This window comes from Clostridium sp. YIM B02569 (assembly GCF_022320765.1).
GTDB lineage: Bacteria > Bacillota > Clostridia > Clostridiales > Clostridiaceae > Clostridium > Clostridium beijerinckii.
The window spans coordinates 1-115,343 of the sequence record NZ_JAKJJX010000003.1 but is presented as its reverse complement, the minus strand read 5'-3'; the positions used below and the strand labels follow the sequence as shown (position 1 = coordinate 115,343).

Here is a 115,343-nt window from a genome sequence, read left to right as displayed (position 1 = left end):
TTAATATTTCTAAAATAAAAGGTATTTTAGAAGAAGAAGATTTATATACAGATTTGCTAAATTTTAGGCTGGCGATTAAGAATGATAGTAAGTCAATATATGAAGATATTGAAATTATAAAGCATATAGAAGAAGCAGATTTTAATGAATTATATTATTTTTATGGAGATATTTTATATTATTATATGTGCTATTCTTTTGAAACATTTATAAATTGTATAAAACACGTAAAAGAAAATAAAATAATTGAGTTCTTTAAATACTTAGATGAAAAATATTATGATTTTAATGAATTGCTTTTAAATATATTATATTTTGCCTTGGAAGAAGATTTAAACGTTATAAATATAAAAAGGGTCATTGCAAAATATTTAGTTGCAGTTACTGAACCTGAAGATAGAAAATACAAAGAAATATTTAATATATATATTAAATATGGAATTAGTTATATAGAAATCATCTATAAAGTTGAATTGCTAGAAAATGAAAAAATATATTTCTTAAAAGATGAAGAATTGACATTTTTTGCATACATGAGGAAAGCTAATTTGATAAAAACCTCCGATGAAGAACAATATCTAAAATATTTAAAAAAGGCATTAAATATATATCCATATATGCATAGTGGAATTAAGGCTTTATTAGAGGAGCTTAAACAAGATGGAGTCAATAATGAAATGGAAGCATATAAAAAACAAGTTATTGAAACTATAAAAATTCTTGTACTAGAAAATAAACTTGATCAAGCTAAAGGAATTATAAATGAATATGAACAAATAATACCTGGTGATCGAGAAATTGAGAATATAAAAAAATCTATGTTTACTTAAAAGTGAGGATTATAATATGGAAATATCAATATGTATGATGGTAAAAGATGAAGAGAAAAACATTAGAAGATGCTTAAACAGTCTTAAGCCTATATTGAAGAATATAGATTCCGAATTGGTAATTGTAGATACTGGATCAAAGGATAAAACTGTTGAGATATCAAGGGAATATACGGATAAGATTTATTTTCATGAATGGGAAAATGACTTTTCGGGAATGAGAAATAAAACAATAAATTATGCTAATGGGAATTGGATTTTTATAATAGATGCAGATGAGGAGATAACAAATTGTAATAATATTATTCGATTTTTAAAGTCTTCTACGAATAGTAAGTTTCAAACAGGGCTTTTGAATGTGAAAAATATGCAAAATTTATCTGATGATTCTCAGTATGCGATGCTTAAATCCCCTAGATTATTTAGAAATGATGGAGAGTTTCATTACGAAGGAATTGTACATAATAATCCAATATTTAAGCAACCATCAATAGATTTAGAAACGACAATAGTTCATTATGGTTACATAGAAGAAAATGAAGATGTATTAAATAAAAAATTTATAAGAACAAGTAATTTGTTAAAAAGCGCATTGGATAAAGATCCTAAAAATATCTATTATTTATTTCAGCTTTCAGTAACATATACAAGTCATAATGACTACTTTAAAGGATATGAAATTATTAAGAATGCCTATGAATTATTGAAGGAATGTAAAAATAAAAGTAAATATAAATATGTTTATTATCAAATGGCATTATGTTCTTTGAAGTTAGAAGAAGATGAAATTGCAAAGAGTGTTTGTGAGGAAGGCTTAGATATAGATGGTGAATATATAGATCTAATATTTTATTTAGGAAAAGCTAAAGGATTATTAGGAGAATATGAAGGCTGTATACAAGCCTATCAGAAATATATAGATTTATGTGATAATTATAATAATATGAATATAAATTTTGATCTAAGTTTGGGAATGTATACCTTAGGTCAAAAAGATGAAGCCTTACAAGATATAGTTAAAATATACTTTAAGATTGGAAAATATAATGAAGTTTTAAATTATGCTTCTCTAATTGAAAAAGATAAATATATAGAAAATATTATAGAACTCGTAATTAAAGGGGCGATAAGTTCAAAAAATATAAATTATCTTAAGAATTTTTATGAAGAAAAGATTATGAGAGGTGATCTAAGAGTAAATAAATTCTTTCTAATTCTGGAAGAATATTGTGATAATGATATTCATAGACTTTTTTCTTCATATAATAATGACAATTCAAAATTATATTTGTTAAGGTATAAATATAATATAGAAGACAGTAGCTTAGAAGAATTTATTGATAATATATCATTCGAGGATGATTTTAATATTTTGGAAAACTATTTTGGAGATGTTCTTTATTATAAGTTTAAGCATTGTAGTAGTTTATGTAATCTATTAGAAAATGTATGGGATAAAAATATAGATAGACATTTAGAGTATATTTCAAAAAAATATGAGGATTTTAGTGACGTAGTTGTAAAATATATTAATAACATTAAAGATGATATGAATTACGGAAATTTTAGAATTAATAAAATTTTATGTAGATATGTATTGTTAATTAACAAGATTGAAGATTTTGAATATGAATGGATATTTAAATATTATTTGGATATAGGGACTAAATTAATTACTTACATTTACAATGAAGAGTTTATAAAAGAAGAGTATATAAATGCTTTAAAAAATGAAGAAGAAAAATTTTTTGTTTATATAAATATTGCTATGAAAAATTCAGAAGATGATAGAACTTACATAAATTATTTAAGAAAATCATTAGAAGTATATCCTTATATGAAGAAAGGAATTGAGATTTTATTAAGAGAGTTTAAAGAAGGAATAGAAAAAGTAAGCGGTAATAATGAATTTGAAAATTATAAATTAAAAGTTAAAGAAAATATAAACAAATTAATTAGTGGAGGAAATCTAGAAGAGGCAGAAGAAGCCATTAATGAATATAAAAAAATTGTAAAAAAAGACACTGAAATATGCTCTATGAAAGCAATTATATACATTATGAATGGTAGATTAGATAATGCCGAAAGAGTACTTAAGGAAGGATTATTAATCGATTCTCAAAGTAAGGATCTACTTTATAATTTAAGCTATATAATGAGCAAGAAAAACAATAATACTAAAGCTGTAGAATTATATAGTAGAGCAAAGTTATTTAACGGAAATAGTAGTATAAAAGTAGATGATATAATTTCTGATTTTAATCCTATTAATCAAAGTAAGTTGAAAGTTATACATGGGACTATGGAAATTGCTAATCAGGCTTATACTATGACAGAAGGGTTGAAAAAATTAGGAATTGAATCTAAAACATTGAATTATTACCCAAATTATCTAGGGTATAAATCTGATTATATTCTAGATGTTAATTCGTTTAAAGATATTAATGAAGCGAATATTGAAACTAAAATAATAGCCTCAAAGATGATAGCAGAAAATGATGTTTTCCATTTTTACTTTGGTACAAGTTTGACATTAGATTATAGTGATCTTCCACTTCTTAAGGAATTAGGGAAGAAAGTAATAATGCAGTATGTAGGTTCTGATGTGAGGATGTACTCTAAAGCAATAAAATTAAATAAATATGTTAATGTAAAGAAGAATGAAGATCAAATAAAAAGAAAATTAGAATTGATATCTAGATATGTTCCAGATTGTTTAGTAGATTATGAACTTGCTGAGTATGTTAAGGATTATCATACTAATATTCATTATATAAGGGCTACTATAAATTTAAATGAGTATAAACTTATTCAAGAAACACATAACCCCAAATTAAAAATTGTTCATGCACCAACCTCGCCAGAGTTTAAAGGTACAAAGTATATTTTAAAAGCAATTGAAGAACTAAAAGAAAAATATGATTTTGATTTTGAACTTGTTCAAGGAACTTCACATGAACAAGCTACTAAAATATATGAAAAAGCAGATTTAATTATAGATCAAATATTAGCAGGCTCATATGGATTATTTGCAGTTGAATCTATGGCGATGGGCAAACCGGTAATATGCTGGATAAGCGACTTTATGAGAGAAGAGTACCCAAAAGAATTGCCTATAATATCTGCCAATCCAGATACAATAAAAGAAAAAATAGAGTATGCTATTAATAATAAAGATATGCTAAAAGAAATTGGTATTAAAGGTAGAATGTATGCAGAAAAATATCATGATATAAACAAAATAAGTAGAAATATGATTAAAATATATGAGAGAATATAATTTTGGAGGCACAGTATGATACAAGATAAAAGAATTTTATTAACAGGTGGAGCAGGTTTTATAGGTACAAAATTATGCTCACTATTAAGTTATAATAATGAAATATTAATATATGATAGCTTAAATAGAAATTCAATTAAAAACACTGATTTATTAGATAAAAGCAATGTGAAATTGGTTCAAGGAGATATTTTGGATTTTAACCATGTGAAATCAGTAGTAGATGAATTTAAGCCTAATATTGTAATTCATTTAGCAGCAGTGGCGGGCATAGACACAGTTATAAAAAGTCCAGTAAATACTATGAAAGTTAATATGATTGGTACATATAATATTCTAGAAGCGGTAAAGGAAAATAATATTGAAAGATTTATAGATTTTTCAACATCAGAAGTATTTGGTTCTTACGCATATAAAGTTGATGAACAGCATACAACCAATCTAGCACCAGTAGGTGAAGCAAGATGGACTTATTCAGTATCAAAACTCGCAGGGGAGCATTTAGCACATAGTTATTACAATGAATACAAAATTCCAATTGTAACAGTAAGACCTTTTAATGTATATGGTCCTGGGCAAGTTGGAGAAGGTGCTATACATCAATTTGTTGTTAGGGCAATAAGAGATGAAGAAATGCAAATCCATGGTGATGGTGATCAGATACGTTCTTGGTGTTATATAGATGATTTTGTAGATGGGATAATGCTATGTATTGAAAAAAAAGAGGCTATAGGTCAATCATTTAATATTGGAAATCCAAGAGGTACAGTTACTATTTCAATGTTAGCTCAATTAATTAAACGAATAGCTAATTCAAAATCGAAAATAGTATATGTACCAAAGAATTATGTAGATGTTGAGCTTCGAATTCCAAACATAGATAAAGCTAAAGAAATTTTAAACTATGAACCTAAATACGATTTAGCAGAAGGGCTTGAAAAAACAATTGAGTGGTATAGAGGTGTTACAAATGATTAAGCTTGCAGTACCAGATATAGGACAGGAAGAATTAGAAGAAGTAAAAAAAGTATTTGATTCAAAATATTTGGTACAAGGGGATAAGGTAGAAGAATTTGAAAACTTGGTTAAAGAATATTTGAATGTAAAACATGCTATTGCTGTTAGTAGTGGTACAGCAGCATTACATTTAGCATTGCTTGCTTTAGATGTAAAATCAGGAGATGAAGTTATAGTACCTGATTTTACATTTCCGGCTACATCTAATGTAGTAGAAGTAGTAGGAGCTACTACTAAATTTGTAGATATTAACTTAGATAGTTTATGTATTAATACAGACAAAGTAGAGAATTTGATTACCGAAAAAACAAAAGTTATAATGCCAGTTCAAGAATTTGGGCAGTCATGTGATATGAATAAAATATTGGAATTAGCTAAAAAATATAATCTTAAAGTTATAGAAGATGCAGCATGTGCTCTAGGTGCCGAATACCAAGGTAGAAAAGTTGGAACAATTGGAGATATAGGATGCTTCAGTTTGCATCCAAGAAAAGCAATAACCACTGGTGAAGGTGGAATTATAGTAACAAATAATGATGAAATGGCAGAAAAAATAAAGATACTTAGAAATCATGGGTTGAGTTATATAAATGGGGAACCTCAATTTGTAATGGTTGGTTTAAATTATAGAATGACAAATATTCAAGGTGCTATTGGTGTTGCACAAATGAAAAAATTGAAAAATATAATTCAAAAAAGAATAGAAATAGCTTGCAAATATAATGAGTTATTAAGAAATATTAATGGCATAACATTGCCAGTTGGAAAAAGTTATGGAAAGCATGTATGGCAAACATACCATATATTGTTGGATGAAAAAATTGATAGAAATGAACTAATTCGGGAACTAAAGCAAAAGGGAATAGAAACTAATTTTGGTGCTTATGCGGTCCATTTACAACCATATTATAAAGAGAAGTATAAATGCACTAATGATGATTATACAAATTCAATATTTGCTTACAAACAAGGCTTGGCATTACCGTTATATAATAAATTAATAAATAAGGAACTTGATTTTATAGTGGAAGTTTTAAAATCAAAATTAAATATATGAAACAAATTTTTTAGTTAATTATAAAGCAAGGTTGTTAAGATTTAGCTTTATTTATTATATAAATTATTCAATAGGAGATGAAATTAATGAGTGATAAAAAATCAATGTATCCATGGCAAGTTGATGAGTTACCTTTCTTTTATAAAAATTTACCTAAGCCGACCAATGGGGATGGATTTCCTGATTTTTTACCTTTTTTAATAGATATAGAAGAAAAAACAGGAGTCGTTAAGCAAGTATATAATGAAAGGATTAGTGAAATTCTTCAAAAAGCATATATAAAAGGGTCTTCGATTAGTGGGTTGATGGATGATTATGGAATTGGAGAGAAATATGCTAAAGATTTTTTGGAATTTATTATTAAGAATATCGGAACAGATAATTTAAATGGAGTAAGAATATTAGAAATTGGGTGTGGAACGGGCTATTTACTAAGTTTATTAAAAGGGTTAGGAGCAGATGTTGTTGGAATTGAGCCTGGTACAGAAGGAACTGAGATTTCAAATAAATATGGTATATCAATTCTAAAAGATTTCTATCCTTCAAAAAAACTTACTGAAAAATTCGATTTAATTATTAGTTATGGTGTTTTAGAACATATTAATAGTACTTCAGATTTTTTACAATCGGTAAATAATCAATTAAATGAGGGTGGAAAAATCTTTTTGGCAGTTCCAGATTGTGAGCCATATATTGAGCGTGGAGATATTTCTATGCTTTTGCATGAACATTATAATTATTTTATAAAGGATACATTGTATAATGTAATATATAATTCAATTCAATTTAAAGCTTATATTGAAAAATCCCAATTTGGAGGTTTTCTTTATGGAGTTGCTACTAATAATGAAAATACGCAAGATGATATGTATCCGAATTTTGGAAAAATACAATCATTGAATTATGGTTATAAGGATAAAGTGGAAAAAAATATAGTAAGTTTTTTAAATTTATTTGAAGATGATTATTTAAAAAATAAATCGATAGGAATATATGTTCCGGGACGAATAATAAATTTATTTTCTATTATCCAAAATAAAATTAATTTGAAGAATATAAGATTTTTTGATGATAACATATCTTTATATAATAAATACTTTCCTGGCATTAATATAAAAATTGAATCCTTTGATGACTTGAAAGTAAAGTCTCCAGATGTGATTTTTATAATGTCAAATTCATTTAATAATAAGATAAAAGAAAAATTAAAAAAATATTTAGGTAAGGATTTAACTATTTTAGATTATAATGATATTTTTAGAATATAAGTGAGGCTGTGTTATGGAAATTTTAATTACTGGTAGTAATGGATTTATCGGGAAAAACTTATATGATTATTATAAATATGATAAAACTAATAACTATATTTTCGGAACAACATCCCAATTAAATGGATTTGTTAAGTTTAATAATTATTATAACAACATGGAAGAAATATTAGTTAACGCAAAAATTGATTGTATAATACATTTAGCAGCAGTAATCCCAAGCTCATTTGAAAGTGCAGATTTTAATGATGTTTTTTTATCTAATGCCAATATTATGAATAATATGTATGAGTTTTCTATCAAAAACGGGATTAAGAAATTTATATATATTTCAGGTTTTGGATCTATGGAGGATTATAGAAATTACAAGATTAAGGATTATTATACGTTATCCAAAATACATGGTGAACATGTTTGTGCTATGATGGAAAACAAGGGGATAGAAACTGCATCATTAAGAATATCAGCACCATATGGTAAAGGTTCTAATAAAAAAAGCGTTATAAATACATTTATTAATAATTCATTAAATGGCTTAGATATTAACATATACGGAACTGGGAAAAGGGAACAAAATTTTATTTATGTAGATGATATAATACATGCAATTGAACTCTTTGTAACCACTAATAATAAAATAAATGGAGTATATAGTATTATTGCTGATAAGAATACATCGATGCTAAATTTAGCTGAAATTATAAAAAGTATATGTAATTCAAAATCTAAAATAAAGATAGGAAAGTATGATGATATACAGGAAAGTTTTAAACCTAGCTATGATTATGATAGAGCGTATAGAGAGGTCGGGTTTAAACCTAAATATAATATTTATGATGGATTAAAGAAATATATAGAATTGTATGTGGATGGCATATGAAAATAGCAGTTATTTCAGATATTCATTCTAATTTTGATGCGCTGGAAAAGGTTATTTGCGAGGTAAATAAGTACAATTGCAATATCAAGATATGTTTGGGTGATATGGTAGGTTACTACAATAAACCCAATGAAGTAATTGAAATTCTAAGATATAATGATTTTAAATGTGTAAAAGGTAATCATGATAAATTTATATTAGGTGAAATAAACTATAAAAAAGAGAATGAAGAAATTTATGGTATAAAAAGACATAGAGAAACTTTAAGCTATGAAAATCTATTATTTTTAAAGAATTGTCCTGAGTTTATTGAATTGAAATATGAAAATTATTATTATTGCTTTTGTCACTCATTAAAAAATGACTGCCAAGTTTATTTGAAAGATGAAAATGATATTATAAATAATTTTGATAATATAAAAAAGTATAAGTACTATTTCTATGGTCATACACATAGGAAGAAAAGTATGATAATTGAAAATAGTGTGATAATAAATCCTGGCTCAGTTGGACAGCAGAGAGATGAAGAGTGGAAACCATCATTTTGTATTTTAGATTTGAAGGAGAATAAGCATAAAATAGTGAGCATTGAATATGATATAAATAATTATATTGGTAATTTAGATAAAGATGGATATGACAAAAGATTAATAAATATTTTAAAAAAATACTAATAAATTTAAGGTGGTGAATTTTATTGGATAGGGTAAATGTATTAATAACAGGTATTGGTAGCGCAGGAGTTGGAGAACAGATACTAAAAGCTTTGAAAATATCTGATTTGAATTTATTTATTGTTGGTACTGATATAAGTAACATATGTTTTAATAAAAATAAAGTTGATAAATTTTTAATTGTTCCACCTGTTAGTAGTAACAATTATGGTGAAAGTATAAGAAACTTAATTGATAATTACAATATAAAAGCAATTTTTCCAGGTTCTGAGCCTGAACTAAAATATTTTAGTAATAACAGTTCTAAATTTCAAGATGTCTACATTTCAGCAAATGATAAAGAACTTATAGATTTGTGTTTGAATAAATTTAATACATACGAAAAACTTGCTGAATTAGGTATTCCTTTAGCTAAATATAATAAAATAGATACTATTTATGATTGTAGTGATATTGATTATTTTCCAGTTGCATTAAAACCGAATACTAATTCAGGAGGATCGTCGCATATTTATGTTGCTTTTGATAGGGAAGAATTAGAGATGTTTGCAGGATATATGTTAAAGCATGGAATTGATGTCATAGCACAAGAATATATTGAATATGACAATAATGAATATACTATAGGGGTTTCTTCAGATAGAGATGGAAATATATTAGGTTCTATCATATTAAAAAGATTAATAAATAATGCTCTCTCAACAAATAAAAAATTTAAATTTAATAATAAAAATGTAATAATATCATCGGGAATTTCTCAAGGAGAATTTATTAATGATGAAAATATAAAAAAGCAAGCGGAAAACATTGCAAAAAAAATAGGTTCGAAAGGTCCAATAAATATACAAGGAAGATTTTGTAATAATAAATTATTGTTATTAGAAATAAATCCCAGGTTATCTGGTACCACTTATTTAAGGACAATGGTTGGATACAATGAACCGGCTAATATGATAAAGCAAAATATTTTGCAGCAAGATTTTAGTTATAGTTATTCTACAAAAATGGTACTCAGAAGTATTGTTGAAAATATTAATGATAATTAAAATGATTTTGTAGATAAGGAGATTAATTATGGAGTTTTTTTCGTATGATAATTATAGGCAGATATTAGATTTGCTAAAACAGAGTGGAAATATTTATAAATTCAATGAATTTATGGGTAAAACAGGAATATTATTGAGGCATGATGTGGATTTTGATATCTATAGGGCATATGAATTATCTAAAATGGAAAAAGAAAAGGATGTAAAGTCTACATATTTCATTTTAACAAATTGTGATTATTATAATATAGCTTCAATGAAAAATAGAGTGATTCTAAAAGAAATGAGTAATAATGGGTTTGAAATTGGTATACATTTTGATCCTACAATTTACGGTGATATTAACTTGTGTGAAATGAGCAGGAAAGTAGATTTTGAATGTAGTATGATAGAAGATATTACAGGAGAAAAAGTAAAATCAATTAGTTTACATAACCCTTCTATACATAATCAATATCCGATATTTAATGGATATATAAATACTTATTCGAAGGAGTATTTTAATACAGAATATTATTTTTCTGATTCGTGCATGAATTTTAGGGGGAAGAATATAATGGAATTGGCTTCAAAAGCAGACCAGCATATGATTCAGGTATTATTTCACCCTATTCATTTTTCTGAAAGTGGACAAAAATATACGGATATATTTAAGAATATAATAGTAAGCAAAATAAATGAATTTGACACCTTTATGAGGGGTAATAGAACATATAAAAATGATATCGGGAGTAATAATTTATATGATTTTATTAGGAGTGGGGACTTAAATGAGTGATAAATTAAAAATATATGTATTAAATACTATTTCTGCTGGTGCTGAATCTTTAAATATAATAAAAAAAGAAATAAAAATAGATGGTATAATAGGGCTCAACAAAAATCATGAAGATATAAATGTAATATCTGGTTTTTATGATATGAAAAAATATTGTGAGAAAAACAATATGAATTTTATTGGAATAGATACATATAAAATAAATAAAGATTGTGACATAAAAAAAATAAAAGAATTACAAATTGATATTCTTTTGGTTTTAGGATGGCAGAGATTAATACCAGATTGGCTTATTAATCATGTTAGAATTGCGTGTATCGGAGGGCATGGGAGTCCATGGGGAATAGAAAAAGGAAGAGGAAGGTCTCCAATAAATTGGTCATTGATTTTAGATAAGAAGAATTTTATTATAGATATATTTAAAGTTAATGCTGGGATTGATTCTGGAGAGGTAATTGATGAAAGTTCATTTATGATAAATGAATTTGATGATGTTAATTCTATTTATTATAAGGTAAGTTGGAGTGTCGCGCAAATGATTATTAAAAATATTAAGAATAGAAATATTCTTGATAAAATTTATAAAAAGCAAAATAATTATGGGGTTAGATATTTACCCCAAAGAACTCCAGAAGATGGTGAAATTGATTGGAATAGAACCAATATTGAAGTTTATAATTTTATAAGAGCTTTAACTAAACCTTATCCAGGAGCATTTTCTTATTTGCATAATACAAAAGTATTTATTTGGAGAGCTATACCTTTCGAAGATATGATTGGCTTTGAAAAATATCAACCAGGAGAAGTGGTAAAATATTATAGTACTAATAATGAATTTCTTATTAAATGTAAGATAGGCGCTTTGTTAGTTAAAGAATATTCAGGAGAAATGATAATTAATAATGAATTAGAAAATCATAAATTTAGCAATGCAAATTTTAATGAGCAAATGCAAAAAATAATTAGTAGACACTATATTGATTATAAGAATAATAAATGTAATGATGAATTATTGCATTTCTAAATTATTCAAATCATGAGAATTATATTTTAGTGTAGATACTAAAAGGTGAAATGTTTATGCGAAATTTATTTAAAATGAGGCAAGTATTATATTATAATAAAGTTAAGGGCTAAAACCTTATATAAATCTGTGGTATTTTGGATATTCGGTAATTTAATAGTAGCTGTTTAAGTTCTGATGATATATATATAACTTTACTTGCGCACTAAATTGAGCAATTTTACCAAAAGGCTTAAGATCGAGGTTTATTAGATATTAAGGAATAAACTTTAGATATGTTATACTCAATCTTTTTGATACATATGTCAAAATTACTGCATAAGTTTATTATATAATTTAATTATTGAAAAATATTATATTGTTTATAAAGTATTAATGTATTCTATATCAAAAATATTTGGAATAATAAATCAAGTTAATACTTTACTATTTCATTCATGAATAGCAAAAAAGAATGGCGAGAATATAAAATTAAAGTAGTAATAAGAATAGTAATATAATTATTAGATGATTATATTCAAGTTATGCTTTAGTACAATATAATTGTAATTTTAAATGAAGATGATTCGTATAGTTTAACATATATTGTAATAATAAGATTAAATATATTGTGAATAACAGCCTTAGATGTAAATATAGTAAGAGAAACATTACAAGTAGTATCTGGAATTATAATGGATATAATATCTTTACCTAGATTTATTAGGTTAGGTATTGCCTGGGATAAGTAGTGAGAAATAGTCATTTGAGAACAGGAAGAGGCGTAAAGTAATAGAGTAAACGTAAATCATGTTGAGCATATTCATCCTCAAAGTGAAATAATGAAATTAAAATGTAATTATAATAAGGCTAAAATACTTATTAGTTGGGAACCGGAATATAGTTTAGAAGAAGGCATAAAAGAGACTGAAAAGTGGATAAAAAGTAGTTCAAGTTTTAACTAAGAAAGAATTAGTACGGGAAGATTCAATGTACTTTTTATTAAGAAGAGGATTAAAATAATATGGATGAACGAGGAGAACTAATACAGCAATTAAAAGCCGAACTTCAATGGGTAAAATATAGGATAAGAATGTTAGAGATCATCGAGGAAAAATTATTTCGGATGAGAAGGATGGTGGAAACGCCTAAAGAATTAAACCTTAGTGCAGAAGAAATTAATTCTTTAAATATTGAGATTCGTAATTTGGAAGAAAAGGTCAAAGCACTCGATAGTGAAAGCAGAAAAACAAAAGATGATGAAATATTATAATAAGTATCAGTGGTTATGTAAAAATAACTATTGATGCTTATTTTAGTTTATATGTTAGATTTGATTAGATAAAATAGCACTAAAGTAAATTCATGCTTAAGGTATTTCGTATTTGCACGATAATAAATTAGAATATTAAAGTATAAATTAAGAAAGGATTGGATTTTATGGATATAGGTGCAATGTCAATGGCTATGAATCAAGCATCTCTTCAAAGTGAAGTTTCTGTATCAGTAATGAAAATGGCTATGAATAGTGAGAATGTAGCAGCTGTTCAAGTAACAGACATGATGAGCAATATGGCTGTAGACACAAGTAAAGGAACTAATATAGATGTAAGAGCATAACTCGTACTAAAAGAGAGGAGGTTTTATATAGTGAGATTAAATCACAATATGTTTTCGCTAAACATATATAAATCTTATAAAAATTCGCTTGTAGATAATTCTAAAGCATTGAATAACATTAGTACTGGTCAAGTTTTAAATTCTGCAAAGGATAATCCTAATAAAATAGGTAAGAACGAGACTTTGAAGATACAATTATTAACTAATGATGCGGCAAGTAAGAATATTCAAGATACTAACTCTATGATACAAACCTTTGATGGTTCGCTTCAAGAAATGAATAATAGTTTAGCTAGAATGAAAGAATTAGCGGTTAGCGCTGGATCTGGGAGTTTAACTGATGAAGATAGACAAATTATTCAAAATGAAATTGATAGTGTCAAGTCTGATATAAAAGATTTAGCAAATAATACACAGTTTAATGGAATTAAATTATCTGATTCCACTTTAACAGGTGAAAATACTTCTATGTTAAAAGCTGTTATTGGAAATATGGATGATGAAAATATGGATATACCAATTTATAATGTTAGCCCAGAAAATTTGGGGGTTAGTGGAGTTGACGTAGTAAATAAATTGGATGAATCTAACGAAGCTATTGATAAAGCAACGCAAATGGTTAGTAGGATAAGAAGCAGATATGGTGCTTTGCAAAACAGATTAGATGGAACTGGTGATTATTTATCAAGTAAAGCATGCACTATTGAAAAGGTTCAAAGTAATATTGGCGATGCTGACATTGCTGGAGAAATGATGAATTATTCAAAAAGTCAAATATTAATTCAATCGTCAATTGGATTAATGGCACAAAGCAACAATTTTCCTAAAGATGCATTGAATATTTTAGCTAATGTTAAATAATCTATTGATAATAGAATACTTACAAAATGAACTGTAGTAGATTTTGAATGTTGAAATTTACTACAGTTCATTTTTAAAAATTAAAATAAATGATTTGAGTAATTTTAATGGATAATTTTGTGAAATTCTAGATTTATATTTATACAAAATTCCATTATCCAAAATTATCTAATAAATTATAATGAAATTTATAATTTATTAGATGATTTTATCGAAAATTAAAAAATAATTGTGGTGAAATAAACAAAAATACATTATAATTTAAAAGGATAAATTATATTGATACTAGCACACTTATTGAAAAATAAGGCCGCAAAGCCGTGAGTCTAAGGAAAATTTTTATTCTATGATTGTCAGGTTGCCAAAATATAAAGTGAAACTTAGTTCTTAGCTTCATAAAAAGAATTTTATGTTGAAGACTATTTGAACTTATCTAATGTCGTGTTACTTTTATCTCGAATATTAATAAAAAAGTAATGTAAAATAAGATCTTTCATTTTTGCTTGATTTGTTTTACTATTTGTTATTATGCGAGTATTACAAGACTAGACATAAGATAATTATAATAAATTTTATATTTATTTTGCTTTAAATATTTTTGGTGCCTATAATTTATAGACACCTTTTATTTTGTGGATATTATGGTAGGCCACAGTACAGATAAATGCAGTAGAAAGTCTAAAAATGGCATTTAATTTATTTTAAAAGATTTAATATGTGGGACAATATTACAATAAAACCAAAAAAAATCGGAATTAGTAAATAAATTGGAAAACATTTTTCAAAAAATTATAGATAAAATTGCATAGTTATTCTATAATTAAATTATTAATTAGCTAAAATAAAATGTAATATTTTACTTAGATGAAAATTGTGAGGAAAAAAGCATTTTATTTTACATATTCCTAATAATGTGTAAAATAAAATGTTTGGACTGAAAGTTTTAGATATTTATGCAAGTAGAAGACGAAATGTAAGGATGTGAATTTATGGCAATACAATCTATTAGTTCAGATGCTACTTATGAATTGATTAAACAAGGAATTAAGGCATCAAATGTTAGAGCTAAAACAATTGCTAATAATATGGCAAATGTCAATACGAAGGATTATAAGAGATTTAATGTAGTATTCGAGGAAAATTTAAAGAACCAAGGAGATTTCTCAAAATTAGACTTAAAACGTACTAATCCACGCCATTTTTCTAGTAGCAATTCAAGTAATGATGATAATATATCAATTGAACAGGATAAGAGTACTAGTATGAGAAGTGATGGTAATAATGTTGATTTAGATATTGAGAAGGTAAATCAAGCAGCAAATACTCTTAAATATAATGCGTTAATAACTGACATAAATAATAAATTTAATAATTTAAAAACTGTTATTAAATAGTGATAAATGATACATAATTAGGAATCATATTTAGACAAGCTAGGAAATTTGGAATTATTGATTAGATAAAGGAGGATTATAAATGAATGCATTTACTTCTATGCAAATAAGTGCAACAGGTCTTTCAGCAGAAAGATTAAGAATGGATACTATAACTTCTAATATGGCTAATGCAAGTACAACAAGAAGTGCGAATGGCAAAGGTCCATATGTAAGAAAAGTAGCTGTATTTCAAGAGGCTCTTGATGCGAATAAGGATATGGCAGGAGTTAAAGCAGTTAAAATTGAAAATGATCCATCACCTTTAAGAAAGGTATATGATCCAACGCATCCAGATGCAGATAGCAATGGATACGTTACAATGCCAAATGTGAATGTATTAAATGAAATGGCAGACATGATGGTAGCAACGAGATCCTATGAGGCAAATGTTGATACTTTTAATGCTTTAAAGAGCATGTTTTCAAAAGCTTTAGAAATTGGTAAGTAGGGGGATGAAAAATGAGAATAGAAGATAAGTTTGCACAAAATGAAATTATATTTAATAATAAATTTAAAGATATCAATAGTGATAAGAGCAATAATGAAAGCAATAACTCAGTTAGTTTTGGAGATGTCTTAAAAAAGGCAGTAGATGATACTAACGGTAAGATGACACAAGCTGATGAAACTGCAACAAAGTTTATTAAAGGTGATGATGTTGATATTGATGAAGTTATGGTTAAGAATCAGGAGGCTAGTTTGAGTCTTCAGTTTTTAGCACAAACTAGAGACAAGTTATTGGAAGGATATAACCAATTATCGAGGTTGCAATTGTAGTAAGGTGAGGAGAGCTTAATAATGAAAAAACTTTTAGAAAAAGTTAAGGGGCTTTTGGAAAAGTTTAAATCCAAGAATAAGAAGATAAAAGCTGCTATAATAGTAGCAATCGTGGCAGTTATTATTGCAATTATAAGTGGGATTTTTTACTCATCTTCTAACAAGTATCAAGTACTATTTTCTGATCTTGATGCAGCTGATGCTCAAACTGTCGTTAATAGTTTAAATGAAAAAAAAGTTGATACTAAAATAGATAGTAACACAAATACGATTTGGGTTCCTAAGGATCAAGTGGATAAATTAAGGTTGGAGCTAGCACCAACTTTGACATCTGGAAGTAAAGGCTATGAATTAATGGATAGCGGCAGTTCCTTTGGAATGACAGATGAAGAATTTAAAATAAAAAAAGTTAGAATGCAGCAAGGTGAGTTGGAAAAGACAATAAAAAGTTTTCCACAAGTAGAAGAAGCGAGAGTACATATAACTGAGGCTAAGGATTCTGTCTTTGTAAAGGACAAAGAACCCGGAAAAGCAGCGGTTTATCTAAAATTAAAGAAAGGGACGACTATTAGTGAAGATCAGGTTAAGTCAATAGTAGCGCTAGTATCTGGTGCAACTGAAAACATACCTAGAGAAAACATAGATGTTATAGACGATAACATGAATTTACTTACTAAGGATATAAATTCTGATCAAGGTAATTCAGTAAGCTCTGAAACAATATCAAAGCAACAAGATGCAGAAAAAGCTTATGAAGATAGAATGCAAAAGGCAATTGTTAGCTTATTGGAGCCAATCGTTGGTAAGGGCAAAGTTAAGGCTACTGTTAATGTAAATTTAGATTTCGATTCAAAACAAAAGACACAAACAGTAGTAGATCCGAATAAAGTAATTGTAAGCCAAGAAAATTCTAAGGAATCAAATAACTCGGGATCAACAACTACAAGTCAAAGTCCTGTTGATAATAATATGAGTAATACAACTACAGCTACAAATAATAACCCTTCGGCTTCAAGTAAGGAAGATCAGAAGACAAATTATGAAGTAGGTAAAAGTGAATCTAAAGTTATTAGCGCACCAGGAGAAGTTAAAAGACTTACAGCATCAGTTGTGATTGATGGAAATTTAGATGCTGCGACGCAACAGACACTTGAAAATACAGTTGGAAATGCAATTGGATTAGATACACTTAGAGGAGATAAAGTTTCAGTGCTTGGAATGGCATTTGACACAACAGCTCAGGATCAAGCTAAGGCAGAAATTGATGCTATGAATGCAGAGACAGCTACAGCTAGCAAGAATAAGATGATGATTGTTGCAGGAATTTTGGGAGCATTGCTTTTAGGTATTATTATTTACTTCGTCGCAAAGAGAAGAAAGAAGAAGAAAGAAGAAAATGAACAATTATTAAATACTTTAATTGATGATACTATATTACCTAAAGAACCAGATGATGTCTTTGAACCAATAGAATTTGAGGCTAAGACTCAAAAATCTCACTTAGAGGAAGAAATAAAGAAATATGCTACAGAAAAACCAGAACAAGTAGTAGAAATAATCAAGTCATGGTTGACTGAAAATGAGAGGTGATGGATATGTCAAAAGAACCAAGTCAATTGACAGGGGTGCATAAAGCAGCAATATTATTTATAACTCTTGGACCTGAAGCCTCATCTGGGATATTGAAAAAGCTACCAGAGGCGGATATACAGAAAATAACTTATGAAATTGCTAATATTACGTCTGTTACTCCAGAACAAAGGGAAGAAATATTAAATGAATTTTATCAAATGAATAAAGCTAGAGATTATATAATTGAAGGCGGCATGGATTATGCTAAAACATTATTATCAAAAGCATTAGGAACTCAAAGAGCAAGTGAAATACTAGATAAGGTATCAGAAGCGACAGCTCAATATAGACCTTTTTCAATTGCAAGAAAGGCAGATTCTCATCAATTGTTAAATGTAATTATATCAGAGCAGCCTCAAACTATAGCTTTGATTTTATGCTACTTGCAGCCAGATAAAGCAGCACAGGTTATGGCAGAGCTTCCAGAAGAGACACAAAGTGAAGTTGCTTATAGAATCGCAACTATGAGTAATACTTCACCAATGGTAATTAAAGAAATTGAAACTGTACTTGAAAGTAAGTTATCTTCAGTAGTAAGAACTGAAATGACAACTTTAGGTGGTGTAGAAACTTTAGTTAGCATATTAAATGCAGTTGATAGAACAACTGAAAAGAATATTACAGAAGGCTTAGAAAGAGAAGATGCAGAACTTGCAGATAAAGTTAAGAGTTCAATGTTTGTATTTGAAGATATTATCTCTCTTGATGATGTATCTATTCAAAGAATTCTTAGAGAAGTGGAAGTTTCTGACCTTGCACTTGCGCTTAAGGGATGTTCTGATGAAGTTGCAAATTCTATATATAGGAATCAGTCTAAGAGAGCTGCTGCTTCATTAAAGGAAGATATGGAATTCTTAGGACCAGTAAGGCTTATGGATGTTGAAAAAGCACAACAAAAGATTGTTTCTGTTATTAGAAGGCTAGATGATGCTAATGAAATCATCATTGCAAGAGGTGGAGAAGATGCAATCATCGTATAGATTAATAAAAAAGGACTTCGCAAAGTCAGGAACAAGTAAAGTTATTTCAACAGAGTATGTTAGTAAAAAAGCAGTATCTGAAGAAATTGAAGAGGAAAAAGAGGAAGAGAAAATTGTGGTAAAAGCGCCGCAGATTGATCCGGAAGAACTTCTAAAAAGGTATGAAGATATTGGTCAAAGGATAATACAGGATGCTAAAAACGAAAAGCAGATTATTGTTTTAAGAGCACAAATGGATGCAGATGCTTCAGAGAAAAAAGCATATGAAAAAGGATATGCTCAAGGTTCACAAAATGGATATGATGATGGATATAAGAAAGCTTATGATGAAACAATTGAAAGTGCAAGGGCAGAGGCGGCAGAAATTGTTAATAAAGCAGAATCGCTGCTGAAATCGGCTCATGATAACTATGAAAGATATCTAGAAAATAAAAAAAATCAGATAGTAAAATTGGCACTAGAAATTGCAGAGAATATTACAAAAAAAGCCTTGAGTAATGATGATTCAATGAATGATATTATTGAACAAGCTTTTAAAATTTCTAAAGGAGAAGAAAATGTTATTTTAAAGGCGAATTCAGCACATGTTGAAGAATTAAAATTGCAGGTGGAAAGATGGAAGGTATCATATAACATAAAAAATGAAATCTTTGTACTTGCAGATGATTTTATGGAACCGGGAAATGCAGTCTTAGAAAAAAACAGTGGTATAGTAAAAGTAGGCGTGGATATTGGAATGGAGCAAATACGAAAAGCAATATTAGGATAATCATGTGATGATTCATAACTCTTAGCATAATTAAAAAAGTTATTATGAATTGTCTATCGTAAAGGGGTAGTTCTAAATGTTAGATTTAGACTTGGATTTTGATAAACTTATTAAAAAAGCAAGTGATGTTTCAACAATATACAGTGAAGGCGTTGTTAAGAAAGTAATAGGGCTTACTATTGAAGTACAAGGTATTAAGGCTTTTGTTGGTGAACTTTGCATAATATTTAATGAGAAAAATGTTCCTGTAAACTGTGAAGTTGTTGGTTTTAAAGATGAATTTGTGATTCTCATGCCGCTTGATGAGCTCATAGGAATTTCGCCTGGATGCAGAGTTGTACCACAACGTAAGCCTTTAAGTGTAAAATGCTCTGATAAGTTACTTGGCCATATAATAGATGGACTTGGGAATCCTTTAGATTGCGATAGTATATCTATGGATGGAGAAGAGTATCCACTAGAAAATGATGCACCAGATCCATTAAAGAGAAAAAGAATAAAAGAAATAATGCCCACTGGAGTAAGAGCAATAGATGGTTTCTTGACTTGTGGCGATGGACAGAGAATTGGTATCTTTGCAGGTAGTGGAGTTGGAAAAAGTACTACACTAGGAATGATAGCAAGAGAAGCAAAAGCTGATGTTAATGTTATTTCACTAATAGGTGAAAGAGGTAGAGAGGTTCTGGAATTTATAGAAAAGGATCTAGGGCCAGAAGGTATGAAAAAATCTGTTGTGGTGTGTGCTACATCAGATAAACCGGCACTAATAAGACTAAAAGGAGCATTAACGGCTACTGCTATTGCTGAATATTTCAGAGATAAGGGTAAAAAAGTAATTCTTATGATGGATTCAGTTACAAGATTTGCAATGGCACAAAGAGAAGTTGGACTTGCTATAGGGGAGCCCCCAGCTACTAAAGGATATACTCCTTCAGTATTTGCTAAATTACCTAAACTAATGGAGAGATCTGGAACATCTATAGACGGTTCAATAACTGCCTTTTATACAGTGCTTGTTGATGGAGATGATTTTAATGAGCCTATAGCAGATGCTGTTAGAGGAATATTAGATGGTCATATAGTTTTATCAAGAGCTTTAGCTCATAAAAATCATTATCCAGCTATTGATATTTTAAATAGTGTCAGCAGACTTATGAACACAATAGCACCTAAAGAACATAAAGAAGCTGCATCTATGGCAAGAGATCTTTTAGCAACTTATAAGGGCTCTGAGGATTTGATAAATATAGGGGCTTATGTTAAAGGAAGTAATAAAAAGATTGATATGGCAATCAACTACAATGAATCATTAAATGATTTTCTATGTCAGGGAATTGATGAAAAAACATCTTTTGAAGGTACACAAAATTCTTTAATATCAATGTTTAAATAATGGGGGTGGTATTTTGGCTGAGAGATTTAAGTTTGGCTTAGAAAAGCTCCTTGAAATGAGAATGGAAAAAGAAGAAGAAAGTAAGAGACTATTTACTGAAAGTCAGAGAGAGAAAAAGAAGATTGAAGAAAAGTTAGAGGAACTTAAGGCAAATTATCAAAAATATAACGGTATATCTCCTAATGAAGATGTTGTATATCAGAAATTAAAAAGATATTACATTCAAGGTGTTCAAAGTGGAATAAAATCTACGGAGAAGGATTTAGTGGTCAAAAATCAAGAGATTGAAAATAGAAGAAAAGATTTAACGGCTAAACAGATGGAAAGAAAGACTGTTCAGACCTTAAAAGAAAAGAAGTATTCTGAATATGTAAAAGAGCAGGATAGAATAGAACAAATCAATATTGATGAGTTAGCTCTTTATGCGTATGTGAGAAATCAGAAAAATTAAAAAATATTAATCTATGATTTAGAGATAGATATGGAGTTAATCTTAATTAAATTTCAATTTATAGAATTGGACTACTTGAAAGGAGGTGAAAATAATGGTTACAGCTACAAAAAATTCAAATGATTCATCAAACAGTTTAGATAGCATGCTAAAGTCATTTACTGCTAATACAAGTGCAAGTAAATCTTCTTCTGAAACTAGCAAGGCGTCAGCTAATGCATATACTTCTAAGAAAGATGATTTTAAGAATGTATTAAAATCCAAAAGTGATTCCAAAGTTGAAGACAATACTCAAAGTACATCAACTGTAGATGAAAAACAAAATTCAACTGGAGTTAAAGATACTGATAAGGATACAAAAGAATTAAATGAAAAGCTTGAGGAATTAGAAAAGGAAAGTAAGACAGCATCTAAGGATAAACTGAAGGACATATTATCAGAATTATTAAGTCTACTAGCTAAATTAGGTATAAAACAAGATAACATAAATGCGAATGGAACAATTAATTCTAAAGTTGGGGTTGATGGAACTAACAGCACATTATCTAATAGTGGTTTAAATGGTATTATGGGAAAAATAATGGAATTACTAAAAAATGATTCTGTAAAAAGTAAGTTAGATTCTAATTCACTAAACTTAATGGAAAAGCTTTTAGGAAATTTAAATGGTACTATTAAAGAAAATGCTACAGAATCTACTAAAAGTAGTTTGAAAGGAATAATGTCTGAAATATCTGATTTGCTAGAAAATAAGCAGAATACGGGTAATAAAGTTTTAACACTTGAAGATATGTTAAGTAAAAGTTATTCTCAAGACAATAGCGAAAATGATAATTCTTCAGCATCAAAAAATAATACTCCGACAGCTTCAAAAGAAGAAAAGTTTTTAAATTCTTTAGTTGACGATAAGAAGGATGATTCTTTAAATAAAATTAACTTATTTGCATCTAGAACTTCAGTGATACAAAATCAAGGTGTAAATGATACTAGAGGACTTACGATTAATAAAGCTACTTTTGTTGATGATTTAATAAAAGATGTTAAGTTTATGGACACTAATTCACTTAAGGAATTAACTGTAAAAGTCAATCCTGGAAATTTAGGTGAGATAACTATAAAGCTGGTTCAAGAGGATGGAGTAATAAAAGCGAATTTAAAAGCTAATTCAAAAGAAACAAGTGCTTTAATTTCACAAAACTTATCAGATATTAAAAAGCAGCTTGGAGAGCAAAACTTAAAAATAGCGGATGTAAATATTGAACTTTATCAAGATGATACTACATTTTTTAGCGAACAAAGTTTTGGTGGACAGCTTTCAGAGGAGCAAAGAAGAAACAATACTAGAAATAGTAATGCAGCAAATAATTTGGCGGCCAGTGAAGAGGATTTAGTGGAGAATATTGAAGCTAATGATAGTAATATAGAATTTTTTGCATAGGAGGTAGAAGCATGAGTACTAAATTAAGTCCATTAAATGATTCAACAGTAAATGTTCCGAGCTCAGGGACAACTGATAATGGAACCAAGATTTTAAAGAAAACTGATAATACTATGGATAAGAATTCATTTTTGAAAATATTAGCTGCTCAATTAAGCAATTTAGATCCAACGCAAAATCAAGATTCAAGTGCATATGTCAGTCAAATGGCTCAATTCGCATCAATGGAAGAAATGCAAAATTTAAATACTACTATGTCAGACTCAGCATACCAACAAATGATTGGTAGAACAGTAATAACTAATGAAAAAGATGATAGTGGTAATTATGTGGAAGGTTATGTAGCTCAGGTGTTAAAAGAATCTGGTGGAACATATTTAGGGCTGTTAGTTAATGGAAAAGGAGAAAAAGTTGCAGTTGAAAATATAATTGGAACTGTACAAGCAAATGATTCAAATACTAACGCAAATAGTAGAACTGCTCTTAATTCTGATTTCCTAGCGGCTTCAGCTTTAGCAAGTAAACAAGAAAAAGTTGTGATTGCAACTTTAGATGATAATAAGAAGACTGTTTTAATAAAGGGGAAAATTACTGGCGCTTACATTGACACTGTTAGTGGTGCTACTGTAAAGATAAAAGTTGATGTTTTGGACGATGATGGGAAGTCAACAGGAGAAACTAAAACGTATGATTATGGAGATATAGTAAGAGCTGGTGATCTAGCTGACGATGATATGAAAGTAAGTTTAAATAATACAACCACTAGTGGAAGTACAAGCGAAACAGGTACAAACAGTTCAAGCAACAGTGATTCTAGTGGCAGTGGAACAACTTCTGATCCTAGTTCTACAGGTACTAATACAAATAGTGAAACAGCAAATAGCGCTACAAACACTAATACAGGAACAGCAGGTGATACTACGAGTGTATCTTCAAATGGAACAATAAATACAATTTCAAGTGCAACTAGTGATTCGACAGCTGCAGAAAATGCAATTCTAGCTAAAATAGCAGGTGTATAAATGAGTTATAGAATTATTAATGGACAAGCTTGTTCTGTAGGGAATATTGGACAACTTGCGGGTTCTCAAAAGGCTGTAGGTAATAATCCTAATAGCAAACAGAAGGAAGCAAGATTTCAGGATGTACTGGATGGTGTTAAAAGTAAAGATCAGAGTTTTACTGTATCAAAACATGCTGCTTCAAGATTAAATGAGATTAATTTTACTAAAGAAGATATGGAACAAATACAAAAGGGTTTTAAAATAGCTCAGGATAAAAATTCTAAAAATACAGTTATGTTATATAAAGATATTGCATTAATTGCTAGTGTTGAAAACAAGACTCTAATAACAGCTGTAGAAAAGGATAGAGCAAAAGATAATATATTTACTAACGTAGATAGCGTAGTAATTTTATAGGCTGGACCTTTAAGCAATGCACAATGCACAATTCACAATGCACAATCATTGTGACGTGTGAATTAAAAATTGTGAGTTGGTTACGGAAGCCTAGGTTTGTTGAACGATAGAGACAAACTATAATTATAAAAATAAGATTGGGAGGTATGTTTATGTTAAGATGTATGTATTCTGGGATAAGCGGAATGAAGGTTAACCAAACTAAATTGGATGTTATAGGTAATAATATAGCAAACGTAGGAACAACGGCATTTAAGTCTTCAAGTGCAAGATTTAAGGATATGCTTTATCAAAATTCGTCAGAGGCAACAGCACCGACTTCAGTACTTGGAGGTACAAATGCTAAGCAGATAGGTTTAGGTGCACAAGTTTCAAGTATCAACAAAGTTATGGGACAAGGCAATGCATTATCAACAGGTAGAAGCCTTGATGTATGTATTGATGGTGATGGATACCTAGTAGTATCTAAAGGCGATTTGAATTCTGGAATTGGTGCTGATCAAGCTACAGGTGCACCAAATGCAGCAGCATCTGATGCCACTGGACAGATTTCAGAAACTTTGTTTACAAGGGATGGAAATCTTACACTGGATTATCAAGGAAATTTATTAACATCTGACGGACATAGGGTAATGGGATATTATTTAACTAGTTCTAAAAATGATGGCGGAACTAGTGGTGCTAAAAGTTTAGCTTATGATTCAACAAATAATGTTATAGGTGCTAACTATGTAAATGCAGATTCTAAAGATTTAAAAGTGTCTGATAATACAATGAGACCTTTAGTAATACCAGATAGTGTCACTATTTCAGGAACACCAGGTGCAGCAGATGCGGTAACACAGCCTGTTAAGAAATTTGAAATAGGAAAAGATGGTATTATTACTGCTGTATTAGGAGATGGTAAGAGAGCTGCAATTGGTCAAATTGCTATGGCAAGTTTTAAAAATCCAGAAGGATTGACTGATCTTGGTGGTAATATGTGCATAAATTCTTCTAACTCAGGGCCTATAGTTTATAAAACTGGAAAGATAGATACTAGTACATCATCTTCAACAACTACTGCAACAGGGAATCAAGGTGGTTTCGGATCATTAATTCAAGGAGCTCTTGAAGGTTCAAATGTAGATTTAACAGAACAATTTACAGATATGATCACAGCAACTAGAAGTTTCCAAGCTGCATCAAAGATGGTAACTACAGGAGATGAAATTCTACAAACAATTACTGGTTTAATGAGATAACCTAGATAATAAAAGATAGTTAATATTATATTAAAGCAGGTTGGGTGAAAGCTCAACTTGCAATAAAATATTAATAGAATATTCTACTTAATTAGTAATATGGTTTATAGTGCACAATTCACAATGCACAATTGGTAAGTTATTGTATTATCAAAAACCTATATACTTTAAATAATATAGTGAATATAATAATAATTAAGTGTGTATTGTGAACTGTACAGTTTATTATTAAAGGGGGAGAATTTTATGATAGATGTAACTGGGATGAACCATGAGCACTTCATATTAAATGCAGATCATATAGAAAAAATAGAAGAAGTGCCTGAAACAATAATTACATTAACCAATGGAAGAAAATATATAGTACTTGAAAGCATAGAAGAAGTTAGACAGGCCGTTATAAAATATAAAAACAAAATATTTACTTATAAAATATAATTATAAAATTTTATTAAAATAAAGTGAAACTTAGCTTCAGATGGAGATTTCTAGGTGCCCCTTGAGGGTAAATTTCCCACTGAAGGTTAGTTAAACTTATCTAGGGTCGTGCCGCTGTTATATCCCACTTTAATAGAAGATGGGAGTGTTACAGTGGCTAGACATCAGATAAATCTAATAATAAAAAGGTTAATACTTTAATCGTTGCAAGTGGTAAGGAGTGGTAATAGTGGCTTTAGGAAAAGGTAAGGAAAAAGAAAAAGGTGAAAAGTCAGGTAAAAGTAGTAAAGGTCTTATGATAGTTTTATTTATTTTAGGATTATTAGTATTAGGATCAGCAGCTTTTGGTGGAGTATACTTATTTATGAAAACCCAAAAAACAGTAGATGCTCAGGAAGTTGTTGTAGAAAATGAGTATATGGATTTGGCTGAATTCACAGTAAATTTAGGTGATGAAGGTGGTAAAAGATTTTTTAAGGGAGAACTTGCTTTAGGCTATGATAAGACTAAGACTAAACTAAAGGATGAATTGACAGCTAATCAAGTAGTTGTAAGAGATGATATTATATTTTTCTTTAAGAGCCAAAAGGCTGATTATTTAAATAATGTAGCGAATAGGGATGCTATAAAAAGACAATTAATTGATTCTATTAATAAGGATTTAACAAAAGGCAAGATTACTGATGTTAGATTTAAAAGTATGATAATTCAGTAGGTAAGAGATATGAATTTTGGATTTTTAGGAATGATTGTACAGCTTATTTTGGCCTTGGGAGTTACTTTAGGATTAATATTTTTAAGTTTTAAGTTAGCAAATTCAAAATTTAATGTTATTAATAATAATAAATATATTAAGGTTATTGAAAGAGTACAAGTAACAAAAGATAATTCTATATTAATAGTTAAAATCGGAGAAAAAGGATATATAATGACTAGTACTGCAGGGCATATGGAAAAATTATCAGAGTTATCAAAGGAAGAAATTGATAATATTGAAGAAGATAAGAAGAAAGCATCGCAGGAAATGGCAGAGTATTATACTAATTTAGTATTAAAATCGAAAAAGAACTTTTCTAAGATTACAAAGAATATAAAATCAAAGGAAGAGAAGCATGAAAAATAATAAAAAGAGAATTGCATTTACCTTCATGATGGCTCTTGGGATTATGATATTTTGCACTATAAGTGCATCTGCAGCTCCAAGTAGTACAAGCGTGCCGCAATTAAATGTATCTTTTGGAGACGGAAATAGCACACCGCAGGATTATGTATCGAGTATTAAAATATTGATATTTTTTACGATATTATCATTATTGCCATCAATAGTGATAATGATGACATCTTTTACAAGAATAGTGGTGGTGTTTTCATTTCTTAAGAGTGCAATGGGAGTGCAACAAGCTGTTCCAAATCAAATATTGACAGGGCTTGCTATATTTTTGACTTTATTTATTATGCAACCTGTTTATAATGAGGTAAATACTAAAGCAATACAACCATATTTGGAGAATAAAATAACTCAGGATCAAGCGTTTGAAGAGGCATCTAAACCTCTAAAATCATTTATGCTCAAACAAACGAGGGAAAAGGATTTAGAGTTATTTGTTGAAATAGGTGGAGTAGATAAAGAAAATTTAACAAAAGAGAATGTTTCATTTACAACATTAATCCCAGCATTTGCGATAAGTGAATTAAAGACAGCCTTTCAAATAGGATTTTTAATATATTTACCGTTCTTAGTTATAGATATGGTAGTATCCAGTGTTTTAATGTCTATGGGTATGTTCATGCTACCTCCTACAATGGTATCATTACCTTTTAAATTGATATTATTTGTAATGGTAGATGGCTGGTATTTACTGGTGAAATCTTTGATACAGAGTTTTATGTGAGGTGAAATAAGATGACGCAGACAATGCTTAATGCTGTAGTTAAGGATACAATAATAACAGCGGCGAAAGTATCAGCCCCTATATTAATAGTAGTTCTAGTATTGGGGTTAGCAATAAGTATTATACAAGCTACAACTCAAATACAAGAGCAAACATTAACTTTTGTTCCTAAATTAATAGCAGCAGCAATTGTTGGAATATTTTTGGGGAGTTGGATGCTTGAAACAATTATGTCTTTCACAAATAGGATTTTTGATTTGATTTCAAAAGTTATTACATAGGGGGTAGGACTGTATGGTGGATGTATCCTACTTTCTTGCATTGTTTCTAATTTTTTTGAGAATAACCTCATATTTTATATCTGTTCAAATATTTTTCCCAGCTGGAACACCACAAATTATGCAAGGAGTATTTTCACTTATATTATCATTTGGAATTGTAGCAGGGATAGATCATTCTACATTGAGTGCTTTAAATAGTGGCTACATGCTGGTGTTTTATGCTATAAGTGAGATAATGTCTGGTTTAATATTAGGATATATAACTAATTTGATTTTCCAAGTGGTAAAGCTTGCTGGAGAATGGATGGATATTCATGCAGGTTTCTCAATGGTATCAGTACTAGATCCAACAACTCAGACTACATCGACTTTACTTGGAAATTTATCATATTTTGTTTCGTTAGCTTTCTTTTTTATAGTTGATGGACATCATGTTGTTATAAATATGCTGGTGGAAAGCACAAAGATAGTGCCTATTGGTAAAACTATAGTCTATCAAGAAACCTTAATGGGGGTTATGAAGACTATTTTTGACTATTTTGCTTTAGGTGTGAAAATAGCAATACCAATAGTTTTGATAATTGTTATAACTGACGTGTGTTTGGGATTGATTTCTAGAACAGTGCCAACAATTCCAATTATGATTTTTGGGATGCCTATAAAAAATTTATTAGGACTTATTACATATATTATATTGCTTCCATTAATGTTGAAGTTAATTGGAACAGCTATATACAATCTACCAAGTATTTTCCGGGAAATAGTTAATTTGATACCTGCGGTACCTTTAGTTCTAATTTTTGCTGGTGATGATAAGACTGAAGAAGCAACACCTAAGAAAAAGTCAGAATCTAGAAATAAAGGACAAATAGCAAGAAGTAAGGATGTATCTGTAGCAATTACAATGGTTATTTGTACGTTATTAATATCATCTTTATGGGGGATGTTAACAAGTGGATTTAAAGATGTTCTGATCTATTTTTTGAATTTTCCCATGATAAAAGATTTTGATAATGCAACTATTTCTAATTTAGCAATTACTACTGTTATAAAGATAGGAAGTTATTTATTACCCTTTGCATTACCTATAATGGTTGGAGGAATTATTGCAAGTTTGCTGCAAACAGGTTTTATAATAACTGCTGAGCCTTTAAAACCATCATTTGGAAAGTTAAATCCTTTAAATGGTTTGAAGAACATGATATCAAAAAGAAGCATGGTAGACTTATCTAAAAATTTAATTATAATAACTATAATATCAATTATTTGTTATAAATACATATCAGGAAATTATCAGAGTATACTGGGAATTTCAAATTTATATCTACCTTCCCTAAGCGAGGAAGTTAAAAATTTAGTTGTGGGAATATTTAAGCAGATATGCATTGTATTGGTAATTATTGCAGCTATTGATTACTTTTTACAAGTTAGAATGCATAATAAAGAGATGAGAATGACTAAGCAGGAAATTAAAGATGAATACAAACAATCTGAAGGAGATCCTAAGCTAAAAGGGAAAATTAAGCAAAGGCAAAGGGAATTAGGAATGAAAAGAATGATGCAATCTGTTGCAGATGCTACAGTTGTAATAACAAATCCTACTCACTTAGCTATTGCTATAAAATATGAAGAAGGAAAAGATATGGAGGCGCCTAAGATTGTAGCAAAGGGTGCTGATTATGTAGCATTTAAAATAAAAAGTATTGCGAAAGAAAATGAAGTCCCGGTTATTGAAAATAAGCCTCTTGCAAGGCTTATGTATGATAGGGTAGAAATAGATGATGATATACCGCAAGATTTATATCAAGCTGTTGCAGAAATTTTAGTAGTAGTAATGAAACTTAAGAAGAAATAAAATTTAAATGCACAATAAAAACTGTGAATTGTGCATTGACAAAAAAGGGAGGTTTGATCTTTGGAGTTTGGCAATAGAAAATTAAAGGTAAAAGATAATCTAGATGTATTAATTGCATTTGGTGTTATAGCGATAGTTCTTATGATAATAATACCTTTACCTAAACAGGTAATAGATTTACTTTTAGCTTTAAATATAACAATTTCAATAATCATAATTTTAATTACAATGTTCACAACTAATGTATTGCAGCTTTCAGTCTTCCCTACATTATTGCTGGTTACAACATTATTTAGATTGGCACTTAACATCTCATCAACAAGACTAATACTTACAGAAGCAGATGCAGGAACTATTATAACAGCATTTGGAAACTTTGTTATACGTGGTAATTATGTAGTTGGTATTATAATATTTTTGATTATAGTAGTAATTCAATTTATGGTTATTACTAACGGTGCAGGAAGAGTTGCAGAAGTATCTGCAAGATTTACACTTGATGCAATGCCAGGTAAGCAAATGAGTATTGATGCTGATTTAAACTCTGGAATAATAGATGAAGCTATGGCAAAAAAGAAAAGAAAAGACTTGCAATCAGAAGCCGATTTTTATGGGGCTATGGATGGTGCGTCTAAGTTCGTTAAAGGTGATGCAATAGCTGGTATTGTAATTACTATTATAAATATAATAGGTGGAATTATCATTGGAGTACTTCAAAAAAATATGACGGCTGCGACTGCCGCTCAAACATATACCATTTTATCTGTTGGAGACGGTCTTGTGAGCCAGGTTCCAGCACTATTAGTATCTACGGCGTCAGGTATTTTGGTAACACGTTCGGGAAGTGAAGAAAACTTAGGAAATACATTATCTACTCAATTGACAGCTTTTCCGGTGGCTACAGGGATTGCAAGTGCAATTATGTTATTTCTGGGTATCATACCTAGCATGCCTAAAGTTCCATTTTTTGCAGCATCTTTAGCAATGGGTGTATTAACTTACTTACTTTATAAAGATGTAGCTGCTAAAGAGATACAGGAATTTGTATCAGAGGAAGAAGAAATTATTCAAGCAGAGCGTAAAGAGCCGGAAAATGTTATGAATTTAATTTCAGTAGAGCCAATGGAGGTTGAAATTGGATATGGACTTATACCTCTTGCAGATGAGGCATCTGGTGGAGATTTACTTCAAAGAATTGCATCTGTTAGAAGACAATGTGCTATAGAAATGGGTATCGTTGTTCAACCTATAAGAATTAGAGATAATCTTCAATTAAAGACAAATGAGTACATAGTAAAAATCAGAGGAACTATGGTTGTTTCTTCAGAATTAATGCCAAGTATGCTTCTTTGTATGGATCCAACAGGAGAAAATTCAGACATGCCAGGTATAAAAACAATTGAGCCGACTTTTGGACTCCCAGCAGTATGGATAAATAAAGATCAAAGGGAAGAGGCTGAAATTAAGGGATTAACTGTAGTTGATCCAACAACGGTAATGGTAACTCACTTAACTGAAACTATAAAGAGCCATTCATATGAATTGCTTGGAAGACAAGAGGTTAAACTTATTGTTGATAATGCGAAAGAAAAATATAGCGCAGTTGTTGAAGAACTTATTCCAGATCTACTAAGTATCGGAGAACTTCAAAAAGTATTACAAAATTTACTTAGAGAAAAAGTTCCAATTAAGGATATTGTTACGATAATGGAATCTCTAGCAGATAACGCTAAAAATACTAGAGATTTAGAGGTTCTAACAGAATATGTTAGATTCTCATTAGCTAGAACGATTTGTAATCAAGTGGTTGATGAAAATAGAACAATTACTGTAGTAACTTTGGATCCAAGTATAGAAGAGATAATAGCGAATAATACTCAGAAATCAGTGCAAGGGTCATTCCCAACAGTAGATCCAGATACAACTACCAAAATACTTACAGGAATAAAGAATACTATAGAATCAGTTTATTTTTACAACAATCAACCTCTTATACTTGTTTCACCAAATATAAGACCTGTATTTAGAAAGTTAATCGAAATGGTATTTCCTCACATTATGGTAATTTCTTTAAACGAAGTACCTAATGATGTTCAAATTAATAGTGAAGGAGTCGTAAGAATATAGATGATTATAAAAAAATATCTCGTAGCAAATATGAACGAAGGTTTGACTCGGATCAGATATGAACTAGGAAAAGATGCTATTATAATAAGTCAGAGAAAGGTTAGAAAACCAGGACTAAAAGGCTTATTTTCTAAGAAAGTAATAGAGGTTACAGCTGCTATTGAAAATTCACAAAGTGATGACAATAGTAGTTCTAATAAGTACAGCAGTAAGTACAATAAAATGGATGAAGAGTTTCAAAATTCATTAGAAAGTATTAAAAAGTTAATGCAGGATGAAGTATCAGTTTCAAAAGATTTGAGAGAAATTCCTAAGGCTGATACCATAAGAGATAGGATATTAGAACATAATGCTAATCTTGAAAAGGAAGCGTCTAGTAATAATAGATACGAAGAAAATATTAATAAACAAGAAATTAAAAGTAGTTCTACAAAAATGGAAAATAGCAGTAAAGAACAAAAGGGCATGGATTATATAGATAAGGCTATAAATAATGAGGCGAATATAGAATCAATACATAAAGAAGTTAATGAATTAAAGAGTCTGTTAAGCAAGGTTATAAAAAATACTTCTAACGAAGATGTATCAGTAAACTTTATAAAAGAAAGATTAAAAAGTTTGGATATTGATGAAGAATTGCAGGATGGAGTTATAGAGTCAGTAGAGAATATAAATTCTGGCGAGACTTTAAATGAAGTAGAAGTTTTAAGAGAAGTTTTTGAGAGAGATATCTTAGTATCTACTAAGAGCTTGAATGGGCGCGTTGTATTAGTAGGGCCAACTGGTGTAGGTAAAACAACTACAATAGCAAAGCTTGCTGGAAGACTTGCACTTATCGAAAAAAAGAAGGTAGGATTAATTACAGTAGATACATATAGAATTGGAGCTATTGAGCAACTTAAAACATATGCAGAAATAATGAATATACCATTTAAAGTTGTAATTACAATGAAGGAAATGGAAGATGCGATTGAAGCAATGAGTAACTGTGACGTTGTTCTTATAGATACTACAGGAAGAAGCAGCAAAAATGCTATGCAAATTTCAGAGCTTAGAGCATTCGTGCAAAAAGCAAATCCTGACCATGTAAATATGGTAATAAGTGCAACTACTAAAAATAGTGATATAAAATCGATACTTACAGGTTATTCAGGACTTGAGTATGATAATATCATTATTACTAAACTTGATGAAACTACTGTGTATGGTTCTTTATATAATATTGCTAAAATTGCTAATAAACCAGTTAGTTTTGTAACTATAGGGCAAAATGTTCCAGATGATATAATGGTGCCTACAAAGGAAGAAATTGCTAATTTTATCCTAGGGGAGGAGATTCTATGCTAGATCAGGCTGAATCATTACGAAAATTGATTAACAATGAAGAACAAGAAATAAATAAAACAACTACAAAAATTATAACAGTAACGTCTGGAAAAGGTGGAGTTGGAAAAAGTAATTTTGTTGTGAACTTAGCAATATTACTTCAAAACAAAGGAAAGAAAGTTTTGATTTTTGATGCTGATTTAGGCATGGGAAATGATGATGTATTGATGGGATTATATCCCAAGTATAATATATTTGATATTATATTTACTGGTTTGGAAATAAAGGATATAATTATAACAGGAACCAATGGAGTTGATTTAATTCCAGCAGGATCAGCTTTAAGCAAAGCTCAAGAATTAGAAGAAGATCAAAAGAAATTATTTATAGAAAAACTTGAAATGTTAGATGAGTATGATTATATATTAATGGACACAGGAGCTGGAGTTAATAAAGATGTCTTATCTTTTATAGCAGCTTCGGAAGAGTTGATTATTGTAACTACTCCTGAGCCTACGTCGTTAACAGATGGATATAGTTTAATTAAAGCGACAGATCACTATAATCTTAAGACTAAGGCAAAAATAATTGTAAATAAAGCCTTTACTAAAGAGGAAGGTGAAGAAACTTATAATAAATTTAATAGGGCAGTCACTAAATTTTTAAAGATAGATGTTGAATATTTGGGATGCATATTAGAAGATAAAAAATTAGTACAAAGTGTTAGGCAGCAAAAACCTTTTGTTATATTATATCCTAATTGTGATGCATCTAAAGATATAGAAAAAATAGCTTCGAAACTTTTAGGACAAGAAGTGGATACATCAGATGGAGCAAGAGGAATGTTTAAGAGATTATTTAATATATTTTCATAGGAGGATTTTAAGGTGCTTAATTTTAACTTAAAAGTTAATGATAGAGTGGAAGTAATAATTGGAGAAAAAGCATATAAAGCTCTAATAATGGATGTAGAGGATGACTTTTTAAAAATGAATGTTCCCGTTTGTGACGGTGATTATTTAATGCTTCATTCAGGGGAAAAGATCGAATTGAATACTTACTTAAATGAAAATGGATGCTTTAATTTTTCATGCGAAGTGATTTCAAGAGGTAAAGAAGGAAGCATAATATATTATAAAATCTCAACACCATTTAATATTGTAAAAATACAAAGAAGGAATTTTTTCAGAGTTGGGTTATTAAATCCAGTTAAATATAAAAAGATTACTGGAATCGATGAAGAAGATATTCCTAAGATACCTTATAAAGATGGATTAATGGTTGATTTAAGTGCTGGCGGATTAAAATTTAAAATAAATGAAGAAATTGATAAAGAAGATTTGATCTTGGTTAGCTTAAAATTAAGCAAAATTGAAGTCGAAATTAAGTGTGATATTGTAAGAATTGAAAACACTCCAGATAAAGAAAAATTGTGTGGATTAAGATTTATTGATATTACTCCAGCTCAAAGTGAAAAAATGATTCAAGAGCTTTTCGAAATAATGAGAAGGCAAAGAGCTAATATGTAAATTTAGTGAATTAAATTTTTGATTTTTAAGGCCAGTTTTGTTCTAATGGCTTAAAAGTAAAAATTGAAAGAGTTTGCGAATATAAATTGAGAAATGAGTTTATGGGGAGGTAATAAGGATATGCACGCATTAAAAGACGTTGATGGAAAAGAGCAGATAATACAAGAATATATCCCGTTAGTAAAGTATATTGCCTCGAGGGTTATGTTTGGAAAGAACAAATACATGGAATATGAGGACTTAGTTAGTTACGGTATGGTTGGGCTTATGGATGCGTTAAATAAGTTTGACAATACGAAAGGAATGAAATTTTCATCATATGCGTCTATAAGAATAAAAGGTGCTATGATAGATGAGCTGAGGAAAAATAGACCTATATCTAAAGGGGCAATGGACAAACTGAATAGATACAATAAAGCCATAGATACATTGCAGCTAGAACTATTAAGGGAACCTACTAATGATGAGATTGCAAAATATCTTGGGATATCTATAAGTGAAGTAGGAGAAATTGAAAATTACATAAATTATATTTCGATGGTATCACTGGAAAATGTAATTTTTTCAGATGATGAGGATGTAAACCTTATTGGAATTATAGAAGATAAAAATAGTCCAAGTCCTGATGCTTACTTACAAGATAAGGAGCAATTAGAGATTTTAACAAAGGCAATTGATCTCCTTAAAGAAAAAGATAGAATAGTATTAAATCTTTATTATTATGAGGGATTAACTTTAAAAGAGATAGGAACAGTATTAAGCGTTTCCGAATCTAGAGTTTGCCAATTACATAGTAGAGCTATTAGTAGCTTGAGAGAGTGCATGAGAAAATTGCATTATATTGATTAATATATAATTCACAGTGCACAATTTACAATTCAAATTGCATAATTAAGATTGGACAAAGATATATGTGTTGATTAGGTTAAAAGAGATTGTGAGTTGTAGATAATCGTTAAAAATTTAAGCACTGGAATATAAAAAGTTGGAATTACCCTTCTGATTTAGAGTATTAATTTTTGTTATTTGATTAAAAAATGAAATGTATTTTCGAAGTGTGACCTAAAAATTATAAATTTCGAACTAATAATTGAGCATTGTGCATTGAGCATTGTGCATTGAACAGAGGTGTTTTATGCCATTAATATTACTGATAATAGGATTCAGTTTAATAGTTTATAATTATCGTGTTATCAAGAGAGAAAATAATATAAATAAAGAAAATGATGCATTAAATATATCATTTCAAAGTGTGTTACAAGATAGTAAAGAGGAATTAAATGATTACAAAATGGAAATAGGACTTTTAAGAAGAGATATTGCAGAAAGTCTAACTGAATTACAGGAAGAAATTATTAAAATAAAAAGTGATTTAAAAGAGCTTAAGAATGGTGAAGAAGGATACGAAAATAAAGAAGATCTAGAAATTGAAGATTTTCTAGATAAATATGATATAGATGACAGTATAAATTATGGCGAAGATAGAGAAGATCATAAAAAATCTAAAAGGCTGTACATTGTGGATGATAGTATAATGGATCTAGATGAAGAATATACTGAATCTTTAACAGATACTGATATAGACGAAGAAATTGGAGTGATATCTGAAATTAATTTTTCAGAAAGTGCGGATAGTAACAAGACTCAGAGCATAAAAAGACTTTTAAATGCAGGGTTAACAGAAGATGAAATATGTCGCGAATTATCTGTGAGTAAGGGGGAAGTATTATTAGTAAAAGGCTTATTCAAAAAATAAAAAATAAATTTATATTTCTCATGGATAGGAAGATCTTATTGGGTATAGGGATAGGATTGGTTTTAGGAGTTATATTTATGTTTGGATATAAATATACTGCTAGTCTTTCGGATAGCCAGATAGAGGAAAAGGCTAGAGCTTTAGGTATGATTTATGAAAGCGAACGTAAATCTATTTTGAAAGGGGACAATTAAAGTGATAAGAGGATTCTATACTTCTGTTTCAGGATTAATAGCGCTTCAAAATGATCAGGAAGTAGTAACTAATAATATAGCTAATGTTAATAATACAGGATATAAAAAACGTGAGCTTACAAAAAGTAGCTTTGAAGATGTGATGATATCTAACAGACAAAAGCTTGTAGGAGATAAATACGTTAAAAATGACATTGGAAATTTAAATATGGGTGTAAAAGTTAATGATGTTGAAACAGTTTTTACACAAGGAGCATTTAAATCAACAGATAGCATGACAGATTTTGCTATAGATGGTAGAGGCTTTTTTGTGGCTCAAAATGGAAATAAAGAAGTTTATACAAGAGACGGAAATTTCAAGATCAATAATCAAGGATATCTAATAACAAACGATGGATCACAAGTATTAGGAATAAATAACTCTACAGGTGCAAGAGAACCAATATATGTTGGCGATTCAAAGTTTTCAATAGACGCTGATAACAATATTAATATCGATGGAGTTGGAGCAGCAGATAAGTTATTAACAGCAGACTTTCAAAATTATAATAATTTAGAACCAATTGGTGATAACTATAGCACTATGGATAACCCTATTTATAATGCAAAGGTAAATGTAAGACAGAACTTTCTTGAAAGCTCAAATGTTGATCCATCAACAGAACTAGTAAAACTTATGGAAATAAAAAGACAATTTGAAACAAACCAAAAGTTTGTAAAAATGCAGGATGAAACAGTACAAAAGGCGGCAAGTGAATTAGGTCGAGTATAATAGGATAAGGCAAATTAGAGAAAATAAAATGTTCAAAGTGGTTAAGAGAAATTTATTGATTTTGCCTAATGTAAAGGAGGAAAATTATGTTTAATATTTTTGCTACAGCAAAGAGTGGAATGAATGCGTATCAAGAGAAGCTAGATTATCTTTCTAATGACCTAGTTAATATTTCAACAACAGGTTATAAGAGTACAGATGTTAACTTTAAAGATTTGTTAACTGAATCACTGGATAGAAGAGGAACACCACTTGTGGAAAAAAAGGCGATTACTGGAACTGGAGTTAAATTAGGAGTAAATTATGCTAATAACAAGCAAGGGAATCTCTTAACAACAGGTCAAAAAACAGATCTTGCTATAGATGGAAAAGGATATTTTGCACTTTCAAAGGAAGATGGAAGCATAGTATATACTAGAGATGGTAATTTTAAAATAGATTCGAATGGAGCTTTAGTAGACTCAAATGGAACTAAAGTTTATGTTCAATATGAGAATGGATTTTCAGAGGGAAATCCAGCGTTAGATAGGGAGAAGATGTCTATAGATAAAGAGGGCGGAATATCTATGGAAGTTGATGGACAAGCAACTAAAATAGGTACAATTCCTGTCTTTACAGCTATAGGTGATAAGAGCTTTATACCTATAGGAAATAGTTATTTTGTTCCAAGTTCAGATGCACAAGTTGCACTAAGTAGTAACTATAATATAGAACAAGGTATGTTAGAAGGTTCAAATGTAGATGCAGGCGAGACATTTTCTGATATAGTACTTACACAAAGAGCTTTTCAACTTAGTTCAAAGGCTGTAACTACAGCGGATGATCTTTGGAGTATGATAAATAATATGAGATAATTAAAATAAGAATAATATGAGTTTTAGATAAATTAGATATATGTTTGCTGAAGAGGAAGAGTATAATTTCCAATATATTCAACAATTATATCTAATTTTTTTAGTTTGCAGAAAGTTATTCGCAGAGTATTTTTTTGTAAATAATATTGTAAATACAATTAACGCTTTACAATAATTAACTTTATAAGTAAAATAAATATGTGTGAATTAAGTAATATACTTGTTCTAATATGTCAATTTATATAAGGCACAATCAAAAAAATAACAAATTCATTATTTTTATGTGCCTAATGTACTAAAGTAAAACAAAAAATTTAGGAGGAATTATTTTGGAAAATGTAGTTTACGTAACTGGACATAAAAATCCTGATTCAGACTCTATTTGTGCTGCATATGGTTACGCAGAGTTTAAAAATAAGACTGGTAATATTCCGGCTATACCTGTGAGATTAGGAAATGTAAATGCAGAAACACAATTTATATTAGATTATTTTGGCGTTAAGGCTCCAAGACTTTTAGAAACAGTTAGATTAAAAGTAGAAGATTTAGATATTGATACAATTGGGCCAATAACTTCTAATATTTCTTTAAAAGCAGCATGGAATATAATGAGAGACAATCATTTGAAATCACTACCTGTAGTTGGAAATGATAGTAGATTAGTGGGGATTCTTTCGATTTCAAACTTAACTTCATCATTTATGGATATATGGGATAATAATATATTAGGAAAAAGTAATACATCAATTGAGAATATATTAGATACGCTTTCTGCTACTAGTGTATATATAAATGAGAACTGTAAGACATTCCAAGGGAAAATTGCTGTTACAGCAATGCAGCCAGACAGTTTAAAAGAAATTGTAGATAAAGGTGATATTGCTATTGTAGGAGATAGACCAGATGTACAAGAAGCTTTAATTGATATAAATACATCATTAATAATAATTACAGGAGCACATAAGCTTGCTGAAAATTTACTTTCTAAAGCTAAAGAAAAAGGAGTTACTATAATAAGTACGCCTCATGATTCTTTCACAGCTTCAAGATTATTAATTCAAAGTATACCTGTAAGTCATGTTATGGCTACTAAAGATTTAATATCATTTTCTAAAGACGATTTAGTTGATGATATCAAAGATATTATGGCTGAAACTAGATATCATAGCTATCCTGTAACTGATGAAGATGGAAGAGTAATAGGAACAGTCTCAAGATATCACCTTATTTCAAAGCATAAGAAAAAAGTTATTCAAGTAGACCATAATGAAAGAGGCCAATCAGTTGATGGATTAGAAGATGCTGAAGTACTTGAAATTATAGACCACCATAGAGTTGCTGATATACAAACAAGTAACCCTATATTCTTTAGAAATGAACCACTAGGAAGCTCTTCAACTATAGTTGGAAAAAGCTTTTTTGAACGTAATATAACACCACCTAAAGAAGTTGCTGGATTATTGTGTGGTGCAATAATTTCAGATACTTTATTATTCAAGAGTCCAACTTGTACAGAACAAGATAAAGACATATGTCATAAGTTAGCTAAGATAGCTGGCATTTCAAGTTTAGAAGAATTTGCAAAAGAAATGTTTAAAGCTGGAACTTCTTTAAAAGGAAAGACTGTATCTCAAATATTTAATCAAGACTTTAAGCCTTTTAATATGGGAGAATCAAGAGTTGGAGTAGCTCAAGTAAACACAATGGACATCGATGGATTTATGCCACTAAAAGATGAAATGTTAAGTTACATGAAGAGCGAAGCAGATATCAAGGGCTATTCTGTAGTAATGTTACTTTTAACAGATATATTAAAAGAAGGTTCACAAGTTTTAGTTGCTGGTGAAAGACATGATTATGTTGAAAAGACATTTAATATTGAATTAGTAGATTCAATGGCATTTTTGCCAGGAGTTCTATCAAGAAAGAAACAGGTAATACCACCACTTACAAATGTAGTTAACTCAATGAAATAAATTTAAAGAAGAAAAAATCCTTTAGGGGATTTTTTCTTTTTTTAAAACAATAAAGGTATTGTGCACTAGATACCTAAAATAAGAATAAAGTTACATATGTAAATGCCGAAATGAAGGTCATGCATTTCTTCGGGTTACTGAGGAGTTAGTTGTGAATTTCTAACAGTAGAAAGTTGTACCCATCTCTGCATGCTCCTGTGACAAAGCACAGGACAAGCAAAAACGGAACAACTTCTACTGAAGAAATGTCTACAGCTAAATCCTCTATGTAACACCTCCACAAAAGCATGACCTTCATTTCTGATGTGTACCATAATTAAAAATATATTTTATACTTTAGGTTGGGAATCTAGGTATGAAATACCTGGGAATCAATATAGTGGATTGTGATTCTTTTATCTATTTTTATATTTAGCATGTTCCAAAAGATTCTTATTTAATATGGAAAAGAACTAATAAAAGTGCTAAAGTATTTTATTAAAATGTAGAAAGATTTTAATAAGTGCTTACGCACTTTTATTTTTTTTAGGTGATAGGAATTTATAAGTGCTGCGCACTTTTATTTTTTAATGTGGAAAGATTTTATAAGTGCTGACGCACTTTTTTTTTTAATGTGCATAACTTTTGTAATGGAAAATATATATATTATATAAAGTTCTATATTTAGGAGGAAAAGTTGTGGTACAGGAAAAAGAGTTGACATCTGGTCTTAGCACTAAGGAAGCGGAAAAGAGGATTAAGAACTTTGGACTTAATGAATTGAAGCACCATAATAAAGCATCAGCATTCAAAATATTTCTATCTCAATTTAATGACTTCATTGTTTGGGTGTTAATTGCATCTACTATAATTTCCGGGATAATTGGAGATAAGGCAGATGCCATTACAATACTCATAATAATAGTTATTAATGCAATACTAGGATTTGTCCAAGAATTTAAAACAGAGAAATCTTTAGAAGCGCTGAAAGAATTAGCGGCACCTACATGTAAAGTCTTGAGGGATTCAAGTATACAGATTATAAATTCTATCTACTTAACAATAGGGGATATTGTTATTTTGGAGGCTGGAGATAGGATACCTGCTGACGGATTCTTTATAGAAAGTTCATCAGTAGTCGTTGATGAATCACTATTAACAGGTGAGTCAGTTGGTGTAAACAAAGAAGCCAATCCATATAAAGCTGATGGTAAAAAGACAAAGAAGAATAACGAAGGATTTATGGGAACTACTGTAGTAAAAGGAAAAGGATTATTTAAAGTTGATTGCATAGGAATGAATACTGAAATGGGGAAGATTGCAGACCTAATTCAAAATATTGAAGAAGAAAAATCCCCTTTAAATAAAAGATTAGACTCTCTAGGGAAAGTCCTAGTTGTAATTTGCCTTGTAATATGTGCAATTGTTACTGCAATGGGAATAATTAGAGGAAATGATATAACAGAGATGTTCTTACTTGGCGTTAGCTTGGCAGTTGCTGCAATTCCAGAAGGTTTAGCTGCAATTGTTACTGTTTCACTAGCTCTAGGTGTGTCTAGAATGCTTAAGAAAAATGCGCTCGTAAGAAAACTTCCAGCTGTAGAGACACTAGGATGTACATCTGTAATATGTTCTGATAAGACAGGAACATTAACTCAAAATAAGATGACTGTAAAAGAGGTATATTTAAATGGCAGAATTCATGAACTTGAAAAAGAAAAGTTAAGTAATTATACAAAGTTCATGAAAGCTCTTGTATATTGTAATGACTGTAATTATGATTTTACAAAGAAAAAAATGAGTGAAGCACTTCATGGTGATCCAACTGAAACTGCACTAATAAATATGTTCTTTAATGACGTTAATGATCTAGAGGATTTTGTAAATGATGCAGATAGAGTATATGATATACCATTTGATTCAAACAGAAAGATGATGTCTGTTATAGTTAAGGAAGGAACTAAGGAAAATTGTTATGTTAAGGGAGCTCCTGAGAGAGTAATAGATAGATGTGAATTTATACTAGAAAATAACAAAATAAAACCATTCACATATCAAAAGAAAAAGCAAGTTAGTGATTTTATTACGGCAATGTCATCTAGAGCACTTAGATGTATAGCAGCAGCATATAAGGAAGATAATCTAACAAAAAGTGATAAGTTAGAACAGAATTTAATTTTTATAGGTATAGCAGGAAGTATTGATCCACCAAGAGAAGAAGCTAGAGATGCAGTTTTAAAATGTAAACTTGCAGGAATAAAACCTATAATGATAACAGGAGATCATCAAAATACTGCACTTGCAATAGCAAAATCTTTGAACATATGTAATACAGCAGATCAGGTAATGACAGGTGATGAAATCGAGGCTATAAGTGATTTAGAGTTAGAAGGAAGAATAAAAAAAGTAAGAGTTTTTGCGCGGGTTTCACCTAACCATAAGTTAAGAATTGTAAGGGCTTTTAAGAAAAAAGGAAATATCGTTGCAATGACAGGCGATGGTGTAAATGATGCACCTGCTATTAAGGAATCAGATATAGGAGTTGCAATGGGAATTTCGGGTACAGATGTAACGAAGGAAGCATCATCTATGATTCTTATGGATGATAATTTCTCAACTATAGTTGCAGCTGTAGAAGAAGGAAGAATAATATATGATAACATAAGAAAATTTATAAGATATTTACTATCTTGTAACCTTGGAGAAGTATTAACAATGTTTTTAGCTACTTTGTTCTATTTACCTAATCCATTAAGCCCAATACAAATATTACTTGTAAATCTAGCTACAGATGGTCTTCCAGCAATAGCGTTAGGTGTTGATCCACCAGAGCAAGATATAATGAGACAATCTCCAAGAGAAAAAAAGGAAAGCATATTTGCAAGAGGATTAGTTGAAAAAATAGTAATAAGAGGAACATTAATAGGATTATGTACTTTACTATCATTCATGGTAGGAAGATACTACAAAATGAATTTGGAAACATGCAGAACTTTAGCATTATGTACATTAGTTTTATCCCAATTAATACACGTATTTGAATGTAGATCAGAAAGATACTCCATATTCCAAATTAAATTATTTACAAATCCTTATTTAGTTGGAGCAGTTTTAATATCTATATCACTAATGTGCTCAGTTTTATATGTACCATTTTTACAAAATATATTTCATACAGTAGCATTATCTATTAATCAATGGCTTATAGTCCTATTCTTTTCAGGGATAATAGCATTTATTAACAGTGTATATTTATTAATAAAGACAAAATAAAAAAAGGGCTTAGCCCTTTTTTTTATCTTCTCATCATATTGTTTGCTTGTTGACGTGATTTTTTTATTTGGCTATGATCTATTGGCACTAAGTCTTTCTTAGTTGTAAGATTTAATAGGTTAAATATTTGAACTTCCTGAGAATTTTCCTTCTTACTATCCTTATCACCTGTAACACCCATAACAATAACTTTGTTACCTTGCTTAACAGCAATGAATTCAGGTTTTTTAAACCATCTATTCTTTTTATACCAACACTTAACAACTTTTTTTCCAACTTCAGGCTTTATAACCATTTCAACCATTAATCTATTGAAGATAACATAACTTTTTTCAATAAGCTTTACAGATAAAACAGTTCCAGATATGCTTGTAATTCTGTCACCATACTTTTCCATATAAGCATTTTGGAAATAGTTACTGAATTTACTACCTATTTTTTCTTTAAGACCCATAATAATTACTCCTTTACATAAAAATATCGCTAATAACGCTATTATACTTAAAATACTTTATTATTATACCATATGTCAAATAAAATTAGATAGTTTTTTAATATGTATAGTAATTAATATAAATGTAAGGTTTATATCATATTTTATTGTTTCATTAGTTAATGATTTGTATGTTAAAATACTTATAGAATATTATGTATAATAATGTACATATTTTTTTTATAAGTTATATAAAAAACGAGTGCAATTTGTTTATAGATAAACTAGATTTAATATCATGAAATATATCCAAACTGGAACAGAAGTATGTTATTCATTTCGGTGAGTTATATGCATAAGTTCAGGTCTTAGCTGGTTTATCTATAAGCATGATAAATTAAATATTAAAAATTAGTTAATCATAAAGAGGTGATTTTAGAAAAATGGATAATGTAATACTGCATGTAGATATGGATGCTTTTTTTGCATCTGTTGAGCAAAGAGACAATCCAGAACTTAAAGGTAAGCCTGTTATAGTAGGTGGAATAAGTGAAAGGGGAGTAGTATCAACTTGTTCTTATGAAGCAAGAAAATACGGCGTTCATTCGGCTATGCCCATGTTCATGGCTAGAGAAAAATGTCCGAATGGAATATTTGTATCTGGGAGATATGGAAAGTATGCTAAAGCATCTCAGGAGATATTTGAAATATTTAATGAAGTTACGCCACTAGTAGAACCTGTATCTATTGATGAAGGTTTCTTAGATTTGTCCCAAGGAAAAATAAAAGATGGAATCGAAGCAGCAAGGTATATTAAAAATAGAGTATTTAAGGAAGTTGGTTTAACTTTATCTATTGGTATATCTTATAATAAATTCTTAGCAAAGCTTGCTTCAGAATGGAATAAACCAAATGGAATTAAAGAAATAAGAAAGGAAATGATTCCTGATATATTATTTCCTCTTCCTATATCTAAGGTTCATGGTTTAGGTAAAGTATCAGTAGCAAAGCTAAATAATATGGGGATATATTATATTGAAGAATTATATAAGATGCCAAAAGAATTTTATATAGAGTATCTAGGCAAGAATGGTATTGAGATATACGATAGAATAAGAGGAATTGATGGTAGAAAAGTTGAGTTAATTCGTGAAAGGAAATCTATAGGAAAAGAAAGGACTTTAAAATTCGATACTAAAAATAAAGAAGAATTGAGAGAATACATTAAAGAATTTTCTTTTGAAATTGAAGAGATTTTAAATAGAAAAAATGTTAGTGGAAAAACTGTAACACTTAAATTTAAAACTAAGGATTTTGAAAATCATACAAGAAGTAAAACATTAAATTATTATATTGGCACTCAGCTTGAAATATATAAAGTTGCAGAAGAGCTATTAGATAGTGAGCAATTGAAAGAAGAAGTAAGGCTGATTGGAGTCAGCATATCTTCATTCAAAGAAACAGAAGTACAGCAAATGAGTTTGTTATAATGTATTGTGCAGAACTTAAAGTGAAGCGACAAACACCCGAAATAGAATACATATATGTTCCGCAGCACTAGAAAAACTTCGCTAGGTATGTCTAAATGTGACGTGGTGCCCATTTATGCGTGCTCCAAATTTATTTGGACAAGCAAAATGGAACAACGTCCCATTAAGACATACCAACAGCTCATTTTTCAATGCCTGACTTCACATATATGTATTCTATTTCTTTGTTTTGATATCACTTTAAGTACTTCACCCATACATTTGATTATTTATGACATAGATACCGAACATAAAGAAAAACATATATTTTTAATTATGGAATATACCAGAAAGGAAGGTCCTGCTTTTGTGGAGGTGTTACATAGAGAATTTAGCTGTAGACATTTCTTCAGTAGAAGCTGTTCCATTTTTGCTTGTTCTGTGTTTTACCACAGGAGCATGCAGAAATGGGTACGACTTCTACTATTAGAAATTCACAGCTAAATTCTCAGTAACCCGAACAAATGCATGATCTTCCTTTCGGTATTTATATATATAACTTTAGGTATCTAGTGATTCACAATACCTTATGATTGTGCTTAAAGAGCATATTCAAGAATTGCTCTTAAAACTCCATGTTCTACATTACTTGCAGCTATGTATTTACCATATTGCTTCATGTCTTCTGGAGAATTTTCCATTACAAAGCTATACTCAGCTTCAGCAAGCATTTCTATATCATTGTAATAATCTCCGAATACCATAGTTTCTTCTTTTGATATATTATCAGTATCCATAAGACTCTTTAAAGCAACACCTTTGTTAACGCCTTTATTTGAAATATCAGTCCAAATTGCAGCTGTTGAAACTATATTAAGATCATTGGTTAATTCACTGTCAGTTATATTATTAGTGCCTTCCAAATTACAAATACTAATTTTAATTATATCATCATCAATTTTACTTAAATCATCTACAATTTCTAATGTTGTATAATATTTCTTTATTTCAGTCAAATATTCTTCAGAATAATTTTCAATATATGCACAATTTGGAGAGCATACTACTAATGCATTTGCTTTAACTTTTTTAGCTTCACTGATTACATTTTGAACCATATCTTTAGCTAAAACACTTTTATAAATTATCTCATTATTATCAACAACTAAAGCTCCATTCTCACAAATAAAAGATAAATATCTTCCTACAGGGCCAAAGTTAGTTTGTAGCGTATAATAAGGTCTTCCGCTAGCAGCAACAAGTTTTATGTTTTTTGCTCTTAAACGGTCCAAGATATCAGTAAATCCATCTGGTAAGTGACCATTCTCGTCTAGTAAAGTTCCATCCATATCTGTTACAACTAATTTAATCATAAAATCTCCTTCCAATGCTTCGAATTTAAAATATATACATATAAAATGATAACATATATTTAAGAACTAATAAAGGCAATGATTCTACCATGGAAGATATGTACATATAGATTACATTTTGAAGAATAATTTATAACTTGTTTCACATCCTATAAGTAGAGGAAAATCAAATTATTATTTATGAAGGAGAAAGATGAAAAATATTTTGAATAGAATAAATAGTATTTTTAAAAATATCAATTATCCATTAGCAGCTTTTTTCCTAGTAATAATAATAGGCATATTTACTTTATTTATTAAACCTATTATTGGTATGGCTGATAATGGGGATTTCTATAGAGTGATAAGTTCAAATGGTGTATATGAATTAAATCCCAATGATAGTGATTTATATAATGGATATTTTTATAGGTATTATGGAATTTATAAATACAATAATGATATAGAAAAAAACTTTATATCAACTCAGGGAATTTTTATTAAGATAGCAATTTACATAAGCCAGATGTTTAATAAGAATTTCATTCTAGATATAAGATTCATGTCATGGATGTTTTTATTTGTAGAGGCAATTGGAATTTATTTAATTGTAAAGGTATTAATAAATCAAGTTACAGAAGAAAAATATAAATTAATAATAACTTTAGTAACCATTTTTATATTTTGTGACACAGCATATTTAGCTTATTATAATTCCTTTTATGGGGAAGCTGTTAATATCAGTTTCTTTTTGCTTAGCATAGGAATTTTATTAAATATGGCAGAATTCAATGAGTTCAGCAAGTTGAATATACTACTGTTTGGAATTTCTTCTTTTGTATTTTTAGGTTCAAAGCAGCAACTTTCACCAGTTGGTATTTTAATTGCAGCATTATGTCTTAGAATAGGATTTAAAAATAAGGAAAAATTATTTAAGGGAATAGCTATGGTTTTAGCTATTGGATTTGTCATAAGTTCAATATTGTTCTATAAGCAAATAAGTGGAGATTTTCAATATATTAATGGGTATCATGCAATGAATAGAGGAATCTTATTATATGAAGAAGATCCAGATGAAGTTATGAAATTTTTTAACTTAAATGAGCAGTATTCTTTATTAAAAGATACAACTTTCTATGATGATGTGACTTTAGTTAATTTATATGATAAACAGCTTATAGAGGATTATTATAAAAAATTTACTACAACAAAAATAATCTCATATTATATTGCACATCCAAGGGCATTTTTCAAAATGTTAAAAATAGCTTTTGATAATGGATATTCCATAAGACCTAATGCAATGGGAAACTACGAGAAATCTGAAAACAAAGGCTTTGGGGCTAAATCATATTTTTTTGCATTATATAGCACAGTAAAAGAAAAAGTATTTACAGGAAATATTGTATTATCAATTATTGTGATAATAGGGTATTGTTATTCTTCAGCTGTTAGATACATAAAGGCGAGAAAAATCAACTGTGATACTATGATTTTCAAAGAAGAGGCATATTTTTATATATTTTTAGTTGGAATATCTCAAATTATAATATCTGTTATAGGGGCAGGAGATGCAGATTTAGCTAAGCATGTTTTCATGTATAATATGAGCTTTGATTTAATCTTAATATATTTTATATCTATAAAATTACAAAAGCATCAAGTTAAGATAAAATCCAAAAATAATAAATAGATATATATGTTTCAATTTACAATGCACAATTGTAGCCGAAATTGCTGTAATATTTTTACAACATATATGTTTAAGTTATTAAGCTCATATCTTTACTAGAAATCATAAATATATTTGTAACCACAAGGGTCATAATATGGAGAAAACATTTGAAAATTAGCGCTTGTCACACTGAAAGTGGGAGTAAGCACGAGTGGCGACAACCTGCAATTTAGCACTTTCAGCGAAATTTTTATAGTCCTGTGAAGCAACAATGTTTTTACTTTCGGTTGGCTATATGTATAAGTCTAATTCATACTTGGTTATCTATATATGAAAGAAACAATAAGTAAAATTTGATTTTGTATTCACTTTCAAGTGTTTTGAACTGGAGGAATGATATGTGGAACCAGTTAATGTAAGAAAAAAGGTTGATATCCTAATAACTATACTTATAGCGTATTTCTTTGTTTTATGTTTAAGCTATAAAGTTTTTGAATTAGATAATTCTTTTGAAAATTATATTATGCTCGAAGTTGTAATGATAATAGCTCTTGTAAGTTATTATACTAATGTTACCTTAGCATTGGTTGTTACTCTTGCAGTCGATTTTATTTATATGAGTTACAAATTATATTTAAATTTCTGGGGAAATATAAATATTGATTTTTACTCATATTACTGGATTTTTCTAATTCCAATTACAGCTATTTTAATGTCTTTAGTTTCAAGAAATATTTTTGCTCTTCAAACAGAAAATGAAAGCTTAATAAATGAAAATTCAGAATTAGTCATGATAGATGAAGAAACAAATATTAAGAATCAAAGAGCTCTTTTAATAGAGCTGCCAATATATATGAAGCTTAGCACAAGACATAAAATTCCTGTTACCTTACTTATTGTAAAGATTAAGTTTGCAGAAAAACTTAGAAGTATATTAGGAAAAGAAGGGTATAAGCTTTTGCTGATTCAGGCAAGTCAAGTTCTTGAAAAAAGCTTAAGAGAGGAAGATATTAAATATATAATAGATGATAAGACTTTTGGGTTTTTGACAATTACTGATATGAGTGGAGCTAAAGTTGTAAAGGAGAGATTTAGAGAGAATATTAATAAATATGATTTTACTAAAGGATCTCATTATAAAAAAGTAAAGCTAGATATTCAAATTGGTAGTTATACCTTTGATAATTCTATAAAAGATCCGTTGGAGCTCATTAGACTGGCAGAGAAGGAATTGGAATATGATATACATGAATAAATGCTTTATTTATAAAGTCATAACAATTTTGATTTGCTTTATAGGCGCTGAGTATTTTATTACCCCCATGAAATGTTATGGAGAAAACAACAAAGTACTTATTTTGTATGATAAAAGTAAGGAGTATGGTAGTGAAGAAAATTTATTGAGTGCTTTAGTTAAAAGTCAGTTATCAGAGGAAAAGGAAATTAGCATATCTAAAATAAATATCGATAATCCAAAAGATTTTCAGCAGTATAATGAAATATTCATTTTAAATATAGGAGAAGAAAATCATAGTATAGAGGCATTAAAAGAGAAATTAAAATCATATAACGGAAAGATTAACTGGATAAAAAAAGCTTCGGAACTTTTAGATAAAACGGATTTGAAATTAAAAGCTGAGACTTATTTATATCTTGATAATGTAACTCCATTTAATGATTTAAACAATTTAATCGACGAAGTAGATTATTTAAAAGATAAGGGGATTAAATTTTTTATAGAAGCGGCACCGGTATTTGTAAATGAAAACTTGAAAGCCATGGGCAGATTTTCAGAAGCCTTAAGATATGCACAGGCTAATGGAGGAAAAGTAATACTTAAGTTTCCTATAATTAATTCTAAAGGAGTAAATGGCACAGATACAGGGGGGAAAATAATTGGAGATAAACTTAAAGAGGCCTTTAAGAATTATACTAATTATTGGATTTATCCAGTTGGAATAAATGCTGATGAAGAATTTATCTATAGAGAAGATTTGAAAAATATTTTAGAAAGCACTAATACTTTATTTCTAAATTACAATGAAGATATTAACATTGATATAGATAATTATGAAATCAAAGCTTATACCAATTTTATTCAAAAAGTTGATTTAAACGACTATATTAATAATGAAAAAATAAGCGGTAAAAATGCAATAAAAATAGAAAGTAACTGCAATTTAGAAGAATTTAAAAATAATGTTGATAAAGTTTTAAGTAAAGAAATTAATCTTATTCCAAGTAATAAAATGAGCACTTATATAAAGTTTGAAAGTGAAATTAAGAATGATAATGGAAGAGTTTTCTTTAACAATCAAGAGGTAACTCAGGATAGATTTATTAATGCAGAAGAATATGAAAATGCTGTTAACAAAACAATTAATAAAGAAAATCCAATTAAAGAGGATTTAACTCTTACTAATAGAAGACTGGAAATATTCAGTGGAGCAGCTTTAATAATATTTATAGGAATACTTATAATAAGCAGAAATATAGAAAGAAAAAGGTTTTTTAAATAATGGTATGAATATTTTAGATTATTTAGTTATATATTCACTCATAGTAATATGGATAACAATTTTTATGAATGTGATATTAGTAATAGCCGGATATATGTATTATTCAAAAGTAAACAAGGAATATATGTATGAAGAGCTTGAAAGCTATCCATTTGTATCAATATTAGTTCCAGCTCATAATGAAGCTGTAGTAATAAAAAAGACAGTAATTTCTCTATTAGAATTGGATTATCCAAATGATAAATATGAAATTATAGTAATAAATGATAATTCAAGCGATAATTCTAAAGATGTACTTGAAAATGTCCAAAAAACTTATTATGGCAGAAATCTTATAGTGATTAATACTGACAATATAATAGGGGGAAAAGGAAAATCAAATGCTTTAAACATAGGTCTTCAAAGAAGCAAGGGAGAAATTTTAGCGGTTTATGATGCAGATAATACTCCTGATAAAAATGCTCTTAAGTATTTGGTACAGACTTTGATAAAAGATAAGAAATTGGGAGCAGTTATTGGAAAGTTTAGATGCAGAAATAAGGATGTAAATTTACTTACAAACTTTGTTAATATAGAAACTCTTACATATCAATGGATGGCGCAGGCAGGAAGATGGTATATGCTTAAACTTTGCACTATTCCAGGAACTAATTTTGTAGTTAGAAGAGAAGTGATGGAAGAAATGGGAGGTTGGGATACGAAGGCTATAACAGAAGACACAGAAGTCAGCTTTAGAATTTATAGAATGGGATATAAAATAAAATTTATGCCTCTTGCAGTAACTTATGAACAAGAACCTCAAACTATTAAAGTATGGTTTAAGCAGAGAAACAGATGGGCAAAAGGAAATATATATGTGGTAATAAAAAATCTGAAATATTTATTTGGACTAGAAGCAGGAGTAACAAAATTTGATATTCTATATTATACTTTGGTTTATTTCTTTTTTTTATCTGCAAGCGTAATATCAGACTGCTTATTTTTGCTTGGAGGAGCAAATTTAATTGAACTTCATATTGGAGGCTATGAGGTGATTTTATGGTTTATGGCATTATTAGTATTTGTCTTATCAGTAATGGTAGCAATTTCAACGGAAAAAGGAGAATTGAATGTAAAAAATGTATTGATTATATTTTTAAGCTATTTTACTTATTGCAAAATGTGGGCTATAGTTTCGGTGGCTGGTTTTTACAATTATATAAGGGATGTTGTATTGAAAAAGGAAGCAAAGTGGTATAAGACAGAAAGATTTTCTTAAGGAGGAGCAGCATGAAAGGATATATTTCAAATAAAGTAATGAGGAACAATGAAAAGCACATCTTTGGAGTATTATTTTTTTTCGTGTGTTTTATTTTTTCTACAGCGATTTTGATATTTAATGCAGGTGCTGAAGTATTTGCTGCATCTGAAGGAAATAATATAGAAACAACTGAAAGTATAAAAACTTATAGTTTAAGTAATGACATATCCTTTAATGGAACTTTTTCAAGTCATAGTATATATTTTAATGTAGATAAATGGTGGGAAAATACTAAAGCTGAAGTTCAAGTGAATTTTTCTATAAATCAATTAATTGATAATAGTAAAAATTCCTATATAAAATTATCCGTTAATGGAACGCCTTTTTATTCTCAAAAAGTTTATTACAGAGCAGATTCAGAGGTTCAGAAGTTAACGGTATCTATACCAAAGGAGCTAATAAAAACTGGATCTAGTGAATTAAAAATAGAAGCTTACTTAAGATCATCTGAGGACCCATGTGTAGATGATGTTAATTCAGCTAATTGGTTTGTAATAAAAGATGGTACTAACATAAAAACAACCTTTAACAATATTATTTCCAATAATAAAATATCTGATTTTCCATATCCATTTTTAAAAAATCATGATAATGATAGTGATTTAGAGGATTTATTAATTATAATTCCAGATGATTACACTGATTCAGAGCTTAGTGCTGCATACATCTTAAATTCATATTTACAAAAACTAAATGATAAATATGAAAATAAAATAAGTATAACTAAGTATGGAGATTTTCAAAAAGGAGAAAATACCAATAATATATTTATTGGAAAATTTAATAGTTTTCCTAATGAGTATACAGAAGAAAATGATCAAAGTGATGAATGCCTTATAAAAATATCAAATTCATTGTATTCAAAAAATATAAATATTAAAAACATGATGATCTTGTGTAATGATAATGACAACTTAATAAGAGGAGTTAAAGCACTGGGAAACCAAGAGTTAATATCTCAGTTAAGTGGTGATACTTATAAAGTAAATAAAGATTTAAAGGTAGATACAGTTCCAGATACTAAAAGTGGAAAAATCACTTTTGATAGTATGGGAATTGGAGAAATACAGTTAAAAGGTGTTTTTAGAAGAGAAGCTGGAATAAGCTATAGTATTCCTAAAAATAAGGTTTTTTCTCAAAGAGATAAGCTTAAAATTTTTATGAGATATTCAGATAATCTTGATTTTGATAAATCTTTAGTTACAGTGTACGTTAATAATACACCTATAGGAAGTAAAAAACTTGATAAGGGTAAGGCTTTAAATGATGAATTGGAGCTTAGTTTACCAAATGATATAAGTTACACAAACTATTTAGATATAAAGCTTGGTTTTGATTTAATTTTAAAAGATACATATTGTGAAAAAAGAGAAGAGGATATGCCTTGGGCCCTTGTTACAAGAGATTCATATTTATATATTGGTGATAACGATACGGAAGGATATTATTTTTCAAGTTATAGTGCGCCATTTGTAAAAGATGAAATGTTTAATGATGTTGCGATGATTGTTCCAGATAGTCTAAGCTTTAAAGAGATAAATTCATTAGGAAAAGTCATTGGCTTTTTAGGAAAAGATGTTACCTACAACAATGGAGATTTTAAAGTTATCAGTAATTCAAATATGACAGCTGATGATAAAAAGAAAAATATAATAGTCTATGGAACACCAAAAACTAATAAATTGATTTCAGAAATAAATGATAAATTATGGTTTAAGTATGATGAAAGCTATTCAAAATTTTTATCAAATGAAAAGCTTCAATTAACAGAACCTTTTAGCTATAAGATTGCAAACTTCCAATTTGATATATCAAAATATAACAACCAAAAGGCAATGCTTGTATTAACCTCGCCAGATAATAAAGTATTAGAGGACTCACTAAATTATTTAAGTGTAACGGAGATGTTTCAGAAACTTAATGGAGACTGCGCAATAATAGATGAAGAGGGTAATATTAAAACATATAAAATGAAAAAAGAAACTACAAAGCCAGTTTATGAAAAGGTAGAGGAATTAGGCGGCAATGCCAAGATAATGCTTATAATAATAGGTTTGTTTATAATATTTGCAGTAATTGCTATAGTTCTATATTTATATAAAAACAAAAGCAAAGACAAGAGCGATAAAGGTAAAATAGGAAGTAGAAGAAGACGATACAATAAAAAATAATAAATTATATATTAAGTCAAGTTTTTATTATATAAGTAGAGTGGAGCAGTAGATCCTACTATATGAGACCAATATAATTATTTTTAAGTAAATGTTTTCGGGGACTTGATCGTATTTGAATAAAAATTTAAATATGATAACATAGTAATTGAGAAAAATAATAATTAAATACTTTATAAACTATATTTGTTGTAATGTACAATTCACATTTCACAATGCACAATTACAGCTAAAGTTCTTGCAATATTTTTAGGATTACGATGAAGAATTATTTTTGCAACATATATAGTTTTACCAAAAATAGATAAATGGGGTGATATAATGAAATATGCATTAGATGTGCATACTCATACTATAGCAAGCGGCCATGCTTACTCAACCTTAATGGAAAATGCAAAAGCTGCTTCGGAGAAAGGAATAAAGGTGCTTGGTACTACAGAGCACGGAATTACTATGCCACATTCTCCGCATATATGGTATTTCAATAATTATAAGGTGCTGCCAAGAGAACTTTTTGGAGTTACAATGCTTTATGGAACTGAGGCTAACATAATTGATTATGATGGAAGCTTAGACATGGATGATTTAACATTAGAGAAATTGGACATTGTAATTGGAAGTATACATGATGAAGTTTACAAAGTTGGAAATATTGCAGAAAATACACGAGCTTTTATAAACGTAATAAAGAGTGGAAAAGTTGATATAATTGGTCATCTTGGAAATCCAGGAGTTCCAGTTGACTTTGAAGAAGTAATAAAGTGTGCTAAGGAAAATGATGTTTTAATAGAAATTAACAATAGCTCATTTACAACATCTAGAATTGGAAGTTTAGGTAATTGTACAAAAATAGCATCGCTATGTAAGGAACATGAGACTAAGCTAATAATAAATAGTGATGCGCACTTTTGTACTCGTATTGGGGAATTTACAGAAGCTATTAATATGCTAGAATCAATAGAATTCCCAGAAGAACTTATAATAAATAATGATCCAAAGGAATTATTATTGAGATTAAAGAAAAAAGGTAGAATAAAAGATTTAGAAGTAGAATAATTGCAATAGAAATTAAACAATAGAATGTATGATAAGTTAAATTCTTAGCACTCATACATTCTATTTTCTTCATCAATATTTAATTGAAAACTTTTTTTCACCATCTAATACTGGAAGTATATTTAAATCTATATCGGAAACTTTAGCAAATCCATTTCCTTTTTTTATTTCGGACACGAAAGATAAGACATTAGTTTCTAGTCCTTGAAACTCAATTTCTACATTTCCGTTCATAAGATTCCTACACCAACCAGTTAAATTTAGTTTGCAAGCTGTAAGTTGAATAAAATATCTAAAACCAACACCTTGTACTCTTCCTTGTACTATTGCTGAATATCTAATCATGTGTTTATCCTCCAATTCCTTTATAAATCGATACTTTTGATAAAATATGTTTTTCTCATATCAGGCCTATTAGGTCAATTTGCTGATGAGCAGAGAAACCAAATCTATGATTTGGTGTGAATTAGTTAAGCAGACATTCAAATCTGTGATTTGATGATGGCCGCTTACTCTGTGAATACTCAGTGAGCGCATGCGAGTCGAGCTTCCAATGATGTAAAATAGGATGGCAAATATACTTGTTATTTATTTGATTGTTCCTAGCTATAGTGATTCATATAACCTAACATATATTTCATTCTTTGTTTTTTTATTATATCATAATATATATAAAAATTAGATGACAATCACAAAAGTATTTATAATTTTCAGAATCTTTAGTATAATGTATATGTATTAGGGAATAATATGAATTAATTACACTATATGGAGGTCTTCGTATGATTGAAAGAAGCGTAGTATTAGTTAAACCAGATGGAGTAGAAAGAAATATAATAGGAAATATTTTAAGTTGTTATGAAGATAATGGTTTAAAAATAGTAGCCCTAAAGCTTATGAGAGCTACAAGAGAAATTGCTGAAAAGCATTATAGTCAACATAAAGGAAAAGACTTTTATGAGGAACTTATAACGTTTATAACAAGGAGCCCGCTATGTGCATTAATATTGCAAGGTGAAGATGCTGTAGCAAGAATAAGAAAGATTAATGGAGCAACTAGTCCAACAGATGCAGAAGAAGGAACAATAAGACATAGATATGCTAGAAGTAAGACAGAAAATTGTGTTCATGCATCAGACACTGTAGAAAGTGCTAAAGAAGAAATTGCTTTATGGTTTCCAGAAATATAAAATACGGACTTTAAATCAATGAATAATTGAATATTAGATTTAAAAAGGCCTACTTAGAATAACAATTAGTATTTAAAGTAGGTCTTTTTGTGTGTGGAGAATATAGATAAAACAACTATAATCTATACTCTTATGCGTATACCTCACCGAAATGAATAATATACTTTTGTTCCAGTTTTTGGGTAATTTTGATGGGTAATTCTAAGGCTATAAAGTTGCACCCAAAGTGCTAGCCTCAAAGAACAAGCTTTGAACTAGCACATTTGGAACAGATGGAATTGTTATTTTTTTGAATGTGACTAGTATAAAAATATGGTATAATAAAATAGAATAGCAATGTTAAGTCTGCAAGGGAGGTAATTAATGAAGTTAAGGAAAGCGAGTATTATAGGGGGAATAATTTTAGTTTGTCTCATCATAATAATAGTCATAATACTGTATAATCTGATTGGTCCAGGTGCAAAAGATATTAGGGCATCTAAGGATTTTATGGCTAGGTTATATTCAATTAATGCAATAAATACTGAACAAAATTTAGAATCTATAAAATATGAAAGAAGAAGGACGCTAAATAGTCAGAATGAATTAGTTCATAGAAGTATAGTAACTCAAGGTTTTGGTATAGATTTAGATAAAGATAATAATGTAATAGGTTTTGCAAAAAAAGAAATTCCAGCAAATGCAACAAAAGTTAATTTACAAGATGCTAGAACTTTAGCAGAAGGGTACTTAAAGAACATATATGATGGAGATGTGGTCTTAAAGACAATTAATAGCAATGAGGATGCTAAAAAGCTGCCATATTACTCATTCATATATACAAAGCAAAAGAACGGATATCCGTTTTATTTCGATGAAATAAAATTAAATATTGATAAAGAAAGTGGATTTCTAGATGGGTATTCCAACTCTACAATGCAAAGGGAATGTAAAGATCCTGTAATAAATATTTCTAGTGAAGAAGCAAAAAAAATATCTGTAGATTCTTTTGAAAAATACAATAAAGAAACTGTAGTTAAAGATGAAACTGATTTAGTTTATGCAGATAATAGAATGGAAAAAGAAAAAAATCCAATATATGAAGTCTGTTACATTGTAACTATAGATGGCAAGAATGATAAGGGTGCAAATATTAGTTGGAAGTTTTTTATTAGCGCTGAGAGCGGTGATGTTTTAAATATATTAAAAGATGGCGCTGAAAAAGAAGTTATTACAAATAAATAAAAAGATAGAGGATAATCTGATATTTGATTATCCTCTATTTTTATTTATTTTATAGAAATTTAAAATTTAGCAAATTCATAATATACTTGAGCTATTTAATTATTTGTTGGTGGATGCTGATTGTTACTACCAGGTCCGTAAGAATTATGTGTAGTATTCTTGTTACCACCAGTGCTAGCATTATTAGAATTTGAATTATTATTCTCATTATTATTTTCAGTTTTCTGTGAAGGTTCCGTACTACCAACGACAGGTGGAGCTAGTGTGTCATTATTAGTTACAGGAGGAGTCTCGGAATCTGCTGGGGCATTACCTGAATTTGAATTATTATCTGCAGGGTTTAAATTAGCTGAAGATCCGTTATTAAAATTATATCGATTAGTACCAGAGTGTATTGTGCAATTTGAAGTTGGTTGTGTTCCATCGATGAATAATTCTTCATAAACCCTGCTTCCTCTAAGGTCAAAATTACAGAAAAGGGTTGAAAGTTCACCAGAATCCTTACAAACACTAGCTTTTACTATTCCGCTAGGCTCTTCTATATCTTTTGCCTCTAACTTCGCATGAGCTTTAGCCATTAATTTTCCCCAAACAACAGCGCACCCACTTGAACTACCATGGAGTTCTTTAGGATTATCATATCCAATCCAAACAGAAGCTGATAAGTAAGGTGAAAGTCCTGCAAACCATAAATCTGTGGAATTAGAAGTAGTACCAGTTTTACCAGCAACAGGCATATTGCCCCACTTTGCACCAGTAGCATTGTATTCATTTACTGGTCCTTTTAACATATCATATAGAATATATGCAGCTTGTGGTGAAAAAACTTTTGTTTGTTTTGGCGAAGTATTATCAAGTAAAATTTTACCTGTAGAATCAACTACTTTTGTATAGAGCATAGGCTCCGTATATATACCGTTGTTACCAAAGCTACCATATGCAGCAGCTAAGATAGATGTATTACCACCGTCCCTATCACTTGGAGAGTTATTGAACTGTCCTAAAGCAACAGCTGCCATTGATGACTTCGAAGCAGCGTTATACTTTAGACCAAGTTTTTCGCCGTATTCAATACCAGTTTTCATACCGATTTTATCTTCTGTTAAAACTGCACCAGTATTCTTTGAATGCGTAAGAGCATCTCTTGAGGTCATAAGTCCTGAATATTCATTAGGAGAATTTAGAGGATTATAAGGACCATCTTTTGCTGGAGAATACTTCTTTCCGATTTCAGGAGGTATTGGTGCATCATTTATAGGGGTTGCAGCAGTTATAATTTTTTGATCTATACCAGGACCATATACCGTTAATGGTTTTGTAGACGATCCGATAGGACGCAAATCATTATAGGCTCTATTTATTGATTGCGGACCTTGTTTACCACGTCCCCCAACCATTGCAAGAACATGACCATTTCTGTAATCCATTATTGTTGCGGACGCTTGTAATAAAGGAACGCCATCTTTATCGTAGCTTTCCTTGTTATTAATTCCTAAGTTTTTATAATTATCTAAAGTAGATTGGGTAAAATCTTGAAGCTCTTTATCCATGGTTGTATAGATTTTAAGACCACCATTAACCATTAATTTAGATACTTCTTCATCTGAATATTTATATTTTTCCTTTAGGTCTTCTTTTACCTGAGACACAGCAGGATATACAAACCATTCATAGTTTAATCTATAGTCCTTTTTAATTGATTTAAATACTAGACCACCATTTTTAACATCGTTAGCGGCCTTATCATATTGAGCGTCATCAATATATTGAAGCTTGTGCATCTGACTTAAAACAGTAAGTGTTCTATTAATATAAGGACTTGGATCCTTTTGATTGTTATAAGCGCTATATGAACTTGGAGCTTGAGTAATTCCGGCTAGATATGCACATTCAATCAAAGATAAATCGGGTGTGCTTTTACCAAAATATAATAAAGATGCAGCCTCTACTCCATACACATGACCACCTAGGGGGATTGTGTTCAAATAAGCTGTTAAAATTTGATCCTTCGTTAATGCTTTTTCTAAATTAATAGCTAAATAGGCTTCCTTTATCTTTCTTTCAAGAGAAACATCATTAGTTAAAATTGTGTTTTTAAGTAATTGTTGAGTTAGTGTAGATGCTCCATGTAGTCCTTTTTGTCCAGTAACAAATCTCTTTGCATCTAAAAAAGCTGCACCTACAATTCTCTGAAGGTCTATTCCATTATGTTGGTAGAATCTTTCATCCTCGATGGATACAAAAGCATTTTTTAAGTTAGATGGTATTTTGCTTGAATCTATAACGTAACGCTCCTCATCAGTCTGCATATTATCCATAAAGTCCCCAGCACTATCATATATACTGGAAGGTTGGTTTAAAGTTAATACAGCATCGACATTTAGAGGAGGCGTAGTTTTTATAATAGCAAAAGCATAACCTGCACATACTACTAACATTGCAAGAAAACAAAATATAAAACCAAAACATATGCCCTTAAAAATTTTTTTTGATTTCTTTTTCTTCTTTTTAGATGGCTTTTTTTTTCGTGGGGCATTGTTTGGTTTTTTCACGTTATCATTAATTGCCATTTTATCCTCCTAAAATTACAAGGTATATAATTTAATAATATTCTATATCATTATAGCATAATTATAGTATGATTAAATAAATAACTCAATAATAAAGGTGTTGACAATGCAATATTATACAAGACGAAAAACGCATAAATACATATCATTTATAGTACTTATTATAGTTATTATTGTCATTTTAAACATAACCGTAGTGTTTTTTGATCAAAGGGTCATGCCCTCTGTGACAGAAATAGCGACAATAATGGCAAAGTCCCAAACATTAGATATAATAAATAAAAAAAGTGTAGATATTTTATCAAAAGATTTTAAGTATGATGAGATGGTAAAAATTGAAAAAGACAACCAAGGCAATATAATTTTAATTCAAGCGGATACTGGAAAATTGAATTATATAGCAGCTGAATTGTCTACAGAATGTAATAAAGAATTAAGTGATATGAAAAACACTGCAATAAAAGTTCCTTTAGGCTGGATGAGTGATAAAAGTGCCTTTTATAATGTTGGCCCTAAGATAAGTGTTGAGATAGAGCCTATAGGAAATATAAGTACAAGTTATGAATCTAAATTTGAAAGTGCTGGAATTAATCAAACTAGGCATAAGATATACTTAAATGTTACAGCTAAAATTAGGCTTAGGCTTCCACTAAGGAATCAAGACGCTGAGGTGAGCACACAGGTTCCGGTTTCAGACACAATCATAGTTGGAAAAATACCAAATACAACTCTTGGATTTCCTACAAATGATCAGAGCAAGAGTGGGGATACAAATTAAAGGTATAGATAAACATTATATAACCCAGACTTATGCTATAGCTTACCGAAATTATAAATGTTTTGATTCCGAAAAACTATGAAAATATCGCTGAAGGTTCTAAGTAGCAGGTTGTATCCACTTTAGCATGCAACTTATGATCTTAGAATCATCCATCATAATTTCCTTAGAAACTGGAACAACAGCATAATTCTTATTTCGGCGGCTATATGCATAAAGTCAGGTCTTAATTTGGATATCCACAGAAAAAAGGTTATAAGAATTCGCCTTATAACCTTTTTTCTATATTTGATTGAACAGCTTTATATATTTATTTTTATTCCCAATTAAATACGTAAGGAACATTTCTATAATAATCACCATAGTTTAATCCGTATCCAACTACAAATACATCGTCAATTTCAAAACAGCAGTAATCAGGTTGTATATGTACTTTTCTACGAGAAGGTTTATCAAGAAGAACACAAGTCTTTACAGAAGCTGGGTTCAAACCTTTTATGTAATTATAAACGAAATCCATTGTAATTCCAGTATCAACTATATCATCAACTATAAGAACGTCCCATCCTTCAATATTATCAGAGATATCATTAACTACTTTAACAGACCCAGAAGATGTTTCGCTATGTCCGTAGCTTGATGTAGTCATAAATCCTATTTTAGCATCTAAATCTATAGCTCTAGCTAAATCAGCAGCATAGATAAAACTTCCACGAAGTAAAGATAAAATGTAAAGTTTTTTACCTTTATAATCTTCAGCAATAGTTTTCCCTAATTCCTTTATTCTTGTATTAATTTGTTCTTCAGAAAAAAGAATGTTACGTTTCTTATCTTCCATGTTTAAAAAACTCCTTTTATATTTATTTTTCAAATGTACACATTTCCTTAAAAATACACAGCTTATTATTAGCATATAAGTTCTAAAATAATATAATTCATTCTATTTGGTTTATAATAACTGATAGTTTAAATTTATTTTTGATGAATTTAATTTTTTAGAATACATAATATATATGTTGCAATTCACAATGCACATTTCACAATTACGGCTAAAATTCTTGCAATATTTTTAGAATTATGATGAAGAATTATTTTTGCAATATATATATGATTACAGATAAAATATTCATAGGTATTTATAAATTGTTGCATATTTTTCAAGTTATGTGATAATTTACTCTAAATTTATAAAATGTATATTGTCAAGTGTAGATTATTAAAGTTATAATTAATGAATTAATAGTATAAAATTATATGAAAGTTGTCAAGATAGGGATATGAGGAAAATAGCGAGTTAAAGATGTAATGAAAAGTTCTTATGTGCAACATACAGGCTCTTTTCTAATATGTATATTTTGCGTCAGGAAAGTAGGAAGGTTTAACGCATAGAGAACTATCAAGGTAAATCTAACGATGCAGTATGACACGAGATAGATAAACATACTGGTTTGTTATTTTCTTAAATATCCCTTGGCTAATGTGAGGTGTTTATATGATATATGGAAATATTGAAGGAATTAGAAAATCTTTAATAGAAGAGTTAGAGAATATTTATTCTATAAGAAATTTAAAAGATGAAATATGTAATGAAGAAATTTTAAATATTATTTCTAGAGTTTCTAGTTTTATTGAAAGAGAAATCAGTGTAGCTATAAATAGAAAAGGTAATGTCACATCTGTTGCAATTGGAGATTCTACATCTGTTGAGGTTCCAATAATAGATATAGATGAAAAGAGATTATCAGGTGTTAGAGTTATACATACTCATCCAAATGGTTACTGTAATCTTTCAGCGCTAGATTTAACAGCTCTATTAAAATTAAAGCTAGATGCAATTATATCAGTGGCTATAACAGATGGTAATATAATAGATTTTTCTTTGGGAATGCTTAGTTTATATAACAATAAATTAGAAACAGAAGAAAAAAGTAATCTTTCTTTAAATGAAATTATGTCTATAAATATTTTAGATAGGATAAGATTTATAGAAAATTTAATTAAGAATAATGATGTCATAGAGGAAACAGAAGAAAAAGCAATATTAGTTGGTTCTGATACAAAAGAAAGTCTAGAGGAATTAGCAGAGCTTACAGAAGCCTGCAACATACCTGTTTTAAAAACCGTATTCCAAAGCAGAAGTAAAATTGATGCAGCATACTTTATTGGAAGAGGTAAGGTATTAGAAATCGCCTCTATGAGACAGGTAGAAAGAGCTAATGTAATAATATTTGATGATGAGCTTTCAGGATCTCAAGTTAGAAATTTAGAAGCTGCATTAGGAGCTAAAGTAATAGATAGAACAACATTAATATTAGAAATATTTGCAACAAGGGCTAAAACTAAAGAATCAAAAATTCAAGTAGAGCTAGCTCAGTTGAAATATAGATTAGGTAGATTACAGGGACTCGGAACTATATTATCTAGAACAGGTGGTGGTATAGGAACTAGAGGACCTGGAGAAAAGAAGCTTGAAACAGATAGAAGACATATAATGGAAACAATATATGATTTAAAAGATGAGCTTAAGAAAATAAAAAGAACTAGAGAAGTACAAAGAGAAAAGAGAAGAAAAGAAAATATTCCTAAAGTATCTTTAGTTGGATATACTAATGCAGGAAAATCAACTTTAAGAAATACACTTTGTGATTTGGCAGCAAAAAATGAAAATAAAACTAAGGAAAAAGTATTTGAAGCAAATATGCTTTTTGCAACATTAGATACTACAACAAGAGCTGTAACTCTAAGTAAAAAAGGAGTAATAACTCTTACAGACACAGTTGGTTTTGTAAGAAAATTACCACATGATTTGGTTGAAGCATTTAAGTCAACTTTAGAAGAAGTTATATTTTCAGATCTTCTATGCCATGTAATAGATGTATCTTCAGATAGTGCAATAGATCAATATAATGCTGTAAATGAAGTTTTAAGTGAGCTTGGGGCTATAGATAAAGAAACAATATTAGTTTTAAATAAAATAGATAAAGCTACTGAAGAACAAAAAGCGCGAATTAAAGAATTTGCAGTAGGAAATTTTGATGTAATAGAAATTTCGGCTAAAGAAAAAATAAATTTAGATAAATTGCTAAGTTTAATTGAGGAAAAATTGCCATATAATTATAGAAAAGTAGAGTATTTAATACCTTATGAGAAAGGCGATATTCAATCTTTCTTACATAGAAATGCTAGAATACTTGAAGAAGAATATAAAGATAATGGAACATATATGGTAGCAGAAGTAGATGATGAAGTTTTTAATAAAACTCAGGAATACGCTAAGATATAAGGTTAACTGATTAAATATAATAATAAATATAGTTCTTCCGTAATATACTTAAATAAGAATTGTTATAGGAGACTATAGTTTATGGAAACAAGTGGACCATTAAATCAATTAGATCCTAGAAGCGCAAGATCCCTAAGAACTGCTCAGAGGGTATTGAATCAGGGAAGTACAGGTGCTAATGCGACTGATGCCGCTGGTAATGAAAATGTATCATCGGATTTAAATAATGAACTAAGAGATATGCAGAATCAAGTATTAACACAATTATCAAACATGAGTACAGCAATAGCACAAATAAGTGCAGCTCAAACTAATGTTGCTTCAATTAGAGTCGAGCAGATAAGTTTAACTTATTTTACTAGAGAGGTACGTCCTTTACTTGATGCATTATACTTTATCTCCATATCATCTTTAAATATAGCAGGAGTTGCACAGGTAATACAAAGTAATACTTTTGGTGAGAGAAAAGAACTAAGGGAATCATTGGAGCTTGTTTATGAAATGAATCACGAACTTAATCAGATATTAGAGTCATTAAGCAGGCGTTTGAAGATTTACATACATCAGATAAAGAAAATGGATAAAGATTGTCCACCATTTGTAAATAGAACAGAAGATTCTTAGATATTATATTTAAGAATCTTTTTTTATTCTTTAGGAATTTATATTCCAATAAAATCTGTGGATAATTTAAAAAAGGTTGATTGACTAGTTTTTGTATTTTAAAAAGAATAAAAAAGAAATCTTATTCGCCTGCATAAAATGTTCTTATATGCAGCAGAGCTGCTATTTCTGATGTGCAGATTTTTCTCACATGCGTTCGAAAAGGCAGATGCGTGAAAAAATCTACACATATGAAAAGAGTGCGAAGCACAATACGGAACTTAACCACAGTCGCCTGCGATTTTGTTCTTTGAATATTATGGATTTGAGTAGTACTGTAAAGTAGTACCTTTAAATAAATATTTCTTTAAGTTATAATGTTAGTAAGTTTGTTATAAAGTAAAACTTTGATTGAGATGTGATTAGGCTTTATCTAAATTTTAATTGGACTTATGCCTTAAAGGGCAGGAGATTCAGAAGCATGCAACCGTTATTTTTTAGTTAAAATGAATAAATGCCTTGGGTGATATCCATCTGATAAACAAAGTAAACAATGTCTTGGTAAAAGAAGGTGAAATTAAGTGTCAAAATCCATATTAGAATATCAGAAATCCTCTGAAAAGTTAATAAATGTATTGAAGACCAATAAAAAAGTGTTAGCTATATTTGCATTTGGAAGCATAATTAGCGGTGATCTTTGGGAGGAATCTGACATAGATTTATTCATTGTATATAAGGATATATTTGATAATGTTAGAGATATATATTCTGAAATACTAGGGGTACCGGTACATATAAAGGTCCTAAATAAAGAAAGCTTTTTAGAACTATACGAAAGTAATGGAAATAAAGGAGTTATAAGGAACTTGCTAATATCTTCTAAAATAATATTTTCAAGAGATGATGAAATTGAGAGCATTTTTAATAAAGCCAAATATAGTTTAGATAAATATAGAGAAACTTGGAACTTGGTATATTTAGGCAATGTCATAAAAGATATTAGAGTAACTAAAAAGTATTTGCAAAACAATAGTGTCTTTACATCTTATGAAGTTTTAATTAGAGCTCTAGATAGTTTCGCTAAGTTATATTTAAATTTAAATGGATACACTGTAAGTAAGGACGCAGTAAAAATGGCTATAAACTTAAATAATAAATTTAATGTTATAGTTGATAATTTGTTTAATGATAAATGCGCAAAGGAAAATATACAAAACGCTGTAGATTATATTGAGAATTTTCTAGATGAAAATATAAATGAGGCAGCTAAGTCTTTATTAGATTATTTATATGAAAAAAATGCATTTTTAAGCTCCTTTGAGATAAAAAATAGTGATGAGTTCAAAGAATTTAATATAAAAATAGAAGATATACTAAAGGAATTATACAAGAGAAAATTAATAATGAAAGATACTAAAAATTTGGATTTGCCTTCTAATGAAAAATTAGTCAGAGAGAATGTGTATTCATACAAGAGTTATGAGGCACAATCAAAAAAATAGTCTTACAATCAATTAAAGGAGAGTTTTATGGATATTTATAAAGATTTTGCGTTTAAAGATAATGATATCCCTAAGTATATTCAAGTAGCCAATTATATAAAAAGTTTAATTGATAAAAGAAATATAAAAGAAGGAGACAAACTTCCAACAATACGAGAGCTGTCAAAAAAATTAGGCGTAAACAATGTCACTATAGTTAGTGCATACAATAAGCTTAAATCAGAAGGTTATGCCTATCAAAAGGTAGGAAGCGGTAGTTATGCAAAAAGAAAAGAAGTTGCTTCAAATTTTAGAAAAGAATATTCAAATACATTAAAAAAGATATCCATGGGAGATTTAACTAATGTAATAGATTTTACAGGTGAAACTACAGGGGAAGTGTTATTCCCTATTGATGATTTAAAAGGAATTATAAATGAAGTTTTAGAAAGAGATGGAGCAAATGCATTACTTTCAGACAACAGAAATGGATATACTAATCTTATTTATACTATAAATAAAGTATTTTGGAATAATAAATTAAACGATGAAGACATAATAATTATATCAGGTGCTCAACAAGGAATTGATATTGCATCTAAAGGAATATTAAATATAAATGATAATATAATAGTTGAAAAGCCAACATACGTAGGAGCATTATCAGTATTTAAATGGAGAAAAGTTAATTTGTTTGAAGTGCCAATTGATGAAGATGGAATAAACTTAAATAAATTTGAAAAGATATTACAGAAAAACGAAATAAAGTGTTTTTATACAATGAGCTATTTTCAAAATCCAACAGGAGTAAGTTATAGTATAGAAAAGAAGAAGAGAATTTTAGAACTTGCAGAAATTTATGATTTTTACATAATTGAAGATGATTATTTATCGGAACTTATATATGAAAATTCATTAGAATATGTGCCGTTTAAATGGCTTGATAAAAATGATAGGATAATTTATATAAAAAGTTTTTCGAAAATATTTCTTCCAGGAATAAGATTAGGATACTTAGTTGCACCAGAAGTATTCAGTGAAACTCTTCAAAATTCAAAGCACAATACAGATATAACTACTTCAAGTTTAATGCAGAGAGCCTTGGAATTATATATTTCGAGTAATAAGTGGAAAAAGAATATTAAAAATCTAAATGATGAATATATAAAAAGGTATACGCATTTAAAAACAATTCTAGATAGTGAATTTAAAGATATGTTAACCTACAATGATCCAAAAGGTGGATTAAATTTTTATATAACTTTAAAAGATGAATTTAAGATTAATACTAAAGAACTTTTTATAAAACTTAAAAAGAAAAATGTATATATTACTCCAGGGGCCATGTTCTTTACATCACAAAATGATGGACAAGATTCTTTTAGGATAGCTTTTTATCAAACCGATAAAGAAAAGATTGAGAAAGGTATGAAAATACTTAAGGAAGAATTAATTTTGGCTAAGGAACTTAGAGGTGACAAGTTAAATTAACTAGTGAGAGATTTTATCGGATATCTAGTAGCTGTAATATTCCCATATTCTATTAAAGTGGGAGATAACAGTGGCACGACCCTAGATAAGTTCAACTAACCTTCAGTGGGAGATTTACCATCAAGGGGCACCTAAAAACTCCCTCTGAGGCTAAGTTTCACTTCATGTTAATATTCTTAAGAATTTTAGAATATATATTTTAAACAATATTAGAATATATATTCTGTACAATATATATTCTGTACAATATATATTCTTCAGAATATGCAGTGAAAATGCAGCATAGGAAGTATTATAATATTCTAATTATTTAAGTATGTATAAAGTTGTTTTAAATCAATATGCGTACTATATATTCTGATTTTAGATTGAAAAGGAGCTAGATTGATATGTCGTACATTACAGTAAAAGACTTTGGTGAAGATAGATTTGAAGAAAAGAAGTCAGAGTTTATTGGTTATGCAAGAAGAGTGGAAAATGAAGAGGAAGCTAAAGCTTTTATAAATGAGATAAAGAATATGCACAAACAGGCAAGGCATAATTGCTCAGCATATATAATCGGAAAAGACATGAATATTCAAAGGTACTCAGATGATGGCGAACCACAGGGAACAGCAGGAATACCAATTCTTGAAGTGATGAAAAAAAGTAGAGTGACAGATTGTGCAGTAGTTGTTACGAGATATTTTGGCGGAATACTTTTAGGGGCAGGTGGTCTAACTAGAGCCTATACAAAAGGTGCTAGTATTGCAATAAAATCAGCTGGAGTTGTGGAAAAAGTTGAAGGCTTGAAATTAAGTTTTGAAATGGAATATGATCTTTTTGGAAAAGTTCAATATACATGCGGTCAAAATTCTTGGCATATAGAAGATACTGAATACAGCGATAAAGTAGTTGTTAATATATTAGCTGAAAAGCTAATGGCTGAAGATATAGAAAACGAGATTGTGGAAGTTACTAATGGAAAAGTAATAGTTAGAAAAAGTGAAGAAGACATATATTTTAAAGAAGGAAATAGATTATATTTGAAAATATAAAATGATAAGTTTGTATTTGAATTCTAATGGACTAGGGCCAAAATTGTGTTAAAAAGCTAGAGACTTGGCTGTAATATAATTTTATATTTTAATAAAGCTTATAGAGAATTATTTGGTGATAGGATAATTGTGAACTTATGTAAAATGTGGTATAATAGCTGTTGGATTTTGTATTTTAAAGAAAAAATAATTAATTAAATGAATAACTTGTAATAAGAATCGGTACAAATAGATATTATATATATTGTTAACATGAATCTATATTTAAAACTTTAGTAAGTTAAGTGCTAAAATAAGATCAAGATGTAGGGACTTAATTGCAATATATATTTATAAAAATAGAGATAATTATTACGAATAAAGTAAGGAGGAAAACATATGTCAGGACACTCAAAGTGGCATAACATTCAAGCGAAAAAGGGCAAGACAGATGCAAAAAGAGGTAAGATTTTTACTAAGATAGGTAAAGAAATTGTGATGGCTGTTAAAAATGGTGGAGCTAACCAGGATATAAATGCAAAATTAAGAGATGTAGTTGCAAAAGCCAAGGCAGCAAACATGCCTAATGATACTATTTCAAAAGCAATTAAAAAGGCATCTGGGGAATTATCATCAGTTAATTATGAAAATATAGTTTATGAAGGTTATGGACCTAGTGGAGTAGCTGTAATAGTTGAAACTCTTACTGATAATAAAAATAGATCTGCTGGAAATGTAAGAAGTGCATTTACAAAAGGCGGCGGAAACATGGGTACATCAGGTTGTGTATCATTTATGTTCCAAGAAAAAGGTGAAATTGTCATTGAAAAAGAAGATAAAGATGAAGATGAATTAATGATGATTGCTTTAGATGCTGGTGCTGAAGATTTCGCATCAGAAGAAGAAGTATTTGTAGTAACAACTGCACCTGAAGAGTTCGGAACAGTTAGAGAAGCATTAGAAGCGCAAGGCATTGAATTCTTAGAAGCTTCAGTTAAGATGATTCCAGATACATACACAGCAATAGATGAAGCAGATGCTAAGAAGTTCCAAAAGATGTTAGACTTACTTGATGATGATGATGATGTTCAAGAAGTTTACCACAACGCTGAATTCCCTGAAGGATGGGATGAATAGGCTTCCAAACGCCCATGACTTCTACTTCTTTGGAAAAGTTATAATATAGGAAACTATATTTGACTAAGGTATACATTGATTTTTAGTCTTTGACTATGATATATGTTCAAAAAGACAACTACTATTGAGTGAAATTAATAGTAGGGGTCTTTTTTTGTTGTTAAAAGAATTATTAAAGAAAATCAAAAAGATATATATCTATGTTGGAGAATATTGACAATATACTTATATTGGTATAATATGAAATAAACTTCATGTGAAGGAAACTTCATATAAATTGGAGGTATATAAGTGAAAAATAGAATAAAAGAATTCAGAATTTCATCAAATATGACACAACAGCAGCTTTCTGATTTGGTTTCAGTTTCTTCAAGAACGATTATTTCCCTTGAAAAAGGGCAATATAACCCATCGCTTATGCTGGCGTATAAGATAGCTTGTGTTTTTGATACTAGTATAGAACAATTATATTGTTTAAAGGAGAACTTAGAAAATGAAGAGAAAGATATATAATAAAAAGAAATTTTGGAGTGGTATAGTATTTTTAGTGATAGCGTCAATTAGCATTCCTGGTACTATTATGAGATTCGGTGATATAGATATTTTAAGAAGTATCAAATATATTATAATGGATATTTTTTGTGTGCTATTTGGAGTAATAGAATTATATAGAAGTTTAAGTAGTAAGTGTACAAAAGAAGATATAAAAAATGATGATGAACGAGAAAATTATATTAATATGAAATCGCAAAGCAGTGCGTTTAAGATTTTATTTATTATTTGTATTGCTATTACAATGTTATCTGTGATTGGACTGGCAGTAACAAAGAATATTATGTTGGTTGGCTTTTTTATTGGTATAGGAATTGTTCCGACAATTATGGTGATTATAGAAATAGCTAGTTATATATATCATAACAAGCGAAATTAATTGTATAACAACGTATTCACGTATTGAGATATTTTTAAGGTCAGTGAAGGTGTAGCATGAAATGTTTTAAAATCAAGTTTGAGACAACAGAAAAGAATGCCCCATCAGACCAAGAATAAGCGTTTTTTTCTAACCAAATAAAAATCTAATATCCCTAGAACGTTTTCGCGAATTAAAACATTAAAATTAATAAATTATAATCTATAGGCGAGATGAAGAAAAAAGATTATTAATAAGCGACATTGAGGAACTTATTAAAGAACTACGACATAACGATAAATATATAATAGAAAATTAAAAAGATATGCATCTATATTAGAAAGTATTGAAACTATAATAGACGAAGTTTAGAAGGAATATTCAAATCATATTTGTTGTTTATTAATATAAATCAATATTTATTAAAGATACAAGTAGAAACTATATATGTTGAATGTTGTTAACAATATTATTCAATAGTTGTAAATTTTTTGTAAACATGGTATTATGAAATGGAAATATAGATGGCAATTATTCTAAGTGCTTATATGAAAAGTGATAAAAAATATAGGACTATCCAGTAAATAATTCCTAATAATATTTTAGAAGAAAAAGTTTTAAACAAGATAGACCAAATAATGATCATTATGGTATAATTACTACGGCATATATTGGCTGTATTTAATATGTTATGCAAGAAATAAAAGAAATAACAAGTATATTTTGTCATAAGGAAACTTTGATCCATATATTTTAATTGGGCACTTTATATATGGTGAGTTAGTAGTGCAACCGACCTTTATATTTTATAAAGGCCGGTTTTTATATTTTTTAAAAGAATTTGTAATATACTTACAAATATAGTGGAGATATATTGAAGATGTACTTTTGCTAACTATTATTAAAATAAGAAAATTAATTTTTTATTATCTTAATATAATTTTAATTAAATATTTTTGAAAAAATGAGAATAAAATACAAATTTATATACAATAACGTTTACAAAAAAGTTAAATAATATTAAAATATACAATGAGAGGTGATTTTTTGGATTATACATTAATATGTATTTTGGGACTAGTTATAGGTAGTTTTTTAAATGTTTGTATTTATAGAATTCCTATAGAAAAATCAATTGCATTCCCACCATCACATTGTACAAGATGTAAACATAATCTAAATCCGCTAGACTTAGTGCCTGTATTTAGTTATATTTTTCTTAGAGGAAAATGTAGGTATTGTGGTGAGAAAATCTCTATAAGATACCCTTTTATAGAAATTTTAAATGGATTGATGTATTTAATTGTATATGTAAAGTTTGGATTAGATCTAATCACTATAAAATATTGTATTTTGGTATCTCTTTTAATCGTAATTAGTGCTATAGATTTTGATACGCAGTTTGTATTTACAAGTACTACGATTTTTGGAGGAATAGTCGGCGTTTTATTTATATTATTACAATATGTTTTATATAAGAATAATGTTCTAGATTTAATTCTGGGAGGAATACTAGGAGCAATAATTATAGGATTAATAGTGTTTTTAACAAGGGGAATGGGTGAAGGCGATATTGAAATTGCCGCTGTGTGTGGATTGTTCCTAGGAATTAAAGGAATTTTATTAGGCTTATTTCTAGCAATTGTGCTAGGTGGAATAATAGGAATAATTGTTTTGATACTAAAATTAAAGAAGGCAAAAGAAAAAATAGCATTCGGGCCTTTCATAGCAATAGGAAGTTTGATTTCAATGTTCTACGGAGCAGAGATATTAAAAATGTATTGGGATTTGTTATTGTAAAGATACACTTTTTTACAATAACTTTACTTGTGAAAATTATATAGCAAACTTATACTAATTATAAGGTGCTATGCCGCATTTTATACATAATTCATAGGAAAGGTGAGACTCAGAATGGCAACTGAAAAAAGAAGACTAGGTAATATTCTTGTAAATGCGGGAAAAATTACAGGATATCAATTGCAAGAAGCATTAAAGTCTCAAAGGACACTAGGGAAGAAGCTAGGAGAAATACTACTTGATAGTAAGATTATAACTGAAGAAGATATAATAGAAGCAATAGAACAACAAACAGGAATTAAAAAAGTAGATTTAAATACAATAAATTTTGATAGAAAAGCAATAACTTTAATTCCTCAAAATCTATGTGATAAATACTTATTAATCCCATTTGGATTTGATAATAATAAGATTAAAGTGGCCCTTGCAGACCCACTGAATATCTTTGCTATTGATGATGTCGCAATATCTACAGGGTTTGAGATAGAGTCGTTTATATCTAAAAAGGATGATATAAAAAAATTTATAGGAATATATTATAGTAGTCAGCAGGTAAGTAACGCAGCACTTCAACTTGCCAAAGAAAGTGAAAAACTAATTAAAGTTTCAAAGTCTATGACGGCTGAAGATATAAATGAGGTTAATAGCGCACCTGCTGTTAAAATGGTTGATTATATGTTTAGGAATTCTGTAGAGCTAAAGGCGTCCGATATTCATATAGAACCTTTTGAACATGAAATCAGAATTAGATATAGAATAGATGGAAAGTTAAAAACAATTAATACACTTGGAATAGAGAGCTTAGGACCTTTAGTAACAAGAATAAAAATTATGGCTGGTTTAAACATAGCAGAAAAACGGATACCCCAAGATGGAAGAATAATGACAAATGTGGACGGGAAAGATATAGATTTAAGAGTATCTGTACTTCCAGTAGTTAACGGCGAAAAAATAGTTATAAGAATTCTTAATACTGGAGGTTCAGTATTAAGTAAGAATAAACTTGGAATGAGTGAGGAGAATATTAAAAGATTAGATAGAATAATAGCTAATCCTCATGGAATAGTTTTAGTTACCGGACCTACAGGAAGTGGTAAATCTACTACTTTGTATTCAGTACTTAAAGAATTGAACTCTAGTGATGTAAATATTATTACAGTAGAAGATCCGGTTGAATTTACTATGAATGGAGTTAATCAAGTAAATGTAAATGAAAAAGCTGGTTTGACTTTTGCAAGTGGTCTTAGAAGTATTTTAAGACAAGATCCAGATATAGTAATGGTAGGGGAAATAAGAGATGAGGAAACAGCAGAAATTGCTACTAGAGCCGCTATTACAGGACACTTGGTTTTAAGTACACTTCATACCAATGATGCTCCGTCATCTATAGTAAGACTTATAGATATGGGGATTAAGCCTTATTTGGTTTCAACGTCTGTTATGGGGGTAGTAGCTCAAAGACTAGTTAGAAGAATATGTGATAAATGCAAAGTTCCATATGAAGCAAATCCATATGAAAAGGAACTTTTAGGGCAAGATATAGACAAGCCACTTATTCTTTATAAAGGAACTGGTTGTGGATATTGTAATGAAACAGGATATACAGGAAGAATTGGTATTTATGAAATTATGGAAATGACTAGACAGCATAGGGAAGCTATAAATTTAGGTGGAAATTCTGATGTGATTAGAGATATTTCGATAGCTAATGGAATGAAGACCTTGGAAAGTGAATGTAAAGAATTTGTTTTAAGAGGAATAACGACTATTGAAGAACTTTCAACAATTGCAATGGTTAAGAAATAGACTGCTAGGAGGTGATTTTATATGGGAAAATTTAAATATAGAGTTATGAACTCAGATGGAGAGAAAATTGAGGGACATTATGAAGCAAATTCAAAAGAAGAAGTTATGGATTTTGTTTCAGGTAACGGATATTATCCTCTAATGATAGAGGAAGTATCTGAAAGTGCCAATATTGAACTTAAATTTAACAGTAAAGTTAAGCTTAAAGATATTTCAATATTTTGCAGACAGTTTTATACAATGTTAAATGCAGGAGTTCCAATTTTAACATGTTTAGAAATCTTGTCAAATCAAATTGAAAATAAAAAGCTAAGAGAAGCAACAAAAGATATAAATGAAGAAGTTGAAAAAGGTGGAGTTTTATCGGATGCAATGAAAAAATATAAGGATGTATTTCCAGAGCTTTTAGTATCCTTAGTAGCTTCAGGAGAAGCAAGTGGTAACTTAGATGCAATAATGCTTAGAATGGCAACACATTATGAAAAGGAAAATAAGATTAATAATAAGGTTAAAAGTGCTATGATTTATCCAATAGTACTTGGAATAGTATCTATTTCAGCAATTGTATTTATATTAACATCTGTAATGCCTACTTTCACAGAAATATTCAAGGAAAGTGGAACAGCGCTACCTTGGTCTACTAGACTTTTGTTAGGGCTTAGTGACACTATTAAAAATAGTTGGATTTTTGTGATTATTCTAATATGTGTATGTGGATTTGGATTAAATATTTTCTTGAGGACAGAAGATGGAAAAATGGCTTTAAGTAAACTTAAATTAAAATTGCCAGTACTTAAGAAGCTAAATCAAATGATTATAGTATCAAGATTTACGAGAACATTATCTACACTTATAGCAAGTGGACTACCATTGGTAGAAGCTTTGAAAATTGTTTCAGAAGTTACAGGAAATAAAGTTTCAGAGAAGGTATTGTTAAAAATAAGGGATAATGTAATGAGGGGCGAAAGTTTATATGCTTCAATGAGAGAAAGTGAAATTTTTCCTGCAATGCTTTATTCAATGATTAAAATAGGTGAAGAGACTGGTTCTCTAGATGATATACTAAATAAAACAGCAGATTTTTATGATGAAGAACTTGAATCGATAATTCAGGCCTCAGTAGCACTTCTAGAACCGATTTTAATAGTAGTGATGGGACTTGTAATTGGATTCATGATAGTATCTATAATGCTGCCACTATTTAATTCTTATACTCAAATTTAATAAAAATAGTAATTAGTGCTCTAGGCAAAAGTCAAAGGGCATTAACATATAAAAATAAAAAATAGGAGGTTTTTTAATGATTAACTTATCAATCAGAAAAAAGAATGAATTGGCTAAGAAAAAGAAGAAAGGATTTACGTTAATTGAATTAATTATCGTTATCGCAATTATTGCAATATTAGCAGCAATAGCATTACCTAGATTTGGACAAATAAGAGAAAATGGTAATATAAAGGCTGATATAGCAACAGCTAAAAATATTCAAACTGCAGTACAAACAGCTGTAGCTAATGGAGACATTACGCTAAATAGCGACGGCAATGCATCTGTTACTGTAGGAGATGTACTAGATGGAAATGTGCCCAAAGTAAAGGCTAATGGACATACTAGTGGAACTTTTACAGCTTCTGTTAGCAATAATCAGGTAATAGTATCAGCTGATGGAATTCAAATTTTTCCAACAGCAAACGCACCTTACGATATATCATAGTATTTGTTAAGGGTTAATTTATAAGAAATGTAAAAAGGCTTAAGAAAATTACTTTGAATTTTAAATTTTATGGGTAGAAATCAATGAAATTGATCTACCCATAAGAATATATAGAATTATTAAATTAATATTAATGCATAATGTAAAGTTAATAAAAAATAGGAAGGTATACTAATGAAATTTTAACAATTAATATTGTAAGATGTTAATTTTACATTGTACATTAAAATAGAAGAACTACATGGTTAATTATAGAGGAGAAATAAGGTATGGGGATAATGAAGAAAAAAAATAGTAATTCTGAATTAGATAAAAATAATACGGGTATAGAGAATAAAGAAAAGAAAAAATCCATTGATTTTAAAGCTTTAGCCAATATGGATGTAGGAACTTTAAAGGTTAAATTCTCAAAAAACTTAAGAAGAATAAATAAATTAAGCACACCAAAGAAAAAAAGAAGAGTTGTTGCTTTTGACATTGGGAGCTCTATGATAAAAATAGTTGAGGGAATGTATTATAAAAAGGAATTAGTTATATACAAATATATATCTATTCCAACGCCAAAAGATGCAATTATAGATGGGGAAATAAGAAAGTCAGAAGAACTGTATGGGAAGTTGAGTCAAGCACTGAAGCAAGGCGGAATAAAGGCTAAAGATGCAATATGCACAACTAATTCTACGTTAATTATAAATAGAGAAATCTTAATTCCAAAAGTAGAAGCTGAAGAAATGGATACGGTTGTAAGATATGAAATTCAGCAATATTTACCTATAAATTTAGAGGATTATATATTGCAAGTAACTATCTTGGGTGAAGAAGATATAAATGAAAGCACAAGACTTAATGTTCGTGTTATTGCGTATCCGGAAAAAATAGCGAGAGGATATTATAATCTTTTGCAAAAACTAAATTTAAAGCCATATGTTTTAGATGTAAACTACAATGCAGTAAATAAATTTATTAATTATACAGGTATAAACAATGAATTTGAACATAAATCGAAAGAAGCAGTAGCATTTATTGACATTGGTGCAAGTTTTATTGATGTTAATATATATAAAGATGGCCAGTTAGATTTTACTAGAATAATAAAAGACGGTGGGAATAATATTGATGAAATATTATTAGAGAAGATTGGTGTAACTAGCGAAGTGACGAGTTTTAAGCAGAAAAATTTAAATTTAAGTGATGAATTAGAACCAATAAACATTCAAGTCAAATATGTAGTAGATGAGTGGATGGATAAAATAGAAAAAATAATCCAATTTTATAAAAATAGAAATATGGGAAATGAAGTAAATAAAATAATTATTTTTGGTGGTAGTTCTAAGATAATAGGAATGGAAGAATATATGACAGAAAAACTTGGAATTAAAACAAAAATAAGTGAAATAACTAAAATAGCCTTCAAATCAAAAGATGATGGGCATCCTATTGATGATTTCATAAATGTAATAGGTTCAGTTATAAGAGTTGAATAGGAGGCGGTAATTGTGAAAGATTTGAATTTTTTTAAACCATATTTAGGACAAAATAAAGAAAAAATTAATTATCAAATATATGTATATGGAATGATGATAATAGTTGGACTTGCTATAGTAATAAGTTTTGGTATTAATACAACGAAAATGATGTTCTTAGATAAAAGTATAAATGAATATAATGAAAAATTATCGGCTCCAGATATACAATCGCAATTAAAGGAAGCTGAAACTGTAAATAAACAAATAGATATATTAAAGAAATATGATAAAGCGTTAAATGATGTTGCGATCTCTGTTAAAGGTAGAAATAATGTTTCAGAAGAACTTCTAAAAGATATAAGTTCAACTTTACCAAATGAAGTTTTATTTAAGAGTTTAGATGTGGTAGAAAATAATATATCTATAAAAGGTACATCGACTAGCAGAGAAGCAGTTGCAGAATTAGAACGTAAACTAAGAGAATTACCAATAATGTCAGATGTTTATGTAAACTCAATAAACGTTCAAAGTTCAGTAGAGGGAGAGTTCTCCTTTGATATAAAATGCGTGTTAAAGGATGTTGGATAATATGAAAATAAGTAAGAAAGAAAAAACAATGTTATGTGTATTAGGAAGTATCATAGTAGGCTTTTTATATTATCAGTTTATTTATTTGCCACAAGTAGACCAGCTTCAGCAAAAGGTTAGGAAAGAAAATGAGCTTAAACAAAAATATGATACGGTAATGAATACAATAAAATCAATGGAAGATAAAAAAAGTGACGTAAAAATCTTAAATGCTAAAATAAATGATGAAGCTCTACCTTTTTATCCAACAATAAATCAAGAAAAAATAATAATAGAGTTAGATAAATTATTAAAAGACAATAGTTTAAAGGGGAGTGTAACTTTTCAACCAATAGTTTCAAATAGTGTAGAGAATTCCAAAAAAGAGGCAAAATCTTTAGCCGAGAGTTCATTGCAGCCTATAGTTGATCAATATAATCATGCATTTGGAGATTCTGAGAAATCTAAACAAAGTGATGACAAAGCTGTAAATAATCCTACAAATAGTGATGCTAATAACAAGAATTCTAATAATAACGGAGCAAGCAATGCAAATGCTTCAAACAATTCCCAAGATAGCAGTAACAAAGATTCAAAGGATGCTAAGAAAAATACGGTGCAGTATCTTAAGTGTGAGGTGAATTTTGAAGGCAAGTATGAAGATTTAGATAAGTTCTTAAATGCAATTGACGAAAATGAGAAGAAAATCGTAGTAAATTCTATAAATTTAAATTCAGATACTTTAGATGGAGTAAAAGGAAAAATAAATCTAGAATTCTATTCAATTCCGAAGATTAATGACGAATTAGAAGGGTATTTAAAGTTAGATTTAAATGGAAGCTATGGAAAGAGTGTTCCGTTTGGTGCAGGAACAGCAAGTAGCACATTGGCAAGCAAAACAGTAGCAAGTGGGCAGGAAGAGAAAGAGCAAAGTGATTTTATAGCTTTAGTAAAACCTACAGCTTCTGATCTTCCAACGATAACTATTGGTAAGGCAAAAGACGATTTAAGAACATCTTATGTTTATGCAGATAGTAATTCAGTAGAAAATGCTGAAATGATATTAACACAAGATGGAGACAAGTATTATTATAAATATAGGACTTCAAAAGGAACATTTCCAGCTAATTATGATGACCTGGGAGCAGAATTTGCACCAACATCTAAAAATATGGTGCTAGATATTTTAAGTAGGAGCAGGTTAGATGCAAATGATAATTCAGGAATGAAACTTAAAATTGTTAATAAAACAGACAAGTTGCTAAATGTAAATATAATTGGAGAGGATTCTAATAATCCACGCGTTACAATTGAAGGTGATTTAAATAATATAAGTGTTAATAATAAGTAGGTGAGGATTATGAAGAATAATTCTAAAAAGCATGAAGGTTTTACCCTAATAGAAGTAGTAATAAGTATAGCGATATTATCAATAATCTCTGTCGCTCTGTATGATGGATTTGTGATTATTACAAAGCAAATTAGGGCAGGGCAGGTAAAACAATCAGTAGCGTTAGAAGGAAAGAACATACTTGAGAAAATGAAGGCCACGGATTTTGTAGTTCCAAGTGTTACTACAGATGCTGCACTTAAGATTGATGATCAAATAGAACTGCAAAAAGAAGAAAATGATGATGGGGATATTTTTTACACTAGATATCTAAAGGAAGATTTTTCAGTGTGTCCTAGAGAAGTAAGTAAGTATGTTGAAAAAGTGACTTTAACTCCTACAGGCGTAACGTTAAATGATGAACAAATAACAGATGAATTAAAAAACACAAACAATATTAATTATAAATTTTATATAGGAAGAGAGTTAAATGTTACAGGGGTTGAAGATTATATTAAGCATAATATCACAGATATTACTCCTAAAATTTTAGAAAGTGATTCAAATAAAATAGCAATTTATGTTTATTTTGAAACTTCACCTAGCTCAACAAGGGATAGAGCTATAACAATTAAGGATTCTAAGGGAACTACACTTTTAGAGACAACTGAAACTTTAACAGATACAACTTCTTCAAAAGTAAATTTATGCATGAATTTTAATTATTATAAGAAAATTGATAATACTGCTTTAAAGGATGTAGAAATATATGTTTATAATAGAACTGGAAGTGCCGCAAACATATATTTGCAAAAAAATAGTACTCAAACAGCAAACGTAACAGTATGTAAAGGTGAAATAAATGTATATGACAATCGTTCTGAAGATTCAGATGAAGATGAAATGGGAACTTTATATGATGTTAAACTTGAAATAAGTGATTATTCTAAATATAAGAACGATGAAATTCATGAAGATAAAGATAATTTATTTACAGGATATTCTAAGAAAAATATACACTAATAAAAGAAACTGCTATGCTGTAATTAAGAACTTAAATAACATTGTTAAAGTTTATAGAAAGGGGTGAAATTTTGAAGAGGAAAAAGCAAGGTGCTGGTTTGATTACAGTAATAATTGCATTCATGTTTGTGTTTACAGTAGCAACAGCTATGCTATCAATGGTAGCAAGTAATTATAAGGCAAGGGTTGTAGAAAGTAAAAGAATTGAAAATCTATATGCTTCAGATTCTGGATTAGATGTTGCATATAATATAATTGCAAAAACTTTTGATGCTGCAACTAAATATGCAAATTTAAAGGTTCAGAAAATGCAAAGTTTAACTGAAACTAGTACAGATGATGGAACGAGTATATATAACACAGATTATATAGAGGTGCAAAAGGAAATCAAGTCTTTAAAAGACAGTATTAATGATTTACAAGAGGAAATTAATACATTATCAGACTGGAATAAAAATCACCCTGATCAGCCAAGAAGCAAAAGTGAACTAGAGAGACAGATAGCGCAAAAGAAAGCTTTAATAAAGGATGACGAAAATATTAAAGAGATTCTTTGTAATGAAGAATTTAAAAGAACTTTTAAGAATTTTATAGCAACGCCGCAAGTGCCTGAATCTGAGTTAGGACAACATGAGAGTGCACCTAATAAACTTAGACAGTCAATAGAAGGGTATGGAGAACCTAAAAGACCTGGATATGTTGATGAAGTTAGATTGAATACTAATACAAATGATATTGATTTTACGGATGAGAAGGTGGAATTTGGGATACAAAATAATAAGTCACCAGAACTTACGGCAGATATTGGCGAAGTTACGAAGGTTTCCAATGATGATCCACCTCTTGAAATTAGTGATGATCATTCAGCATCAGTAAAAAATCTAAGGATTGTTAGAACAGGACAAGAGGCATATAACAATTTAACTGTAACTTCAGTTTTTTATAGCGAAAAAAAAGAAGAAAAAGAAATTAATCAAAGGCAACTTAAAGCAACTTATAAAATTATAGTGCCTAACTACAAAGATATATATTTTCAAAATGCTAATGAGGGATTAAATGATCTAGCCACTAAAAATAGAGCAATAACAATTTATGGAGATATGAAAGTGAATAAGGTAAATGAATTAACTGTTGGTGGAGAAGTGTTTGTTCAAGGTAGCAATGATCAAAGCTTAAGCGATAGGGTATATGGAAAGTACTTTGGCGGAATAACCGTGACAAATAGTAATGGCGTTAAATTTAAAAAAAATGTTATTACAAGAGGAACTTTTAATCTTCAAACACCCACAACAGCAACAGATAGTAATAAACGAACAACAGAAATTGATGAAAGCTTATATGCTAAAAATATATATGTAGGTAATATTAATAGTACTGAAATTCCAAATCAAAAGAGCCAATTAACCATAAATGATGCTATAATAAACAATGATTTGACATTAAATGCTAATAATGCAGGGATAACAATAAATAATTTATATGGAATCAATGATATAGATCTTAGTAAAAAAGCAGAATCATCTAGTAGCATAATAGTGAATTGTGATAGTAATAGTAACTCAACAATTGATCTTGAAGATTCAGTATATCTTATGGGGACTGCACATATTGCTGCTACTAATGAAAAAGGAGAAGATTATCAAACAGCAGAGTCTGGAGCAGTTAAAGGAAATTATATAGCTTACGCTATTCCTTTAAATGAGGCTGAAAAATTTGCGTATTATAATCCATTGCAGTTATTGGAACCATCCCTATATACAACAGGACCAGCACTTACTGTAAAGAAAGATCACTTTATTGATTATTGGAACAAACCAAGTAGTAATCCATCTTCAGGTGGGATTATTTGGCCAGAAGATAATATATATTCTATTGGAGTTATAGTCTGCGAAACAACTGATGAAAATGGAGAAAAAAGAAACGAAGTAATAAAAGGTAAGAGTACTGAAGATTCTGAAGTAAATGGTGTAGTAAATTCAAAAAGAGAAGAATTTGCAAAGTATGATTATAAATTCGGACAAGAGGCGAGTTTGTCAGATTATACCGATTCGAATATAATGAGTTTTGATTCGTTAATTGACACTAGCAAAATTCCATCAAAGTATAATTTGACGGATGGAGAATATGCAATTTTCAATGGGAGCAGTAGTAAAGAAATAAAGATCACAAAATCAGCTAGTAATGATACGTCAATAGATATGACTACTAATTCTAATGTGATAAATATACAGGTGGGAAACACTGGTGTTTTAAATGCCATTATAGCTACAGCGGGAAAGGTTTCTATCGAATCAGGAGTTACTATTAATGGATGTATCATTGCTAAAGGTGATTTAGATATCAATGCAAGCGATGTGACAATAAACTATGATCCTGGTGTTATAGAGAGAGTTCAATCACGGAACTTTAATGATTTTAAATATATCTTTGGTGAAAATGTAGATATTACTTCTACTACTGGTGATGGTACATCAAATTCAAATGGTTCGGCTAATTACGATTTGAAAAATTTTTTAGAAAATAAATTATGGAAAATGATCAATTAAGAAGGTGGATGTTTAATAATGGAAAAGAAAAAGCCTGGTTTTACATTGATAGAAATGATAATTGCATTAGCATTAACAGTAACTATATTAGGAATTGCAGGTTCAATGCTTATTACTGGAAATAAGGTTTTTTCTGATTCAGATATTAGATCAACGCTGCAAATAGAAGGACAAGCAATTCAAGAGAAAATAAGTGATGCTGGGATGCAGGCTCTTAGTGTAGAGTCTTGCAAGTATGGGAGTCTAGAAATAAAAGATCAAAAGTATAATAGTGACATTATTATGTCTAAATTAATAAATATTAAAGGCGAATTTTCTGAAGATGGAGAATGGATAGATCTATCACAAATTTCATTCAAATCATCTAGAAATAATAGTGAATATGATGGTAGTATTGATACTATAACAAATACTGAAACAATTCCTATTAGTTACAATAAAGATTTAAAGAAATTATCTATAGGCTCAGAAATCATATCAGAAAAAGTGGAAAGTATAAGAATACATCCTGAAAATATAAATGATGGAAATTCGACTATAGATGAAGCCAATTCAATAGAATTTCATATTGTACTAAGTAAGGCAAGAGCTTTTAGTAATGTTACCTACCCAATTGATTTTACAATTAAATTTAGAAATAAAGGAACCACTTAGTATGATATGAATATATTCATTAAAGATAACTCGATAATAAACATAATGAAAGAGTCAATTTAATTTAGACTTTCAAAACTAAATGAAAAAGGGGGATGATGTTATGAAAAGAATAATAAAATTAAACAAAAGGTTTATAAGTTTCTTTTTAGCTGTAATGATAATATGGTCAATGGGATTTACAGGAATCAAGGCATCAGCAACAACAGACACTGTTAATGGAGATTGGACTGCTGAGAATGTTACTTGTACAAATACAAGTGAAGCTCAATTGATGGTCAGGGTTGGAGATATAGATAATTTTGGATTTGGCTGGTCACCAGGATTTGATCCTTTTTCAGGTAAAGAAACAGATACACATTCATATCCTTTTTATCCTGAATCAGATGATAAAGATGGTACAGACAGAATTATGGTAGTATCAGGATATGATTATAATGGTAGATTTAAAACAACTGGTGCAAATAGAGATGGATATACTGAAACAACTCAAAGAACTGATAGAACTATATATAAAAAAAATGGTAGCTATACAACTAATTCTTGGGGAGCAATAATATATAGTACAGAGAATGATAATAATGTCAGACCAATATATATTACCTATGATTTAACCAATATTAGTGTTAAAAATGCTACAATTCAAATGTTTGTAGATGATTTCCAACCTGGAAAAGCTCATGGTATAAGTAGTGGAACTGTAAGCTATAAAGCTACAATAAATGGACAAGACTTTCCAGAGTTATCAAATATAATAAATAATTTAGATCAGTCAGGACCAAGAGGAAAAATGATAACTTTTCAAATTCCTGAAAGATTTTTGAATTTAGTTAGAACAGGTCAAATATATATAAAAATAGATGATACAACTTCGGGGCATACTGGTGATGGTTATGCAATAGATTTTGTTAAGCTCTTAATTAACAAAACAAACTCTACAACTAATACTGCTACAATAACAGGAAACGTTAAAGATTCAAGTAATCATAATATACAAGGGGCAACAGTTTCAGCAGGTGGTGTCGTGACTGCAACAACAGATTCAAGTGGAAATTACACACTCAATAATGTACCAGCAGGACAAGCTATAGTTACAGCTTCAAAAACTGGATATAATACAGCAACTCAGACTATTCCAACAGTAATTTCAGGAGGGGGATATATAGCTAACTTTACGTTAACTTCAGCAACTCCACCAAATGCACCAACTATAAGTGCAACGCCAACAACGCCAACAACAGGTAAAGTTACTGCAACTATATCATATTCAACAGATTCTTCTATACAACAATATAGAGTGAATATAGGAGAAGTAACAGGGGAATGGAAAACTTATAATGGTAGTTTTGATGTCACACAAAATTGTACAATTGAAGCTCAGGGTATAAATCAGTATGGAAATGCATCTCAAATAGCAACTTATACAGTTAGCAATATAATTACCAATACTATGCCACAAGTAAAAATAGATGTACGTGATGCTACAGGTACATTGGATGAATATTCTGCAAGTTCAACAGATACTCGATCAAGAATAGATAAGGATGTAACGAGTAGTAATTATGTACTAAAAGGTGATTCTTATGCAGATTTTAATATAAGTAGCAATAGTGCAAATGCATTTCAATATTCTATAATAAAAAACAGCGGGACCCAGACTAATATGCCTTCAAGTTGGGATGGTACTGTTGATTTACAATCACAAAGTGGAAATCAAGATGTTGTTACTGACGAAAAAGGTTATCTTACTCAAAGAGCATATGATGTTAATCACATGTTGACTTTGACAGATACTAAGAACTGGAGTGACCCTACTCAAGTATTTAAATATCCGTATCCAGAAATAGGATATAAAAGCGCAGATACATCGGCAACTAAAGATGCTTATGGTTATCAGGAAAATGTAGTTCCATATAATATAACTGATGTAAATGGAAAAACAATTACTGTAAATTCACGATGGCATAGCAATACAGTATTTATGAATAATATGGATATATTTGGAGCATATAAGGAAGCATCAAAATTCTGGGGATATATTAAGGTTCCAAAGGATGGAAATTATATATTTGGAGCGGTTTCAGATGATGGTTGTAGAGCATGGATAACAGCTAATGGATCAACACAACAAATAGTTAATATGTTCTATCCTCAGGGAGCAACTTTTGGAAGTAATAATATTTCTTTAAATTTAAAGGCAGATCAATATTATCCTATATATCTCGAATATTTTAACTGGGGAGGATCAGCTGCTTTTCAATTGTATTATACAAACAGCAGTTCAAGTCTAACTAATAGCAATAAAGTAGCAATTACAAAAGATTGGTTTTATCCGTCTAAGAGTACTACACCTGGTGAATATGATCAAACATTATTTACAGGAGGCAGCGGAATAAAGTTACCAGATAGTCCAGGACAGTATTATATAGCGTACAGAACTGTAAGTAAGAATGCAGATGGAAGTATAAATACTAATATAAATGGATATAGGGAAGGAATTTACGGACCGTTTGTTGTTAAACCTATGGCACCTTTATCTTTGAATAAAGCATATGATAATCAAAATGCATATGCAGGAAGAAGTTTTGAAATAAAATATACCATAACGCCTAATGATATTCCAGTTAATGATTTTAGCAGTACAGTGCAACAGAACCTACAGGTAAGTAACATTAAGTTTAATGAACTTTTACCAACTGGTTTAACTGTTGACACATCTAAAATAGATAATAGTAAAATATCAATAGTTACAAATGGAAATGGTATAAGTGGTAATTTAGTTCAGAGTATACAATATAATAAGGATAGTACAGGGACTAAATACACAGCCCAGCCCATAACTTTTTCTATTTGGGTAAAGTCGGATACAAAGAATACTTATAATATGTTAGGGCAAAATTCTTATATAGCTTATCAGGATATAGATGGAGGAAACAGAACAGCTAATTTTAATGATTTGGCAATTGACGTGAATATGTTAACTGCTCCAGTAATAACATCACCAAAAGATGGAACAAGTACAAGCGATAATAAGCCAACAATAAGTGGAACAGGTGAGGCAGGAGATACAGTAACTGTATATGATGGAACAACTGCAATAGGAACAGCAACAGTAGACAGTAATGGAAACTGGAGCTTAACGCCATCAACAGTATTGACAAATGGAAAACATGAAATAACAGCAAAGCAACAAGATGCAGCAGGAAATGTAAGCGAAGCATCAAATACAGTAAATTTAACAATAGTGATATCAGCACCAGTAATACCATCAGCACCAGTAATAACATCACCAACAAGCGGAACAAGTACAAGTGATAATAAGCCAACAATAAGTGGAACAGGTGAGGCAGGAGATACAGTAACTGTATATGATGGAGCAACAGTAATAGGAACAGCAACGGTAGACAGTAATGGAAACTGGAGCTTAACGCCAACAACAGCATTAGCGTATGGAAGTCACTCAATAACAGCGACTCAAGCAGATGGAGCAGGAAACACAAGTGAAAAGTCAAATACAGTGAATTTAACAATAGTGATATCAGCACCAGTAATAACATCACCAACCAATGGAACAAGTACAAGTAATAATAAGCCAACAATAAGTGGAACAGGTGAGGCAGGAGATACAGTAACTGTATGTGATGGAACAACAGTAATAGGAACAGCAACAGTGGACAGTAATGGAAACTGGAGTTTAACTCCAACAACAGCATTAGCGTATGGAAGTCACTCAATAACAGCAACCCAAGAAGATGCAGCAGGAAACACAAGCGAAGTATCAAATACAGTGAATTTAACAATAGTGATATCAGCACCAGTAATAACATCACCAACCAATGGAACAAGCACAAGTAATAATAAGCCAACAATAAGTGGAACAGGTGAGGCAGGAGATATAGTAACTGTATATGATGGAGAAACGGTGATAGGAACAGCAACAGTAGACAGCAATGGAAACTGGAGCTTAACTCCGGCAACAGCATTAACAGATGGAAATCATGTAATAACAGCAACTCAAGCAGATGGAGCAGGAAATACAAGTGAAAAGTCAAATGAAGTAAATATAACAATAGACACTGCAGCACCAAGTACTGTTTTAAAGCATGGCTTATATAATGGCAATGGTGTTAATATAACAGAAGAAAAAGATTTAAAAGATGCAAATGGAAATCCAGTAACAAATGGGATTCCAGTAACAAATGGAATTCCTGTAACAATGGCTATGATAGTTAATGTAGGATCATCACATCCAGTAATAAATTTGAGTGTAGATAATAATTCAAAAATTACAGTAGATAATACTTCATTTAAAGGATATGACATTTCAGGAGGCTCAATTGGAAGTGTAACATCATTAAGTATAGATGAAAGTGGAAATATTACAGGACTTTCGGCACAAAAGGGGAATATATATCTAATAGTATATACTATTACTCCAAGAGGAAGCGATAAAGTTGCTTTAACAGCAACAGCAGATAGTACAAGTCCTGTGCCTGTTACTTTAAATATTAAAGCTCAACCAGATTTATTCTAAATAAAGAATAGGATGTGCAGCAAAGTGGGATTTTTCATCCTACTTTGCAATATCTTAGTATTTATAGAAAGAACCTAACTTAGTTCCTATACATGACTTTTGAAGTATAGAAACTACTAAGTAGAAGTACCCTAAGGTACAATCAAAAAAATAATAGATGATTATACTGGTCTATTATTTTTTTGGTTGTTCCCCAATATGAATCCTATTGGAGTTCTTATTTTTTACAATATATTATCAGAATATAATATATTGTAGAAGATTATTAAGGAGTTAACTTAAATGAATAAGAAAATGATTTTTAATGAATTTATAAGATATATCTTTGTAGGTGGAGCTGCTTTTATTGTAGATGTACTAATCTTGTATGTCTTTAAAACAAAAGTATTTTTTGAATTAGACGATATAGGGATTTATATATCGACTGCTTTAGGATTTTCAGCAGGATTAGTTTTTAATTACATCTTTTCAGTAATTTTTGTTTTTAAAAGTGCTAAGGAGCAAGACAAAGGAAGAAATATATTTTCTTTCTTTTTATTTTCACTAATAGGGATAATAGGGTTGTTTTTAACTGAAACTGGAATGTATGCAGGAGTAGATTTATTTCATATTAATTATTTGATCACAAAAGTTATAGTTGCAACAATAGTACTAATATGGAACTATGTTGCAAGAAAAATACTAATATTTACATAATAAATACAATTAAAAATTGGAGGAAGAGAACGCTTGGAAAAGGTTATTATAATTGGTGCAGGGCCAGCAGGACTTACTGCAGCATATCAGTTATTAAAAAATACTGAAATTAAACCAATAATTATTGAAGAATCAGAATTTGTTGGAGGTATTTCAAGAACGGCTGTTTATAAGAATAATCGTATGGATTTGGGAGGACATAGGTTTTTCACTAAAAATAAACAGGTAATGAATATATGGAAAGAATTAATGCCCATTCAAGGGCATTCTTCTAAAGATGATATTATATTAAATAAAAAATTAGAGTTAGAAGAAAATGGACCAAATCCTGAAGAAGATGAAAAAGTTTTATTAAAAAGAAGTAGGACTTCGAGAATATTTTATCTTAGAAACTTTTTTAATTATCCCATTACCTTAAGTTTTGAAACTTTTTATAATATGGGAATACTTCGTACAATTAAAGCAGGTATTGGTTATATCAAAGCATGCTTAATAAAAAGAAACGAACTTTCCTTAGAGGATTTTTACATAAATAGATTCGGACAACCATTATATGAAATGTTTTTTGAAGATTATACAGAAAAATTATGGGGCGTTCATCCGTCAAAAATTGAACCAGACTGGGGAGCTCAAAGAGTTAAAGGATTATCATTATTTAAAGTTATTTTATCTGTATTGACTAAGCCTTTTAAAGGTTCAAAAGAATGTGAAACCTCATTAATAGAAGAATTCTACTATCCTAAAAAGGGGCCAGGACAGCTTTGGGAAGCTATGGCAGATGAGATAATTGAAATGGGTGGAGAAATTATTTTTAATTCAAAAGTTAATGTGATTGATGTTAAAGATAATAAAGTAGTAAAGCTTAAGGCAAAAGATATTGGTGGGAATGTATTGGAATATAATAATATTAAAGCTGTATTTTCTTCAATGCCTATTAAAGATTTAGTTAAATCTTTTGGAAATATGCCAAGACAAGAAATAAGAAATATTGCTGAAAATCTTCCATATAGAGATTTTATTACAGTAGGCTTACTTTTAAATAAATTACAATTAGAAAATAAAACAAAAATCAAAACTGTTTCAAATATTGTCCCAGATTGTTGGATATATATTCAGGAAAGAGATGTTAAAATAGGAAGATTACAAATTTTTAATAATTGGTCACCATATTTGGTTAATGATTTAGAAAATACTGTTTGGATAGGTCTTGAATATTTTTGCAATGAAAATGATGAAATGTGGAATATGAGTGAAGAAGCTTTTATTAATTTTGCTATAGATGAGCTATGTAAAATTAACATAATAAATAAAGATGATGTTTTAGATTCTACAATTATAAAAGTAAAAAAGGCTTACCCTGCATATTTTGGAAGTTATAAAAATTTTGATTCTATAAAAGACTATATAAATTCTATTGATAATTTATATTGTATCGGAAGAAATGGTCAACATAGATACAATAATATGGATCATTCAATGCTAACAGCAATAGAGGCAGTCGATTCGTATATAAATAATGGAATTAATAAATATAAAGTTTGGGAAGTTAATGCTGAAGAAGAATATCATGAAATTAAAACTAGTTAGTAGGGGGAGAAGAGGGTGAATAAAAAAAGGATTAATAAATACATACCAGAGATTTTAGCTTTAATACTTTATATGGTGTGCATGATAATAATTATGTATTTTCATGAACCATGGTTTGATGAAGCGCAGGCATGGTTAATTGCAAGAGATGCTTCTTTAAAAGAAATATTATTTGTGTTGCCACATTATGAAGGACATCCTCCTGTCTGGCATTTAGTACTTCTACCTTTTGCTAAATTAGGTGTTCCGTTTGAATTTAGTATTAAGTTAGTATCGCTTACATTTTGTTCTATAGCTATGGGATTATTTATTTTTAAAGCACCTTTTAAAAGAATAGTTAGGTTAACAATACCATTTACTTATTTCTTTTTTTACCAATATGGTGTGATAAGTAGGCCCTATTGCATATTAATGCTTGGATTTATTCTTTGTGCTATGTTTTACAAGACTAAAGAAATAAAGCCATTTAGATTTATATTAGCTTTAGGTATACTTTGTAGCGCTAGTGCCTATGGAATAATACTTTCTGCAGGAATTGCTATAGCTTGGTTAATTGAAATATTTTATAAGGACTTTTCAATAAATAGTATAAAGAAATTTTTTTGTGATGAACGTTTTTTTGCTCTATCAATATTATTAATATTTAATTTAATGTTAGTAATAAGTATTATTCCTAAATCTGATACTTATGCGATGTCTAATGTAGTGAAAAGCAATGATTATATAAGTAGATTTATTTATATGTTTTTTGTATTACCAGGAGATGCTACTTATTTAGATATTTGCAACTATTTTGTACCACAACTTCAATTTGATAGTTCTACTGCATTGGGCATTGTTGGAGGTGGGATGATTAGTATTATATTAATCATATTTGCTAAAAGAAATAATAAATTATTAGTATTATTAATACCGTATAGTTTTGTTGGAGTTTTTTCTACATTAGTATATTTTAGTCCACATCATATAGGCATTATTACAACATTTTTTTTATTTATAATTTGGATTTGTTACGAAGGTGAAAAAAGGAAAAATATTAGCTTTCAATTTTTAGATAAATTAATTAGAGAGGAATCAGATATTAAATTATTAAATAGTACTCCAATAGTTTTATTTGGAATTATAATTTGCATATCAATTATTTGGACAATAATGTCATCTATGAATGAGATCTATGTTCCATATGGAGTGGGTAGAGATTTAGCAACGTTTATAAAAGAAAATAATTTGAATAAATATAATATTATGGCACAGTGGAAACAGTATACTAATAATGAAACTAAAAAAATAGTAGTGGATACAAATTTAATTGGTGGTACAGAAGCATTACCATATTTCAATAAAAATATATATTATAATTTAAATAATAATATACCTAATAAATGTTTTGTAACTCACATGGTAGCAAATAATGATGAAAACATTAAGGCGTGGAAAGAAATAGGCTTCCCTGATGTTATTATAGGATCACCTGATTTACGAATTGTATTTGGAAATTCACTTAGTTACAAAGATTATGTGTGCGTGTATGATGCAAAAGGAAACTATATTTGGAAATGGGGAGTAACTGATTATGAGTATTTGGTTTATATTAGAAAAGATATCATGGATCAATTTCCGAATTTGAAAGAGATAGAGCCCTAATATCTTAGGATGAGCATTTATTGCGCAAAAAATTGAAAAAGGGGAAAAGATATTGATTATACAAAGTATGAAAGGAATTGTTAAGAAAAATTTTTTGGGATCAGACACTTTTATGGTCATGCTAATAATAGTTTTTTCGCTGACTATTTTAAGTCTTATTACACTTGCAAATCCAAATGTTTTTCTAGTGGATGATAATATACTTCAATGGGAACCAATTATAAATAAAAGTTTTGAGAACCTTTTCTCAGAAGGATACATTCCTTATATAGACTTTTATCAATACAAAATGTTTAATATCCTAGATTCCGGATACTATTCAGTAAATAATCCAATTATGCTGATGTCATATGTTATTGGACGATTTATTTTTGCATCACGCATAGGAACAATTTGTATATATATTTATATTATGTTTATCATAGGGAACGGAATTATGTATTTACTAGTGAGACGACTTGGAGTTTCAAAGGCAAATGCTTGTATTTCAGTGTTGGCGTATAGCTCAGTTTCGCATTTTATACTTTATGGATTTTACTACTTCACTTTTAATAACTATTTTTTTATACCATTTTTGCTTCTTGTGATTTTAAGTTTTGATAAAAATAAATTTGAATATTTTACGACTGGTATTTGTCTTGCATTTAGCTTGCTTTTGGGACATATTCAATATACATTGTACTACTATATGGTATATGCGATTATTATGGCATTTATGGCGTTTGCATACAATAGGCGTTATATTGTATTTATGATAACTAATGTAATTACTGGAGTTATTCTTTCGGCGCCGCAACTTCTAGCGCTAGTATTAATATCGGGCAATCGTTCAGAGGTAATACAAACAACAAATGATTTTTTAAAAATTCCAATACATTGGGACAATATGATTATATTTTTTGCAATGCCTCTATATTTACTTGGGGATAGTTATCAAATGATTTCTTCGGGAGGAGCTTTTCGTGACCAGTTAGATTATTTATCAGTAAGTTTTGGTTATTTCGGGGCCATAATACCTCTTTGTGGTATATTTATTTTAAATTATTTTAAGAAAATACAATGTTTTATTTATGAGAGTTTAAGGACAAACATGCTAAAACTAAGTGGAAAATCTGTGAAAAAAAACATTTTTTTTGAATTTTTCTGTTATATAAGTATATGCTTTGTGATAATCTGGGTTGTGAGTACATCTGACACCGATGTTTTGAATAAATTGATTTGTTCTATATCTATCACAATCATTGCATTTGCTTTGATTTTTATGAGAATTTTAAAAAGAAATGAAATAGAGAAGTGGCAAAAAGTGATTATTGCTTTTCTAATGATATATTATCCATTTGTTACTGCTTTAATTTCAATATTCTATTTTATAAAAGAGAAAATATGCAAGGGAAATGCTTTTCCTCTATTTGACAGTCATAATGTAGATAAAAAAGCTGAGGGCTTTAATTATCATATTACTATAGCATGTACAGTAGCTTCATTTTTTTTCATTCTTTTTTCTTTAGGGAAGTTAGGCATCATTGCAATTGCGTTATCAAAAATTCCTATAGTAAATAGATTTAGATTCCTTTACAAATGTGTGTTTATCTTTATTCCTCTAATGATAATATCAGCAGCTTTTGCACTTAATAATATTAAGAAAAAGCGAAGGAGTATTATTGCTTTTATAGTTGTGCTTTCTGTTATTGGAATTTTAAATTCATGCTATTTGACGAATAGTGGCCTTCATACATATTTTAACAATGAAAGATATCCTTATAATAATGGGAAGGATTATGTTAAAAATGTATCTTCGAGGATTGACAAGATTGGTGCGGATAGAAACAACTATAGATTTTTAGCAGTAACTGAAGGGAATAAATCATTCTCGGAAGATTCATACATAGAAAGTTCTTCAGTGGATTTCTATGATAAGATGACGAAAAACATGAGCACTATGGTTGGTGTATTTACTTTAGCGGGTTATGATAATGCTTTTACCAAGATGAGTTATAATCAGAGTAACTTAATATTAAGTGACATTAACCTTAATAATATGTACACAAATGCAGCAAATGGTTACGAAGTATTTAGTAAATTGGCCAACCTTTCCGATAATGATCCTAAGCTTAGAGAATTTTATTATCAGTTAAATGATAATGCGGTAAAGTATTATTTATTTGATAAAGATGCAACAAATAGTTTAAATGCATTCAAGCGATTATGCAATAAGATTCCAGAAATTAGGATTGTTCGAGAAGTTGATTTCGTTAATAATACAGTTCTTATAGAAATCGATGGAGTTGATTCATTATGTAAAACAAATAAGGGCAAAAGTATTCCTTTGAGCAGCAAGATGGCTGAGCTTAATTTTGATCTAGACAACGAGCCAATAGAATATATTACACTTTCATTTACTTATGACAAGAATTATAGAGCTATATTTACCGCTCTGGATGGCAATAAGAAAGAACTTAATATAGTGTCCGATGATTCCGGTTACACAAAAGTAATTACACAAAATGTTGGAGAAGGCACAGTTACATTGTATTATGATAATAAATTGGATAATCTGGTAATGCTTTTTTCGGTAATAATTTGTATTTTGCTAATGTGCACTATTACCATAATGATTATTAAACATGCCGAGAATAAAAATAGCAGATTAACTAATTTTTCTAGAGGTTGAGCTAATTATAGAAAAGTAAAATTTTAATTAATAAGAGAGGTTTTTAGATTAAGGATGAATATAAGGAAGCTGTTTATGCAGATGAGTAAATTTTTGGCGATTTCAGGTACAGGATGGCTAATAGATTTTTTAATTTATTTATTGCTGACAATAAAATTAAATTTAGATGTAGGATATTCAAATTTTATTAGCGGAATACCTGCACTAACTTTTGTATTTTTGGTTTCCACAAGAAAAATTTTTGAATATAAATCTGATGGACATAGTTTGAAAATGAAGTATAGTATATATTTTCTCTATCAAATGATCCTTATTGTGATAATATCGCTATTTGGTAAAGTTTTATATTCAATTATTAATGTTAGTAGTTTTTATAATATTGTTATTATAAAAAAATATTCGAAAATTATAACAAAATTAATAATAACTCCAATAACAATGGTATTAAATTTTTGCGTAATGAAAATTTTATCTGAAAAATATTAAAATATATTCTACAGGAAAGGATAAAACGATGAAAGAAAAAATATTATTATTTATTCCAGGATATAATTGTGAAAAGCAAATTGTTCGTGTTTTAAATCAAATTGATTATAAGATGTTACAATATGTACATGAAGTTATAATGGTTAATAATTTAAGTATAGATAATACAGAACAAAAGGTAATAGAGTTCATTAAACAACATCCGGATGTTCCATTAAAACTTTTGAGAAATAATTATAACTATGGATTAGGCGGTTCACATAAAACAGCATTTAACTATGCTATAGACAATAAATTTGATTATGTAATTGTGTTGCACGGAGATGATCAAGGCAATATTTATGATTTAGTTCCGATTTTAGAAAATGAAACTTATAAGAAATATGATTGTTGTTTAGGTTCTAGGTTTATAAATGGGTCTAAATTAAAAGGGTACTCTAAAATTAGAATTTATGGGAATATAGTCTTCAATTTTCTGTTTTCTTTAGTTGTTAGAACAAGGGTATATGATTTAGGGTCTGGTTTAAATATGTATAGTATTGGCATGCTTCGTAGCAAGTTCTATATAAGATTTCCAGATAATTTAATATTTAATGCTTGTATGATTCTAGCATCAGATCACTATAAACACAATGTATTATTTTTTCCAATTTCATGGAGAGAGGAAGATCAAGTATCTAATGTAAAGATGATTGGATTATCCGCTGGTCTTTTAAAAATGGTGATCAAGTATTTTATAAAGAAAGGGGAATTTATAAAATCTGAGATGAGAGAAGAAGTAAGGGATGAATATGAAGCAAAAGTTGTTTATGAAGGAAAACAAGAAGTAAAAATTTAATAAGTTATATATAAGTTAGGACAAATTAAATTTTGGTGTATAGGGGAGTTAGAAGTGGATAAACGAATAAATCTAATTATGCCAATGGCAGGCAAGGGGTCACGTTTTAGTAGTAATGGTTTTGAATTTCCAAAGCCATTAATTGAAATTAATGAAAAACCATTTTTTTATTGGGCTACGCAATCAATAAGAAAATTTGTTGAATTGAAAAACATAATTTTTGTTGTATTAAAAGAACATATTGAAAGATTTGGTATTGATAAAGAGATAATGAGATATTTTCCGGAGGCAAAAATTAAAGTTATATCTGAAGTTTTAAATGGAGCAGTACTTACATGTATTGAAGGAATTAAAGAAATTAATAATGAACATCCAATAATATTTAATGACTGTGATCATCTATTTATTAGTCAATCTTTTTATAATTATTGTAATAAGGGTGGATTATCTAATGTAGATGGAGCTTTACTAACATTTGAATCTAATGAGTCTAAATTTAGTTATTTAGTATGTGATAGACATGGACATGTAATTAGAACTGTTGAAAAAGTAGTAATTAGTAACGATGCTATTTGTGGTACTTATTGCTTTAAAAATAAAAGTATATTTCTGGATTCAGCAAAAGAATATTTAAGAGTGTGTAATTATAATGAATACTTTGTAAGTGGAATTTATAATGTTATGGCGGAAAGAGGAAAAATAATTAATAAGTTCTCTGTAGATAAGCATTTATCATTTGGAACACCAGAAGAATATAGTATTGCATTAAATTCAAATGATTTTGAGGTGCTTTTATAATGAAGTATTTCATTTTAATTTTGGCAATTTTATTGTTGTTATTAGGACATTATTTTAAAATGTTAAGATGGAGGCAGTTTGTTGAGATATATGAAAAACCACAAAATGATATTTTATTAAAGTCTTTAATAATTGGATATATGGTGAATTTTTGTTTGCCATTTAGAATAGGAGATTTAATTAGAAGTATATATGCAGGAAGAAAAATGAAAAATGGAATTGGATTCTCTATAGCAACTGTAATTGTTGATAAATATTTAGATGTAATTGTCGTGGGATTTTTATTTTTAATATTTTATTTAGGGAGTTTTCCAAAAGTCACTTTGTTGTATTCTTTATTATTTTACCTTGGATTATCTACGATAGCATTGTATTTTTTAGTGATAGCAATAAAGTATAGTAGGTATTTAAAAATTCTCACTAAAAAAATTAGTTCGATTTTTAATGATGAAATAGAATTAAATTTACTGCATTTTTCATGGTCTATCATTTCAGTATTTAAAGATATGTATAAAAAGGTTAGTAGGAAGAAGTTAATTTATAATACAGTTTTAATATGGCTATGGTATATTACCTCATATTATCTATTTGCTACATTTTTGTCAACATTTCAAAGTACTGTAAAATTAATAGACGTTTTTAATTTATTATTTAATAGTAATAACATTTTCATGTCCACAATAAGAATTTCACATATATCAAGCAATTTGATACTACAATTTCCTTTGATTATGGGATTGTACATTTTAACGCCTCTGATTGCTTTATATACAATTTCTATATTAAAAGATAAAGCTAATAATACATTGATAGAGAATGATGATGAACAATTTGGCATGAAATATTTGAAAATACTGCCACATGTTAATAAAAATGAGAAGTTAGAATTTTTAGAAGCGTATTTTTCAGGGGGGGATAGAGATTATTTTAAAAGATATATTAAAATAAATAGAAACATATCTATAATAAACGATTATTCATCAGGTTCAAATGCTACTACAATGTTATGTACAAACGGTAAACAAAGTTTTTTTAGAAAATATGCATTTGGAAATGCTGGAGAAAAATTATATGAACAGATTAGATGGCTACATGAACATGAAAATTTCTTATCACTTCCCAAAATTATTTCGGAAGATAGGGGAAAAGGGTATTGTTATTACGATATGCTATATGATAATTCATATGTTGGATTTTTTAACTATGTTCATTCGATGCCCATAGAAGATAGTTGGAGCATTATGAAGAAGACATTGAATGAGTTGGAAAAAAATCTGTATTATATTAATATTAGAAAAGCTGATAAGGATACAATAAAAAAATATATAGATACTAAAGTTATACAAAATATTGAGAAAATAAAAAATGCAAAGTTGTTGAAAAATTTAATTGAGTATGATGAGTTAATTATAAATGGCATAAAATATAAAAACTTAAACTATTTTTCTAAGTATCTTACATTTGAATATTTATATGATGTTTTTAAAGAAGATAAATACTCTGATATTCATGGAGATTTAACAATTGAAAATCTAATTTGTAGGAGAAATGGTGTTTGCAAGGAAGATTTTTATATAATTGATCCCAATACAGGAAATTTACATGATTCGTCTAATTTAGATTACTCAAAGTTACTACAATCTTTGCATGGTGGATATGAATTCCTAATGAATACTAGAAATGTAGATATCACTAAGAATAATATAAACTATTTATATGTAAAATCTTCAGCATATAATGAATTATATGAAAGATATAAGAAATTTTTAAATAAAAAATTCACATATAATAGGGTTAAGAGTATATTTTTTCATGAAATAATACACTGGTTAAGACTTATGCCTTATAAGGTCGAAAGTGATAGTAGAAGGGTAGCTGTATTCTATGCAGGTTTAATTATAGTTATGAATGAAATAATAGAAATGTACGAGGAGAATTGATTAGTATGAAAAAAAAGTTGGCAATATTTGATTTAGATGGGACACTATTTGATACAAAGGATGTGAATTTTTTATCGTATAAGCACGCTTTGGAGAAGTATAATTATAACCTGGAATATGAATATTTTTGCAAATCATGTTATGGAATTAGTTTTGAGAAGTTTCTGCCTGAAATAATAAAAGATAACAAAGTTTCAATATATGATATACATAAACTGAAAAAGGAGTTATATCTATCTAATCTGGGACAAGCTAAAATTAATAACCACTTGTTCAATATTATAGAGTTGCTTAAAGAAAAATATTTCTTGGCTATTGTTACTACAGCTTCTAGAAAAAATTGCATAGAGATATTAGAATATTTTAGAAAGCACGATTTATTTGATTTAATTATATCGTATGATGATGTATTACATGTAAAGCCTAATCCGGAAGGATTTATAAAGGCAATGAAATTTTTTAATATTGAACCTAGAGAAACAATAATTTTTGAGGATTCATCAGTTGGAATAGAAGCAGCCAGAAAAAGTGGAGCTGGTGTTTTTCGTGTAAATAAATTCTAGAAGTAGGAGTATAATTTATCCTTATTAGCACATTTGAATGGAATTATTTAAATAATTGGAAGCTTGAAGTGTCTAAATTATAATTAGTGATTTATAATAAAAAAGTAATAATAGCATGGTGTTAAAATATTTATAATTTGAGATATTTTAAAATAAAATACCATATTAATCATGCTAATATCAGAGAGGATTATATGGATATTGCGAAATCATTAGGTATTATGCTTGTTCTTATGGCACACATACAATTAACTTATGAAAATATAATTTTTTTATTTCATGTGTATTTATTTTTTTGTATCTGAGTATTTTCATAAGGATAAATATTCAGATAATCTTGAGATTTTAATTAAGAAGCAATTCAAATTGCCGTAAATTTCATTTGTTAAGTATGAGCTGATATTTCTAGATTTACATAATACCCTTATAAATTTAAGAGTTTATAATAGTTATGAAAATAAAGTTATCAAAATTTATTCTAATACTGATTTTATAGTAAATGTATTTAATTCTAATTTATTAAATAAGTTTAAATGAAAAATCGGTTTTGTAAAGATTTATAGTATAGAGGTAGGTAGAATAGATTAAAGTAATTTAGACATAAGTATTAAATGATATTTTTAATTAAATCTTAATTTCCCTTTACTAAATAATAATGTATAATAACCATATGTTATAAATTAATTAATATGTCGAAACATATGGGAGGAAAAATATGAACACAGTTACTTATTTAATTGATATATTTCTACATCTTGATAAATATCTGGGATTCATAATAAACAATTATGGATTTGAAACATACTTGCTACTATTTTTCATAATATTTTTGGAAACAGGATTAGTAGTAACTCCATTTTTGCCGGGAGATTCGTTAATATTCGCCGCTGCTGCTTTTGCTGCTATGGGAATGCTTAATATATATGCGTTACTAGGACTTTTAATGGTTGCAGCAATCTTAGGAGACACAGTTAATTATGAAATAGGAAGAATTTTTGGTGATAAACTTATTAACATTGCTGGTGGGAAACTTATTAAGAAAGAGCACTTAGATAAAACTAATAAGTTTTATGAAAAGCATGGTGGAAAGACAATAATCTTTGCAAGATTTATTCCAATAGTCCGTACGCTAGCACCATTCGTAGCTGGAATAGGAAAGATGCAATATAGGCACTTTATTTCATTTAATGCAATAGGCGGAATTTTATGGGTACTAGTAGTTTCAGCACTAGGATTTTTCTTTGGAAACATTCCAGTAGTTAAAAAGAACTTTGAATTTGTAATTATAGCAATCATATTTATTTCTATTGTACCAGTTATCGTTGAATTCTTAAGAAGCAAGATGAAAAAGACTAATCAAACAGTATAAAAGAGCCTAATTAGGGAGTGGAAAGACTCTTTAATTAGGCTTTTAAATTAATATTTTATAGAAAAGAACATTATTTATAGTTATAGATTAATAATTACATATTAAAATTATACATTATCAGAAAGAAGGATATACTTTTGTGGAGTGTTGCATTGAGAATGTGGCTTTAGGAGTTTCTTCATTAGAACTTGTTCCATTGTTGCTTGTCCTTAGGAACTAAGGATCATGCAGGAATGGGTACAATTTCTAATGTTAGAAATCCAAAGTCATATTCTCTAGCAACCGGAACAAAAGTGTATCCTTCTTTCGGTTATATCTATTTTCTAATTAAATGCGTTATATATTGCAGCAATTCCTTTTTCAAAATCATCATTTTCTATACCAACTAGTATGTTCATCTCACTAGAACCTTGGTCTATCATTCTAATGTTGATTTCAGCATTTGAAAGAGCTGTAAATATCTTAGCAGCAGTGCCCCTTTGTTTAGCCATTCCACGTCCAACAGTAGCAATCATAGCTAAATTTGGGTGGATTTCTATACTGTCTGGGTTGCATGCTCTTTTAATTTCTTCTACAACAACATCCTTTTTATTCTTCAATTGAGTATCTTGAATTACAAAGCATACTGTATCTATTCCAGAAGGCATATTTTCAAATGAAATATTATGCTGTTCAAGTATTGATAAAATTTTTCTACAGAAACCAAGCTCTGAATTCATTGAAGCTTTAGATATTGAAATAACTGTGAAATCTTTTTTACCAGCTATACCTGTTACAGTTGTTGGCTTCATTGAGCCATCTGTATTTTTTACGATAAAAGTACCTTCGTCTTGAGGTTTATTTGTATTTTTTATATTTATTGGAATTCCAACTTCTCTTACTGGGAATATTGCATCTTCATGTAATACAGAAGCACCCATGTAGGAAAGTTCTCTAAGTTCTGAATAAGTTATTTTGCTTATTGGTTTTGGATTATCTATTATTCTAGGATCTGCCATTAAAAATCCTGAAACATCTGTCCAATTCTCATAAAGATCAGCATTGATGCTTGAAGCAACTAAAGCTCCTGTTACATCAGAACCACCTCTTGAGAATGTGATTATATTTCCGTCTTTATCTGCTCCATAAAAGCCGGGAATTACAGCCTTAGAAATTTTAGATAATTTATAATGAAGGGCTGAATCTGTCGCCTTAGAATCTAAGGAACCGTCGCTATTAAAAACCATAACGTCTTTAGCATCAACAAATTGAAAGCCAAGATAGTTAGCAAGTATTAATCCGTTTAAGTATTCACCTCTACTTGCAGCATAATCACTTGAAGCCCCTTCTTCAAGATCTTTTTTTATGATGTCCAAATGTTCTGTAATATTAAAGTCCAAATTTAAATCCTTAACTATATTACAATATCTATCTGTTATATGATTAAAAACATCATCAAAAGATATTCCAGTAGAAACATGGGCGTGGCAAAGATATAATAAATCAGTAATCTTTGAATCCTTAGAATTTCTTTTTCCAGGTGCAGATGGCACTACATATCTTCTTTCTGGATTTGAAAAGATTATTTCTTTAACTTTTTTAAATTGAGTTGCATCTGCTAGTGAACTTCCACCAAATTTTGTTACAATTGTGTTCATAATTATAGCCCCCATATATATGTATTTTTACATATAAGATTGTAGCAATTTATCTAAAAATGTTCAAGTTAATTATTAATAATGCTAAATGATTATTTTCTCTTGAGCATTTGAGTATTATTTATAGAAAAGAACATATAATAAACTGCAAAGCAGATTAAGAAATGGATATAAGATAGAACTATAGTATAGCAGGTACTGAGTTTTGCAATCATAAATCAAGTTATTTATTTCTTTATCTGTGTAAAAACACATAGAATGCCTTTAAATCATTAATGAAGAAAATCCATTTAATATAATAAATTATATATACTACAAAAATAATTCCTAGCCATAATTCTAAAGGGATTGTAATAATTTTAGCCGTAACTGTGAAATGTGAATTGTGAATTGTGAATTGTTAATTGAAGCATATATATATTCTATGAAAAAAATTTATCATACTTAATTATAGATACCATAATTATAAACTATACTTGGACTATGAAGTGTTTTCCAACCAGAAATGAGTAATATGCTTTTGTGGAATGTTTCATTGGCAATTATGATGGATGTGATTCTTAATTAAAATTCCAAATCTATGATTTGGTCAATTGAAATTACTCAGTGAACGAAGTGAGTCGAGTTTCCTTTGAACTATTCCAAATGTGCTAGTTCAAAAAGTGAGAATGGAAAAGTGATGCTCCAAATTTTACATTTGGTAAGCAGAACTTTCTCTCTGTGAGCGATTGTTCTTTGAGGCCAGCACTTTGGGTGCAACTTTATAGCCTTAGAGTCACCCATTATAATTACCTAGAAACTGGAACAAAAGTATATTATTCATTTCGGTGAGGTATACGCATAAGTTCAGACTAAAATTTAGAAATTTAATTGCAACATATATTATATGTAGAGAAAATAGTGAGTATTATTAATAACGTTTGACAGAGTAAATATTGATTTGTATAATAAAAATACCAAGTGAAACTTGATTATTTCTTGTTTTTCATTGAAATTCAACGTTGAATAAATCAAGAAAAACAATGTAGAAATAAAAAATATGTTAACAATATGGTACTGGTAATTTAATATCTAAATATTTTAATTATCAGGAGTTATATAGATAAGCCAATTATAAGTTAGATTTATACTATGAAATATATCCCAACTAGAAATGGGTAATATATTTTTGTGGAATGTTTCATTGGTAATTTTGATGGAAGTGATTCTTTGGCTATAAGTTGTTCCAAATGTGCTAGTTCAAAGCTTGTTCTTTGAGGCTAGCACTTTGGGTGCAACTTTATAGCCTTAGAATCACCCATCAGAATTACATAGAAACTGGAACAAAAGTATGTCATTCATTTCGGTGAGACATATCCATAAGTTCAGGTCTTGGTTGGATATCTATATGTATTACAAATTTATATATACTTTGACAACGGAGTCACAGAATTAATAATTCAGATTGATTTCGTTTTTTTGTTATAAGTTATAAAATAATTTTCTGCAGAAGTTATTTTTTATATTTATCAATTTAATAAATATAAGCTTTAATTTTTAAAGAATATGGTATTAATTTCTTTAAAAATTAAAGTTTTTACCACAAAAATACTTACTTTTTTAAAAAATCTATTGATTTGTTAGGAATGGTGGTATATAATTTACTTATTAAATGAATTGAGCAAAGGCGTTCAATAGATGGTATACCGCTTCTATTGTGCGCCTTTTTTTAGAAAAAAAAGGGGGTTTGTAAAATGGCAAAGTACACAAAGGAAGATATCATTAACTTAGTAAAGGAAAATGGAGTTAAATTTATAAGGCTTCAATTTACAGATATCTTTGGAACATTAAAAAACGTAGCAATTACAGACAGACAGTTAGAAAAAGCATTAAATAATGAATGTATGTTTGATGGATCATCTATTGATGGTTTCGTTAGAATTGAAGAATCCGACATGAATTTAAGACCAAACTTAGATAGTTTTGTAATTTTTCCATGGAGACCGCAACAAGGTAAGGTTGCAAGATTAATCTGTGACGTTTATAAACCAGATGGAAAGCCATTTGAAGGTGATCCAAGATATATCTTAAAGAAAGCTATAGCAGATGCAGCTGAACTTGGATATACAATGAATGTTGGACCTGAATGTGAATTTTTCTTATTTGAAACTGATGAAAATGGTAATGCAACAACAAACACTCAAGATAAAGGTGGGTACTTTGATTTAGCACCTACAGATTTAGGAGAAAATGCAAGACGTGACATGACTTTAGCATTAGAAGAAATGGGATTTGAGATTGAAGCATCTCACCATGAAGTTGCTGAAGGACAAAATGAAATTGACTTTAAATATGGTGATGCATTAACTACAGCTGATAGTATTATGACATTCAAGCTAGTTGTTAAGTCTATTGCACAAAGACACGGATTACATGCATCATTTATGCCAAAGCCAATTTTCGGAATTAATGGTTCAGGAATGCATGTTAATATGTCATTATTCAAGGATGGAAAGAATGTTTTTGTTGATGAAAATGATAAGAATGGCTTAAGTCCAATAGCTTATAACTTTATAGCAGGATTATTAAAGAATATCAAAGGTCTTGCAGCTGTTACTAACCCATTAGTTAATTCATACAAGAGATTAGTACCAGGATATGAAGCACCAGTTTATTTAGCTTGGTCTTGTAAAAATAGAACAGCATTGATAAGAGTACCAGCAGCTAGAGGCGCAGGGACTAGAGTTGAGCTTAGATGTCCAGATCCAAGTTCTAACCCATATTTAGTATTAGCAGCTCTATTACAAGCAGGATTAGATGGTATTAAAAACAATCTACAACCACCAGCAGAAGTTGAAGCAAATATTTTTGCTATGACTGATGAGGAAAGAAAAGCTAACGGAATTGATAACTTACCTAATAACTTATATGAAGCAGTTCAATTCATGAGAGAAAGTGAGTTAGCTAAGTCAGCTTTAGGAGAACATGTATACAATAATTATCTTGAAGGTAAAGCAGCTGAGTGGGATGATTATAGAACTAAAGTACATGACTGGGAATTAGAAAACTATCTTAATAGATATTAATTTAGTAATACCAATTATTATTAATTAAGGTGGGGATTGCAATGGCTCAAGATGGAAGAATTATTATAGCTTTAAGCAATATTGAGACAGCAAAAAAATTAAAGAGTTTACTAATGCAGGAAGGCTATGAAATCATAGCATTATGTGCTTCAGGAAATGAATTAATTAGATTAGTTATGCAACATTCCCCAGACCTAGTCTTAGTAGGATATAAATTCAAGGATATGAGTTTACTAGATGTTTATGAAACACTAGTAGATGTAACTAGTTTTTTAGCTATTGTAAATGAGCCTTATAAATCATTTATAGAAGAAGATACTGATATATATTGTATTGGTACTAAAATCTCTAATGTTCTCTTAACTAATGCTATAAATTTAATTTTTCAAAGCAAAAAGAGAATCAAGAAGCTGAGAGATCAAGTTGAAAAGTTAGAACATACTCTGGAAGATAGAAAGCTTATCGAAAAGGCTAAGGGTCAACTCATGAAAACTTCAGGACTTACGGAGAATGAAGCGTTTAGATATATGCAGAAGATAAGTATGGATTCTGGGAAAAGAATGAAAGATATTGCGAGTTTAATATTAAGTGAAAATGAATAACTTATAAAATGTAGCCAATACGCGAGTAATTATATTTCAAAAAAGGATGTATTTACTCGTTGTTTGCTACACATAAATGCAATATGATTGTTTTAAGGATAAATAGGTGCCTGATAGATAAATATTTAAGAAGGTACAAATGAATATATTATTATCTCAAGGGGGAATTTTAATGGAAAGAAATAATCCGAATGCACAGGGGTTATATAATCCATGTTTTGAACATGATGCTTGTGGAATTGGGACTATAGTAAACATTGATGGTGAGAAATCTCATGAAATATTATCAGATTGTTTAGCTATCCTAGAAAAGCTAGAGCATAGAGGTGGTACAGGCGCTGATGAACATACAGGAGATGGAGCAGGAATATTATTTAATATACCACATAAGTTCTTTCAGGAAGAATTAAAATCAAAAGGTATGACTCTCGGAAACGAAGGGGATTACGCTGTTGCTATGGTATTTTTACCACAAGAAGAAAAGGCAAGAAAAGAAGCTATGAGCCTTTTTGAAGATATATCAAAGGAAGAAGGACTTGAACTAATTGGGTGGAGAGAAGTTCAAACAAACCCTTCAATACTTGGAAAAGCATCGCTAGAAGCAATGCCTGCAATAATGCAAGCTTTTGTAAGAAGACCAAATGGAATAAAACCAGGAAAAGATTTCGAAAGAAATTTATATATTGTTAGAAGAAATATAGAGAAAAGAGCAGGATGGATAAGTAAGTTCTTAAATGAAACTTTCTACATAGCGTCTTTTTCATCAAAGACAATAGTATATAAAGGAATGTTACTATCTACACAGCTTAGAGAATTTTATAAAGATTTAGAAGATGAAAGAGTTGAAACATCTTTGGCGTTAGTACATTCAAGATATAGTACTAATACATTCCCAAGTTGGGAAAGAGCTCATCCTAATAGATTTATGATTCACAATGGTGAAATTAATACACTTCGTGGAAATGTTAATAAGGTTTATTCTAGAGAAACAAATGTTAAATCTAGAGCACTTGGAAAAGATTTAAACAGAGTGTTACCTATCATAAATAAAGAAGGATCAGACTCTGCGATATTTGATAACAATTTAGAATTCTTATATATGAATGGAATGGATTTAACTAGAGCTATTATGATGGCAATTCCAGAACCATGGTATAAGAGTAAAACTATGAGTAAAGAAATGAAATCTTTTTATGAATATAATGCTACACTAATGGAACCATGGGATGGTCCAGCAGCTATCGTATTTACGGATGGCGAAAAAGTTGGTGCAGTTTTAGATAGAAATGGTTTAAGACCATCAAGATATTATATAACTAAAGATAGAAGACTTATTCTTTCTTCAGAAGTTGGTGCATTAGATATACCAGCTGAAATTGTTGAAAAGAAAGATAGATTAATGCCAGGTAGAATGTTACTTGTAGATACAGTTAAGAAAGAAGTTATAGATGACGAAGAATTAAAGAATGCTTATGCTAATCAATATCCTTATGGAGAATGGTTAAAAGAAAATCTGATTACTTTAGATAAAATGAATGAAAGTAAGAAGTTCAAGATTGAATATGATAAGGAAACTAGAAAGAAATTAGAAAAAGCTTTTGGATATACTTATGAGGAAGTAAAAACAACAATGCTTCCAATGGCTGAAACTGGAGCTGAACCATTAGCAGCTATGGGGGTAGACGTTCCTTTAGCAGTATTATCAAAGAATTCTCAACCGTTATTTAATTATTTCAAGCAGTTATTTGCACAAGTAACTAATCCTCCTATTGATGCTATTAGAGAAGAAATAGTTACAGCTTCTAATGTTTATCTTGGACCAGAGGGTAATATATTAGAAGATAAAGCATCAAATTGTGAGTTGATTAAACTTGATTCACCAATAATTAATGATGAAGAATTAGCTAAAATAAAGGCTTATAATAAAGGAAACTTAAAATCGAAAGTAATTGATATTGTATTTGATAAAGGTGGCTCTTTAGAGGAAGCATTAAATGAAACGTTTGAAAAAGCTCAAGATGCTTATGAAAAGGGATATACTATATTTATATTATCTGATAGAAATATAAGTGAGGCAAAAGTTCCTATTCCGTCATTACTTGCAGTATCAGCACTTCATCAATATTTGGTTAAAAAAGGAACAAGAACTTCAGTTGCTCTAATACTTGAAAGTGGAGAGCCTAGAGAGATTCACCATTTTGCTACATTGCTTGGATTTGGTGCTTCTGCTATAAATCCATATATGGCTTATGAAAGCTTAAGAGGATTAATTGAAGAAGGATTACTTGATTTAGATTATGATAAAGCTGTTTACAACTATAATAAAGCAGTGCTTAAAGGTATAATTAAAATACTTTCAAAAATGGGTATTTCAACAATACAATCTTATCAAGGAGCACAAATTTTTGAAGCTATAGGAATTGGAAAAGAAGTTATTGATAAATACTTTACTAATACTATAAGCAGAATCGATGGAATTGGACTCGCTGAAATTCAAAAAGAAGCAGAGATAAACCACAAAAATGGATTTAAAGAAAAAACTTATGCAGCAGACTTTTCGCTAGATTCTCCAGGATATGAAAAGCTTAGATCAGGAGAAGATAGTGGAGAAGAGCATTTATATAATCCACTAACTATTCATAAACTTCAAGAAGCTACTAAAACATCAAATTATGAATTATTTAAAGAATATACTTCTTTAATTGATGATGAAAAAGCTGAAATTACTTTAAGAGGATTATTAGAATTTAACTATAATTCTAAGGCAATTCCACTTGAAGAAGTTGAGCCAGTTTCAGAAATTGTTAAGAGATTTAAGACAGGAGCAATGTCTTATGGATCAATTTCTAAGGAAGCTCATGAAGCACTTGCTATTGCTATGAACAGAATTGGCGGTAAGTCTAACACTGGTGAAGGTGGAGAAGATAAGGATAGATGGATTAAAGATGCAAATGGGGATTCAAGAAGATCTTCAATAAAGCAAATTGCATCTGGTAGATTTGGAGTAACTTCAGAGTATTTAGTAAATGCAGATGAACTTCAAATAAAACTAGCACAAGGAGCAAAACCTGGTGAAGGTGGTCAATTACCTGGAACTAAGGTTTACCCATGGATTGCTAAAACTAGACATTCAACTACAGGGGTTGGTCTTATATCACCACCACCTCATCATGATATTTACTCAATAGAAGATTTAGCTCAATTAATATATGACTTAAAGAATTCAAACACTGGAGCTAGAGTATCTGTTAAGTTAGTTTCAGAATGTGGAGTTGGAACTGTTGCAGCTGGTGTTGCTAAAGGTGGAGCAGAAGTAATATTAATTTCAGGGTATGATGGAGGAACAGGTGCATCACCTAAAAACTCAATCAAAAATGCCGGACTTCCTTGGGAACTTGGACTAGCTGAAGCTCACCAAACATTACTTCTTAACGATTTAAGAGAAAGAGTTAGAGTTGAAGTAGATGGTAAACTTATGAGTGGACGTGATGTTGCTATAGCGGCCCTTCTTGGAGCAGAAGAATTTGGCTTTGCAACTGCACCATTAGTAACTTTGGGTTGTGTTATGATGAGAGTTTGTAATCTAGATACTTGTCCAGTTGGAGTTGCAACTCAAAATGAAGAGCTTAGAAAGAGATTTAAAGGAAAGCCAGAATATGTAGTTAACTTTATGTACTTTATAGCTCAAGAACTAAGAGAAATTATGGCAAGTCTTGGATTTAGAAATATTGATGAGATGGTTGGTAGAGTAGATAAACTTAAACAGAGAGAAAATATTCATGGCTGGAAAGCTAAGAATGTTGATTTAAGCCCAATACTTTACACTCCAGATAAGTATAAAGGAAAAGTTGTTAAGTTTGATGAAACTAAGAAATACGACTTTAAATTAGAAAGAGTGCTAGATCAAAAAGTATTCTTAAGCCAATTTAAAGACGCTATAGAAAAGAAAGAAAAAGTAAACTTTGAAATTGATATAACTAATACTGATAGAACACTTGGAACTATTCTTGGATCTGAAATAACAAGAGTAAATGGTTCAGATGGACTAACAGAAGATTCTATTACTATTAAGTGTAATGGAGCTGCAGGTCAAAGTTTTGGTTCATTCATTCCAAGTGGATTAACATTTGAGGTTGAAGGAGATGCTAATGATTACTTAGGTAAGGGATTATCAGGTGGTAAGATTATAGTATATCCTCCAAAGAAATCAACATTTGTAGCAGAAGATAATATCTTGATTGGAAATGTTGCTTTATATGGTGCAACTTCAGGAAAAGTATTTATAAATGGTATTGCAGGTGAAAGATTCTGCGTTAGAAATTCAGGAGCAACTGCTGTTGTTGAAGGAGTTGGAGCTCACGGATTAGAGTACATGACAGGTGGTAAGGTTGTTGTTTTAGGTAAAACAGGAATTAACTTTGCTGCTGGTATGAGTGGCGGAATTGCTTACATTTATGAAGAGGATCCAAACTTTAGAATAAACTTAAATGAAGAAATGATTCTATTAGAAGAGTTAAGCTTAGAAGATGAAGAAGAATTAAAGAACTTAATTGAAGAACATGTGAAAGTTACAGGCTCTCCTAAAGGAAATAAAATATTATACAACTTTGAGACAGAAAAATCTAAATTCCACAAAATAATTCCAAAGGATTATAAGAGAGTATTGGAAACTGTTGAAAAGCATAAGAATCTTGGATGTGATGAGGATGAAGCATTAATTAAAACTTTCCAAGAAATTAAAGGAAATTAGGAGGGTTAGAAAAATGGGTAAACCAACGGGATTTTTAGAGTATGATAGAGAAGTAGGTAAAAATAGAGAACCTAAAGAAAGAATAAAAGACTATAAAGAATTTCATTTAAGTCTTCCAGCAGAAAAGCAAAGTATTCAAGGTGCAAGGTGTATGGACTGTGGTGTTCCATTCTGCCAATCAGGAGTATTATTCTCAGGTATGGTATCTGGTTGTCCAATTCATAACCTAATTCCTGAATGGAATGACTTAGTGTATAGAGGAAAATGGGATTTAGCTTATGAAAGATTAGATAAGACTAATCCATTCCCAGAATTTACAGGAAGAGTATGTCCAGCTCCATGTGAAGCTGGATGTACAGCAGGATTAAATGGGCCTTCAGTTGCTATAAAGGAAAATGAAAGAGCTATAATTGATACTGCTTTTAAAAGTGGAATAGTTAAAGCTAATCCTCCAGCTAAGAGAACTGGAAAGAAAGTTGCTGTAATAGGATCAGGTCCAGCAGGACTTGCAGCAGCAGATACATTAAATAAATGTGGTCATAAAGTTACTGTTTTTGAAAGAAGTGACAGACCAGGTGGATTATTAATGTATGGTATTCCAAATATGAAGCTTGATAAAGAAGTTATATTAAGAAGAATAAATCTTATGGCTGAGGAAGGTATTAGATTTGTAACTAACGCTAATATTGGTGAAAATTATGATGCAAATGAAATATTAGATGAATATGATGCAGTAGTACTTGCAACTGGTGCATCTGAGCCTAGAGATCTTGTAGCAAAAGGTAGAGATGGAGTTAAAGGCGTACATTTTGCAGTAGATTTCTTAAAAGCTAATACAAAAAGTCTTCTAGACTCAAATCATGATGATAATAATTATATTTCGGCAAAAGATAAAAATGTAATTGTAATTGGTGGTGGAGATACAGGAACAGACTGTGTTGGAACTTCACTTAGACATGGATGTAAATCATTAGTTCAATTTGAAATAATGGGTGAACCTCTTAAAGAAAGAGGAGCTAATAATCCATGGCCAGAGTGGCCTAAAGTTCTTAAGGTTGATTATGGCCAAGAAGAATTTATAGACCTTTATGGTAAGGATCCAAGAGAATATTTAACTACAGTTACAGGTCTTAATACAGATAAAGATGGAAATCTTGAAAGTGTTGATACTGTAAAAGTTGAATGGAAGAAAGACGAAAATGGAAGATTTGGTCCAGTGCCAGTTGAAGGATCAGAAAAAACTTATCAAGCTGAACTTGTATTGCTTGCAATGGGCTTCACAGGTTCACAAAATTACATTAAAGAAGCTTTTGGTGTTGAATCAGATGTAAGAAGTAACATAAAAGCAAATGAAAAAGATTTTAAAACTAATGTACACAAAGTATTTTCAACAGGTGATGCTAGACGTGGACAATCATTAGTTGTTACAGCTATAAATGAAGGAATAAGAGCAGGAATATCTGTTAATGAATTCTTAAGAAAATAGCATATTGAAATGGAAGTGATATTCTAAGTATTTAGAGGTATCACTTCTATTTTTTTAGGTAGAATTAGAATCTCAATTTAGAAATACTAGATAACAATAAGCAAGTACTTGGATTCTATGAAGAATATTTTATAACCAACATGTTTATAAATGGTATATATATTGCAAAAAATAGATATTTTAATTAATAATTAAGAATATTTTCATGAATTTATATTAACTAGATATATATAATATAGAGGTGAATATTTTTTATTCTCTAGGAATTTATATTGAAGATAAATCTGCGGACATTATGCCAATTGAGGGAATAAATTATGAAAAAGGGTTGATTTAGAGATATATGTTTTAAAAGAGAATAAAATTGTAAAGAGAAATTGATTGGAGGATGTTAATGAGAATTTTTAGTAATAATCGTAAGCAAGTAAGATCTGGTTGGAAGATAATACTTGTTTTCGTATGTTTCTTTGTATCTACAACTATAATGTCGGTTGTCTTCAGTAATATATATAGTGCATTTGTTTTTATGACTAATCCAGCATTGCTGTCAAAGCAAGATGAGGGTATAGGTTATATTACTGAGCAGCTCTTAAGTATGTCTTCTTTTCCAGGCGCATTTTTGAATTTGATACAATGCATACTAATGATATTCTTTGTAGTTTTATTCTGGAAAGTTCTAGATAGAAAAAAAGTGAAAGATATTGGATTAATCAATATAAGAAAAGGATGGAAAGATTTATTTTATGGCTTATTATTTGGCGCAATATCATTTACTATAGTTGCAATTATATTGTTATGTACTAAATCAGTTGAACTAGTGAATAGTTTTAATAGTCCAAACCTTTCAAGAACATTATTTTTACAGCTCATTGTTTTTATCTTTGTTGGGATTAATGAAGAACTTTTTGCTAGAGGGTATTGCATGACTGTTTTAAAACAAAGTAAAATAGCATGGATTCCTATTTTAGGATCATCCATAATTTTTTCACTAATGCATTCATTAAATCATGGAATCAGTCTACTTGCATATGTTAATTTGTTTTTATTCGGGATTTTTATGGGATATTTATTCATAAAGACTAAAAATATATGGATGTGCATAGGGTATCATATAACTTGGAATTATTTTCAGGGTGACATTTTTGGATTTTTGGTAAGTGGTAATGTTACAGATTCTATATATACCATAAGAACTATTAATTCAAATATAATTAATGGGGGGAGTTTTGGACCAGAAGGAGGAATAGTTGTTACAGCATTGCTTATAGTAACAATTTTAATGACATATAAATTCATACCTTATAGAGCATAAAATGCATAAAAAATCTACACATATGAAAAGAGTGCGAAGCACAATACGGAACTTAAAAAATGAAAAGAGTGCGAAGCACAATACGGAACTTAACCAAAGTCGACTGCGATTTTGTTATGTACATTGTAAATTTTATATCCATAAGGTATACTTAAGATATGCTTTTAACTAAATGAGAAACTAAGTAATATAGAGGTTGAGTGTAATGAACAGAGAATTTAAAAGATATATGTATATTATAGGAACAATTTGTATAATATTTTTAGTAGGATCATTAATTCTACATATTCTTCCATGGCTTTTGATAGCAGGAGTAATAATATATATTGTTATGAAGATAGTGGGATTTTTTAAAGAAAAAAAGAGAAAGAAGAATTTAAATAACTATTATAATAATGATAGAGATAAGGAAATTTACAGCGCTCCTGTAGATGACTATACAACTGGAGAAATTATTGATGTTGAATATGAAGATGTAGACAAAAAAGAAAAATAATATTTTTATATTAAAGCTCAGTTTTTAGTAACTGAGCTTTTTTGCTGTCTAAATAATTACGCATAAATTAGTTAGAAAATTATAATTTTGATGAAAAAATTTGTTAGAACCCTTTATATATTTCTTTTTGGTACTGTATAAGTGTAAGTGTAAACCATAAATAAATGGTTATACATTTGCACTTATTTTTATTTATAA

Annotated in this window: 93 protein-coding genes, 1 pseudogene and 2 riboswitches (1 of these 96 running past the window's edge); of the genes and pseudogenes, 88 read left to right on the top strand and 6 right to left on the bottom strand. The window is 29.4% G+C overall.

Annotated features, from left to right (window positions below):
• The 42 genes and pseudogenes from L3B96_RS03455 to L3B96_RS03250 form a co-directional block, all read left to right on the top strand.
• Nucleotides 1–830, top strand: the final stretch of a protein-coding gene (locus tag L3B96_RS03455) for a glycosyltransferase family 2 protein (protein WP_238858852.1). 1,231 nt of this gene lie to the left of the window's left edge; 830 of the gene's 2,061 nt are visible here — the last part of the coding sequence; the start codon falls outside the window, past its left edge; the stop codon is at nucleotides 828–830.
• Nucleotides 831–846: 16 nt separating this feature from the next.
• Nucleotides 847–4,110 carry a glycosyltransferase gene (locus L3B96_RS03450; protein ID WP_238858851.1) on the top strand — a complete coding sequence of 1,088 codons (3,264 nt, stop codon included), beginning with the start codon at nucleotides 847–849 and terminating at the stop codon, nucleotides 4,108–4,110.
• Nucleotides 4,111–4,125: 15 nt separating this feature from the next.
• Entirely contained in the window at nucleotides 4,126–5,088 is a 963-nt protein-coding gene (locus L3B96_RS03445) for an NAD-dependent epimerase/dehydratase family protein (RefSeq protein ID WP_238858850.1), read from the top strand.
• Entirely contained in the window at nucleotides 5,045–6,184 is a 1,140-nt protein-coding gene (locus tag L3B96_RS03440; RefSeq protein WP_238858849.1) for a DegT/DnrJ/EryC1/StrS family aminotransferase, read from the top strand. Before L3B96_RS03445 ends, L3B96_RS03440 begins: the two co-directional genes overlap by 44 nt.
• An 86-nt stretch (nucleotides 6,185–6,270) precedes the next feature.
• On the top strand, nucleotides 6,271–7,452 hold the full coding sequence (locus L3B96_RS03435) for a class I SAM-dependent methyltransferase (RefSeq protein ID WP_238858848.1): 1,182 nt from the start codon (nucleotides 6,271–6,273) through the stop codon (nucleotides 7,450–7,452).
• A 13-nt stretch (nucleotides 7,453–7,465) separates the two neighbouring features.
• Entirely contained in the window at nucleotides 7,466–8,332 is an 867-nt protein-coding gene (locus L3B96_RS03430; RefSeq protein ID WP_238858847.1) for an NAD(P)-dependent oxidoreductase, read from the top strand.
• Nucleotides 8,329–9,006 (top strand): metallophosphoesterase family protein, encoded by a 678-nt coding sequence (locus tag L3B96_RS03425; RefSeq protein ID WP_238858846.1) that lies wholly within the window; start codon nucleotides 8,329–8,331, stop codon nucleotides 9,004–9,006. Before L3B96_RS03430 ends, L3B96_RS03425 begins: the two co-directional genes overlap by 4 nt.
• A gap of 23 nt (nucleotides 9,007–9,029) precedes the next feature.
• Nucleotides 9,030–10,052 (top strand): ATP-grasp domain-containing protein, encoded by a 1,023-nt coding sequence (locus L3B96_RS03420; protein ID WP_238858845.1) that lies wholly within the window; start codon nucleotides 9,030–9,032, stop codon nucleotides 10,050–10,052.
• 28 nt (nucleotides 10,053–10,080) lie between these two features.
• Nucleotides 10,081–10,830: a hypothetical protein gene (locus L3B96_RS03415; RefSeq protein ID WP_238858844.1), complete on the top strand. Its 750-nt coding sequence runs from the start codon at nucleotides 10,081–10,083 to the stop codon at nucleotides 10,828–10,830.
• Nucleotides 10,823–11,854, top strand: a complete 1,032-nt coding sequence (locus tag L3B96_RS03410; protein WP_238858843.1) for a formyltransferase family protein — start codon at nucleotides 10,823–10,825, stop codon at nucleotides 11,852–11,854. The genes L3B96_RS03415 and L3B96_RS03410 overlap by 8 nt, the downstream gene beginning before the upstream one ends.
• Nucleotides 11,855–12,624: 770 nt before the next feature.
• Nucleotides 12,625–12,798: pseudogene (locus tag L3B96_RS03405) on the top strand (NAD-dependent dehydratase); the annotation flags it as partial.
• 59 nt (nucleotides 12,799–12,857) lie between these two features.
• The gene (locus L3B96_RS03400) at nucleotides 12,858–13,106 is read left to right on the top strand and encodes a hypothetical protein (RefSeq protein WP_238858842.1); all 249 of its coding nucleotides are present in this window, start codon (nucleotides 12,858–12,860) and stop codon (nucleotides 13,104–13,106) included.
• A gap of 167 nt (nucleotides 13,107–13,273) precedes the next feature.
• Nucleotides 13,274–13,453: a YjfB family protein gene (locus L3B96_RS03395; protein WP_238858841.1), complete on the top strand. Its 180-nt coding sequence runs from the start codon at nucleotides 13,274–13,276 to the stop codon at nucleotides 13,451–13,453.
• A 30-nt stretch (nucleotides 13,454–13,483) separates the two neighbouring features.
• Entirely contained in the window at nucleotides 13,484–14,314 is an 831-nt protein-coding gene (locus L3B96_RS03390; protein ID WP_238858840.1) for a flagellin, read from the top strand.
• A 277-nt stretch (nucleotides 14,315–14,591) separates the two neighbouring features.
• A riboswitch (cyclic di-GMP riboswitch) is annotated at nucleotides 14,592–14,680 on the top strand.
• A 623-nt stretch (nucleotides 14,681–15,303) separates the two neighbouring features.
• Nucleotides 15,304–15,708, top strand: a complete 405-nt coding sequence (flgB, locus tag L3B96_RS03385; RefSeq protein WP_236896271.1) for a flagellar basal body rod protein FlgB — start codon at nucleotides 15,304–15,306, stop codon at nucleotides 15,706–15,708.
• A gap of 82 nt (nucleotides 15,709–15,790) precedes the next feature.
• Complete coding sequence (flgC, locus tag L3B96_RS03380) at nucleotides 15,791–16,198, top strand: flagellar basal body rod protein FlgC (protein ID WP_012060427.1); 408 nt, start codon at nucleotides 15,791–15,793, stop codon at nucleotides 16,196–16,198.
• 11 nt (nucleotides 16,199–16,209) lie between these two features.
• Nucleotides 16,210–16,527: a flagellar hook-basal body complex protein FliE gene (gene fliE, locus L3B96_RS03375; RefSeq protein WP_236896273.1), complete on the top strand. Its 318-nt coding sequence runs from the start codon at nucleotides 16,210–16,212 to the stop codon at nucleotides 16,525–16,527.
• Nucleotides 16,528–16,548: 21 nt separating this feature from the next.
• Nucleotides 16,549–18,117 (top strand): flagellar basal-body MS-ring/collar protein FliF, encoded by a 1,569-nt coding sequence (gene fliF / locus L3B96_RS03370; RefSeq protein ID WP_236896275.1) that lies wholly within the window; start codon nucleotides 16,549–16,551, stop codon nucleotides 18,115–18,117.
• A 5-nt stretch (nucleotides 18,118–18,122) separates the two neighbouring features.
• Nucleotides 18,123–19,139, top strand: a complete 1,017-nt coding sequence (fliG, locus tag L3B96_RS03365) for a flagellar motor switch protein FliG (RefSeq protein WP_236896277.1) — start codon at nucleotides 18,123–18,125, stop codon at nucleotides 19,137–19,139.
• Nucleotides 19,123–19,908: a FliH/SctL family protein gene (locus tag L3B96_RS03360; RefSeq protein ID WP_238858839.1), complete on the top strand. Its 786-nt coding sequence runs from the start codon at nucleotides 19,123–19,125 to the stop codon at nucleotides 19,906–19,908. The genes fliG and L3B96_RS03360 overlap by 17 nt, the downstream gene beginning before the upstream one ends.
• Nucleotides 19,909–19,984: 76 nt before the next feature.
• Nucleotides 19,985–21,301 (top strand): flagellar protein export ATPase FliI, encoded by a 1,317-nt coding sequence (gene fliI / locus L3B96_RS03355; protein ID WP_238858838.1) that lies wholly within the window; start codon nucleotides 19,985–19,987, stop codon nucleotides 21,299–21,301.
• A gap of 13 nt (nucleotides 21,302–21,314) precedes the next feature.
• On the top strand, nucleotides 21,315–21,752 hold the full coding sequence (fliJ, locus tag L3B96_RS03350) for a flagellar export protein FliJ (protein ID WP_238858837.1): 438 nt from the start codon (nucleotides 21,315–21,317) through the stop codon (nucleotides 21,750–21,752).
• 94 nt (nucleotides 21,753–21,846) lie between these two features.
• Nucleotides 21,847–23,190, top strand: coding sequence for a flagellar hook-length control protein FliK (locus L3B96_RS03345; protein ID WP_238858836.1), 1,344 nt, complete (start codon nucleotides 21,847–21,849; stop codon nucleotides 23,188–23,190).
• Between the two features lie 11 nt (nucleotides 23,191–23,201).
• The gene (locus L3B96_RS03340) at nucleotides 23,202–24,212 is read left to right on the top strand and encodes a flagellar hook capping FlgD N-terminal domain-containing protein (RefSeq protein WP_238858835.1); all 1,011 of its coding nucleotides are present in this window, start codon (nucleotides 23,202–23,204) and stop codon (nucleotides 24,210–24,212) included.
• Nucleotides 24,213–24,611 carry a flagellar biosynthesis protein gene (locus tag L3B96_RS03335; RefSeq protein ID WP_236896292.1) on the top strand — a complete coding sequence of 133 codons (399 nt, stop codon included), beginning with the start codon at nucleotides 24,213–24,215 and terminating at the stop codon, nucleotides 24,609–24,611. It abuts the gene before it with no gap.
• Between the two features lie 152 nt (nucleotides 24,612–24,763).
• Nucleotides 24,764–25,855 (top strand): flagellar hook-basal body complex protein, encoded by a 1,092-nt coding sequence (locus L3B96_RS03330; RefSeq protein ID WP_236896293.1) that lies wholly within the window; start codon nucleotides 24,764–24,766, stop codon nucleotides 25,853–25,855.
• Between the two features lie 246 nt (nucleotides 25,856–26,101).
• The gene (locus L3B96_RS03325; protein WP_026888289.1) at nucleotides 26,102–26,293 is read left to right on the top strand and encodes a flagellar FlbD family protein; all 192 of its coding nucleotides are present in this window, start codon (nucleotides 26,102–26,104) and stop codon (nucleotides 26,291–26,293) included.
• Nucleotides 26,294–26,522: 229 nt separating this feature from the next.
• Nucleotides 26,523–27,008 carry a flagellar basal body-associated FliL family protein gene (locus L3B96_RS03320; protein WP_238858834.1) on the top strand — a complete coding sequence of 162 codons (486 nt, stop codon included), beginning with the start codon at nucleotides 26,523–26,525 and terminating at the stop codon, nucleotides 27,006–27,008.
• 9 nt (nucleotides 27,009–27,017) lie between these two features.
• Nucleotides 27,018–27,416, top strand: coding sequence for a flagellar biosynthetic protein FliO (locus L3B96_RS03315; RefSeq protein WP_238858833.1), 399 nt, complete (start codon nucleotides 27,018–27,020; stop codon nucleotides 27,414–27,416).
• Nucleotides 27,406–28,185, top strand: a complete 780-nt coding sequence (gene fliP / locus L3B96_RS03310) for a flagellar type III secretion system pore protein FliP (RefSeq protein ID WP_236896301.1) — start codon at nucleotides 27,406–27,408, stop codon at nucleotides 28,183–28,185. Before L3B96_RS03315 ends, fliP begins: the two co-directional genes overlap by 11 nt.
• A gap of 11 nt (nucleotides 28,186–28,196) precedes the next feature.
• Entirely contained in the window at nucleotides 28,197–28,466 is a 270-nt protein-coding gene (locus L3B96_RS03305) for a flagellar biosynthetic protein FliQ (RefSeq protein ID WP_012060412.1), read from the top strand.
• Nucleotides 28,467–28,479: 13 nt separating this feature from the next.
• A complete protein-coding gene (locus L3B96_RS03300) occupies nucleotides 28,480–30,321 on the top strand; it encodes a fused FliR family export protein/FlhB family type III secretion system protein (protein WP_236896303.1) in 1,842 nt (613 codons plus the stop codon).
• A 60-nt stretch (nucleotides 30,322–30,381) separates the two neighbouring features.
• Nucleotides 30,382–32,448 (top strand): flagellar biosynthesis protein FlhA, encoded by a 2,067-nt coding sequence (gene flhA / locus L3B96_RS03295; protein WP_236896305.1) that lies wholly within the window; start codon nucleotides 30,382–30,384, stop codon nucleotides 32,446–32,448.
• The gene (gene flhF / locus L3B96_RS03290; RefSeq protein ID WP_238858832.1) at nucleotides 32,449–33,795 is read left to right on the top strand and encodes a flagellar biosynthesis protein FlhF; all 1,347 of its coding nucleotides are present in this window, start codon (nucleotides 32,449–32,451) and stop codon (nucleotides 33,793–33,795) included.
• The gene (locus L3B96_RS03285; RefSeq protein ID WP_236896309.1) at nucleotides 33,789–34,649 is read left to right on the top strand and encodes a MinD/ParA family protein; all 861 of its coding nucleotides are present in this window, start codon (nucleotides 33,789–33,791) and stop codon (nucleotides 34,647–34,649) included. Before flhF ends, L3B96_RS03285 begins: the two co-directional genes overlap by 7 nt.
• A gap of 12 nt (nucleotides 34,650–34,661) precedes the next feature.
• Complete coding sequence (locus tag L3B96_RS03280; protein WP_238858831.1) at nucleotides 34,662–35,303, top strand: PilZ domain-containing protein; 642 nt, start codon at nucleotides 34,662–34,664, stop codon at nucleotides 35,301–35,303.
• A 120-nt stretch (nucleotides 35,304–35,423) separates the two neighbouring features.
• Entirely contained in the window at nucleotides 35,424–36,152 is a 729-nt protein-coding gene (locus L3B96_RS03275; protein ID WP_017211347.1) for a FliA/WhiG family RNA polymerase sigma factor, read from the top strand.
• 286 nt (nucleotides 36,153–36,438) lie between these two features.
• Nucleotides 36,439–37,059 (top strand): hypothetical protein, encoded by a 621-nt coding sequence (locus tag L3B96_RS03270; RefSeq protein ID WP_017211348.1) that lies wholly within the window; start codon nucleotides 36,439–36,441, stop codon nucleotides 37,057–37,059.
• 195 nt (nucleotides 37,060–37,254) lie between these two features.
• Nucleotides 37,255–38,025, top strand: coding sequence for a flagellar basal-body rod protein FlgG (locus L3B96_RS03265; protein WP_017211350.1), 771 nt, complete (start codon nucleotides 37,255–37,257; stop codon nucleotides 38,023–38,025).
• Between the two features lie 86 nt (nucleotides 38,026–38,111).
• Entirely contained in the window at nucleotides 38,112–38,879 is a 768-nt protein-coding gene (locus L3B96_RS03260) for a flagellar basal-body rod protein FlgG (protein ID WP_238858830.1), read from the top strand.
• Nucleotides 38,880–39,208: 329 nt separating this feature from the next.
• On the top strand, nucleotides 39,209–40,855 hold the full coding sequence (locus tag L3B96_RS03255) for a putative manganese-dependent inorganic diphosphatase (RefSeq protein WP_238858829.1): 1,647 nt from the start codon (nucleotides 39,209–39,211) through the stop codon (nucleotides 40,853–40,855).
• A 678-nt stretch (nucleotides 40,856–41,533) separates the two neighbouring features.
• Entirely contained in the window at nucleotides 41,534–44,107 is a 2,574-nt protein-coding gene (locus L3B96_RS03250; RefSeq protein WP_238858828.1) for a calcium-translocating P-type ATPase, SERCA-type, read from the top strand.
• 22 nt (nucleotides 44,108–44,129) lie between these two features.
• On the opposite strand, the gene L3B96_RS03245 is transcribed toward L3B96_RS03250, so the two are convergent.
• Entirely contained in the window at nucleotides 44,130–44,561 is a 432-nt protein-coding gene (locus L3B96_RS03245) for a hypothetical protein (RefSeq protein WP_012060399.1), read from the bottom strand.
• Nucleotides 44,562–44,983: 422 nt separating this feature from the next.
• Here L3B96_RS03245 and L3B96_RS03240 point away from each other — a divergent pair, with 422 nt between their 5' ends.
• Both L3B96_RS03240 and L3B96_RS27155 read left to right on the top strand, forming a co-directional pair.
• Nucleotides 44,984–46,030, top strand: a complete 1,047-nt coding sequence (locus L3B96_RS03240) for a DNA polymerase IV (RefSeq protein ID WP_238858827.1) — start codon at nucleotides 44,984–44,986, stop codon at nucleotides 46,028–46,030.
• Nucleotides 46,031–46,376: 346 nt separating this feature from the next.
• On the top strand, nucleotides 46,377–46,499 hold the full coding sequence (locus L3B96_RS27155) for a hypothetical protein (protein WP_275297082.1): 123 nt from the start codon (nucleotides 46,377–46,379) through the stop codon (nucleotides 46,497–46,499).
• A gap of 109 nt (nucleotides 46,500–46,608) precedes the next feature.
• Here L3B96_RS27155 and L3B96_RS03235 read toward each other — a convergent pair whose 3' ends face one another.
• Nucleotides 46,609–47,382, bottom strand: coding sequence for an HAD family hydrolase (locus L3B96_RS03235; protein WP_077831474.1), 774 nt, complete (start codon nucleotides 47,380–47,382; stop codon nucleotides 46,609–46,611).
• A 193-nt stretch (nucleotides 47,383–47,575) separates the two neighbouring features.
• Between L3B96_RS03235 and L3B96_RS03230 the strand changes: the two genes are divergently transcribed.
• From L3B96_RS03230 to L3B96_RS03205, 6 genes are all read left to right on the top strand, one after another.
• Entirely contained in the window at nucleotides 47,576–49,054 is a 1,479-nt protein-coding gene (locus tag L3B96_RS03230) for a hypothetical protein (protein WP_238858826.1), read from the top strand.
• Nucleotides 49,055–49,436: 382 nt separating this feature from the next.
• Nucleotides 49,437–50,291 carry a diguanylate cyclase gene (locus L3B96_RS27395; protein ID WP_238858825.1) on the top strand — a complete coding sequence of 285 codons (855 nt, stop codon included), beginning with the start codon at nucleotides 49,437–49,439 and terminating at the stop codon, nucleotides 50,289–50,291.
• 67 nt (nucleotides 50,292–50,358) lie between these two features.
• Nucleotides 50,359–51,555, top strand: coding sequence for a DUF2334 domain-containing protein (locus tag L3B96_RS03220; RefSeq protein WP_238858824.1), 1,197 nt, complete (start codon nucleotides 50,359–50,361; stop codon nucleotides 51,553–51,555).
• 4 nt (nucleotides 51,556–51,559) lie between these two features.
• Nucleotides 51,560–52,813 carry a glycosyltransferase family 2 protein gene (locus L3B96_RS03215; protein ID WP_238858823.1) on the top strand — a complete coding sequence of 418 codons (1,254 nt, stop codon included), beginning with the start codon at nucleotides 51,560–51,562 and terminating at the stop codon, nucleotides 52,811–52,813.
• Nucleotides 52,814–52,824: 11 nt separating this feature from the next.
• Nucleotides 52,825–55,026, top strand: coding sequence for a cellulose biosynthesis cyclic di-GMP-binding regulatory protein BcsB (locus tag L3B96_RS03210; RefSeq protein ID WP_238858822.1), 2,202 nt, complete (start codon nucleotides 52,825–52,827; stop codon nucleotides 55,024–55,026).
• 321 nt (nucleotides 55,027–55,347) lie between these two features.
• The gene (locus tag L3B96_RS03205; RefSeq protein WP_012060391.1) at nucleotides 55,348–56,082 is read left to right on the top strand and encodes a phosphatase; all 735 of its coding nucleotides are present in this window, start codon (nucleotides 55,348–55,350) and stop codon (nucleotides 56,080–56,082) included.
• Nucleotides 56,083–56,154: 72 nt separating this feature from the next.
• On the opposite strand, the gene L3B96_RS03200 is transcribed toward L3B96_RS03205, so the two are convergent.
• The gene (locus L3B96_RS03200) at nucleotides 56,155–56,427 is read right to left on the bottom strand and encodes an acylphosphatase (RefSeq protein WP_077309112.1); all 273 of its coding nucleotides are present in this window, start codon (nucleotides 56,425–56,427) and stop codon (nucleotides 56,155–56,157) included.
• A 437-nt stretch (nucleotides 56,428–56,864) separates the two neighbouring features.
• Between L3B96_RS03200 and ndk the strand changes: the two genes are divergently transcribed.
• Together ndk and L3B96_RS03190 are read left to right on the top strand one after the other, a co-directional pair.
• Nucleotides 56,865–57,272 (top strand): nucleoside-diphosphate kinase, encoded by a 408-nt coding sequence (ndk, locus tag L3B96_RS03195; protein ID WP_012060389.1) that lies wholly within the window; start codon nucleotides 56,865–56,867, stop codon nucleotides 57,270–57,272.
• 363 nt (nucleotides 57,273–57,635) lie between these two features.
• On the top strand, nucleotides 57,636–58,496 hold the full coding sequence (locus L3B96_RS03190; protein WP_238858821.1) for a YcdB/YcdC domain-containing protein: 861 nt from the start codon (nucleotides 57,636–57,638) through the stop codon (nucleotides 58,494–58,496).
• Between the two features lie 95 nt (nucleotides 58,497–58,591).
• Here L3B96_RS03190 and L3B96_RS03185 read toward each other — a convergent pair whose 3' ends face one another.
• Nucleotides 58,592–61,066, bottom strand: a complete 2,475-nt coding sequence (locus L3B96_RS03185; protein ID WP_238858820.1) for a PBP1A family penicillin-binding protein — start codon at nucleotides 61,064–61,066, stop codon at nucleotides 58,592–58,594.
• Nucleotides 61,067–61,172: 106 nt separating this feature from the next.
• Between L3B96_RS03185 and yunB the strand changes: the two genes are divergently transcribed.
• On the top strand, nucleotides 61,173–61,844 hold the full coding sequence (yunB, locus tag L3B96_RS03180) for a sporulation protein YunB (RefSeq protein WP_077831760.1): 672 nt from the start codon (nucleotides 61,173–61,175) through the stop codon (nucleotides 61,842–61,844).
• 316 nt (nucleotides 61,845–62,160) lie between these two features.
• Here the strand turns inward: yunB and hpt are convergent, their stop codons facing one another.
• On the bottom strand, nucleotides 62,161–62,682 hold the full coding sequence (hpt, locus tag L3B96_RS03175; protein WP_023973253.1) for a hypoxanthine phosphoribosyltransferase: 522 nt from the start codon (nucleotides 62,680–62,682) through the stop codon (nucleotides 62,161–62,163).
• Nucleotides 62,683–63,336: 654 nt separating this feature from the next.
• On the opposite strand from hpt, the gene hflX reads away from it, so the two are divergent.
• From hflX to L3B96_RS03030, 29 genes are all read left to right on the top strand, one after another.
• Nucleotides 63,337–65,127 (top strand): GTPase HflX, encoded by a 1,791-nt coding sequence (gene hflX, locus L3B96_RS03170; protein ID WP_039769539.1) that lies wholly within the window; start codon nucleotides 63,337–63,339, stop codon nucleotides 65,125–65,127.
• Nucleotides 65,128–65,208: 81 nt separating this feature from the next.
• Nucleotides 65,209–65,751 carry a hypothetical protein gene (locus L3B96_RS03165; protein ID WP_041899390.1) on the top strand — a complete coding sequence of 181 codons (543 nt, stop codon included), beginning with the start codon at nucleotides 65,209–65,211 and terminating at the stop codon, nucleotides 65,749–65,751.
• Nucleotides 65,752–66,311: 560 nt separating this feature from the next.
• The gene (locus L3B96_RS03160; RefSeq protein WP_023973250.1) at nucleotides 66,312–67,232 is read left to right on the top strand and encodes a nucleotidyltransferase domain-containing protein; all 921 of its coding nucleotides are present in this window, start codon (nucleotides 66,312–66,314) and stop codon (nucleotides 67,230–67,232) included.
• 27 nt (nucleotides 67,233–67,259) lie between these two features.
• Nucleotides 67,260–68,702, top strand: a complete 1,443-nt coding sequence (locus tag L3B96_RS03155) for a PLP-dependent aminotransferase family protein (RefSeq protein ID WP_238858819.1) — start codon at nucleotides 67,260–67,262, stop codon at nucleotides 68,700–68,702.
• A 389-nt stretch (nucleotides 68,703–69,091) separates the two neighbouring features.
• Entirely contained in the window at nucleotides 69,092–69,739 is a 648-nt protein-coding gene (locus L3B96_RS03150; protein WP_012060380.1) for a YigZ family protein, read from the top strand.
• Nucleotides 69,740–70,117: 378 nt separating this feature from the next.
• Entirely contained in the window at nucleotides 70,118–70,855 is a 738-nt protein-coding gene (locus L3B96_RS03145; protein WP_012060379.1) for a YebC/PmpR family DNA-binding transcriptional regulator, read from the top strand.
• 291 nt (nucleotides 70,856–71,146) lie between these two features.
• Nucleotides 71,147–71,368, top strand: a complete 222-nt coding sequence (locus L3B96_RS03140; RefSeq protein WP_238858818.1) for a helix-turn-helix transcriptional regulator — start codon at nucleotides 71,147–71,149, stop codon at nucleotides 71,366–71,368.
• Nucleotides 71,349–71,786, top strand: coding sequence for a hypothetical protein (locus L3B96_RS03135; protein ID WP_238858817.1), 438 nt, complete (start codon nucleotides 71,349–71,351; stop codon nucleotides 71,784–71,786). Before L3B96_RS03140 ends, L3B96_RS03135 begins: the two co-directional genes overlap by 20 nt.
• A gap of 702 nt (nucleotides 71,787–72,488) precedes the next feature.
• Nucleotides 72,489–72,572, top strand: a riboswitch (cyclic di-GMP riboswitch).
• Between the two features lie 240 nt (nucleotides 72,573–72,812).
• Nucleotides 72,813–73,565, top strand: coding sequence for an A24 family peptidase (locus L3B96_RS03130; protein WP_238858816.1), 753 nt, complete (start codon nucleotides 72,813–72,815; stop codon nucleotides 73,563–73,565).
• Nucleotides 73,566–73,679: 114 nt separating this feature from the next.
• Nucleotides 73,680–75,371 (top strand): ATPase, T2SS/T4P/T4SS family, encoded by a 1,692-nt coding sequence (locus L3B96_RS03125; protein ID WP_238858815.1) that lies wholly within the window; start codon nucleotides 73,680–73,682, stop codon nucleotides 75,369–75,371.
• A 21-nt stretch (nucleotides 75,372–75,392) separates the two neighbouring features.
• Entirely contained in the window at nucleotides 75,393–76,595 is a 1,203-nt protein-coding gene (locus L3B96_RS03120; RefSeq protein WP_238858814.1) for a type II secretion system F family protein, read from the top strand.
• 76 nt (nucleotides 76,596–76,671) lie between these two features.
• Nucleotides 76,672–77,085: a prepilin-type N-terminal cleavage/methylation domain-containing protein gene (locus L3B96_RS27145; RefSeq protein WP_077309092.1), complete on the top strand. Its 414-nt coding sequence runs from the start codon at nucleotides 76,672–76,674 to the stop codon at nucleotides 77,083–77,085.
• A 278-nt stretch (nucleotides 77,086–77,363) separates the two neighbouring features.
• Nucleotides 77,364–78,569 carry a type IV pilus assembly protein PilM gene (gene pilM / locus L3B96_RS03110; protein ID WP_238858940.1) on the top strand — a complete coding sequence of 402 codons (1,206 nt, stop codon included), beginning with the start codon at nucleotides 77,364–77,366 and terminating at the stop codon, nucleotides 78,567–78,569.
• Between the two features lie 12 nt (nucleotides 78,570–78,581).
• Complete coding sequence (locus tag L3B96_RS03105; protein WP_238858813.1) at nucleotides 78,582–79,139, top strand: PilN domain-containing protein; 558 nt, start codon at nucleotides 78,582–78,584, stop codon at nucleotides 79,137–79,139.
• A gap of 1 nt (nucleotide 79,140) precedes the next feature.
• Nucleotides 79,141–80,469 (top strand): pilus assembly protein PilO, encoded by a 1,329-nt coding sequence (locus L3B96_RS03100; protein WP_238858812.1) that lies wholly within the window; start codon nucleotides 79,141–79,143, stop codon nucleotides 80,467–80,469.
• A gap of 9 nt (nucleotides 80,470–80,478) precedes the next feature.
• Nucleotides 80,479–81,471 (top strand): prepilin-type N-terminal cleavage/methylation domain-containing protein, encoded by a 993-nt coding sequence (locus tag L3B96_RS03095; RefSeq protein ID WP_238858811.1) that lies wholly within the window; start codon nucleotides 80,479–80,481, stop codon nucleotides 81,469–81,471.
• A 71-nt stretch (nucleotides 81,472–81,542) separates the two neighbouring features.
• Nucleotides 81,543–84,017 (top strand): hypothetical protein, encoded by a 2,475-nt coding sequence (locus L3B96_RS03090; RefSeq protein ID WP_238858810.1) that lies wholly within the window; start codon nucleotides 81,543–81,545, stop codon nucleotides 84,015–84,017.
• A gap of 18 nt (nucleotides 84,018–84,035) precedes the next feature.
• Complete coding sequence (locus tag L3B96_RS03085) at nucleotides 84,036–84,671, top strand: type II secretion system protein (RefSeq protein WP_238858809.1); 636 nt, start codon at nucleotides 84,036–84,038, stop codon at nucleotides 84,669–84,671.
• A 103-nt stretch (nucleotides 84,672–84,774) separates the two neighbouring features.
• Complete coding sequence (locus L3B96_RS03080; protein ID WP_238858808.1) at nucleotides 84,775–89,205, top strand: Ig-like domain-containing protein; 4,431 nt, start codon at nucleotides 84,775–84,777, stop codon at nucleotides 89,203–89,205.
• A 282-nt stretch (nucleotides 89,206–89,487) separates the two neighbouring features.
• On the top strand, nucleotides 89,488–89,901 hold the full coding sequence (locus L3B96_RS03075) for a GtrA family protein (RefSeq protein ID WP_238858807.1): 414 nt from the start codon (nucleotides 89,488–89,490) through the stop codon (nucleotides 89,899–89,901).
• Nucleotides 89,902–89,934: 33 nt separating this feature from the next.
• Nucleotides 89,935–91,488, top strand: a complete 1,554-nt coding sequence (locus L3B96_RS03070) for an NAD(P)/FAD-dependent oxidoreductase (protein ID WP_238858806.1) — start codon at nucleotides 89,935–89,937, stop codon at nucleotides 91,486–91,488.
• 15 nt (nucleotides 91,489–91,503) lie between these two features.
• Nucleotides 91,504–93,132, top strand: coding sequence for a hypothetical protein (locus L3B96_RS03065; RefSeq protein WP_238858805.1), 1,629 nt, complete (start codon nucleotides 91,504–91,506; stop codon nucleotides 93,130–93,132).
• Between the two features lie 52 nt (nucleotides 93,133–93,184).
• Entirely contained in the window at nucleotides 93,185–95,803 is a 2,619-nt protein-coding gene (locus L3B96_RS03060) for a hypothetical protein (protein WP_238858804.1), read from the top strand.
• Nucleotides 95,804–95,878: 75 nt separating this feature from the next.
• Nucleotides 95,879–96,289: a GtrA family protein gene (locus L3B96_RS03055; RefSeq protein ID WP_238858803.1), complete on the top strand. Its 411-nt coding sequence runs from the start codon at nucleotides 95,879–95,881 to the stop codon at nucleotides 96,287–96,289.
• Between the two features lie 28 nt (nucleotides 96,290–96,317).
• Nucleotides 96,318–97,127 carry a glycosyltransferase family 2 protein gene (locus L3B96_RS03050; RefSeq protein WP_238858802.1) on the top strand — a complete coding sequence of 270 codons (810 nt, stop codon included), beginning with the start codon at nucleotides 96,318–96,320 and terminating at the stop codon, nucleotides 97,125–97,127.
• A gap of 54 nt (nucleotides 97,128–97,181) precedes the next feature.
• Nucleotides 97,182–97,925, top strand: a complete 744-nt coding sequence (locus tag L3B96_RS03045; protein ID WP_238858801.1) for a sugar phosphate nucleotidyltransferase — start codon at nucleotides 97,182–97,184, stop codon at nucleotides 97,923–97,925.
• The gene (locus L3B96_RS03040) at nucleotides 97,925–99,865 is read left to right on the top strand and encodes a lysylphosphatidylglycerol synthase transmembrane domain-containing protein (RefSeq protein WP_238858800.1); all 1,941 of its coding nucleotides are present in this window, start codon (nucleotides 97,925–97,927) and stop codon (nucleotides 99,863–99,865) included. Before L3B96_RS03045 ends, L3B96_RS03040 begins: the two co-directional genes overlap by 1 nt.
• Before the next feature lie 5 nt (nucleotides 99,866–99,870).
• Nucleotides 99,871–100,428 carry an HAD-IA family hydrolase gene (locus L3B96_RS03035; protein ID WP_238858799.1) on the top strand — a complete coding sequence of 186 codons (558 nt, stop codon included), beginning with the start codon at nucleotides 99,871–99,873 and terminating at the stop codon, nucleotides 100,426–100,428.
• A gap of 715 nt (nucleotides 100,429–101,143) precedes the next feature.
• Nucleotides 101,144–101,797 carry a DedA family protein gene (locus tag L3B96_RS03030; protein WP_039769507.1) on the top strand — a complete coding sequence of 218 codons (654 nt, stop codon included), beginning with the start codon at nucleotides 101,144–101,146 and terminating at the stop codon, nucleotides 101,795–101,797.
• A gap of 323 nt (nucleotides 101,798–102,120) precedes the next feature.
• On the opposite strand, the gene L3B96_RS03025 is transcribed toward L3B96_RS03030, so the two are convergent.
• Complete coding sequence (locus tag L3B96_RS03025) at nucleotides 102,121–103,434, bottom strand: aspartate kinase (RefSeq protein ID WP_238858798.1); 1,314 nt, start codon at nucleotides 103,432–103,434, stop codon at nucleotides 102,121–102,123.
• Nucleotides 103,435–105,167: 1,733 nt separating this feature from the next.
• Here L3B96_RS03025 and glnA point away from each other — a divergent pair.
• The 6 genes from glnA (at nucleotide 105,168) to L3B96_RS02995 (ending at nucleotide 115,145) form a co-directional block, all read left to right on the top strand.
• On the top strand, nucleotides 105,168–106,499 hold the full coding sequence (gene glnA / locus L3B96_RS03020) for a type I glutamate--ammonia ligase (protein ID WP_041899351.1): 1,332 nt from the start codon (nucleotides 105,168–105,170) through the stop codon (nucleotides 106,497–106,499).
• A gap of 41 nt (nucleotides 106,500–106,540) precedes the next feature.
• Complete coding sequence (locus L3B96_RS03015) at nucleotides 106,541–107,101, top strand: ANTAR domain-containing protein (RefSeq protein WP_012060362.1); 561 nt, start codon at nucleotides 106,541–106,543, stop codon at nucleotides 107,099–107,101.
• 172 nt (nucleotides 107,102–107,273) lie between these two features.
• Complete coding sequence (gltB, locus tag L3B96_RS03010) at nucleotides 107,274–111,851, top strand: glutamate synthase large subunit (RefSeq protein WP_238858797.1); 4,578 nt, start codon at nucleotides 107,274–107,276, stop codon at nucleotides 111,849–111,851.
• Between the two features lie 13 nt (nucleotides 111,852–111,864).
• Nucleotides 111,865–113,337, top strand: coding sequence for a glutamate synthase subunit beta (locus L3B96_RS03005; RefSeq protein ID WP_238858796.1), 1,473 nt, complete (start codon nucleotides 111,865–111,867; stop codon nucleotides 113,335–113,337).
• Nucleotides 113,338–113,731: 394 nt separating this feature from the next.
• Entirely contained in the window at nucleotides 113,732–114,649 is a 918-nt protein-coding gene (locus L3B96_RS03000) for a type II CAAX endopeptidase family protein (RefSeq protein WP_238858795.1), read from the top strand.
• 205 nt (nucleotides 114,650–114,854) lie between these two features.
• Complete coding sequence (locus L3B96_RS02995) at nucleotides 114,855–115,145, top strand: hypothetical protein (protein WP_238858794.1); 291 nt, start codon at nucleotides 114,855–114,857, stop codon at nucleotides 115,143–115,145.
• Nucleotides 115,146–115,343 lie beyond the last annotated feature (198 nt).

Bases quoted from the DNA above. Each gene is read 5' to 3' on its own strand.
- L3B96_RS03450 (WP_238858851.1), top strand. From the start codon at position 847: ATGGAAATATCAATATGTATGATGGTAAAAGATGAAGAGAAAAACATT.
- L3B96_RS03445 (WP_238858850.1), top strand. From the start codon at position 4,126: ATGATACAAGATAAAAGAATTTTATTAACAGGTGGAGCAGGTTTTATA.
- L3B96_RS03435 (WP_238858848.1), top strand. From the start codon at position 6,271: ATGAGTGATAAAAAATCAATGTATCCATGGCAAGTTGATGAGTTACCT.
- L3B96_RS03430 (WP_238858847.1), top strand. From the start codon at position 7,466: ATGGAAATTTTAATTACTGGTAGTAATGGATTTATCGGGAAAAACTTA.
- L3B96_RS03425 (WP_238858846.1), top strand. From the start codon at position 8,329: ATGAAAATAGCAGTTATTTCAGATATTCATTCTAATTTTGATGCGCTG.
- L3B96_RS03415 (WP_238858844.1), top strand. From the start codon at position 10,081: ATGGAGTTTTTTTCGTATGATAATTATAGGCAGATATTAGATTTGCTA.
- L3B96_RS03410 (WP_238858843.1), top strand. From the start codon at position 10,823: ATGAGTGATAAATTAAAAATATATGTATTAAATACTATTTCTGCTGGT.
- L3B96_RS03400 (WP_238858842.1), top strand. From the start codon at position 12,858: ATGGATGAACGAGGAGAACTAATACAGCAATTAAAAGCCGAACTTCAA.
- L3B96_RS03395 (WP_238858841.1), top strand. From the start codon at position 13,274: ATGGATATAGGTGCAATGTCAATGGCTATGAATCAAGCATCTCTTCAA.
- flgB (WP_236896271.1), top strand. From the start codon at position 15,304: ATGGCAATACAATCTATTAGTTCAGATGCTACTTATGAATTGATTAAA.
- flgC (WP_012060427.1), top strand. From the start codon at position 15,791: ATGAATGCATTTACTTCTATGCAAATAAGTGCAACAGGTCTTTCAGCA.
- fliE (WP_236896273.1), top strand. From the start codon at position 16,210: ATGAGAATAGAAGATAAGTTTGCACAAAATGAAATTATATTTAATAAT.
- fliF (WP_236896275.1), top strand. From the start codon at position 16,549: ATGAAAAAACTTTTAGAAAAAGTTAAGGGGCTTTTGGAAAAGTTTAAA.
- fliG (WP_236896277.1), top strand. From the start codon at position 18,123: ATGTCAAAAGAACCAAGTCAATTGACAGGGGTGCATAAAGCAGCAATA.
- L3B96_RS03360 (WP_238858839.1), top strand. From the start codon at position 19,123: ATGCAATCATCGTATAGATTAATAAAAAAGGACTTCGCAAAGTCAGGA.
- fliI (WP_238858838.1), top strand. From the start codon at position 19,985: ATGTTAGATTTAGACTTGGATTTTGATAAACTTATTAAAAAAGCAAGT.
- L3B96_RS03345 (WP_238858836.1), top strand. From the start codon at position 21,847: ATGGTTACAGCTACAAAAAATTCAAATGATTCATCAAACAGTTTAGAT.
- L3B96_RS03340 (WP_238858835.1), top strand. From the start codon at position 23,202: ATGAGTACTAAATTAAGTCCATTAAATGATTCAACAGTAAATGTTCCG.
- L3B96_RS03335 (WP_236896292.1), top strand. From the start codon at position 24,213: ATGAGTTATAGAATTATTAATGGACAAGCTTGTTCTGTAGGGAATATT.
- L3B96_RS03330 (WP_236896293.1), top strand. From the start codon at position 24,764: ATGTTAAGATGTATGTATTCTGGGATAAGCGGAATGAAGGTTAACCAA.
- L3B96_RS03325 (WP_026888289.1), top strand. From the start codon at position 26,102: ATGATAGATGTAACTGGGATGAACCATGAGCACTTCATATTAAATGCA.
- L3B96_RS03315 (WP_238858833.1), top strand. From the start codon at position 27,018: ATGAATTTTGGATTTTTAGGAATGATTGTACAGCTTATTTTGGCCTTG.
- fliP (WP_236896301.1), top strand. From the start codon at position 27,406: ATGAAAAATAATAAAAAGAGAATTGCATTTACCTTCATGATGGCTCTT.
- L3B96_RS03305 (WP_012060412.1), top strand. From the start codon at position 28,197: ATGACGCAGACAATGCTTAATGCTGTAGTTAAGGATACAATAATAACA.
- L3B96_RS03300 (WP_236896303.1), top strand. From the start codon at position 28,480: ATGGTGGATGTATCCTACTTTCTTGCATTGTTTCTAATTTTTTTGAGA.
- flhF (WP_238858832.1), top strand. From the start codon at position 32,449: ATGATTATAAAAAAATATCTCGTAGCAAATATGAACGAAGGTTTGACT.
- L3B96_RS03285 (WP_236896309.1), top strand. From the start codon at position 33,789: ATGCTAGATCAGGCTGAATCATTACGAAAATTGATTAACAATGAAGAA.
- L3B96_RS03275 (WP_017211347.1), top strand. From the start codon at position 35,424: ATGCACGCATTAAAAGACGTTGATGGAAAAGAGCAGATAATACAAGAA.
- L3B96_RS03270 (WP_017211348.1), top strand. From the start codon at position 36,439: ATGCCATTAATATTACTGATAATAGGATTCAGTTTAATAGTTTATAAT.
- L3B96_RS03260 (WP_238858830.1), top strand. From the start codon at position 38,112: ATGTTTAATATTTTTGCTACAGCAAAGAGTGGAATGAATGCGTATCAA.
- L3B96_RS03245 (WP_012060399.1), bottom strand. From the start codon at position 44,561: ATGGGTCTTAAAGAAAAAATAGGTAGTAAATTCAGTAACTATTTCCAA.
- L3B96_RS03240 (WP_238858827.1), top strand. From the start codon at position 44,984: ATGGATAATGTAATACTGCATGTAGATATGGATGCTTTTTTTGCATCT.
- L3B96_RS03235 (WP_077831474.1), bottom strand. From the start codon at position 47,382: ATGATTAAATTAGTTGTAACAGATATGGATGGAACTTTACTAGACGAG.
- L3B96_RS03230 (WP_238858826.1), top strand. From the start codon at position 47,576: ATGAAAAATATTTTGAATAGAATAAATAGTATTTTTAAAAATATCAAT.
- L3B96_RS03220 (WP_238858824.1), top strand. From the start codon at position 50,359: ATGAAATGTTATGGAGAAAACAACAAAGTACTTATTTTGTATGATAAA.
- L3B96_RS03215 (WP_238858823.1), top strand. From the start codon at position 51,560: ATGAATATTTTAGATTATTTAGTTATATATTCACTCATAGTAATATGG.
- L3B96_RS03210 (WP_238858822.1), top strand. From the start codon at position 52,825: ATGAAAGGATATATTTCAAATAAAGTAATGAGGAACAATGAAAAGCAC.
- L3B96_RS03205 (WP_012060391.1), top strand. From the start codon at position 55,348: ATGAAATATGCATTAGATGTGCATACTCATACTATAGCAAGCGGCCAT.
- L3B96_RS03200 (WP_077309112.1), bottom strand. From the start codon at position 56,427: ATGATTAGATATTCAGCAATAGTACAAGGAAGAGTACAAGGTGTTGGT.
- ndk (WP_012060389.1), top strand. From the start codon at position 56,865: ATGATTGAAAGAAGCGTAGTATTAGTTAAACCAGATGGAGTAGAAAGA.
- L3B96_RS03190 (WP_238858821.1), top strand. From the start codon at position 57,636: ATGAAGTTAAGGAAAGCGAGTATTATAGGGGGAATAATTTTAGTTTGT.
- L3B96_RS03185 (WP_238858820.1), bottom strand. From the start codon at position 61,066: ATGGCAATTAATGATAACGTGAAAAAACCAAACAATGCCCCACGAAAA.
- yunB (WP_077831760.1), top strand. From the start codon at position 61,173: ATGCAATATTATACAAGACGAAAAACGCATAAATACATATCATTTATA.
- hpt (WP_023973253.1), bottom strand. From the start codon at position 62,682: ATGGAAGATAAGAAACGTAACATTCTTTTTTCTGAAGAACAAATTAAT.
- hflX (WP_039769539.1), top strand. From the start codon at position 63,337: ATGATATATGGAAATATTGAAGGAATTAGAAAATCTTTAATAGAAGAG.
- L3B96_RS03165 (WP_041899390.1), top strand. From the start codon at position 65,209: ATGGAAACAAGTGGACCATTAAATCAATTAGATCCTAGAAGCGCAAGA.
- L3B96_RS03155 (WP_238858819.1), top strand. From the start codon at position 67,260: ATGGATATTTATAAAGATTTTGCGTTTAAAGATAATGATATCCCTAAG.
- L3B96_RS03150 (WP_012060380.1), top strand. From the start codon at position 69,092: ATGTCGTACATTACAGTAAAAGACTTTGGTGAAGATAGATTTGAAGAA.
- L3B96_RS03145 (WP_012060379.1), top strand. From the start codon at position 70,118: ATGTCAGGACACTCAAAGTGGCATAACATTCAAGCGAAAAAGGGCAAG.
- L3B96_RS03135 (WP_238858817.1), top strand. From the start codon at position 71,349: ATGAAGAGAAAGATATATAATAAAAAGAAATTTTGGAGTGGTATAGTA.
- L3B96_RS03125 (WP_238858815.1), top strand. From the start codon at position 73,680: ATGGCAACTGAAAAAAGAAGACTAGGTAATATTCTTGTAAATGCGGGA.
- L3B96_RS03120 (WP_238858814.1), top strand. From the start codon at position 75,393: ATGGGAAAATTTAAATATAGAGTTATGAACTCAGATGGAGAGAAAATT.
- L3B96_RS27145 (WP_077309092.1), top strand. From the start codon at position 76,672: ATGATTAACTTATCAATCAGAAAAAAGAATGAATTGGCTAAGAAAAAG.
- pilM (WP_238858940.1), top strand. From the start codon at position 77,364: ATGAAGAAAAAAAATAGTAATTCTGAATTAGATAAAAATAATACGGGT.
- L3B96_RS03100 (WP_238858812.1), top strand. From the start codon at position 79,141: ATGAAAATAAGTAAGAAAGAAAAAACAATGTTATGTGTATTAGGAAGT.
- L3B96_RS03095 (WP_238858811.1), top strand. From the start codon at position 80,479: ATGAAGAATAATTCTAAAAAGCATGAAGGTTTTACCCTAATAGAAGTA.
- L3B96_RS03085 (WP_238858809.1), top strand. From the start codon at position 84,036: ATGGAAAAGAAAAAGCCTGGTTTTACATTGATAGAAATGATAATTGCA.
- L3B96_RS03080 (WP_238858808.1), top strand. From the start codon at position 84,775: ATGAAAAGAATAATAAAATTAAACAAAAGGTTTATAAGTTTCTTTTTA.
- L3B96_RS03075 (WP_238858807.1), top strand. From the start codon at position 89,488: ATGAATAAGAAAATGATTTTTAATGAATTTATAAGATATATCTTTGTA.
- L3B96_RS03055 (WP_238858803.1), top strand. From the start codon at position 95,879: ATGCAGATGAGTAAATTTTTGGCGATTTCAGGTACAGGATGGCTAATA.
- L3B96_RS03050 (WP_238858802.1), top strand. From the start codon at position 96,318: ATGAAAGAAAAAATATTATTATTTATTCCAGGATATAATTGTGAAAAG.
- L3B96_RS03040 (WP_238858800.1), top strand. From the start codon at position 97,925: ATGAAGTATTTCATTTTAATTTTGGCAATTTTATTGTTGTTATTAGGA.
- L3B96_RS03035 (WP_238858799.1), top strand. From the start codon at position 99,871: ATGAAAAAAAAGTTGGCAATATTTGATTTAGATGGGACACTATTTGAT.
- L3B96_RS03030 (WP_039769507.1), top strand. From the start codon at position 101,144: ATGAACACAGTTACTTATTTAATTGATATATTTCTACATCTTGATAAA.
- L3B96_RS03025 (WP_238858798.1), bottom strand. From the start codon at position 103,434: ATGAACACAATTGTAACAAAATTTGGTGGAAGTTCACTAGCAGATGCA.
- glnA (WP_041899351.1), top strand. From the start codon at position 105,168: ATGGCAAAGTACACAAAGGAAGATATCATTAACTTAGTAAAGGAAAAT.
- L3B96_RS03015 (WP_012060362.1), top strand. From the start codon at position 106,541: ATGGCTCAAGATGGAAGAATTATTATAGCTTTAAGCAATATTGAGACA.
- gltB (WP_238858797.1), top strand. From the start codon at position 107,274: ATGGAAAGAAATAATCCGAATGCACAGGGGTTATATAATCCATGTTTT.
- L3B96_RS03005 (WP_238858796.1), top strand. From the start codon at position 111,865: ATGGGTAAACCAACGGGATTTTTAGAGTATGATAGAGAAGTAGGTAAA.
- L3B96_RS03000 (WP_238858795.1), top strand. From the start codon at position 113,732: ATGAGAATTTTTAGTAATAATCGTAAGCAAGTAAGATCTGGTTGGAAG.
- L3B96_RS02995 (WP_238858794.1), top strand. From the start codon at position 114,855: ATGAACAGAGAATTTAAAAGATATATGTATATTATAGGAACAATTTGT.